This is a genomic window from Streptomyces tagetis, from assembly GCF_018069565.1.
In the GTDB taxonomy this organism is placed as follows: domain Bacteria; phylum Actinomycetota; class Actinomycetes; order Streptomycetales; family Streptomycetaceae; genus Streptomyces; species Streptomyces tagetis.
Genome location: NZ_JAGPNL010000002.1, coordinates 284,017 through 399,359, shown reverse-complemented (window position 1 = coordinate 399,359; position 115,343 = coordinate 284,017). Strand labels below are relative to the sequence as shown.

Sequence of the window (115,343 nt, the reverse complement as noted above, 5' to 3'; positions counted from 1 at the left end):
GCCGGAATCGGCGCGGGCGCCCTGGTCCTGGCCCGGCGGCGCAGGCAGGACCCGGGGGACGGCGCCTGATCCGGCGGGGACGGGCCGGGGCCGGTCAGAACACGGAGAGGCCGGTGAGCGTGGTGAAGCGGTCCAGCGCCGCCACCCCGGCGACCGAGTTGCCCCGCTCGTCCAGGCCGGGGCTCCACACGCAGAGCGTGCAGCGGCCCGGCACGACGGCGATGATGCCGCCGCCGACCCCGCTCTTGCCGGGCAGCCCCACCCGGTAGGCGAAGTCGCCGGCCGCGTCGTAGGTGCCGCAGGTCAGCATCACGGCGTTGACCTGCTTGGCCTGACGGCTGCTCAGCAGGCGGCTGCCGTCGGCGCGGACGCCGTGCCGGGCGAGGAAGCCGGCGGCGAGCGCGAGGTCGGCGCAGGAGGCGGCGACCGAACACTGGCGGAAGTACTGCTCCAGCAGGTCCGGCACCGGGTTGTCGATGTTGCCGTAGGAGGCCATGAAGTGGGCGAGGGCGGCGTTGCGGTCGCCGTGTCCGGCCTCGGAGGCGGCGACCTCCTCGTCGAAGGTCAGCTCCGGGTTGCCGCTCTCGGCGCGCAGGAACTCCAGCAGTTCCCCGGCCGCGTCGCCGGTACGGGTGTGCAGCCGGTCGGTGACGACGAGGGCGCCCGCGTTGACGAAGGGGTTGCGGGGGATGCCGTTCTCGTACTCCAGTTGCACCAGGGAGTTGAACGGGTTGCCGGAGGGTTCGCGGCCGACGTGCTCCCAGAGGGTGTCCCCCTCGCGGGCCAGGTCGAGGGCGAGGGTGAAGACCTTGGTGATGGACTGCGCGGAGAAGGGCTGCCGCCAGTCCCCGACGCCGTGCACGGTGCCGTCCGGCTCGGCGACGGCCATGCCGAAGCGGCGCGGGTCGAGGGCGGCGAGCGCCGGGATGTAGTCGGCGGGCCGTCCGCGGCCGGGGGTCCGCTCGATCTCCTCGGCGACGCGCTCCAGGACCTCCTGGTAGTCCGTGGTGGTGCTCATGGCCGCCATTCTCCACGGACCTGCCGGGCCCCGGCCCGAGGCCCCCGGCGCGTGCCCCGGGCGCCCCGGCCGCCGGGGCCCGGGGCCGCTGCGACGGCGACCCGGCCGGCCCCCGCGCTCACCCCCACGCCGCCTCGGCCAGGGCCACGCCCGCGAACGCCGCGCCGAGGCCGGCCGCCACGCTCGCGGCGACGTTGGCGGCGGCGTGCAGCCGGGCGCCCGTCTCGGCCAGCCGCAGCGTCTCGTAGGAGAAGGTCGAGTACGTCGTCAGGGCGCCGCACAGTCCGGTGCCGAGGAGCAGGTGGAGGCGGGAGCCCGCCGGTCCGGCGAGGGCCGCGCCGGTGAGCACGCCGAGGACCAGGGAGCCCGCGACGTTGACGGTGAAGGTGCCCCAGGGGAAGACCGAGTCGTGACGGCTCTGCACCGCGCGGTCGGTGAGGTAGCGCAGCGGGGCGCCGACCATGGCGCCCGCGACGACCAGCAGCCAGTTCACCACGGGCGGCCGTCTTCCGAGGTCGCGCCGCCCTCGGCGGGCCCCGCCTCCCGGCCGACGTACCGGATGACCTGGCAGTCGTCGAGGATGACCAGCCCCTCGGTGACGAGTTCGTCCAGTTGCGGCAGGAAGGCGCGGACGCGCTCGTCGGTGTCGACGATGACGACGGCCACCGGCAGGTCCTCGCTGAGGGAGAGCAGCCGGGTGGTGTGGATGAGGGAGGAGGCGCCGAAGCCCTCGATGCCCCGGAAGACGCTCGCGCCGGCCAGTCCGGCCGCGTGGGCGCGGTGCACGATCTCGGCGTAGACGGGCTTGTGGTGCCAGGTGTCGTTCTCCCCGACGAAGACCGTCACGCGCAGGGCGCTGCCGGTGAGTCTCGTCATGACTGTCTCCACTTCAGGACGCGGCGGGCGGCCCAGGCCGCGAGCCAGACCGCGGCGAGGGCCGCGAGGGGGGTCGCGGCGAGGTACGGCAGGGCGGTACGGGGGTCGCCGCCGGCGAGGAGGGTGCGGCCGTCGACGGCGTAGGCCGAGAAGGTGGTGAAGCCGCCGAGGACGCCGGTGCCGAAGAAGGGCCTCACCAGGCGGTGGGCGGCCCACACGTCGGTGATGACCACCATGAAGACGCCGATGACGGCACAGCCGGCGATGTTGACCCAGAAGATCGTCCAGGGGAAGCCGCCGGGGGGCGTCGGCCAGCACAGGGAGGCCGCGTAGCGGGCGGAGGCCCCGGTGGCCCCGCCGAGCGCCACGACGGCGACGACCGGGGCCTGGGTGCGCCAGGCGTGCCGCCGCCGGATCGCGGCGCGGGCCGCGGGCCGTCGGGTCTTCGGGGCTGTCATGGTCGTGCGTCTCCTACTCGCCGGGCAGGGATGTGCCACCGTGCGCAAGTAGGGACCGTTGGCGGCGCCGGTGCCGCGGTTCGGGTACGGCGGGCCCCACCGCCGTGCCGCGGCGGGTGGACCGCGGCTTTCGTGGCAGCCTAGCGCCCCCCGCGGACCGGGTCACCTCGTGCCCGTCGGGCCAGGGGCCGGCCGGGGTGCCGCGGGGGGCCGATTCGCCGTTCAGCACGGGCCGTTCGACCACTCGGCGTGCGGTTTCCCCGGTGCTACCGTGCGGGTATGGCAGCCAAGACGGCCGGTGGGCGGCTCGAGGAGCGGTGGCGGGACATCCTCTCGGTGCACGCGCGCACGCTGTGCGAGATCGACCGCGCGCTGCATCCGCACGGACTGATCGCGAGCGATTTCGAGGTGCTGGACCTGCTGGTCACCGAGGCGCCCGAGGAGGGCGCCCAGTGCCGGGTGCAGAATCTGGCCGGCCGGGTCCACCTGAGCCAGAGCGCGCTCTCCCGTCTGATCGCCCGGCTGGAGCGGGACGGGCTGGTGGAGCGCTCCATGTGCGTGGAGGACCGGCGCGGCGTGTGGGTGACCCTCACCCGCAAGGGGCGTGATCTGCATGCCCGGGTGCTGCCCCTGCAGCGGGCCGCGCTGGCCCGCATGCTGGGCGACGGCTGAGCCGGGTCCCGGTCAGGGGCGGGCCAGCAGGGTGCGCACCCCGTCCGAGGTGAGCGTGAGCCGGTGCTCCGATCCGGCGTCGATGGAGAGCGACAGGTCCTCCGCCGGCCACTGGGCGGCGAGCGCCCCGAGCGGCACCAGCCGGTAGCGGGAGACGTACGGCAGCAGGTCGGCCATCTCCACCTCCGAGGTGAACACGGGCACCACCTGGCGTCCGCCCTGCTGCTCCAGTACGGGCAGGGCCAGCATGCCGGGGTCGGCGGCGTCCTGGTCGTCGGTGTCGTCGGGCACCGGGACGAGCACGTCGCTGCCGGCCAGTGTGTCGAGCGCGGCGGTGTCCTCGGTGTTCCGGGCGAGCGTGTCCAGTGCCCGCTGGGCGGGCGAGACGGAGTTGTCGTTGGCAGGTGTGTCCATGGCAGATTCCCTGGTGGCCGGGGGTGTGGGGAGAGCACCCGGACAGTGGGCACGGGCGCGTCCAGGCTCGCGTACCCGGACACCGGGTGCGCAATCCTGTCCGGTCCCCGGGTCCGGGACGCCCCCGGGCGCAGGGCGCGTCCCGGTGGTCACGCCGGGTGGTCCGCCGGCTCCTCACCGTCGAGCAGGGCGGCCAGCCTGCCGAGGGCCATGCGGGTACCGGTCTCGTTGTCGGCGGCGGGCACGGCGTCGGGCAGCCCCTCGTGGTCCACGGTGACGTCGGTGCCGCCGCCGGGGGCGTCGGCGAGCGTGGTCGTGAGGGTCATGGCGCCCCGGAGGGCGGGGTCGGGGGTCTCGAACTCCAGGACTTCCACGATCCGCTCGTCGGGCACCAGGCGGGCGAAGCGGCCGTGGTAGGTGTCGGTGCGGGCGCCGGACTTGCCGGTGCCGGGGCCCTCGTAGGTGAGGGAGACGCGGAAGAGGCCGCCCTCGCGGGCGTCGAAGGCGTGCACCCGGGCGCTCATGCCGTCGGGCACCCGCCACCGCGCGACCGCCTCGGGGTCGAGCAGCATCCGGTAGACGGCGGCGCGGGGGGCCGCGAGGTGCCGGGAGACGCGTGTCCGGTGCATGGGTCCAGCCTTCACCGCCGCCGGACCGGGGACAACCGGGCCCACGCGCACCGGCCTCGGCACGGTCCGCGACCGGCACCCGTGCCTGCCCGCCGGCCCCCTTCCGTGATCATCTGATCGCAGGGGGGCCCACTTGATCGATCAGAGAGGGCTCCGGGTTAGCATATGAGCGCCGCCTAGCTCGAAAGATAAGAGACGTGACTGTCAACGACGACTCGTTCACTCATTGGAAGAACCGCGAACAGATCGCGGAATCGATGATCCCGATGATCGGGAAGCTCCACCGCGAGCGGGACGTCACGGTCCTGCTGCACAGCCGTTCCTTGGTGAACAAGTCGGTGGTCAGCATCCTGAAGACGCACCGTTTCGCCCGGCAGATCGCCGGCGCGGAGCTGTCCGTCACCGAGACCCTCCCCTTCCTCCAGGCCCTCACCGCGCTCGACCTGGGCCCCTCCCAGATCGACCTCGGCATGCTCGCCGCGACCTACCGCCAGGACGACCGCGGACTGTCGGTGGAGGAGTTCACCGCCGAGGCCGTCGCCGGGGCCATGGGCGAGAACAAGATCGAGCGCCGCGAGCCGCGCGACGTCGTCCTCTACGGCTTCGGCCGGATCGGACGCCTCCTCGCCCGCCTGCTCATCGAGAAGACCGGGTCCGGAAACGGCCTGCGGCTGCGGGCCATCGTCGTCCGCGACAGCGGCGGCGGGGACCTGGTCAAGCGCGCCTCGCTGCTGCGCCGCGACTCCATCCACGGGCAGTTCCAGGGCACCATCACCGTGGACGAGGAAGCCGGCACGATCGTCGCCAACGGCAACGAGATCAAGGTCATCTACTCCGACGACCCGACCACGGTCGACTACACGGAGTACGGCATCGCCAACGCCATCCTGATCGACAACACCGGCCGGTGGCGCGACCGCGAGGGGCTCTCCAAGCACCTGCGGCCCGGCATCGACAAGGTCGTCCTGACGGCTCCGGGCAAGGGCGACGTCCCCAACATCGTCCACGGCGTCAACCACGACACCATCAAGCCGGACGAGCAGATCCTGTCCTGCGCCTCCTGCACCACCAACGCGATCGTGCCGCCGCTGAAGGCGATGGCCGACGAGTACGGGGTGGTGCGCGGTCACGTGGAGACGGTCCACTCCTTCACCAACGACCAGAACCTGCTGGACAACTACCACAAGTCCGACCGCCGCGGCCGGTCCGCGCCGCTGAACATGGTCATCACGGAGACCGGCGCCGCCTCCGCGGTCGCCAAGGCCCTCCCGGACCTGAAGGCCCGCATCACCGGCAGCTCCATCCGCGTGCCGGTGCCGAACGTGTCGATAGCGATCCTCAACCTCCAGCTCGCCCGCGAGACCACCCGCGAGGACGTCCTCGACCACCTGCGGGACGTGTCGCTGACCTCGCCGCTCAAGCGCCAGATCGACTTCATCAGCGCTCCCGACGCGGTCTCCAGCGACTTCATCGGCTCGCGCCACGCCTCCATCGTGGACGCCGGCGCGCTCAAGGTGGAGGGCGACAACGCCATCCTGTACCTCTGGTACGACAACGAGTTCGGCTACTCCTGCCAGGTCGTGCGCGTGGTCCAGCACGTCTCGGGGGTGGAGTACCCGACGTACCCGGCCCCGGCGGTCTGATCCGCGGCACACGACGTACCGGAGAGGGGCGGTGGGAGCGGGTCTCCCACCGCCCCTCTCCGGTCCCCGGAGGCGGCCCGCGCGGCCTTCGTCCGGGGTAACGCGGCCGAGGCCGGACAATGGGGTCATGGACGGACTGACTCATCGCTCGCCATGGGTCAGGGTGCTCGTCTGGATCGTGGCGGTGCTGAGCCTGACCGTGCTGGCAGCCGCCGCGGTCGTGCGCAGCACCCTGCTCGACCCCGGCTTCTACGGACAGGTACTGGAGGACGAACGCGCCTACCAGCGGATCTACGACGAGGTCCTGGTCGACCCGCGCGGTGCGCCGGCCACCCAGGAGCTGCTGGACCGGCTGCCCGTGCCCCAGTCCACCGTCACCTCGAACCTCAAGGTGGTGATCCCTCCGGAGACGCTGCGGGCCATGGGCGACCGGCAGATCACCGAGGTGGTCAGGTACCTGGAGGGCGACGCCGACCGACTGCGCGTGACGGTCGACCTCGCGCCGGTCGTCGCCAATGTGCAGCGGCTGAGCGAGGCGTACTTCGGGGACGCGGTGGCCGCGCTGCAACAGCGCTCCGAGCCGGACTTCCAGGCGTTCGTGCAGCGGCTCTCCGAGATCGCGGCGCAGGTGGTGGCGGGCGAGGCGCCGCTGGAGGGGCTGCCGTCCCTGCCGCTCTCCCACGAGCAGGCGCTCGCCGCGACGGACGCGCTGCTGCGGCTGGTGCCGCGGGACGGGCGGGCGGAGGTGCGGCCCACCGTGCAGGCGGCGCTGGACCGGGGGAACGTGACGGCCGCGCTGGCCGCGATCGCGCCGGCCGCGGTGACCGAGCGGGTCCGGTCGGCGGTGGCGGAGCTGGTACGGGAGGCGAGCGACGGCACCTGGGTGCTCGGCGTCGACCTCGACGCGTCCCGGGAGGTGGCGGAGCAGGCGGAGCACGCCCGCGCGGTGACGCGGCTCTTCCAGGAGGTGGTGGAGCCGGCCGCCGCGGTGCTCTGCGCCGGTGCGCTGACCCTGCTGTGGTTCTCCTCTCCCCCGCCGACCGCGCGCCGGCTGATGCCGCTGGGCTGGGTGCCCGCCGCGGCGGCGGCGCTGACCGGGCTGACCGTGCTGCTGCTGCGGGTGGCCCTCGGCGAGCTGCCGTTCCGGCCGCCGCCCGCCTGGCCGCCCGCGGCGATCAGGCTCTTCGACGACGTGCAGGCCGCCGCGGTGGAGCGGGTGCTGACGACGGCCACCGTCGTCGCCGTCATCCTGCTCGCCGCGAGCGCCCTGCTGATCACCGTCTCCTGGGTCTGGCAGACCCGGCCCAGCCTGCCCCGGCTCACCGATCCCCGGCACGCCCCGCTGCTGACCGCCGCCGTCTCGGCCTGCGCGCTGCTCGGCACGATGATCGCCCCGGTGGCGCTGACCGGCGCGGGCCCGCGCATCTGCCAGGGCAGCGCCGAGCTGTGCGACGCCCGGTACGACGAGATCGTCCAGCTCGCCTCGCACAACGCGATGGCGACGACCGCGGACCGGTTCATCGGCCCCCTCCAGGACCCCGACATGGTGGGCCAGCTCGACGCCGGGGTGCGGGTCCTGCTGCTGGACACCCACCGCTGGGAGCGGCCCGAGGAGGTCGCCGGCCGGCTGAGCGCCTCCGAGTTCTCCCCGGAGCTGCGCGACCGGCTCACCCGGGTGCTGGAGCAGGTCAACCCGCCCCACCCGGGCCTGTGGCTGTGCCACTCGGTGTGCGGCGCCGGGGCGCTCGAACTGGAACCGTCGCTGCGGCAGATCGGCGACTGGCTCCGGGCGAACCCGACGGAGGTCGTGACGCTGATCGTCCAGGACGGCGTGGACGGCGAGGACACCCGCCGCGCCTTCGAGCGGGCCGGGCTGGCCGACCTGCTGTACACGCCCGACGCGGACCCGGACAAGCCGTGGCCGAAGCTCAAGGACATGATCGACAGCGGTCGGCGGCTCGTCGTCTTCGCGGAGAAGGCGGACGGTCCCGCTCCGTGGTACCGGAACTTCTACCGGTACGGCATGGAGACGCCGTTCGCCTTCCGCAGCCCCGCGCAGATGAGCTGCGTACCGAACCGGGGCGGCACGGACAAGCGGCTCTTCCTGCTGAACCACTTCGTCACGGCGGGCGGCGGACGGCGGCTGGACGCCGGCACGGTCAACTCCCGCGACCGGGTGCTGGAGCGGGTCCACGCGTGCGAGCGGGAGCGCGGCCGGCCGGTGAACTTCGTCGCCGTCGACTACGCGACGATCGGCGACGCGCTCGGCGCGGTCCAGCAGCTCAACGAGGAGCGGCTGCACGGGGATGCCGGGTGGCCGGGCGCGGCGCCCGCGGGCACGGTCCCCGGGAGCTGAACTCCGCGGCGCGGTGCCCAGGGGACCGTACGTGCCCTTCGCCGGTCAGTGCCAACTGTGCGGGGCGAGGAAGCCGGCGGCCCGTTCGGGACGGGCCCAGGCGGGGCGCGGGGCGTCGGCGGCGGGGCCGGGGGCCGCCGGGGCGGCGGTGGCGCGGGCCAGCAGGACCGCGGTGACGGCGGCGAGTTCCTCGGGGCCGGCGTGGCCCTTCTCGACGCGCAGGTGGCTGGTGCTCACGCGGGGCTCCTTGTCACTGGGGCGGATTGCCGTGCTTGCGGAAGGGCAGGTCGGCGTGTTTGGCGCGCAGCATGGCGAGCGAGCGGGCGAGCACCTCACGGGTCTCGGCGGGGTCGATGACGTCGTCGACCAGTCCGCGTTCGGCGGCGTGGTACGGGTGCATCAGCTCGGCCCGGTAGGCGTCGACCAGGCGGGCGCGTACGGCCTCGGGGTCGTCGGCACCCGCGATCTGGCGGCGGAAGATGACGTTGGCGGCGCCCTCGGCGCCCATCACGGCGATCTCGTTGGTGGGCCAGGCGTAGGTGAGGTCGGCGCCGATGGACTGGCTGTCCATGACGATGTAGGCGCCGCCGTACGCCTTGCGCACGATCAGCGAGATCCGCGGCACGGTGGCGTTGCAGTACGCGTAGAGGAGCTTGGCGCCGTGGCGGATGATGCCGCCGTGTTCCTGGTCGACGCCGGGCAGAAAGCCGGGGACGTCCAGCAGCGTGACGATCGGGATGTTGAACGCGTCGCACATCTGGACGAAGCGCGCCGCCTTCTCGCTCGCCTCGATGTCCAGCACCCCGGCGAGGACCAGGGGCTGGTTCGCCACCAGGCCGACGACGCGGCCGTCCAGGCGGGCGAGGGCGCAGACCACGTTGCGGGCCCAGTGCTCGTGGACCTCCATGACCTCGCCGTCGTCGACGAGTTCGGCGAGCACGCGGTGCATGTCGTACGGGCGGTTGGCGTCCACGGGGACCAGGTCGAGGAGGTCCGGGGAGCGGCGGCCGGGCGGGTCGTCGCAGGTCACGACCGGGGGGTGTTCGCGGTTGTTCTGCGGCAGCATCGACAGCAGGTAGCGGACCTCGGCGAGGCAGGTCTCCTCGTCGTCGTAGGCGAAGTGGCACACGCCGCTGGTCTGGGCGTGGACGTCGGCGCCGCCCAGGCCGTTCTGGGTGATCTCCTCGCCGGTGACGGCCTTGACCACGTCCGGACCGGTGATGAACATCTGCGAGGTCTCGCGGACCATGAAGACGAAGTCCGTCAGCGCCGGGCTGTAGGCCGCGCCGCCCGCGCACGGGCCGAGCATCACGCTGATCTGCGGGATGACACCGGACGCCCTGGTGTTGCGCTGGAAGATGCCGCCGTACCCGGCGAGCGCCGAGACACCCTCCTGGATACGGGCGCCCGCGCCGTCGTTCAGCGAGACCAGCGGAGCCCCCGCCGCGATGGCCATGTCCATGATCTTGTGGATCTTGGTGGCGTGGGCCTCGCCCAGCGCCCCGCCGAAGATCCGGAAATCGTGCGCGTAGACGAAGACCGTCCGGCCCTCGACCGTGCCCCAGCCGGTGACCACACCGTCCGTGTACGGCCGCTTCGCCTCCAGGCCGAAACCGCTCGCCCGGTGCCGGCGGAGCTGCTCGACCTCCTGGAAGGAACCCGGGTCCAGCAACAGCTCGATCCGCTCACGCGCCGTCAGCTTGCCCTTGGCGTGCTGCGCCGCCGTCGCCTTCTCACCCGGCCCGGCGAGCGCCCGCGCGCGCACCGCGCGCAGACCCTCCACCCGCCCCCGGGTGTCCGCCGGGACCGTGTCCTCGGTCCTGTCCTGCACCATGCTCATGTCGGTCGCTCCTCGTCCATGGGGGCGGCCCCCGGCCCGTCGATCCGGGCGACCGCGCGGGGGGTCAGAAGAAGTTCCGGCGGAACAGCCGGTGGAAGATGCCCACGACGATGCCGTACAGCAGCGCCGCGACCGCGGAGGCGCTCAGGAACTCGCCCGTGCCGCCGGCCGCGAACGCTCCGAAGACCCAGTAGGCGGGCAGCACGCCGGGCACCGTGTTGACCCCGGAGAAGTCGCCGAGGGCGCCCGTGACACCGATCGCGGCCAGGACGAAGAGCGCCTTGAAGGCGGTGAGGCACTCGATCTTGTTCTTGGCGAGGGAGACCGCGACCAGCAGCGCCGCCGCCCCGCCCGCCGCGCACAGCGCCGCGAGCACCAGGGCCCGGCCGGCCCCGTACGAGCCGAGGCCGGAGGCGGACATGAGCAGCAGCGGGTACAGCAGGCCCAGCAGGCCCGCCATCGCCAGCCGGGCGCCGAGGAACCGGGCCGGGGAGACCGGCAGCACCCGGAACGCCGAGACGAGGCCCTGGTCCCGCTCGTCCACCATCAGCAGCGCCGTCATGAACGCCGGGAACATGCCGACGATCACGCAGAAGAGGCCCAGCAGCTCGGCGTGGTGGTCGCCCGCCGCGGGCAGTCGGCGCTCCAGCAGCGGCACCCCGATCCGCAGCAGGACGAGGAAGACCAGCGGGACGACGAGCAGCCCGCCCACCGTCCGGTCGCGGACCACGGTGCGCAGGTCGTTGGCCCAGATGGCCGTCGCGGTCCTCACGCCGCCCTCACCCGGCCCCGTACCTGCGCGTCGAAGGAGCGCACCGCCCACAGGAACGCGGCGGCGCCCGCGACGACGAGCAGCCCCACGGCGTAGAAGACCTCCCACAGCGGACGGGGTCCCAGCGACCGTTCGATGAGCAGCAGCGACGCCTGGGTGGGCAGGACGTGGTAGGGGGCCCGCCCGCCGATCCCGAGGAAGCCGAGCAGCGGCAGGTAGAGCGGCACCAGGAAGACCGGCACGATCAGCAGGTACTCGTTGAGGGAGCGCACCCGCACCACGGCCGCGACGCCGACGCAGACGAAGAGGACGGAGGTCAGGACGACCGCCGTGAGCAGCGGCACCGGCCGGAAGTCCGTCCCGTGCGCCACGCCCGTCATGGTGAGCGCGCACACCACCGACACCGTGGTCAGCGACAGCGCCTTGGCACCCACGTACAGCGCCGGGGTCAGCGGGGTCACCGCGACCGCGTGCAGGGTGCCCGCGCCGCGTTCGAAGAGCATCAGGGCGCCGACGAAGAGGAAGCCGATCATCGTGGGGTCGGAGAGGACCAGCACCACCGTCACGTCGCCGCGCCACTGCTCCGGGATCAGCCGCAGCCCGACCCCGTACGCGGCGGTGACCAGGACGGCGACGGTGACGATCTGGTAGCGCAGTTGGAGCCGCAGGTCCCAGAGCACGGCGCGGGCCAGGGTGCGCAGGGTGTCGCGGGGGCCGCGCACCGCCGGGGTGTCGAGGGCGGTCATGTCAGTCTCCGTCCGGTCGCGGCGACGAACACGTCCTCCAGGGAGCGTTCCCGGGAGTGCACCGACACCAGTTCGTGCCGGCGCAGCAGGCCGAGGAACGCCTCGTCGGTGCCGAGCCCGTCCAGGGGGAACTCCTTGACGGCGAGGACGCCGTCCTGCCGGTACTCGACGACGACGTGCCGCCGCGCGTCCTCGGCGCACAGCTCCTTGGGGGCGCCGCTGCGGCGGACGGTCCCGTCGACGAAGAACGCCACCCGGTCGCAGAGTTCCTCGGCGTCGTGCATGTTGTGCGTGGTCAGGAAGACCGCCTTTCCGCGCCGGCGCTGCTCCTGGACCATGTCCTTGAGCAGCCGGGCGTTGACCGGGTCGAGTCCGCTGGTGGGCTCGTCGAGGAAGAGGACCCGGGGATCGTGCAGGAGCGCGCGGACGAAGCACAGGCGCATCTTCATGCCCTTGGAGTAGTCCTCGACCCTGCGGTCGGCGTGCTCGTCGAGGCCGACGCGGGCCAGCAGTTCGACGGGGTCCGCCGTGGAGCGGTAGAAGGAGGCGAAGAAGCGCAGGTTCTCCCGCCCGGTCAGTTTCATGAAGAGGTTGGGGAGTTCGAAGCCGACCCCGATCTCCTCGTAGTAGTCGGCGCCGCGGCCGGCCACGTCGCGGCCGAGGACGCGCGCGGTGCCCTCGTAGGGCTCCAGCCGGCCGGTGAGGATCTTCTGCACGGTGCTCTTGCCCGCTCCGCTCGGTCCGAGGAACCCGAAGACCTCGCCGGGGCCCACCGTGAAGGAGACGTCCCGCACGGTGGGCCGCGACCCGCCGCGATAGGTGTAGGACAGTCCGTCGACTTCGATCACGACCGCTGCTTCCTCCGCTGTTCTGCCGCTCCGCCGGGTCACGGGGCGGGCGCCGCCTTGGCGACGATCACGCACTGGGCCTGATCGTCCTCGTCCTGCCCCGCGACACCGTGGATGCGCGTCTCCTCGAACCCGGCGCGGCGCAGCGCCTGGCGCCAGCCCCGGGCGTCGAGCAGCGGCGAGCCCGGGACGCGCAGGTCCTCGTCCTCGAACAGCCACCAGCCGGGCGTCAGTCCGAAGGTCAGCGTGTTGTAGTCGAGCCGGTGGGTGAGTTCGTTGACGACGAGGATGCCGCCGGGCTTGAGCAGGTCCCGGCAGTGCGCCAGGGTCGTGTCGATCCCCCGGGTGGTGTGCAGCACGTTGCCGGCGATGACGACGTCCATGGTGCGCGGCTCGTACCCCTGGGCGGCCGGGGGCCGTTCGACGTCGTACGTGTCGAACTCGACGTGGGGGCGGCCCGGCCCGAACTGCTGCTCGGCGACACGCAGGAAGGCCGCGCCGACGTCCGTGTACAGGTAGCGGAGCCGGTCGCCGAGGTTCTTCAGGGCGTCGAGGACGAAGACGCTGGTGCCGCCGGTGCCGGCGCCGATCTCGAAGACCTGGGGCCGGGCGCGGGGGTAGCGGCGGGCGAAGTGGCGTGTGTGCTCCTCGACCGCGTCGGCGACGAGGCGGTTGTAGAACTCGCTCTGGATGCTCCCCTTGTAGATCTCGGCGACCAGTTCCATGGAACCGCCGGGGAAGATGACGTCCGTGGCGTCCCGGCGGCCGGCCATCACGTCGGGCAGGGCGCTCTGGCAGGTGGTGAGCAGCGGCAGGTAGTCGGCGACCGAGGGGTGCGCGGCGGCCAGCTCCGCGGCCTTCCCGGCGATCTCCTCCTCGCCGCCGGGGAAGGCGGCTTGCGCCATCTTGCGGGTCGCGGTCAGGGCGCCGCCGTCCCGCTCCAGCGCGTACCCCTCGCGGACGAGGATGTCGCAGCAGGCGTCGAAGAGCCGCCCGTAGCGGGGCCGGACGCCGAGCCGGTCGCGCAGTTCGGCGCGGGTGACGGGTTCCGCGTCGCCGGAAAGGGTGCCGGTGCCGCGGACGACGTGGGCCAGCAACCGGTTGCCGAAGGCGGTGAGCGCCTCGAAGCCCTCGCGGAAGGCGGCGTAGGCGTCGGTGTCGACCTGCGGGGGCTGCTTGAGCAGGGCCTCGATGCGCCGGGCGGCGGGGGTCAGGGTGGGCTCTTCGAGCTGGTTGAGGTGGTCGTTGTCGAGTGCGACGACCTGGAAGCCGCCCTTGACGACCTCCCGCCACGGGGTCTCGTAGTCGTAGCCGTCCAGGATGCGGGTGGGCTGCCAGTACAGGGCGCTGGCGCGGCCGGTGAAGCCGTCGGTGGCCTTGAAGAAGAGCACGTCGGAGGCGGTGTAGTCCCGCATCTCGTACACCTGGTAGATGCCCTCGGCCTGCTCTGAGCAGGTCAGTCCGCCCTTGAGGTAGCGGTAGACGTCGTCGGCGGCGAGGCGGCGTCCGCCGCGTTCCTTGGCCAGCCGGGCGAGTTCGGCCACCTGGAGCGGGGCGGGCAGATGGGCCACGTCCTCCTTGCGGACGGCCCGCTCGGGGTGTTCGTCCAGCCGGAGGAAGTAGTTGGTCAGGTAGAGCTGGAGGAAGTCCCGGTCGTACATCCCGTGGTGCCGGTCGAACACCTCCTGCGTCGCCGGGTACGTGTCGAACATGACGAGGTGGCGGATCTCCTCGCCCTCGTCGTGCAGCCGCTGCGCCATGCGCATGGCGATCAGGCCGCCGAAGGAGTAGCCGCCGATGACGTAGGGGCCCTCGGGCTGCACCTGGCGGATGCAGTCGATGTAGTGGTCGACCATCTCGTCGAGGCTCTGCGGCATGGAGTAGCCGTCGGTGCCGCGGGCCTGGAAGGCGTAGAGCGGGTAGTCGGGGCCGAGGGCCTGGGAGAGGTTCTGGAACCAGGTGGAGTAGCCGGTGGCGCCGTGCACCCAGAAGGAGGGCTGGCCCTCGCCGCCGATGTTGATCGGGAGCAGTTCGGCGGGGAGCCGGTTCTGCCTGGCGTCCGGGTCCGCCGCCGCGGCGTGGCCGGCGACGACGCCGCCGATCTCCTGGTCGGCGAAGAACTCCTCGTGGACGTAGGCGGCGAGGGAGCGCAGGGTGGGGTGGTCGACGAGGGCGGTCAGCGGCACCTGGACGTCGAACACCTCCTGCACCACCTGCATGATCATGGCGCTGAGCATGGAGTCGACGCCGAAGTCCTTGAGGTCGCGGTCCTCGTCGAGTTCGTCGTCGGCGAGTTTCAGCTTCTCCAGGAGGATGTCCCGCAGCGCGGCGCGGACGTACGCCTCCCCGGTGAGCGCCGCCCCGTCCCGCGCGGCGTCCGGCGCGGGGGCCGCGTCGGCGGTGCGGACGGCGGGCGGCGCGGCCGGGGCCGGCCCGCCGGGGGGCGCGGTGAACCAGTACCGCTTCTCGTCGAAGGGGTACGTCGGCAGCGAGGTCCGCAGTGGTGCGGTGCCCGTGGAGGGCAGGGACGTCCAATCGACGGGGGCGCCGCCCACCCAGGCGGCGGCCAGCTCGTGCGGGCCGACCGGGGCGGCGGAGGCCGGGGCGGCGGGGCGGGCCGGGGCGGCGCCGGGGTCCTCGGCGCGGCCCCGGTGGACGCCCGGGGCGCCGGTGTCACCGGCGGCCACCTCGGTCAGCCGGGCGTGCAGCGCGTCCAGGCCGGGGGCGACGACGGCGAGCCGTTCGCGCATCTCCTCCCGGCCCTCGCGGAGGGTGAAGGCGACGGCGTCCGCGCCGGGGCGGGAGGCCGGGTCGCGGTTCCAGGCGGCGAGCCGGTCGGTGAGGCGGGCGACGGCCCGGCCGAGGGCGGCCTCGTCGCGCGCGGAGAGCACGAAGACGTGGTCGCCCCGCGCGCCGCCGTCCGCGCGGGGTGCTCGGGCGGGTGGTTGCTCGACGAGGACGTGGGAGTTGACCCCGCCGAAGCCGAAGGAGCTGACCCCGGCCCGCAGCGGCAGCCGGCCGCCGTCGGGTCCGGTGAGGGGCTCCCAGGGGACGGTGCCGTCGACGATGTGGAACGGGCTGCCGGTCAGGTCGACGTACGGGTTGACCTCCTCCAGGTGGGCCATGCCGGGCAGCGCGCGGTGCCGCAGCGCCAGGATGATCTTCATCAGTCCGGCGATGCCGGAGGCCGGTTCCAGGTGCCCGATGTTCGTCTTCACGGAGCCGATGCCGCAGTACGGTCCGGCGGGCAGCGTCGCGCCGCGTTCCCGGGCGAGCCTGCGGAAGGCGAGCTTGATGCCGTTGATCTCGACGGGGTCGCCCAGTTCGGTGCCGGTGCCGTGGAGTTCGAGGTAGCCGATGGACTCCGGGCCGACGTCGGCCTCGCGGGCCGCGGTGCAGACCAGGGCCGCCTGCGCCTCGGCGTTGGGGGCGGTGAGGGAGGCGGCGCGTCCGCCGTGGTTGACGGCGGTGCCGCGGATGACGGCGTGCACCTGGTCGCCGTCGGCGAGGGCGCGGTCGAGCGGCTTGAGGACCAGCATGCCGACGCCCTCGCCCTTGACGTAGCCGTTGGCGGCGGCGTCCAGCGTCTTGCAGCGGCCGTCCGGGGAGAGCAGGCCCATCATGCCCGCCGCCACGGTGGAGTGCGGGGAGAGGTTGAGCGAGATGCCGCCCGCGACGGCCAGTTCGCATTCGCCCTGGCGCAGGGAGCGCACGGCCCGGTGGACGGCGACCAGGGAGCTGGAGCAGGCGGTGTTGACGGGCTCGCTCGGTCCGCGCAGGTCGAGCAGGTAGGAGATCCGGTTCACGGAGATCGAGTGCTCGTTGCCCAGGCCGGACTGGGCGCTCATGACGCCGGCCTCGTGCATCAGGTGCTGGTAGTCGCTGAACTGGATGCCGGAGAAGAGGCCGACCGGGCGCCCGGCCAGCGCGGAGGGCCGGTACCCGGCGTCCTCGACGGCGGCCCACACCGTCTGGAGCAGCATCCGCTGCTGGGGGTCCATCATCTCGGCCTCGGCCGGGGAGATGCCGAAGAAGAGCGGGTCGAAGGTGTCGGCCCCCTCGACGAACCCGCCCCACCGGTACGGGGTGCGCCGCTCGGGCGGCAGCTCCTCGCTGTCCAGGGCCCGCCAGTCCCAGCGGTCGGCGGGGACCTCGGTGATCAGGTCCCGCCGGTGGTAGAGGTTTTCCCAGTAGTGGTCGAGGTCGCGGGAGCCCGGGAAGCGCCCGCTCATGCCGATGACGGCGACGGGGGCGGGGGCGGGGGCGGCGTCGGCCGGGGCGGTGGCGGTCGCCTGTGCCGGGGCGGTGGTGGCCTTCGCCGGGGCGGTGGTGGTGGCCGGTGCCGAGGCTGTCGTGGTGGCCTGCGCCGGGGCCGTCGTCGGCTGCTCCGGGTGGGCCCGGAGCTGGTCGCGCGGGGCCGGTGCCGGGAGGGTCCGGTCCCGGTGGGCGGTGAGCCGGTCGCCGTACTCCTCGATCAGCCAGTCCACGGCTCCGGCGATGCCGCGCCGCTCGTAGAACAGGGTGGGCGAGAAGGCGACCCCGAGCCGGGTGGAGACGCGGTCGGCCAGCGCCTTGAGGGACACCGACTCGAAGCCGTAATCGCCGAGCGGTGTACGCCGGTTGACGCGGGCCGGGTCGAGTCCGACGGCCTCGCCGGCGAACTCGGTGAGGGTCCGCTCCAGCCAGGCCCTGAGGTCGTCGGGGGCCGGGGGCCGGTGTGCGGTGTCCGCCGTGCTGTCCATCAGGGCCTCCGGGTCGTCCGGCGCGGGGAGTTCGGGTACGGGAGCGGTCGCCGGGGGCGGCGCGGTGTCGAGCCAGTGGCGTTCCCGGGCGAAGGGGTAGCCGGCCAGCGGGACGGTGCGGCGCCGGCGGCCGGTGTGCAGGGCCCGCCAGTCGACGGGGGCGCCGCGCACCCACCGGGCGGCGAGCGCTTCGGGGGTGTCGCCGGTCCCGGGCGTGGGTTCGGGGGTGCCGGGGGCCGGTGTGTCGTGGTCGTCGCTCGTGCGTCCGCTGAAGACGCCGGGGGCGTCGGTCCGGCCGTCGGCGTAGGCCCTGAGTCCCCGGACGGCCTCCTGGAGGTCGTCCGCGACGACGGCGAGCCGCTCGTCCATCGCCTCCCGGCCGGTCTGGAGGGTGTGCGCGACATCGACGAGCCGGGGTGCGGGTCCCGGCGGAGCCTGAGGAGCGGGGGCCGCGAAGTGGGCCCGCAGCGACCCCTCCTGATGTGTCGTCAGATGGCTCATCAGGTCGCGTACGGTGCCGGCGGTGGCGGGCAGTTCGTCGGTGGGCAGCCCGCACTCCTCGGCCACGGCGGCGCCCAGCCGGGCCCGCGTCACCTCGTCGAACCCGCAGTCGGCCAGGTCGTCGTCCTCCCCCAGGTCCCCGGGGCGCAGCCCGAGCAGGTCCGCGAGCCGCGTCATGAGGTACCCGCGCAGCCGCTCGGGCAGGGCGTCCCGCGCGCCCCACCCAGCCAGTTGGCCGGCGAGCCGGGCGGCCAGGTCGGCGAGCCGGTCCGGGGCCTTCGCGGAGACCACCACGATCTGCCGGCCCTCGTCGGCGTCCCCCGGCACCGGGTCCGGCTCGGGCGCCTCCAGGATCACGTGGGCGTTGGAGCCGCCCGCGCCGAAGGAGCTGACGCCCGCGATCAGGCGGGGCCGGTCCGTGCCGCGCGGCGCCCACCCGGCGAGGTCGCGCTGCACCCGGAAGGGCGAGGAGTCCAGCCCGGCATGGGGGTTGAGCTCCTCGGCGTGCAGGGACGGCACCAGCGTCCGGTGCCGCATCTGGAGGATGACCTTGGTCACCGCGGCGACTCCGGCCGCCGACTCCAGGTGGCCGATGCCCGACTTCACCGAGCCGATCGGGATGCGGGACGCGTCGCCGGGGCCGGCCGGCGGCTCGGTCGACGCGGCGTCCGGGGCTGCGAACACCTCGGTGAGGGCGGCCACTTCGATGGGGTCGCCGAGGGCGGTGCCGGTGCCGTGCGCCTCGACGTACCCGATGTCCCCGGGGCGCGTCCGCGCCCGGCGCAGCGCCTCCCGGATCGCCGCGCTCTGGGCCCGGGTGCCGGGGACCGTGTAGCCGTTGGTGCGCCCGCCGTGGTTGACGGCGCTGCCCCGGATCACCGCGTGCACGGTGTCGCCGTCCGCCCGTGCCGCCGCCAGCGGCTTGAGCAGCAGCGCCCCGGCGCCCTCGCCGGGCACGTAGCCGTCGCCGCCGGCGCCGAAGCTGCGGCAGCGGCCGTCGGTGGACAGGAACCGGGCGAGGCTGAGCTGCCGGTACTTGTCGGGGTGCGTGCTGAGGTTGACGCCGCCGGCGACGGCCGTGTCGCACTCGCCGCGGCGCAGGCTCTCGCAGGCCAGGTGGAGCGCGGTGAGCGAGGAGGAGCACATGGTGTCCAGGGCCATGCTGGGCCCGCGGAAGTCGAAGAAGTACGACACCCGGTTGGCGATGGAGGCGTAGGACGAGACGCCCATGCGGCCGTCCGGTGCGGGTCCGTACCGCTGGTAGTCGCCGTACATCACGCCGACGAAGACGCCGGTCGTGCCCCGGCGCAGATCGGCGCGGGTGCGTCCGGAGTCCTCCAGGGCGTGCCAGACGGTCTCCAGGAAGACGCGTTCCTGGGGGTCCATCATGTCGGCGTCGCGCGGGGCGATGCCGAAGAACAGCGGGTCGAACCGGTCGATGCCGTCGAGGAATCCGCCCCATTTGGCGTAGCTGCGGCCCGGGCCGCCCTCGGGGTCGTAGAAACCCTCCAGGGGCCAGCGGTCCGCCGGGACGGTGGTGACGCAGTCGCGTCCCCGGACGAGGTTGTGCCAGAACTCCTCCAGGTCGCGGGCGCCGGGGTAACGGCCGGCGAGGCCGATGACGGCGATGTCCTGGACGCCGTCGGCGTCGCCCGGCGGCGCCGCCCCGGGGGCCGGGTCCGGGGCGGCCACGGCTGCGGAGACGGGGGCGGAGACGGGGGCGGAGACGGGGGCGGGGTCGGTCTCGGTCTCGGTTCGGGGGAGCCTGGCCTCCAGTGCCGTGCGGTGGCGGCGGGCGAGGTGGCCGGCGATCTCGGTGAGGTTGGCGTACTGGAAGAACAGGGTCTTGGGCAACGGGCCGAAGACACGCTCCAGTCGCTCCGAGACCCGCATCACCATGACCGAGTCGATGCCGTACTGCTCGAACGGCGCCCCGGGGTCGATGCGTTCGGCGGGTACGCGCAGTTCCTCGGCGAGGACGTCGGTCAGCAGGCCGACGGCGAGCCGCCGCAGGTCGCTCCGCTCGCCGTCGTCGTCCGCCGAAGTGGACGTGCCGGTCCGGGTGTTCGGGGCGGGTTGCCCGGTACCCGCCGTCAGGGCGTCGGCGGCGGCCGAGGGGAGCAGGACGAGGTGTGTCCCGGGGAAGGCGAGGGCCCGCTCGAAGACGGCCACGCCCTCCGCGACGCCGAGGGCGTCGTCGGCGGCGAGTGCGGCGGCCATGCCTCCGCCGCTCCAGGCCGGCCAGGCGATCGACAGGGTCCGGCCGGAGCGCCGGCCCGCGGCGCGTTCGGCCTCGCGGGTCTCGGCGAACGCGTCGAGGAATCCGTTGGCGTAGGCGTAGTCGCTCTGGCCGGGGTTGCCGACGGCGGCGACCACGGAGGAGAAGAGAACCAGGAACTCCAGGGGATCGTCGCGGGTGAGGTCGTCGAGCCACACCGCCCCGTCGCACTTGGCCGCGATGACGTCCCGGGCCTCCTGCGAGGTCTTGCGCACCAGCAGGGAGTCGCGGACGGCGCCCGCCGCGTGGATCACGCCGTGCAGCGGGCCGAAGCGGCGCCGGACCTCGCGCAGCGCCCGGTCCAGGGCGGCCCGGTCGCAGACGTCGGCGCGTTCGTGGACGACCTCGGCCCCGCCCTCCCGCAGCGTGCGTAGCATTTCGCGGGCCTCGGGGCCGGGCGCGGAGCGGCTGATGAGCACGGTCCGGGCGCCGAGGGCGGCGAGACGGGCCGTCAGGGCGCGGCCGAGGTGTCCGGTCCCGCCGGTGATCACGTACGTGTGCCCGGGGCGGACCGCCGCGCCGGGGGTGTCCGGCAGGGCCGGGGCCGCCTCCAGTGTCCGCCGCTCGGCGGTGCCGTCGGCGGTGATCCGGATCTCCGTCGGCTCGTCGGGCGACGCCTCGGTGAGCAGGGCCCTCCAGGCGGCGTCGGGCAGCGCGCCGTCGTCGGTGGCGGTGGGCAGGGCGACGGTCTGGAGGCACAGGTCGGGGTTCTCCAGCCGTGCCGTGCGGGCGAAGGCGCCCAGCGCGGCGAGGCCGGGCCGCGCTCCGGCCGGGCCGGCGGGGCGGGCCACGCGGACGGCGACCGGTCCGGGCAGCGGCCGGGCGCACAGGGCCTGGGAGAGCGCCAGCAGCGCGTCGAAACCGAGGGCCCGGTCGGTCTCCCGGCCGGAGCGTGCCGACCACAGGACCAGGACGCGGGGCGGCCGGGGCGTACGGGGCAGGGCGGCGAGGAGGCGGCCGTGGTCCTCGGCGGAGCCGGGGCGGACCTCGTACCGGTCGTCGCCCACCTGCCGGAAGGCGTCCCCCGGGGTGGCCAGGACGACGGTGCCGCCGGGGTTTCGCGCCCGCAGCCGGTCGGCGGCCGTTTCGTCGGTGTCGAGGACGAGCAGCGGCCCGCCGGACGCGCCGGGTGACGCGGGCAGTCCGGTCTGCCGCCATCCGGGCGTGAACGGCGTGACGCCCGCCGGGCCGGTCTCCCCGCCGGCCGTGAGGACTTCCAGGCCCTCCATGGTCACCAGGACCGTGCCCGTGTCGTCGGCGATACGGATGTCCAGCACGCCGTCGTCGCGGCGTACGAGGTGCGCGTGGCAGGTGTCCCCGAGCGGGCCGTGCACGGTCAGGGTCCGCAGGGCGCAGGGGACGCGGCGTACGCGGTCGTCGTCGCGGCCGAGGGCGACGAGGGCCTGGAGCGCGCCGTCGAGCAGCGTCGGCCGCAGCGAGTCCGGGCCGCCGGGGGCGTCGTGCCCCGGGGGCAGGTGGAGGCGGGCCAGCACCTCGTCGGCGCCGGACCGCAGCTCGCGCACGACGCGGAAGCCGGGTCCGTAGGCGAAGCCCAGCCGCGCGAACCGGGCGTAGCAGTCGTCGTGTCCGAGGACCGTGGCGCAGCGGGCGCGTACCGCGGGGAGGTCGAGGACCGGGTCGGCCGGGGCGGTCCCGGCGGGGGCGAGGTGGCCGGTGGCGCCGGGGGTGCCGGCGGTGGTGCCCACGGCGAAGCGGACGGTGCCGTCCTGGTCCGGGGCGAGCCGGATCAGCACTCCGTCGTCCGCCGGTACGAGGGGGCGGTGCCAGACGACGCGGCTGATCCGCCGCATCGGGCCGAGCCCCGCCCGCGCGGCGGCGGTGCGGACCAGGTCCAGGGTGACCATGCCCGCGACGACGGGCCGGCCGTCGATGACGTGGTCGGCGAGGAGCGGGTCGCCGGGGCGCGGGCGGAACCGGAACAGCGTCCCGTCGCCGTCCGGTGGCAGCCGCTCCCAGCCGGGGACGGCGGGCTCGGCGGCCCGGGGGCCGGTGGGCGTCGGTTCCGTGGCGAGTCCCGGTTCCGTGGCGGATGCCAGTCCCGTGGCGAGTGCCGGTCCCATGCCGAGTGCCGGTCCCGTGACGGACGCCAGTCCCGTGGCGGACGCCGGACCCGTGACGGACGCCGGACCCGTGGCGGACGCCGGACCCGTGGCGGACGCCGGACCGGTGGCGGGCGTCGGGGGGTGCCAGTACCGGTCCCGTTCGAAGGGGTACGGGGGCAGGGGGACGCGGTGTCCGCCGTCGGGGTGGAACAGCCGCGCGGGGAGGGTGCCGCCGCGTTCGTAGAGCGTGGCGGCGGCTTCCAGGGCCCGTACGCGGGCGGTGTCGTCGTGGGCCGCGTCCGCGAGGTGTCCGCGGAGGGCTTCCAGCAGCCCGGCCTCCTCGGCGGCGCTCGGGCGGCCGGGCGGCGGCCGGTCGCCGTCCGGGGCGTCGAGCCGGTCCCGGATCGCCCGGCGCAGCCCCTCCGCGGTGGCGGCCACGAGGGCGGCACGGGCGTCGAAGTGCTTGCGCCCCTCGTGCAGGGTGAACGCGATGTCGCCGAGCCGGTACGGCTCCCGGTCCCCGCCGAGCCACCTCTCCAGGTCCGCCAGGCGGCGGCGCAGCGCCCGCCCGGTCTTCGCGGAGACGAGGAAGAGGCGGGGCCGCTCCTCCCGCTCCGGCGCGGGGGCGGCGGCCGGCGGTTCCTCGACGACCAGGTGGGCGTTGGTGCCGCTGTAGCCGAAGGAACTCACCGCCGCCCGCCGGGGCACGCCCGCGCGCCGGGGCCACGGCAACGGCGAGGTGACCGGACGGAACGGCGTCGCCGCGAAGTCGATCCGCTCGTTGGAGGCGCTGTAGTGCAGCGTCGGCGGGATCTCCTCGTGGGCGAAGGCGAGCAGGCACTTGATGAGTCCGGCCACCCCCGCCGCCTGCCCGGTGTGGCCCAGGTTGGTCTTGACCGACCCGATGGCACAGAACTGCCGCTCGTCGGTGAACTCCGCGAAGGACCGGGTCAGCGCCTCGATCTCGATCGGGTCGCCGAGGGCGGTGCCGGTGCCGTGCGCCTCCACCAGGGAGAGGGTGCGCGGACTGATGCCGGCCCGCGCGTACGCCTGGAGCTGTACGTCGGTCTGGGCGCGGGAGCGGGGCGCGGTGATGCCGTTGGACTTGCCGTCCTGGTTGACGGCCGAGCCGAGGATCACGCCGTGGACGTGGTCGCCGTCGCGCAGGGCCGCGTCCAGGGCCTTGAGGACGACGACGCCGCAGCCCTCGCCGGGGACGAAGCCGTCGGCGTCCCGGTCGAAGGCGCCGCACCGGCCCCGGGGCGAGAGCATCCCGGCCTTTCCGGCGGAGACGTAGAAGCCGGGGCCGACGAACAGGCACACGCCGCCGGCCAGCGCCGTGTCGCACCGGCCGGTGCGGATGGCCTCGCAGGCCAGGTCGATGGCGACGAGGGAGGAGGAACAGGCGGTGTTGAGGGCCATGCTGGGGCCGCGCAGGTCGAGCAGGTAGGAGATGCGGGCGGCCAGGAGGGAGGTGTCGTTGCCGAGCAGGACCTGCGCGTCCGCGTCCGGCCCGGAGCGCTGCGCCTCCAGGGCGTAGTCGCTGGCCGGGGTGCCGGCGAAGACCCCGCAGCGGGTGCCGGCGAGGGAGTCGCCCGCGTATCCGGCGTCCTCCAGCGCGCTCCAGCAGCCCTCCAGGAAGAGCCGCTGCTGGGGGTCCATGCGTTCGGCCTCGCGGCCGGAGAGGTGGAAGAAGAGCGGGTCGAAGGCGGCGGCGTCCTCGATGAACCCGCCCCACCGCGAGGGCGTCTTGCCGGGCGCGCGCGGGTCGGGGTCGTAGTACTGCTCGGGGAGCCAGCGGTCCGACGGCACCTCCCTGACGGCGCACTCGCCGGCCGCGAGCAGGCGCCACAGCGCCTCGGACGAGGGGGCGTCGGCGTAGCGGGCGGAGAGGCCGATGACGGCGATCTTCCGGTCGGACGCCGGGGTGTCCGCCTCCGGCGGGTGCGCGCCCCGGCCGTCCGGCCGGGCGGCGGGGCGATACCCGGCGGCAGACCGGCCCCCGGTGGCGGGCCGGTCTCCGGCGGCGCCCAGGTCGGCCAGGCGGCGCCGGCCCTCCTCCGGGGAGATCTGCCGGGTCTCGACGAGTTCGAGCACCCTCTTCACGGCGCTGTTCATGCGGGTCCCCCGAGGTTCGTGTATGCCTCTGCGACGGTCAGTTCGCCCGCGGCGAGCCGCCGCAGCATGTCCTCGACGTCCGTCTCCCGTGCCGGCCCGGTCCCGTCCGCGCCGGGCGCGGCGGGAGCGTGCTCGGCGTGTACGTACGCGGCGAGCGCGGTCAGCGTGGGGTGGTCGAAGAGGGCGGTGGTGCCGAGATCGGTGCCGAGTGCGGTGTTGAGGGTGTTCACCAGCTCGACGAGGATGATCGAGTCCACGCCGTACTCGGTGAACGGGCGCTCCGGGTCGAGGTCGGCCTCGGACCGGCCCAGGGTGGCCGCGATGTGCCCGGCCAGCCGACGCCGGGTCTCGGCGAGGTCCGGCGGTGGCGGCATCGGGTTCGACCGGGGCTCACCCGGTCCTGGCCGTGACTCCCCCGGACCCGGCCGTGGCTCACCGAGGACCGGCCAGGGCTCCCCCGCGACCGGCCGCACCTCCGCCGGGCCCGGCCGGGGCTGCGCCGGACGCGGGGCCGGGGTCTCGGCGCGGGGCCGGGGCAGCGGCACCGTGGGCGGGGCCGCCGCCGGAGCCGGTGTGGCGCGTACGTCGGCGACGAGCACGCTCAGTCCCAGCGGGCGCGGCGCCCCGGGCACGGCGTCGAGCACGGCGGTGCGGGCGAACCCGTTCTCCGCCAGCAGCGCCTGCCAGGACGCCGGGTCGGCGAGCGGGGAGGCGGGGATGCGCCGGTCCGGGTCCTCGAACCGCCACCAGCCCTCCAGGAGTCCGAAAGTGAGGGTGGTGAAGGCGGTGAAGGCGGTCGCCTCGCAGAGGACCAGCCGCCCGTCGTCGGCGAGGAGCCGCCGCGCGTGGGCCAGGGTGCGGCCGAGGTCGCGCGTGGCGTGCAGGACGTTGGCCGCCACGACGACGTCGTACCCGCCCTCGTCGAGGCCCTGTTCGGCGGGCGGGCGCTCGATGTCCAGGCGGCGGAAGGTGACGAAGGGGTGCCGCGCGGCGAACTCCTTGCGGCCGTGGCGGAGGAAGCCGCCGGAGATGTCGGTGTAGACGTACTCGACGCGGTCGGCGTACGGACTCAGCGCCCGGAGCACGGACCGGGAGGTGCCGCCCGTCCCGGCGCCCACCTCCAGTACGCGGAAGGGGCGTCGACCGCCCGCGACGTGCGCGGCCACCTCGCGCGCCGCGGTCTCGTTGGCGCCGCCGGCGAGGGGGTCGCCCCGGTACACGTTCTCCACGAGCCGGGGGGAGGAGGCCGGGAACATCACCTCGGTGGGGTCGAGCTTCCCGGTCAGCAGCCGCGGGTACTCCTCTGCGCAGGCCACCAGGAGGTCCACATGGGCGGCGACCTCCGGGTACTTGTCGGTCAACTCCCGTGCCTCGGCGGACAGATCACGGCCCGCGAGGCCGGTCACGGAGTCCGTCGCGCGGGTCCGGCCGCCGGCGCGTTCCGCGTGTCCGGCGGCGACCAGGACGTCCAGGACGGCACCGGCCAGCCGGTGGTGCGCGGGCACGATCCCCAACTCCCCGGCGGACGGCCAGGGTTCGCCGGGGTGGCGGAAGGCGCCCAGCTCCTGGAGGGCCCGGAGCACCATGCGGGCACCGAGGGCGTCCAGCGCGTCGTGGGCCTGCCGGAGGCGGACACCGTCGGACCCGGGAGCGGCCCGGGGCGCTTCGTGCTGCCCGCCCGGTACGACGCCGAGCCGGTCCAGCACGCGCTGTTCCGCCTTGATGGGCAGGACCTGGACGAGGCGGTGGGCGAGGACCGTCTCCAGGGCGCGCATGCCCTCGTCGGGGGTGACGGAGTGGACGCCGAGGGCCCGCATGCGGCGCCGGTAGCCCGCCTTGGCGACCACCCCGACCTCGCCCCAGTACCCCCAGTCGACGACGTGCACGGGACGGCCGTCGGCCGCGAGCGCCGCGCCGAAGGCGTCCTGGAAGGCCGAGGCGGCGGCGTAGTTGGACTGCCCGGCGTTGCCGCTGAAGGACTGCGCCGAGGAGTACAGCACGAGGAAGTCCAGCGGCTCCTCGCGCAGCGCCTCGGCGAGCAGCAGCGAGCCCCGCGTCTTCGGCGCGAGCACCGCCTCGAAGGCACCCTCCTCCATGTCGGCGAGGCGCGCGTCCGCGAGGACGAGCGCGGAGTGGAAGGCGCCGTGGACGGGCCCGAACCGGCGCTTGACCGCGGCGACGGCGGCCGACAACGAGTCGGCGTCGGTCGCGTCGGCCTGGACGTACAGGGCGTGTCCGCCCGCCGCCTCGATGGCCCGCAGCTCCTCGTCGACCTCGGGTGTGGCGGGGCGCCGGCCGAGCAGGGCGACGTTGGCCCCGGCCCGGCGGGCGAGGTGGCGGGCGGTGACCGCGCCGATGCCCCCGGCGCCGCCGAGGATCAGGTAGGTGCCGCCGGGGCGGAACGGCGGTGCCCCGGGCGGGGCGGCGTCGGTGACCCGCAGGGCCCGGCGCAGACGCCGTCCGTCGCGCAGGACGGTCTCGTTGCCGTCCGGATGGCCTGGGTCCTCGGCGACGGCACGGGCGACCGCGTCGGCTCGCGGTCCGGTCAGTTCGCGGCGGGTGGTGTCGACGCAGCCGACCCGCCAGCCGGGGTACTCCTTGGCCAGCGAGCGGCAGAGCCCGGACAGGGCCGCCGCCGCGGGCCGGGGCCTGGCCCCACCGTCGGGGGCGTGGCCGTCGGCGGTCACCGCGACCAGGTCGAGGGGCCGGTCGCCGGGGTTGCCGCGCAGGAGCACCCCGACCAGGCGGACCAGGGAGCGGATGCCCAGGTCCAGGGCGTCCTCCAGGCCCTCGGGGGAGGTGGTGTCGTCGGCGTCCGTGCCGAGGGCGCCGAGGAAGTAGACCCGTTCGGGGTCGGGGAGGCCGTCGGTCGCCGTGGCCCAGCGGCCGTCCCGGTCGAGGCGCAGGACGCGTACGTCGGCGTCGCGGTGGTGGGCGGCGAGGCGGTCGGCGAGGCCGTGGTCCCGGGGCGGCGCGACCACCCACACCCGCCGGGCGGGCGTGGCCTGCGGTGTCTCCTCCGGGGCCGCTTCCCGCCAGACCGGTTCCAGGAGGCGCAGCGGGACGGGTTCGCGCAGCTCCCGGTAGGAGAGGCCCTCGACGATCACGCAGGGCCGGCCGTCGGCGTCGGTGACGGTGACGTCGCACTCCTGCTCGCCGGTCTGCCGGACGTGGGCCCAGCCGGCGGCCGGTACGGGCCGCAGCAGCCGCACGGCCGCCATCGAGAACGGCACCAGCGGACGCCGCCCGTCCCCCTCCGGCTGGATCGCGGCGACCGCCTGGACGGCCCCGTCCATCACCCCGGCGGGCAACCGCGGTCCGGTCTCCTCGTGGGCGAGGGCGACCAGGCCCTCCCCGGCCCCGGCGTGGATGCCGGTGACGGTGCGGAAACGCGGCCCGTACCGGACGCCCATGCGGTCGAACCGGGCGTAGTGCTCCGTCACGGAACCAGGGGTGGCGCAGCGGGCCCGCACGGCGTCCAGGTCGGTGCGGTCGTCGGGTCCGGCGCCGGTCCGCAGGCCGCCGCGGCTGAAGGTGCGGACCGTGCCGTCGTCGTCCGGGCCACGCACCTCGAAGGCGTACCCGCCGTCGTCGGCGGCGGTGAGGCACACCTCGGCGGTCAGCTCCCGGGTGACGTGGAAGGGGCGCAGCCAGACCGCGCGGGTCACGGTGACCGGCACGTCGCCCAGCAGCTCCAGGACCGCCCGGTGCAGCAGGGAGAGGTGTCCCGCGGCGGGCAGCAGCGGCTTCCCGGCCACCACGTGGTCGCGGACGAGAGGCTGTTCCGGGGTCAGGGTGTGGGGGAAGACCTTCTCCCCCGCCGTGGGCTCCGCGAGCGCCGGTGCGGGGGCGGACCCGGCGGCCCCCGGTGCGGTGGAGGAGCCGGGAGCGGTCGGCACCCAGTAGCTCTCCCGGGCGAAGGGGTACGTGGGCAGCGGGATACGGCGTCCGTGGTCGTCTCCGCCGGCCAGCTCCCGGTCGACGCTGCCGCCGTTCACGAACTCCTCGGCCAGCCGCTCCAGTTCGCCGGTACGGCCCTCACCGGGAGTGGTGCGGGCAGGGCCGCCCGCACGCCGCCACGCGGCGATCCGCTCGCGGAGTTCGTCCGCGCTCCGGGCGACGAAGGCCGCCCGCACCGGGAAGGCGGACCGCCCCACGCCGAGGGTGTGCGCGATGTCCCGCCATTCGTGGTCCCGGCCGTGCCGCTCCAGCCACGCCGACAGCTCCGACAGCCGCTCCTCCAGCGCCGGCCCGCTCTTGGCGGACACCGGGACCAGCCGGGGCCGGCCCGGCTCCTGCGGCGGACGCGGCAGCCCCGGCGGGGCCTCCCGCACCACGGCGTGCACATTGGTGCCGCTGAAACCGAAGGAACTCACCGCCGCGTACCGGGGCGAGCCCGGCTCGGCAGGCCAGTCGCGCAGCGTCTCGCTGACGTAGAAGGGGCTCTCCGCGAAGGGGATGTGCCGGTTCGGCGTCCGGAAGTGCGCGGTGGGCGCGAGCTTGCCGTGCTTCAGGGACAACAGGGCCTTGAGCAGGCCCGCGACACCGGAGGCGGTCAGGGTGTGGCCGAGGTTGGACTTGACGGAGCCGACCGCGCAGAAGCCCCGGCGCGCGGTGAAGGCGCGGAAGGCTTCCGTGAGCGCCTCGATCTCGATGGGGTCGCCCAGCCGCGTGCCGGTGCCGTGGCACTCCACGTAGCCGATCCGGGCGGGGTCGATGCCGAACCGCTCGTAGACGGAGGTGAGCAGCGCGCTCTGCGCGGGGGCGCTGGGCGCGGTGATGCCGCTGGTCCGGCCGTCCTGGTTGGCCCCGGTGGCGGCGATGACGCCGTGGACGTGGTCGCCGTCGCGCAGGGCGCTGTCCAGCCGCTTGAGCAGCACCACGCCGACGCCCTCGCCGGGTACGAACCCGTCGGCGCCGTCGTCGAAAGGGCGGCAGCGCCCGCGCGGTGAGAGCATCCCGGCCTTGCTGGCCAGGATGTGCAGTTCGGGGGTGGAGAGGGCGGCCACGCCGCCGGCCAGGGCGAGTTCGCCGCGGCCCTCGCGGATCGCCTCGCAGGCCAGGTGGACGGCCATGAGGGAGGAGGAGCACGAGGTGTCCACCGCGAGGCTCGCGCCCTTGAGGTTGAGGTGGTAGGAGAGCCGCGAGGAGAGCACCGCGGGGTGGGTGCCCATGAAGGTGTACCCCTCGACGGGCACGCCCCGTTGGCGCAGCAGGTGGTGGTAGTCGCCCATCGAGGTGCCGACGACCACCGGGCACTCCAGCCCGTCGAGCGTCCGGTCGCCGTACCCGGCGTCCTCGATCGCCCGCCACGCCTCCATCAGGAACAGCCGCTGCTGCGGGTCCATCAGCCGGGCCTCGCGGGGCGAGATGCCGAAGAAGTCGGGGTCGAAGCGGTCGATGCCGTCGAGCACGGACCCCCACTTGCCGTACGTCTTGCCGGGTGCGGCCGGGTCGGGGTCCCAGTGCGCGCCGACGTCCCAGCGGTGCGGCGGGATCTCCCGGACGGAGTCGCGCCCGGCGGCGAGGTTGGCCCACAGCTCGTCCAGGTCGGCGGCGTCCGCGAAACGGCCGGACATGCCGATGACGGCGACGTCGTGCGGACCGGCGAGGGCAGCGGCCGGAGCGGGGGCGGGCCGGTCGTCGGGGTCCCGGGGGGCGGTCAGGAGGGCGGCACGCGTCGGTCCGGGTGCGGCAACGGGGGGCGGAGCCGGAGGTTCCGGTGCGACGGGGGCGCCGCCGCGGGGCTCGCCCGGCCCCCCGGGGTCACCGTCGCGGCCGGTCCCCGCCTTCTCCCCCACGTGCTCCGCGAGCTTGCGCAGGGTCGGGTAGTTGAAGAAGTCGGTCGGGCGGAGGTCGGTGTCCAGTTCCCGGTTGATCCGCTCGACGATCTCCACCGCGAGCACGGAGTCGACGCCGAAGTCGGAGTGCGGCACGTCGGGCTGGAACTCCTCGGCGGGCACCTCCAGTACGGTCGCCATCGCCCCGGCCACCACCGCGCGTACGGCCGCGAGGTCCGGCCCCTTCACCGGCACCACGGCCTCCGCCTCGGGCACGGGTACGGGCACGGGAACGGGCGCCGTCACCGGCACGGGCCCCTGAGGCGTGGGCGTCCCGGGCACGCTCCGCGAACCGGGATGGCCCTCGGGGACGCCGGGAGTGCCGGGAGTGCCGGAAGTGTCGGGCACCCAGTACCGCTCCCGGGCGAAGGGGTAGCCGGGCAGCGGCACGCGCCGGGCGTCGTGCCGCGCCTCGGGTACGCCCGCCGCGTCGAGGCCCGCCGCCCACAGCCGGGCCAGCCGGTCCAGGTCGCCGGTCCGCCGGAGGGACGAGAGGAAGGACGCCCCCTCCTGCCCGTCGAGGAGTTCGGCGAGGAGCCCGCCCTGTCCGTCGGCGGTGCCGCGATACGCCGCCGCGGGCTCCTTGCCGTCCGCGAACTCTCCCAGCAGGGAGGCGAGTTCCCGTACACCGGTGACGACGAGGGCGAGCCGTTCGCTCTGCGGCTCGCGGCCCGCCGCGAGGGTGAAGGCGATGTCGCGCAGCCGGTGCGGCGCGCGTGGCTCCCCGTCCGGGCCCTCAGGGCCACCCGCCGTGGGGGCGGCGAGGTCGCGGAGCCGGTGGTGCCCGGCCGGCACGGGCGCCGTGGCGGTGTCGCCGGAGGCGGCGCGGAGGCGGTCGCCCAGTTCGGCCAGGGTGACCGGGTCGAAGCCCAGGGTCTCCAGGTCCTCGTCCGGGTCGACGCTGTCCACGGGGACGCCGAGGATCTCGGCCACCGTGGCGAGCAGGGGGGCCGTGTGCGGGGACCCGGTGAACGGGGCCGCCGGGGCGCGGCGCGGGCGGACCGCCTCGGCCAGACTGCCCGCGAGGGCGCGGAGCTGGGGTTCCGTCCGGGCGGAGAGCACGACCAGTTCGGCGTCCTGCCCGGTCTTTGGTGCGGTGCTCCGGGTCGTGGTGGGCGGGGCGGCGTACTCCTGGAGGATGACGTGGGCGTTGGAGCCGCCCGCGCCGAAGGAGCTGACGGCGGCGAGGCGCGGCAGGCCGGCGGCGCGGGCCGGCCAGGGCGCGTGGGCGCGCTGTACGTGGAAGGGCCCGTCGCCGAAGTCGACGTGCGGGTTGGGCGGGTCGGCGTGGAGGGACGGCACCAGGGCGCGGTGCCGGAACTGGAGCAGCACCTTGGTGAGCGCGGCGATCCCGGCGGCCGACTCCAGGTGGCCGATGTTCGACTTCACCGAGCCGATGGGGACCGGTGCCGTGCCGGTGCCCGCGGGTGTGGCGCTCCGGAAGGCGCGGCCGAGCCCGGCGATCTCGATCGGGTCGCCGAGGGCGGTGCCGGTGCCGTGCGCCTCGACGTACCCGATGTCGCCCGGTGCGACGCCGGAGCGGCGCAGCGCCTCGCCGATCACCTCGGCCTGGGCGGCGGGGGTGGGCACGGTGAAGCCGTTGCTGCGTCCGCCGTGGTTGACGGCCGTGCCGCGGATGACGGCGTGGATGTGGTCGCCGTCGGCCTCCGCCCGGCTCAGCGGCTTCACCAGCAGGGCGCCCACGCCCTCGCCGGGTACGTAGCCGTCGCCGCCCTCGCCGAAGCTGCGGCAGCGGCCGTCGCTCGACGCGAAGCGGGACTGGGCGAGCTGGAGGTAGCGGTTGGGGTGGAGGATGGCGTTGACGCCGCCGACCAGGGCCGCGTCGCAGTCGCCGAGGCGGATGCCCGCGCAGGCCAGGTGCAGGGCGGTCAGGGAGGCCGAGCACATGGTGTCCAGGGCGACGCTGGGCCCGGTGAGGCCGAGCGCGTAGGAGACCCGGTTGGCGACGGACGCCGACAGGGAGCCCGGTACGAAGCCGCGGCTCTGGAGGGCGGGATCGGCGCCGTAGAGCTGGTACTGGGCGTACATGACGCCGACGTAGACGCCGATCTTCCGGCCGCCCGGTACGGAGCGGGCGTGTCCGGCGTCCTCCAGGGCGTGCCAGGCGGCCTGGAGGAAGAGCCTCTCCTGGGGGTCCATCATCCGGGCCTCGCGGGGCGGGATGGCGAAGAAGAGCGGGTCGAAGCGGTCGACGTCGTCGAGGAAGCCGCCCCACTTGGCGTACGTGGTGCCGGGGCGGTCCGCGTCGGGGGCGAAGTAGCGGTCGTGGTCCCAGCGGGAGCGGGGCACCTCGGTGACGCAGTCCCGGCCCTCGCGCAGGTTGCGCCAGAACTCCTCCAGGGTGTCGGCCATCGGGTACCGCCCGCTGACACCGACGATGGCCAGCGGCTCGTCCCGCACGGCAGAGGCCGGGGCGGGGGGCGGGGCGAGGGCTCGGGCGGGGGTCTCGGCGGCGGCGGTGGAAGCCGTGGCGGTCGGCGTACGAGGCGTGGTGGCGGGCACCGCCCGCGGTGCCGGCGTGATCGCGGGCACCGCCCCCGGTGGCGCCCCGGGCGGCCCGAAGTGGGCGGCGACCTCGGCCGGGTGGGTCTCGGCGAGGTGCCGGCAGAGGTCGGCCAGGCACCGGTGCTCGAAGAAGAGGGTCTTGGGCAGGGGGCCGAAGGTGTCCTCCAGGGCGCGGGTGACGTTCATGACCATCACGGATTCGAGCCCGTACCGTTCGAACGGGGTCCGGGGGTCCATCCGGGACACCGGCGTCTTCAGCTCGTCCGCGACCAGTCGGGTGAGCCGGTCGAGCAGCCCGCGTTCGGCCGCCGCTCCCGGGGCGGCGGGGCGGGGGCCGTCCGCCCCGGCGGAGTCCGGCTCCGGTTCCGGCGCGGGCTCACCGGCCGCCGCCGGGCCGAGGGCGCGCAGGATGGCCGGGCGGCGGCCGTGGAAGACGGCGGCCCGGGTGTGGTCGCCGCCGAGCAGCGTGGCGAGGAGCCGCAGGCCCGTGTCGAGGGGCAGCGGCACCCAGCCGAGGTGCTCCTCGATCCAGCGCCTGGCCCGCTCGTCGACGTCCATGCCGCCCGCCTCCCAGAGCGGCCAGGCGACGGAGAGGGTGGTCCCCGAGCGGTCGCCGGCGCGGCGGTGCTCCTCGCGCCAGTCGGCGAATCCGTCGAGGAAGGCGTTGGCGAAGGCGTAGTCGGTCTGTCCGGCGACGCCCGTCACGCCGCTCGCGGAGGAGAAGAGGGCGAAGAAGTCGAGCGGGTCGTGGCGGGTGGCCCGGTCGAGGTGGTGGGCGCCCCGGACCTTGGGCCCGAGGACCGCGTCCGCCTCGTCGCGCGTCTTGCGGGCGACGAGCCCGTCGCGCAGGACCCCGGCGAGGTGCAGGACGCCGTCGAGCCGGCCGTACCGGGTCCGTGCCTCCTCGGCCAGGCGGCGGGCGCCGTCCTCGGTGGCGCAGTCGGCGGCCACGTACACGGCCCGGCCGCCGGCCTCCTCCAGCTCCCGCAGGAACGCCTCGGCGTCCGCGTCGAGCGGGGAGCGTCCGGCCAGGACGAGGCGGGCCTGCCAGTGGCGGGCGAGATGGCGGGCGAGGGGGCGGCCGAGTCCGCCGAGCGCGCCGGTCACCAGGTACACGCCGTGGGTGCGCAGCCGGGGTGTGGCGGCCGGGGCCGGGCCGGTGGCCTCGGTGAGCCGGCGGGCCTGCCGGGTGCCGGCGGCGTCGTAGCGGATCTCCTCGCCGCCGGGGACGGGGGCGGTGAGTTCCGCGGCGATGCGCCGGACGTCCCGCGGGCGGGGGCCGGTTCCGGCCGGGGGCGCGGGCAGGGTGAGGGTGGTGAAGGCGTAGGCGGGGTGCTCGGCGGCGACCGACCGGCAGAAGCCGCCCAGGGCGGTGCGGGCGGGTGCCCCGGCCGGGGCGAGGGAGACCAGGCGTACGGACGCGCCGGGGGCCCGGCGGGCCAAGGCGGAGGCGAGTGCGCGCAGGGCGTGGAAGCCCCGCTCCAGTTCCCCGTCGGTCACCGCGGCGCCGGTGGCGGGCGGAGCGGAGGTCCAGGCGTGGAGGACGGCGTCGTAGGGCGGCCCGGCCGAGCCGGGCTCGGCCAGGGCGTCCAGGAGCCGCGCGTGGTGGTCGGTGTCGGCGGGGTCGAGGACGTAGCGGTCCGCGCCGTCCTGCCGGAAGCCCTCCCCCGGCAGCAGCCGTACGAGCCGTGTCCCCGGGGCCAGTTCGGCACCGAGCGCGTCGGGGAGGGAGTCGTCGCCGGCGAGGACGAGGACGGTGCGCGGCGGCCGTCCGGCGGGGGCGGGCAGCGGGGCCGGCACCCATCGCGGGTGGAGCGTGACGACCTCGTGGCCGGAGCCGGCCACGGGGCGGACGACGAGTCCGTCGACCCGGGCCGTGATCCGGCCGTCGTCGGCGGCGAGGACGAGGTCGACGACCTGGGGGCGGCCCTGTTCGTCGGTGGCCCCGGGACGGGCGCGGACGTGCGCCCAGCACCCACCGCCCGGTGCGGAGCCCGGTACCGGCACGGCGCCTGATCCGGAGCCCGATCCGGAGCCCGGCACGGAGCCCGATCCGGAGCCCGGCACGGAGCCCGATCCGGAGCCCGGCACGGAGCCCGATCCGGAGCCCGGCACGGAGCCCGATCCGGAGCCCGGCACGGAGCCCACGGTCCGCACCCGGGAGGCGGCGAACGGCACCCGGGCCCCGCCGGGGGCGTCCGGGTCGTCGAGGGCCACCAGCGCCTGGAACGCCCCGTCGAGGAGCGCCGGGTGGAGCCGGTGGCCGTCGGCGGCGTGTTCCGGGTTCCGGGCCGGGTCGAGCCGGAGCCGGGCCAGCGCCTCCCCGGCGCCCGCGCGCACGGACTCCAGCACCCGCAGGACGGGCCCGTAGCGCAGTCCGCGCCGGTCGAACCGCTCGTAGCAGGCGTCGCCGTCGAGGAGGACCCCGCAGGCCGCGGCGGTCGCCGCCACGTCGAGGGTGCCGAGCCCGGCCTCCGCGCTCCCCTCCAGGACCCGGCCCCGGACGTGGACCGGGCCGCCGTCCTCCCCCGGGAGCCCGCCGGGCCCTCCGCCGGGCCCTCCGCCGTCCTCTCCGCCGGCCGTGGTGACGGTGAAGTCGGCCGTCCCGGCGTCGCGGGACACCAGGGTCACGTGGAGCACGGTCGACCCCCCGGACTCCACCTCGACCGGCGCGTCCCACACCACGTCGGCGAGGGCCGGGGTGTCGAGGCCGGACCGGATGGCCGCCGCGAGCACCATCTCCACGACGACGGCGCCCGGGAGCAGGGCACGTCCGGCCACGACGTGGTCCCGTACCCACGGGGAGGTGGAGTCGAAGCGGGTGGTGAACCTCTGGCGGCCGAAGACGGAGGTGTTGCGGCCGAGCAGCGGGTGCCCGGTGGTGGTCCGGTCCGCCCGCGGGGTCGCGTCGGAGTCCGCGGTGGGGGCCGTGACCGCCGGGACCGGGGAGGCGTCGACCAGGTCCGGCCAGTGGCGTTCGGGCAGGAACGGGTAGCCGGGCAGGCCCACCCGGGGCGGGGCCGGGGTGTCCAGGGCGCTCCAGTCGACGGGTTCGCCGCGCACCCAGCGGCGGGCGGCCTCGTCGAGTCCGTCGGGGCGGGCCGGTACCGGGTCCGTCCCGGCCGGAGCCGGGGCGGCGGTGCCCAGGACGATGCCGTCGCCGCTGCCCTGGTCGGCGAAGTCCTGTAGCCGGGCGGCGAGTTCGCCGGTGTCGCGGACCACGAGGGCGAGCCGGTGCTCGAACGCCTGGCGGCCCTGGCGGAGGGTGTGGGCGGCCCCGGCCAGCCAGGCGGCGTCCTCGTCCGTGCCCGTGGCGTGGTGGCGTGCCGTATGGGCGGCGAGCGCGGCGGCCTGGGCGCGCAGGCGTTCCGCGCCGGGCGCCGACACCACGACGAGGTGCGGCCCTCCGGTCGCGGCGGGCGGTACGGGGCGCGGGGCCGGGGGCTCCTCGACGACGAGGTGCGCGTTGGCGCCGCCCGCGCCGAAGGAGCTGATGCCGGCCAGGCGGGGCAGGGCGGCCCCCTGGTCGTCGGTGAGGGCGGGCCACTCCTCCAGGGTGCGCTGGAGACGCAGCCCGGCCGCGTCGAAGTCGATGTGCGCATTGACCGGCTCCGCGTGCAGCGAGGGCACCAGGCGACGGTGCCGGAGCTGGAGGATCACCTTGGCGAGGCCCGCGATGCCCGCGGCGCCCTCCAGATGGCCGATGTTCGACTTCACCGAGCCGATCGCGCACGGGGGCCGTCCCTCCGGCCGCCGGCCGAGCGCGCGGGCGAGCGCCCTGATCTCGATGGGGTCGCCGAGGGACGTGCCGGTGCCGTGCGCCTCGACGAAACCGAGGTCCCTGGGCGCGATCCCGGCCCGCAGGCACGCCTCCGCGATGAGGCGGGCCTGCTCGCCCGGGTTGGGCACGGTGTAGCCGTTGGTCTTCCCGCCGTGGGCGAGGGCGCTGCCCCGGATCACCGCGTGGACGCGGTCCCCGTCCGCGAGGGCGTCGTCGAGCCGCTTGAGGACGACGGCGCCGACGCCCTCGCCGGGCACGTAGCCGTCCCCGCCCTCACCGAAGCTGCGGCAGCGCCCGTCACTGGAGGCGTACCGGCCCTGGCTGAGGTCGACGTGCTTGGCGGGGTGCAGGGTGAGGTTCACGCCGCCCGCGACGGCCGCGTGCAGGTCGCCGCGTACCAGGGCCTCGCAGGCCAGGTGGATCGCGGTGAGCGAGGAGGAGCACATGGTGTCCACGGCCATGCTGGGGCCGCGGAAGTCGAAGAAGTGCGAGAGGCGGTTGGCGAGGGAGGCGTACGAGGAGCCCAGGTGCAGCGGGTTGCCGCGCGACGCCTGTTCGGCCTGGAGCAGTTGGTACTGGGAGTACATGACGCCGACGTAGACGCCGACGGCCGTCCCGGCGAGGCGGGCCCGGGTCAGGCCGCCGTCCTCCAGGGCGTGCCAGACCTCCTGGAGGAGGAGCCGTTCCTGCGGGTCCATCCGCTCGGCCTCACGCGGCGAGATGTGGAAGAACCCGGCGTCGAAGGTGTCGACGCCGTCCAGGAAGCCGCCCCACTTGGTGTAGCTCTTGCCGGGGACGCCGGGGCGGGGGTCGAAGTACCGTGCGTGGTCCCAGCGGTCCGCCGGGATCTCGGTGACGCAGTCCCGGCCGTCGCGCAGGTTCTCCCAGAAGGCGTCCAGGTTCTCCGCCCCGGGGAACCGGCCGCTGATGCCGACGACGGCGATCCGGGTCTCCCCGGTGCGGCGGGAGCGGCCGGGGTCCGGTGCGGGAGCCGCCTCGGATACGGGGCCCGTACCCGTACGGACGCCGGTACGGGTGCCGGTACGCGCGTCGGCGGGGGCGTCGGTACGGACGTCCGGCCCGGCCGGCGGGAGGAGACCGGCGACGGCCTCCGGGTGGGTGGCCGTCAGGTGGCCGGCGAGGGCGCTGACGGTCTGGTGCTCGAAGAGCAGGGTCGCCGGGAGCGTGCCGAAGCGGGGCTCCAGCGCGCGGACCACGTTGAGCGCCATCACGGAGTCGAAGCCGTAGCGGTCCAGCGAGGCGTCGGCCTCGACGGTGTCCACGGGGATGCGCGCCTCGTCGGCGACGAGCCGGCGCAGCCACTCCACCAGGTGCGCGGCAGGCGCGGTGCCGGGCTCCGGCGGGGCGGGGGCGTCGCCGGGCGGGTCGGTGCGGGCCGAGGTCAGCAGGCGTGCGGCCTCCTCGACGCCGATGGCGCCGGACCGGATGCCGCTCAGCAGGGCCTTGCGGCCCGTCGCGTCATTCTGCAAGGAAAGCCTCCAGGGCCGATTCGGCCTCGCTCTCGCCGATCTCCCCGTCCCGGAACCGGCGGAGCAGCTCCGTCAGATCGCTGGCGGGAGGCGCGGCGGCGCCGGCGTCGGGCATCTTGATCGTCAGTCGTTCGAGCGAGAGCAGGGCACGGCCCTCGTCGTCCAGGAGCCGGATGTCGAAGGTGGAAAGGGCAGAGAGGGCGGAGGGGGCGGTGAGGGTGCCGGGGCCGGCCGACGCCGGGTGGACCACCGCGTGGACCAGCACGGACGGGGGCAGGGCGGTGGCCGGCGGGATCAGCGCGCCGAGCGCGACGGGCAGCAGCGGCCTCGGCGGTGCCAGGTCGCGGAGGAAGGGCATGGCGGCCAGGACCTGGAGCGCCCCGTCGGCGAGGGAGGGGTGCAGCCGGTAGTCGCCGCGGGTGCCCTCCAGAGGGGCGGGGAGGGTGAGCCGGGCCAGGACCTGGTCCTCGCCGACCCGCAGATCGCGGACGCAGGCGAGGGCGGGGCCGTGGTGCAGCCCCATGCCGGTCAGGAAGCGGTAGTGGTCGGCGACCGGTACGGACCGGGGGCAGGAGCGCCGCAGCGCCGCGACGTCCGCGCGCGGGGCGTCCTCGCCGGGTCCGCGGGGCTCCAGCGTCCCCCGGGCGTGCGGGGTGTCGCCGGAGCGGATCTCGAAGCGCGTGGAGTCGCCGTCGGGTTCCAGTCGCACGGTCACGCGCAGGGGCGTGCCGTCGGCCACGAGGGGGCGCAGCCACCGCAGGTGGGTCACCGCGTCGGCGCGCACTCCGGAGCGCCGGGCGGCCTGGAGGGCGAGTTCGGGGCCGAGCACGCCGGGCAGGGTGGGCCGGTCCTCGACCCGGTGGTCGGTCAGGTAGAACTCGGCGCCGGTCAGTTCGGCCTCCCACACCAGGGGGGTGGCGCCGGCCGGGCCGACCGGCGCGAGCCGGGGGGCGGCGTCGGTGCCGGCCGCGTAGACGGTGTCCCGTTCCGTGAACCAGTACCGGTGCCGGTCGAACGGGTAGGTGGGCAGCGGGGTCCGGCGGACGGTCTCCTCCGGCCACAGGGCCCGCCACTCCACGTCCTGCCCGGCCAGGTACCGGGCGGCTGCCTCGGCCAGGACCGGGTCGTCGGCCTCCGGCGGCGCCTCGGCGCCGTCGGCACCCCCGCCGCTCTGGCCACTCTCGGCACCCCCGGCACTCTCGGCGCCCCCGGTGGCAAAGGCGCGCAGGCGGGCGGTCAGCTCCGCCCGGTCACCCACCACGAACACGGCCCGTTCCGGGAAGTGGTCCCGGTGCAGTTGGAGGGTGGCGGCGACCTCGGTGAGGGACACGGCGGCGCCCTCGCCCTCCAGCCAGTCGGCGAGCCGCGCGCGGCGGGCGGCGAGCGCGCCGCGCGTCCGCGCGGAGAGCGGGACGGCGACCCGCGCGCGCTCCGCCGGGGCCGCCGGGCGGTCCACCGGCGGCTCCTCCAGCACCAGATGGGCGTTGGTCCCGCTGAAGCCGAAGCTGCTGACCGCGGCCCGGCGGGGTGCGCCGTCCCGGTCGGGCCACGGGGACAGCGCGGTGTTGACGTAGAAGGGGGTGTCGGGGAAGTCGATGAGGCGGTTGGGGGTCCGGTAGTTCGCCGACGGGGGCAGCCGGTCGTGGCGGAAGGCGAGGAGCACCTTGATGATCCCGGCGATGCCCGCGGCGGCGGCCGTGTGCCCGATGTTGGTCTTGACCGATCCGATCGGGCAGAACGCCTTGCGGTCGGTGTGGCGGGCGAAGGCGTTGGCAAGCGCCTCGACCTCGATGGGGTCGCCGAGCCGGGTGCCGGTGCCGTGGGCCTCCACGTAGCCGAGGGTCTCGGGGCCGATGCCGGCCCGTTCCCAGGCGGCCAGTTCGACGGCGGTCTGGGCGGCGCCGCTGGGCGCGGTGATGCCGTTGGTGCGGCCGTCCTGGTTGATCGCCGAGCCCTTGATGACGCCGTGGACGTGGTCGCCGTCGCGCAGCGCGGCCCGCAGCGGCTTGAGGACCAGCGCGCCGACGCCCTCGCCCGGACCGAAGCCGTCGGCGCTGTCGTCGAAGGTCTTGCAGACGCCGTCCGGCGCCAGCATCGTGCCGTTGCTGGCGACGACGAAGTAGTCCGGGGCGAGCGTGAGGAAGACGCCGCCTGCGAGGGCCGTCTCGCACTCGCCGGAGAGCAGGCTGCGGCAGGCGAGGTGCACGGCGACCAGCGAGGACGAGCAGGCGGTGTTCACCGCGAGGCTCGGCCCCTTGAGGTTGAGGAAGTAGGAGATCCGCGCCGCCAGCACGGACGCCTCGTTGCCCCAGAAGGACTGGGCCTCCTTGAGGACGTCCGCCCGGTTCATCCGGGTGAGGTACTCGCTCGGGCCGACGCCGACGAAGACGCCGCAGGGCCGCCCCTCCAGCGCGCCGGACGGATACCCGGCGTCCTCCAGTGCCCGCCACGCCTCCTCCAGGAAGAGCCGCTGCTGCGGGTCGGTCTGCGCGGCCTCCTTGCCGGACATGGCGAAGAACGGCGCGTCGAAGGCGTCCACGTCGTCGAGGAAGGCGCCCCGCGAGCAGTAGGTGGTGTCGAGGCGGGCGGGGTCGGGGTCGTGGTAGCGCTCGGCGGACCAGCGCGAGGAGGGCACCTCACCGGCCGCGCACTCGCCGCGGGCGAGGTTGTCCCACAGCTCGGCGAGGGTGTCGGCGCCGGGGTACCGGCCGGACATGCCGATGACGGCGATGTCGTCGCCCCGGACGGGGACGGGGACGGGGACGGGGGCGGGAGCGGGGGCGGGGGCCGTGGTGTCCTGGGTCTTCCGCCGGGCCCGGCTCCCGTCCTCGGAGTGCCGCTCCGGGCGGGAGGTCCCGCTCACCGCCGTGGCGTCGGGGTCGGGGACGGTGACGACGACACGGCCGATGGTGCCCCGCTCCGCCTTCAGCGCGTACGCCTCGGTGACCCGGTCGAACGGCACCACGTGCGCCACGTACGGCCGGACCGTCCCGGCCTCCAGGTGCTCCGCCATCGCCTCCAGGCAGGGGACCCGCCGCTCGGGATGGGCGAGGAAGTACTTCTTCGTGTTGAAGCTGTGGAAGCTCTGGTTGTCGACCATCCGCGACAGGTCGAGCCCCCCGGCCGCCTGGAGGCCGAAGACCGCGATCTCGACGTACCGACCGTCCGGGGCCAGCAGGTTGAGCCCCTCCTGTGTCGCGCCGTCCCCGAGGGTGTTGACGACGACGTCCGCCCCGGCGCCCCCGGTCCGGCGGCGCACCTCCTCGACGACGTCGTACCGCTCGTGGTCGATGGGGTCGGCGACCCCCATCCCGACGAGGTGGGCGACCTTGCGCGGGCCTCCGGCGGTGGCGATGACCTCGGCGCCGGCCGCCCGCGCGAGCTGGACGGCGACCAGCCCGTTGGTGCCGGTGGCGGCCCGGATCAGCACCCGGTCCCCGGCCCGCACCCCGGCCCGTTCGAACGCCAGCCACATGGCGAGGAAGGCCACCGGCATGCCGCACGCCTCCTCGTGGGTGAGGCGGGCGGGCTTGCGCACCACGAAGGTGTCGTCGGTGAGGACGACGGACGCCTGGCCGCCCATCTCCGGCCGGGTGAGCGCGACGACCTCGTCGCCGGGCCGCACCCGCCGCACGCCGGGCCCCACCCGGCGGACGACGCCGGAGACCTCCACGCCGGGCGTGAAGGGGAAGTCCGGCATCATCGGGTAGAGGCCCTTGGCCGCGAGGAAGTCGGAGAAGTTGACGGGGAACGCCCGCACCGCGACCTCGACCTCGCCCGGCCCCGGGGCGACGGGCTCGACCGGCACGACGGCCAGGTCCGCCGGGTTCCCGGGCCGCTCGAAACGGACCGCGCGGAACCCGCCCCCGGCCACCGCGACCGGCGCCGTCCTCCCCCTCGGCTCCGGGGCGCTCTGCACCGGGGGTGTCGCCGGGGCCGTCGCCGGGGCCGGGGCCGGTGCCGCCTCGGCCGGTGCCGGGCGCAGCCGCTCCCCGACGGCGCTCGCGTACCGTTCGGCGACGAAGGCGGCCAGCTCCCTCACCGTCGGGTGGTCGAAGATGGCGATCGTCTTGAGGACGATGCCCAGTTCGCGGTTGATCCGGTTGATCAGCTCGACGCCCACGATGGAGTCCACACCGTACGAGGACAGGGGCCGGTCGGGCTCCAGCTCCGCGGCGGACATGCCCAGCGCCTCGGCGGCCAGCGCCGTGATCAGCCCGGCCACCCGTCCCGCCGGGTCGAAGTCCCCGGGCTCCCCCGGCCCGTCCGCGAGCGCGGACGTCGGTACGGTCACGGGCCCTTGGCTCTTCTCGACGGCACCCGGCACCGGGCCGCGCCCCACGTCCACGGCACCCGGCACGGTCACCGGCCCGGCGTGCCCGTCGGCGTGGGCGTCGGCGTCCGCGTCAGCGTCAGCGTCCGGCACGGCCGTGATCACCCGTTGCGACAGCCGGCCGACCGTGTCCGCCTCGCCCCGCACCTCCACCCCGGTGAAACCGGCCCAGGCGAGCCGCCGTCGCCACATCTCCTCGTCGAGCAGCGGGGAGAAGGGCAGGCGCCGCTCGGGGTCGGTTTGTGCCCACCAGCCGTCCAGGAGACCGAAGGTGACGGTGTGGAAGCCGAGCATCCGGGTGACCTCGGTGAGCAGGAGCCGTCCGGACGGCCGGAGCAGGGCCCGCGCGCGGCCGAGGGCGCCGTCCAGGTCGGCCACCGCGTGCAGCACGTTGGCCGCGATCACCACGTCGTGGCCGCCCGCCTCGAAGCCCTGTGCCCCGGCGGACCGGGCGATGTCGAGGCTCCGGAACGTCATGCGGACGCCGGACCGGCCGGCCCAGCGCCGTCCGGCCTCGCGCAGGAAGCTCACCGACACGTCGGTGTAGTCGTAGTCGGCCTCGATGCCCGCCGCGCGCAGGGCGTCCAGCACCTCGGCGGTGGTGGCTCCGGTGCCCGCGCCGATCTCCAGGACGCGGGGGCGCCGGCCCGGCGAGACGGTCGCGCGGAGATGGTCCACGACGTGCGCGGCGAGCAGCCGGTTGCAGTGGTCGACCAGGGGGCTGCCCCGGTAGACGGGCGCCACCCGCTCCCCGGAACCGCCCGGGAAGAGCACCTCCGCCGGGGAGAGCGCGCCGGTGAGCACCCGCGGCAGGTCGTCCAGGCAGGCGCGGACGAGGTCGAGGCGGGCGCCCAGGTCCGGGTGGGCGGACCGGAGCCCGGCGGCGGCCTCCCCGCTCCGGGCGCCTTCCGCGTCGAGGACGCGGGCCGTGGCCCGGACCCGGTCGCCGTCCCGTACCGCGTAACCGCCGCGGACCAGCACCTCCACGAGCCCGTCGACCAGCCGCCGGTGCCGGGGCGACGCGCCGAGGGCGCGGGCCGGTTCGGCCGCGTGGTGCTCCTGTCCGGGCCGCCGGAACAACCCGGCCTCCCCCAGCAGTCCGCACACCTCGCGGGCGATGAACTCCTCCAACGCCCGCTCTCCGGCGAGGTGCCGGGCGGAGTCCGCCATCAGGCCGGCGGGCCGGGGCGCCGTACCGGCCGGGGCGGGGCCGTCGTCGCGGACGCCGATGGCGTGCAGGACGTGGTCGTCCGCGTCGAGGGCGACGACCTGCCGCCGGCCGGAGGCGAGGACGCGTTCCAGCGCGGCCATGCCGTCGGCCGGTTCGATGGGCCGGAACCCGCGCGCCCGCAGTTCCTCGCGGTAGCGGGGGGCGGCCACGGCGCCGACCCCGCCCCAGACGCCCCAGTTGACGACCTGGACGGGGTGGGCGGCCCGGCCGGCCAGCTCCCGGGCGTGCGCGTCCTGGGCGGTGGAGCCGGCCGCGTAGTTGCCCTGGCCCGCCGAGCCGGTGAAGGACTGCACGGAGGAGAGGAAGAGCAGGAAGTCGAGCGGCTCGTCGGCGAAGAGTGCGCCGAGGACGGCGCTTCCCCGGGCCTTGGGTCCGTAGACGGCGTGGAACGCCTCGGTGTCCATCCGCTCGACGATGGAGTCCCGCAGCACCATCGCCGCGTGGAAGACCCCGTGGTAGGCGCCGAACCGCGCCCGGCCCGCCTCCACCGCGTTCCGCAGGGCGGCGGGGTCGGTGACGTCGGCGGGGACGTAGAGGGCCTGTCCGCCGAGTTCCGCGACGCGGGCCACGAGGCGGTCGGTGTCCGGGCCGGGGGCGCTGCGGCCGGTCAGCACCAGCCGGGCGGCGGCGGACTTCGCCAGGTGCTCCGCGAGGGTGCGGCCGATCCCGCCCGTGCCGCCGACGACGAGGTAGGTGCCGCCCTGCCGGTACACGGGCCGCGAGGGAGCGGGGAGCGGCACCGGTCGCAGCCGCTTCACGTAGCGGCGTCCGGCGCGCAGCGCGACCTCCTCCCCGGCGCGCTGGGCGGGCTCCGCGAGGAGGGCGTCCACGGTCCCCTCGGGCGGCTCCGTCCCGCCGCCGGTGGGCAACGCGAGGTCGAGGCAGCCGACGTCCAGGTGCGGGTACTCCTTGGCGAGGGTCTTGCACAGGCCGCCGAGGCCGGCGGCGCGGGGGTTGCCGGTCCGGGTGCCGTCCACGTCGTGCACGCCGGCGGTGACGACCCGCAGCGACCGCAGCGACGGCGTACGGTCCGTGTCCGACAGGGCCTTGACGAGGCGGAAGAACACGTCGACCGGGTCGGCGAAGCCGCCCTCGGTGTCGGGGACGGGCGGTCCGGTGAGGTACCAGAGGTGCCGGATCTCCCCGGCGCCGAGAAGGAGTTCGCGCAGGGCGGTGTCGTCGCGGGCGTCGGCCTCCCAGGCGCCGTCCGCGAGGGGCCGGGTGGGGGTGCCCGGGGCGCCGAGCCGGATGCGGCGGGCGCGGGTGCGGGAGGCCAGGGCGCGGTCCAGGCCGAGGCAGTCGGCCGGGTGGACGAGGAGCGTCCCCTCCTCCGGAGCCCGGGGCGTCTCCGGGCCGCCGGGCAGGGGCTGTTCGGCCCAGTGGGGCTCGTGGAAGAACCGCTCCAGGCGCCGCTCGTCGTGGGACGGGCGCTCGGCGGCCCCGGCATCCCCGGCGGCCCCCGTGTCCCCGGAGTCCCCGGCGCGTCGCTCGCGGACGGTGACGCCCCACAGCGCGGCACACCCGCGCCCGGTGTCGTCCAGCACGGTCACGTCGATCCGCCCGTCGGGGGCCCGGTGCACGTGGATGTGGCCGGTGCCCGGCAGCGGCTCCCCCAGGTCGGCGGAGTCCAGGGCGAAGGGCAGCCGCGTCGGACCCCGGCCCTCCGGGGTGGTGAAGTCGAAGGCGCTGACGGCCTGGAGGGCGGCGTCCAGCACCGTGGGGTGGAAGGCCGGGTCCCCGGGTACGGTGCCCGCCTCCGTCGTGCCGTACGCGGCGAGGACGTCGCTCTCGCCCACCCGGACCTCGCGCAGGCCCCGGAAGAGCGGCCCGTACTCCAGGCCGAGGGCGCCGAACCGCTCGTACACCTCGTGCCGGTCCAGCCGGGTGGGGCAGCGGCGCCGGAGCGCCGCCAGGTCGACCGGGTCAGGGCCGGGGAACGCCGAGTCGGCGGGCCGTTCCTCCCAGGTGCCCCGGGAGCAGGTGACGGGGGGCGTCCGCGTGCCGGAGGACGCGACCACCTCGTACTCGACGAGGCCGTCCTTCTCGCGGAGCCGCACCTCCACCTCGCGCGGGTGCCCCGGCTCGATGTCCAGGGGCCGCAGCCAGACGGCCCCGGTGAGCCGGAAGTCGCCCGTGCGGCGGGTGCGGAGCGCGGTGTGGGCGAGGGCGAGGTGCGCCACGCCGGGCAGGACCGGCCGGCCGTGGACCAGGTGCTCAAGGACCCGGCGGTCCGACGCGTCCAGCCGGACGCGCTGGGTCCAGGTGCGCTCGCGGTCGGGGGCGCCGGGGACCCAGTACCGGGTACGGGCGAACGGGTGCGGCGGCAGGGAGAGGCGGCGGGGCCGCTCCCCCGGGTACAGCCGCTCCCAAGCGATGTCCGCGCCCTCGGTCCAGCGCCGTGCCACGGTCCGGGGGTCCTCCCGGTCCGGGCGCGGGAGCCCGGCGGCCCGCTCGGTGGCGGGCGTGGTGGCCGGGCCGGTGACGCCGTGCCAGGTCCGCCCGTCGGGCGCCTCGCCCCGGGTGAAGGCCGCGAGGGAGGCGGCGAGGTCGCGGGCGTCGGCGCAGACCACCGCGAGACGGTGTTCCCGGTGCTCGCGCCCGAGGTGGAGGGTGTACGCGAGATCGCGCAGGTCACGGCGGGCGGTAAGGCTCGCGGGGGCGAGGCGGGTGACGACGTCCTTCACGGAGCACGCGGCCAGGGGCTCCCCGCCGCCGTCGGCCGGGCCGCACCGGTCCGCGATCCACTCGCGCAGCGCGCCGAAGGCGAGCGGGCCGAGGCCGAGGTCGCCCAGCGGCTCGTCGGTGGGCACCTCGTCCGGGAGCACGCCGAGCGCGTCGGCGACGAGGGCGATCAGCTCCGGCTCGATCCCGTCGGCGCCGGAACCGGTCCGCGTGCCGGCGTCGGCGGCGCCGGGACCGGCGGGCCCGTCGGCGACCGCCGCGGCCATCCGCCCGGCGTACTCCCGCAACTGCTCGCCGGTGCGCGCCGACAGCACGAACACCCGCTCCGGGCTCGCCCCGGAGAGCGAGGTGCCGGGGAGCGAGGTCCCGGGGAGCGGGGACCCGGGGGTGTGCGGGAGGTGTTCCTCCAGCAGGACGTGGCCGTTGGTGCCGCCGAAGCCGAAGGAGCTGACCGCGGCGCGGCGGGGCAGCTCGCGCCCGTCGGGTCCGGTGCGCCTCGGCCAGGGCTCCGTCGTCCGGGGGATGCGCAGCGGGCCGCCCTGGAGCTGGATGTGCGGGTTCAGCTCCCTGATGTGGGGGCTGCCGGGCAGCCTGCCGTGCCGCATCGCCAGGACGGCCTTCACCACTCCGGCCATGCCCGCGGCGGCCTCCAGGTGGCCGATGACCGGCTTGACGGAGCCGATCGCCGTGCACGGTTCGGTGAGCCGGGGCCGTCCGGCGCGGTCGCGCAGCTCGCGGAACGCCTTCTTGAGGCCGTTGATCTCGATCGGGTCGCCGAGCGCGGTGCCGGTACCGTGCATCTCGACGTACCCGACGGTCTCCGGATCGACGCCGGCCTCCTCGAAGGCGGCGACGATCAGGGAGGACTGGGCGTTCGGGTTGGGGGTGGTGAGGGTGTTGACCCGGCCGCCGTGGTTGACCGCGCTGCCGCGGATGACGGCGTGCACGTGGTCCCCGTCGCGTACGGCGGCGGACAGCGGCTTGAGGAGCAGGGCGGCGGCCCCTTCGCCGCGCACGTACCCGTCGGCGGCGGCGTCGAAGGTCTTGCAGCGCCCGTCGGGGCTGAGCATCCCGGCCCGGGAGAAGGAGACGTAGATCGTCGGGGAGAGCAGCAGGTTGACCCCGCCGACCAGGGCGGTGTCGCAGCTCCCTGCCCGCAGCGACTCGACCGCCGTCCGCAGCGCGACCAGGGAGCTGGAACAGGCCGTGTCGATGGGGAAGCTGGGGCCGCTGAGGTTCATCAGGTACGAGACCCGGTTGGCCAGGATGGCGTGGAAGAGCCCCGTGGTGGTGTACGCCTCGGTGGGCACGCCCGCCTCGCGCAGCAGGTCGTAGTACTCGTGCGTGGCCACGCCGACGAAGAGGCCGGTGCGTCCGGCCGAGAGGTCCGAGGGGCGGTAGCCGGCCTCCTCGACGGCCCGGTGGGCGGTCTGGAGGAAGAGCCGCTGCTGCGGGTCCATCAACTGGGCCTCGCGGGGCGAGACGCCGAAGAACCGGGCGTCGAAGGTGTCGACCTCGGGGAGGAATCCGCCCCATTTGCTGACCGTGGTGCCCTCCCGCCGTCCGGTCGGGTCGTAGTGGTCGCGCCAGTCCCAGCGGTCGGCGGGGATCTCGGAGATCAGCTCGTCACCGGCCTCGATGTGCCGCCAGTAGGCGTCGAGGTCGGGGCAGCCGGGCATCTCGGCGTGCATGCCGACGATGGCGATCGGCTCGGGCCCGGCGGGCGCGGCAAGCCCGGCGGGCGCGGCGTCCGAAGGGAGCGCCGGGGCGGCGGGGGCGGCTTCCCGGACGGTGGCCGTCGCGGACGCGGCGGGGTGATCCGGCTCGGAGGGCGGCGCCGGGCGGTCGTCGGCTGCCGGGGCCCCGACGTGGCGGCCGATCTCGTCGGGGAAGGTCTCCAGGAAGTGGTCCGTGAGGTCGTCGACCGTCGTGTACTCGAAGAAGGTGGCCGGGGTGATGTCCAGGCCGAGCCGTTCGTTGAGCCGGTTGGCGAAGCGGCTGAAGGAGAGCGAGTCGAAGCCGTAGTCGCCGATCGAGGCGGCCGGGTCGATGCGCGCCGGATCGAGTTTGACGATGCCCGCCGCCTCGTCGGTCAGGACGGCGCGCAGGGCCGTCTGCAGTGCCGGTGCCGGTGCCGGATGGTCCACCGTGTCCTCCCCCTCGTCCACGGGGGACCCGGCCGCGGCCGGCCTGCCGTCCCCCTCCCCTCCGAGCCCCTGCGCCGGGTCCCCGGAGGGCTCCGCGCCGAGCAGTTCCGCCACCTTCGCGCCGTCCCCGCCGACGAACAGGACGGGACCGGGCGGCCCGTCGAGCACGGCGTCGAGCGCGGCCAGGGCCGGCCCCGTCTCCAGCGGCAGCAGTCCGAGGCCGGCCCGCAGCCAGGCCCGTACCTCGTCGTCGACGGTCATCCCGCCGTCCTGCCAGAGCGGCCAGTTCACCGCCGTGGTGTGTCCCCGGCGCGCTCCCCGCCGGCACTGCTCGTCACGCCACCGGGCGAACGAGTCCAGGAAGCCGTTGGCGTAGGCGTATCCGGCCTGTCCGGCGCTGCCGAGCGGGGCGGCGACCGAGGAGAACAGGCAGAAGACGTCGAGGGGCTGCCCCCGGGTGGCGGCGTCCAGGTGGAAGGCGCCCCAGAGCTTGGGCGCGAGTACCTCGCGGAGCCGCCGCGGGTCCTGGTGGACCAGGTAGCCGTCGCGCAGCACACCGGCGCAGTGGAAGACGCCGTGCACCTCGCCGAAGGCCGTCTGTGCCGCGCGTACGGCGTCGGCGGCGCCCTCGGGCCGGGAGGTGTCCGCCCGTACGTAGTGGGCCTCGCCGCCGTCCTCGGCGATCCGGGCGAGGAGCGCGTCGACGCGCTCGTCGTGGGGCGAGCGTCCGGCGAGGACCAGGCGGGCCCCGTACCGGTCGGCGAGCCTGCGGGCCACCAGGGTCCCGATGCCGCCCGTGCCGCCGGTGACGAGATGGACGCCCCGGGGGCGGAGCACGGCCCCGCCCCCGGTCAGAGGCGTGCTGTGCGCGGTCCAGGTCCGCACGGCCCGCCGGCCGTCCCGGTGCCGGATCTCGGCGAACGCCCCCGACCCGCCGTGCAGTTCGGCCGCGAGCGTCCGCGCGGCGGCGTCGCCCCCGGCCAGGCCGGCCAGTTCCGCGGCCGGCAGTTCGACGAGGGCGGTGGAGAAGCGGACGCTCTCCCGGGCGAGGGTGCGCAGGAAGCCGCCGAGCGCCGCGTAGCCGGGCTGCTCGCCGCCGGTCCCCGGGTACGCGCACACCAGCCGGACCGGGCCGCGGTCGCCGGAGCGCAGCAACGCGCGCACCAGGTGGAACAACGGCATCAGCCCGTCGTCGAGCTGCGCCCGCACCGCGTCGGCGCCGCCGGTGAACACGGACGCGGGCAGGGCGTGGACGATGCCGAGCCCGCCCTCCCGGCCACGCGCCCCGCCCAGCACTCCGAGGTCGGTCAACTCCCCTGCCAGACGCTCGGCATCACCGGCGTGGGACGGGCGCAGGGTGACGGTGTGCCGCCCGCCGCCGTCGGCCGACCGGTGGAAGGCGGCACCCGGGGTGACCACGACGCCCGGGATCGTGCCGCCGGAGGCGACGGCCGAGGCGAGCGCGTGTCCCGCCGCCGGGGAGGGGGCGAGGACGAGGATGCCGGTGAGTGCCCGGCGCGTGTCCGCCGGGGGTCCGCCCGGGGTCCAGGCCGGGCGGAAGAAGGTCCCCGCCGGCCGGACGGCGGACCGCTCGGGCTCCGGCTCGGGCGTGGGCTCGGGGGCGAGGGTGGGGGCGGCGGGGGCGGCGGGGGCGGGGGCGGCGGTGCGCCAGGGGCGGAGCCAGAAGTCGCGGACCGTCAGGAGGACCCGGCCGCGCTCGTCGCAGAGCCGTACCTCGATCTTCTTCCCCGCCTCCGTCCAGGCACGGACGACGACATGGGCGTACCCGCGGCGCGGGGTGCCGTGGGCCACGTCGAGGGACCCGATGGTGAACGGCAGGTGCAGCCGTCCGCGCCCCTCGCGCCGCTCGATCAGCCACAGCGACGCCTGGAGCGCCGAGTCGAGCATCGAGGGGTGGAGGAAGAATCGGTCCGCGCCGGCCTCGGCGGCCTCGGGAAGCCGGATCTCCGTCAGCGCCTCGCCCTCGCTCCACCACACCCGGCGCACACCCTGGTAGGCGGCCCCGAGGCCGAGGCCGAGCCCGTGCACGAGGGCGTAGAACTCCCCGGCGTCGGCGCGGTGTTCGCACCGGCCCCGGATGCCGTCGAGGTCGGCGAAGCGGTCCTCCCCGGCGGGCTCGGCGGCGGTGGTGTCGGCCTTGCCCCGCCCGTGCACCCGGCGTCCGCCGTCGCCGTCGACGCTGTACAGCTCGTACGACCAGGTGTCGGCGCCCCGCTCCAGGCCCAGGTGGAAACGGGCGGGGGCCGGGACGGTCATCGCCTCCGACCAGACGTTGTTCCGCAGGCGCACCGCGGGCCGCCCCAGGAGGCGGGTCGCCTCCCTGACCATCTCCAGGTACCCCACGGCGGGGAAGATCGGGACCCCGTCGACCCGGTGGTCGTCGAGGAAGGACTCCTCGCCGGTGAAGTCGGCGAAGGTGCCTCCGGCGGCCTCCGAGACCCCGGTCACGAAGGGGTGACCGGCCGGGTCCCGGAGGGCCGCCACCGGACCGGCCAGGCCCCGGGAAGCCACCGGTCCGGCCGGGCCCTGGACAGCCGACGATTCGTCCAAGCCCGGTTCATCCAGGCCCAGTTCGTCCAGGCCCGGTTCATCCAGGCCCGGTTCATCCAGGCCCGGTTCATCCAGGCCCGGTTCGTCCTCCGCACGGCCCGGGTTCTCACCGGCCTCCGCCGCGGCCCCCCGCACGATCTCGGGCAGCCAGTGCCGCTCCCGGGCGAACGGGTAGACGGGCAGCTCCACATGGCGCAGGGGCTCCGGGTGGAGCCGCGCCCAGGGCACCTCGGCGCCGGCCACCCAGCACTCCGCCAGCGTGGCCAGGTCGCGGGAGGCCAGCGCGTCCGGCACCGCTTCCCGCGCCGCCCGGCGCGCTGCGGGCGTACGGTCCCCCGGCGTCCAGCAGCGGTCGGCCGGCGGACGGCCCCCGGCCACCTCGGCCAGGCGCCCGGCGAGTTCGCGCGGGTCGGAGGCGAGCAGCGCGACCCGCTCGGGCAACGGCTGTCGGCGGACCTGGAGTTGGTGGGCGACCTCGGAGAGGCGCAGGTCGGCGTGTGGCCCGGCGAGGTGCCGTGCCAGGTTGGCGCAGTGCTCGCGGAGCCGCTCGGCGTCCTTGGCGGAGACGACGATCAGGTGCTCCCCGTCCGGGGCGCCGCGCGGCGCCCGGGGCCCCCGGTACTCCTCGACGACCACATGGGCGTTGGCCCCGCCCGCGCCGAAGGAGCTGATCCCGGCCCGCCGGGGCAGCTCACGCCCGTCGGCACCGGTCTTGCGGGGCCAGGGCGACGCGTCCCGCTGGAGGCGGAAGGGCGTGCCGGCCAGGTCCAGCCGCGGATTCTCCCGTTCGGCGTGGAGGGAGGGGACGAGGGTGCCGTGGCGCAGTTGCAGCAGCACCTTGGTCAGGCCGGCGATGCCCGCGGCGGACTCCAGGTGACCGATGTTGGTCTTGACCGAGCCGAGGGCGCAGCCGTCGCCCTCCCCTCGGCCGGGGACCGGCACGTCCCGGAATGCCTGGGTGAGTCCGGCGATCTCGATCGGGTCGCCGAGCGCGGTGCCGGTGCCGTGCGCCTCGACGTACCCGACCGACTCGGGCGCCACCCCGGCGTCACGCAGCGCGGCCCGGACCAGTTCGGCCTGGGCGCGCGGGTTGGGCACGGTGAAACCGCTGGTGCGGCCCCCGTGGTTGACGGAGGTGCCCCGGACCAGGCCGAGGACGCGGTCGCCGTCCGCGAGGGCGCGGCGCAGCGGCTTGAGGAGCAGCGCGCCGGCGCCCTCGCCGGGCACGAACCCGTCGGCGGCCTCCCCGAAGGCGTGGCAGCGTCCGGTGCGCGACAGCATCCCCATCTGGGAGAGCCAGCGGTACTTGGCGGGGTGCAGGTAGAGGTTGACGCCGCCGACGAGGGCCATGTCGCACTCGCCCCGGGCCAGGCTCTCGCGGGCCAGGTGGACGGCGTGCAGGGAGGAGGCGCAGGCGGTGTCGACGGGCATGCTCGGACCGTGCAGGTCGAGCCAGTAGGAGATCCGGTTGGCGACGGACCACGGGGTGGAGGTGGGGATGACCGGGTCGTCGGCGCTCCACCGCTCGGGGCCCCACAGCAGGTACGTCTGCGTGGTGACGCCCGCGAACACCCCGACCCGGCGCTGCGCGGGGTCGTCGGGGTCGCCGAGGCGCATGGGCGGGTACCCGGCGTCCTCGAAGGCCGACCAGGCGACCTCCAGGAAGATCCGCTCCTGCGGGTCCATCGCCTCCGCCTCGCGCGGCGAGATGTGGAAGAACAGCGGGTCGAAGCGGTCGACGCCGTCGAGGAAGCCGCCCGAGGAGCAGTCGATGCCGCTCTCCCTCGGCAGCTCCCCGGTGGCCGTAAGACCCCAACTCGTACGCCGGGCGGGCGGAATGCCGGTGACGCAGTCCCGTCCGTCGGCGAGGTTCCGCCAGAAGGCGTCCAGGTCGGGGGCCATGGGGTAGCGGCCGGACATGCCGATGACGGCGATGGCCTCGCGGTCCGCTCCCCCCTCCGCCCGCGCGCCCGATTCCGCCCGCGCCGTGACGACGTGGCGTACGGCCGGGGCGGCACCGTCCGGCCTCACCCCCGTGTCCGTTCCCCCGTCGCCGGACCGGGAAGCGTCTTCCCGCCCGGTCCCCTCCTGATCGGCGCACCACGCGGCCAGTTCCGCCGGCCGGTGCGCGGCGATCCGCTCCGCGGCCTGCGCCAGGGTGCGGCACTCGAAGAGCAGGGTCTGCGGAACGGGCCCCAGGTCCCGCTCCACGCACGCGTTGAACTGGCTGACCCGGATCGAGTCGATGCCGTACTCGTCGAAACCGAGGTCCGCGTCCACCTGGTCCGGCGCGACACCCAGCAGGCCGGCGAGGACACCGGTCGCATACCGCACGGCCCGCTCCAGCGGCTCTCCCGCACCGGCGTCGGCCGCGCGCTCCCGCGCTACCGGCCCGGGGTCCTCCCGCCCGCCGGACGACAGCCAGGCAGCGCCCTCGCCGGTGGCGTGGACGAAGGCACGGTGCCCGGCGGGACCCGCCAGGACCCGGTCGAGGAGGGCCAGCCCCTCGGGCGCCGGCAGCGGGAACACCCCGCGCTCCGGCCGGAAGACGCCGCCGCTCCCCTCGGCGACGGTCATGCCGCCGCCCTCCCACAGGGGCCAGCCGACGGCCACCGTCCGGCCGGAGCACAGCCCTTGGCCGCGCAGGCGCTCCCGCTGGTCCGCGTAGGCGTCCAGGTAGGCGTTGGCGGCGGCGTAGTCGGTCTGCCCGGTGTTGCCGGAGACGGCGACCACGGAGGAGAACAGGACGAAGAAGTCCAGCGGGTCGTCACGGGTGGCCCGGTCCAGACGGTCCGCGCCGAGGACCTTGGAGGCGAAGACCGAACGGACGTCGTCCAGGCCCTTGGTGGCGAGCAGGCCGTCACGGAGCACGCCCGCCGCGTGGAGGACCCCGTCGATCCGCCCCCACCGTGCGCGCACCCGGGCCACCACCGCTTCCGCCTGCTCGGCGTCGGCCACGTCGGCGCGGAGGTAGACGGCCCGGGGATGGTCCCCGCCGAGGAGCCCGGCCGGCGCCGCCGACCGCTCCGCCGACAGCTCGGACCGCCCGACCAGCGCCACCCGGACGCCCTCGGTCCGCAGCAGGTGCCCGGCCACGATCCGGCCGAGCCCGCCCGCGCCCCCGCTGACCAGGTACACCCCGCCCGGCCGGACGCCGGTGTACGCGGCCGGGGCGCCCTCGGCCTCCTCGTACCGCGCCACCCGGCGCGTACCACCCGCGACATGGACCGTGTCGTCGTCACCGCCCCACTCGGCCGCCGCGCACCGCCAGACGTCCGGATCGGCCGGTCCGCCGTCCACGGTCACCGTGCGGAGCCGCACCCGGGCGGTCTCCCGGCGGAGAGCGCGGGCGAGCCCGCCGAGCGCCGCCGTCTCCGGCTCCCCCGCCCCGGGTGCGCCCGCGCCCGCGGGGCGGAGGCAGATGACCTCGGTCCGGCCGTCCTCGCGGGCGGCCCCGGCGGCCTTCGCCAGCAGGAAGGCCCCGTACACCGTCTCGGTGAGCCGTTCGCCGACGCTCGTGCCGGGCCGGGGCGCCACCAGGTGGATGATCCGGGACGGCGCCTCGCCTTCCGCTTCCAGGGCGGTGAAGAGCCGCCGCCAGTCCCCTTCCTCGGCGGCCCGCACCGTCCAGGCGCCGGTGTCCTCGTCGTGTCCGTACGCCCCACCGAGCAGGACCCAGCGCGGCCGGTCCCCGGGCAGCGCCTCCCGCACGGCCTCCCGTACCTCCTCGTGGCACCGCTCCGGTACGACGATCAGCAGGGGCCCGCCGACGCGGGGCCGCCCCTCCGGCAGCGGCGCGTCCCGCAGACGCCGGGACAGCTCCCGGAGCGCGACGCCGTCCCCCCGTGCCGGAAGGTCACCGTCCGACCCGGGCACCCGCGCCCGCACCCCCGGCACCCGGGCCTCCGCCCCCGGTACCCGGCCCCCCGTCCCCGGCGCGGCCTCCGCCGCGCCCGTCTCCCGCCGCAAGCGGTGCTCGCCGCGTACGAACTCCGTCGTGGGCAGGGAGAGCACGCGGCCCGGCGCCCCGGTGCCGGTGCGCCGCCAGTCCAGGCCGACGCCGCGCAGCCACAGCTCCAGCAGCGGCCCGGCGAGCGAGTCGGCCAGGGTCTCGGGCCCGTCGACGACGACCTCCGCGGCGACGGACTCCACGGCCCCGACCGCGAGGACGGCCTCCCCCGCGTCCGCCGGAGACTCCGCCGCCGGGGTGGCGGCCCAGGACCTCAGCTCGTCGACCCCGGCGGACGGCGCGGAACGCGCCCGCAGCAGCGGACAGCCGCCCCCCTCCCCCGGAATCCGCCCGAGCCGCTCATGGGCCCGCTCGGCCACCTCGGCCGGCACGGTGCCGTCCCCGAGGACCAGGGCGATGGCGTCCTCGCGGGTCAGGACGTCGAGGGCGAGCAGGTCCAGAACCTCCCGCGCCTCGGCGTTGCCGATCTCCCGTTCCCGGTCGATGCCCCACTTCCGGTGCACCAGGTCGAGCGCGTTCTGCACCGCCAGCGCCCGGAGGGTGGCCGCCGGTCCGGCGGTGTCACCGGCCGACCGGCGCCACTCGTCACCGTCCCCCGGCAGTCGCGGGCCGCCCTCGCCGCGCTCCGCCAACAGCCGGTCCCACTCCCGGAGATGGCCACGGAAGGTGTGCTGGACGTCGGCGAGCCGCGCCGCCCGCCCGTGCAGCGCCGCCACCTCGTCCGCACCGGCGCGCAGCCCCTCCCGGAGCGCGGTGAGGTAGTCGGCGTCCAGCCGGTACGGGGACAGGAGACGGCCGGTGACCGGCTCCGCGAACGCGATCCGCGGCGCCCGCGGTGCCACCGAGCCCCCGGGCTCGTCCCCCCGGGCGAGCGCGGCGGCGTCCTGGACGTCCAGCACGCCGGCCGCCGCGAGCGCGGGCCACACCCCGGCACCCTGCCCGGTCACCGTGCCGGGCGCGAAACCGGCGTCCAGCAGCGCACGTACCGTCAGATAGGTGAAGAGGAAGGCGTGGTGCGGGCTCTCGCCGCCCCGGCGCAGCTCGCGCAGGCCCGCCGCGCTCGCCGGGGAGTGGGCGCGCAGCCCGGCCACGGCGTCGGCGTAGAGCGGGGAGGCGAGGAGTCCGGCCAGTCGGCGCCGGGGCGGCACGGCGAGCGGCCCGACGACGAGGCGCCAGGGGCCGGCGACGGCGGCGGGTGACGGGGGCGCCGAACGCAGCAGGGCGGCGATGTCCCCGGTGTCGGAGACCAGCCCGCCGAAGCGGTACGGGAAGTGCTCCCGGCCGGCCGCGAGGGTACGGCAGATGTCGGCGGCCGGCTCCCCGGCCCAGCCGCCTGCCGCCGCCTCCTCGCGCCAGCGGGCGAGCAGCAGCCCCAGGGAGCGGGGGCTGCGGGCGGAGAGGAGGAAGGGGTGGCGTCCGCGCGCCGGACGGCGACCACGGCCCGACGGCACGGGGGAAACCGCGGTCGGCTCCCGGTATTCCCCGTATTCCCCGTGTTCCCCGTGTTCCTCACATTCCTCGTATTCCTCCACCACCACGTGCGCGTTGACCCCGCCCATGCCGAAGGAGCTGACCCCCGCGCGGAGCGGCTGCCCCTCCCGGTGCGGCTGCCACGGCACGCTGTGCCGGGTCACCTCGAACGGGCTGTCCGCCCAGCGGATCAGCGGGTTCAGGTCGCGGATGTGGAGGCTCGGCGGCACCGTCCGGGCGCGCATCATCATCAGGACCTTGATCAGCCCGGCGACGCCCGCGGCGGCCTCCAGGTGCCCGATGTTGGGCTTGACCGAACCGATGCGGCACCAGGCGGTCTGCGCCGACGCGGGCGAGAAGACGCGGTGCAGCGCCTCGACCTCGATCGGGTCGCCGAGCGAGGTGCCGGTGCCGTGCGCCTCCACGTAGGTGACCGTGCGCGGCTCCCATCCGGCGCGGGCGAGCGCGGCCGAGACGACCTCCCGCTGGGCGTCGGCGCTGGGGGCGGTGATCGTGCCGCCGCGGCCGACGTGGTTGACGGCGCTGCCCGCGAGGACGCCGTAGACGTGGTTGCCGTCCCGGACGGCGTCCTCCAGCGGGCGCAGCAGCACCATGGCGACGCCGTCCCCGGGCACGTAGCCGTCGGCGTCGTCGGAGAAGGTCTTGCACAGGCCCTCGGGGCTGAGCATCCGCGCCTTGGAGAACGAGAGGTACTTCCACGGGTGCAGGTTGAGGCTGACACCGCCGGCGAGGACGTAGTCGGCCTCGCCGTCGAGCAGGGCGCGCATCCCCGAGTGGACGGCGACGAGCGAGGAGGCGCAGGCGGCGTCGACGGAGACGCTGGCGCCGCGCAGGCCGAGGGTGTGGGAGACGCGGTTGGCGAGCAGGCAGTCGTAACCGCCGAGCCCCGAGTGGCTCTCCACCGGGGCACCGTCCCGGGCCGTCTCCTGGAGGTGGTCGCGGGCCATCACGCCGACGTACACGGCGGTACGGGCGCGGCTCAGGTCGCGGAGCGGGATGCCGGCGTCCTCGACGCAGTGCCAGGTCTCCTCCAGGACCAGGCGCTGCTGGGGGTCCATCAGCGCGGCGTCGCGCGGGGAGAGCCGGAAGAAGGCGTGGTCGAAGGCGTACGGACGGTCCAGGAGGCCGCACCACTTGCTGACGGCGGTGTCCGGGCGGGAGGGGTCGGGCGAGTAGTGGCGGCCGGTGTCCCAGCGGTCGGGGGTGATCTCGCGGACGGAGCAGACGCCGGTGTCGAGGTTGGTCCAGTAGGCGCGGTGGTCGCGCGCGCCGGGCAGCCGGCAGCCGATGCCGACCACGGCGATCCGGCCGGCGGTGCCCCGCGCGGTGTCCCGGCGGTGCCGGGCCGTCGCGGTCACCGGCGGGCCTCCGCCCCGTGGGCGTCGTGCAGGTGGCGGGCGGTGGCCTCCATGAGGCGGACGCCGATCTCGTCGACGTGGCGTGCGCGCCAGTCCTCCAGCCTGGTGCCCTTGACCCATTGGTTGAAGGCGCCGAGCGCGGGCCCGCAGTGGACCTGGAAGTCGACGCGGCTGTCGGCCGAGCCCGCCATGGCGGCCCGCTGGCTGTGCCCGAAGTACCAGCGGAACACCAGGGCCATCCGGTGCTTGGGGTTCCGCTCGGCCTTCTCGACCTCCTCGGGGTCCCGCTCCGCGAAGAACTCCCGGGTCTCCCGCCACACGTCGGCCAGCGGCCTGCGGAAGTAGCGCTGCTCTATCAGCGCGCGGGTCTCGGGGTCGATCTCCTCCAGCGACGCGTGGCGCCGGTACAGCTCGTGGAGTTTCCTGGCGCGCGCCGGGAAGAACACGCCGCGTTTGAGCACCTGGACCTGGGCGCCGAGTTCGAACATGTCGCCGGCCGGGGCGTAGTCGGTGTCCTGGACGTCGATCTGCTGGAGCATGTCCTTGGCCAGGTCGCTCATGTCGGCCTCGACGGTGCACTGGTTGATCGACCCGGTGAGGACGAAGTCGGCGCCGAGCAGGAAGGCCGCCGCCGCTGCCTCGGGGGTGCCGATGCCGCCGGCGGCGCCGACCCTGACCCGGTCCGGGTAACTGAATCCGCCCGTGATCCGGTCGCGCAGGCGCTGCATGGCGGGGAGCAGTACGAGGAGGTTGCCCCGGTCGGTGTGGCCGCCCGAGTCCGCTTCGACGCAGAGGTCGTCGGCCATGGGGACCTGGGTGGCGAGCGCCGCCTGTTCGGCGGTGACCAGGCCCTCCTGTTCGAGGAGGCCGACCAGTCGCTGCGGTGGCGGGCTGAGGAAGCTCTCGGCGACCTCCGGGCGGGAGACCTTGGCGATGAGGCGGTGGGTGATGCGGACCTCTCCGTCGGGTCCCTTGGTCAGTCCGCTCAGCCGGTAGTGGACGAGCGCGCGGGTGACCTTCATGAAGGCCGACGCCTCCACGGTGCGGATGCCCCGGGAGAGGAGCAGGTCGACGGTGTCGTCCTCGACGGCGGGCAGGGTCGGGTTGTGGACCAGGTTCACGCCGAAGGGGGCGCCGGGGCCGAGTTCGGCGGTGATGCGGTCGACGGCCGAGGCGATGCGGGCCCGTTCCAGGCCGCCGCTGCCGAAGAAGGCGAGGAGCCCGGCGCGGGCGGCGCGGATGACCAGGTCCTCGGAGGCGATGCCCCGGTACATGGAGCCGCACGCGTACGCGTACCGGGTGCCGTAGGCCGTACGGAACGCCTCGCTGCCGAGGCCGCGCGCCTGCGGGGTGCCGCCGTCCGGGCGCTGGCCGGAATCCGCCCGGCCGGTGCCGGTGTGGGCGGGTCCCGTGCGGGTCGGTCCGGTGGCTCGCGCGGTGGTGGTCGCGGCGGGCGGGGGCTGCGGGGCGGGGGTCTGGCGGATGCGGTCGACGAGCCGGGTGAGGACGGTGCCGGGCCCGGTCTCCTGGAAGTCGGTGACGCCCCGCTCCAGGAGGTGGCGGATGCCCTGTTCCCAGCGGACCGGCCGGACCAGTTGCTCGGCGAGCGCGTGGCGCAGCCCGTCCGGGACGTGCTCGCGCCCGGTGACGTTGGCGATGACGGGGACGGTCAGCGGGCCGAAGGCGGTCCCGGCGAGGAACTCCTCGAATTCCCCACGGGCCGGTTCCATGAAGCGGGAGTGGAAGGCACCGCTCACCCTCAGCGGGAGGAAGTTCCTGGCGCCGGCCCGCAGAAAGGCGTCCCGAGCCCCGTGGACGCGCTCTTTCGCCCCGGAGAGGATCAGTTGGTCGGGTGAGTTGTAGTTGGCGACGTCGACGTCGGTGAGGCCGGATTCCGTGAGCACGGTACGGATCTCTTCCTCGTCGAGTCCGATGACGGCCGCCATGCCTCCGTCGCGGACCCTGCCCATCAGCCGGCCGCGTTCCATGACGAGACGCAGTCCGGTAAGGAAGTCGAAGGCGCCCGCGGCGAAGAGGGCGGTGTATTCGCCGAGACTGTGACCGGCGAAGAAATGCGCGCCGTGCCATCCCCCGCGGACCCGGTCCAGGTAGGAGAGGGCGGAGACGGTGTACAGGGCGGGCTGGGTGAATTCGGTGGAGTCGAGCCGGCGGTCCGGGTCCTCACGGCAGAGTTCGGCCACCGAGTAGCCCAGTATCTCGTCGGCACCGGCGACCAGTTCCGGAAAGCGTGGGAACAGGTCGGCGCCCATTCCGCGGGACTGCGAACCCTGGCCGGGAAAGATGATTGCCTTCATGCGCTCTCCACGGTGTGCCGGTTTTCCTGGTGCTGGGTGTCGGGGGCGCCGGGCGACCTCCCGCAGGCGCTCCAGGCTCTGTCCTTCGCGGGCGAACGGGTCGACCAGTGCGAGAGCCTTCGACCGGGATTCCGGCGCGAAGTTCCGGGTGGCGAAATTCGCCATCGTGGCGGAGGGCCCGAGGTCCAGATAGAGCAGTTCGCGGCCCTGGCCCTCCAGGTGCAGGACGGCCTTCCGGAAATCGATCGGTTCCCTGACCATGCGCCAGAAGTGGTCGACGCCGAGGTCGTCCAGGGTGGTCCCGGCGGCGCAGGAGACGAAGGGCACGGCGGGCGGGCGGACCCGGAGTCCGGACAGGGCCCGGCGGTAGGGCTCGGCCGCCACGTCCATGAGCCGCGAGTGGAAGGCGTAGGTCACCGGCAGCCGCTGGCAGAGCCGGCCGTCCGCCCGCAGCCGGGCCTCCTGCCGGGCGACCCGGTCCGGCTCCCCGGTGAGGACGAAGTGCTGGTCGAAGTTGACCGCGGCGAGTTCGAGACCGCCACTGAGCCGCTGGTCCAGGGACTCGTTCCGGCCATGCGTCCGGTAGGCGCGGATGTCGTCGAGGACGGCGATCATGCCGCCCGGCGGGCAGTGACGGTCCACCAGGCGGACCTGCTCGGCGATGGAACGCGCCAGGTCCTCGACGTCCAGGACGCCGGCCGCCGCCGCCGCGGCGAACTCCCCCAGGCTCGCGCCCAGGACGTGGCCGGGCCGGACCCCTTCCGCGCGAAGCGTCTCGACCAGGGCCAGCTCCACCATGAGAATGGCCGGATGCGTGTACGCCAACGTGTCGAAGGGGTCGGCCGCGGTGCGGTCCTCCCGGTAGATCTCGCGCAGTACCCCCGGTAATCCGGCATCGCCGAAGACGGTGTCCAATGACCGCATCGTGCGCGCGAAAACCGGGTGTGCGCGATATAATTCCCGAGCCATCCCGTAATACTGAGATCCCTGCCCGGAGAACATGAAGACAAGACTTTCAGGCAACACAAGACCCCCGTCGGCCTTCGATCGGCCGTGAAAGAGCTGCCCTGGAAAAGCCCACCGGAAAAGGGCTGGACTTCGCAGTCCTCGATATGGCGCCATATGAGTCGCACGCCGGACACACCCGAGAGACGGGGTCCATGATCGTGCGCGGATCGGCCCGTGAGCCGTGCCGTCAACCCGCTCGCCGTTCGAGCTGGACAACTCCGATACTGCTGGCTACATCGGCCAGTTACGTCGCAAACACCTGAAGGCCCCTTCCCCCGTGATCGCCTTCCAGGCTCGGCCCGATGTGCGACCTCACCTGAACGCAGCCTACAGAACGGACATGCCCCTTCTCAAGGTTTTTCGGTGATCGCGCACCAGACCTTTACCTCACCAACAGAGGATGACCGGGGCCAAAACGTTTCCCCCGCTCAGGGCTCCGAGCCGGCCTGTTCCGGACATCATTGTCGCGCCGGTTCCCGAGCCGGCGCACAGTGGCTGGATTCAGCCTTTCCGCGCGCCCTCGTCGAAGGCCGCGAAAGCCTTGTCGATACGGTCGGGCAGTTCACCCTCCTCGGGCGCGGCGGCCCATTCCAGCATCGCCACGGTGGCGATGGCGAAACTCGCCGCGACCTGCACTTTGAGGCGCAGTTCGCCGTCCTTGTCCACCGTCTCCCCGGAGAGCGCGCGGACGATGTGCTGTTGGGTGACGGCCTGGTTCTGCCACATCCTGCCCTGGAGCGCGGGTGTCGTCAGGATGAGCCGGGTCCGGTCGAGCAGCGCCTGCCGGTCGGTGGCGTAGATCTGGGCCAGTCCGCCGCGCAGGGCCTGGTGGATGCGGCCGACCAGGGGCTCGCCGTCGGCGGAGTCCTCCACGAGCCGGGCGATCAGGAAGTCGTAGTCGTCTTCGGCGGCGACGTGTTCCTTCGTGGGGAAGTACCGGAAGAAGGTCATTATCGAGACACCGGCCGCGGCGGCGATCTCCTCCACCCGCGTCGCGTCGTACCCCTTCTCCAGGAAGAGGCGCATCGCGTGGCCCTGGATGGAGCGACGGGTGGCCGCCTTCTTGCGTTCGCGCCAGTCGGACTTGTTCCCCGATTCCGTCATGGCCGGGATCATTCCACGTCGACCAGGGTCTCCGCGGCAGGCCGCACCCCGCCCCCACTGCGGGAGCCGGCTCGCGCGGGAAGGTAGAAACCGCAGAGCAGCGCGCCGATGACGACGACCACGGCGCAACTGACCATGACCGCGGACATGGCCTGGGCGAAGGCGTCCCCGGCGGCCGTGCGCAGCGCCTGACCGGCGGGTCCGAGCCGGTCGGCCACGGCGCCGGCGCCCATCACGGAGTCGCTCGCGGTCTCCACCGCCTGCGGCGGGAGGCCCGGCGCGTTGTCGGCGAGGCGGTTGCCGTAGACGGTGGAGAGCATGCTGCCGAGGACGGCCACGGCGAGGGCTCCGCCGACCTGCCGGAGGGTGTTCGCCACGGCGGCCCCGGCGCCGGATTCGTCGCCGACCTCCGCGGTGACCGCGTCCATCGCCGGGGCCATGGCGGCGCCGACACCGAGCCCGCACAGGGCGAGGGCGGTGGCGAGCACGCCGTAACCGCTGTCGGCCTCGACGCGGGAGAGGAGGACCAGCCCCCCGGTGAGCAGGGCGAGACCGGCGACCACGGTGGCCTTGGTCCCGATCCAGCGGTCGACGAAGCCGGCCAGGGCGCCGGTCACCATCAGGCCGCCCATCAGCGGCACCAGGCGCAGTCCGGTGTCGAAGGCGTTGTAGCGGGAGACGCCCTGGAGGAACTGGGGGACCACGAACAGCACGGCGAACAGGGCCACGGAGACGACGACGGCGGCCACCGTCCCCCAGGTGAAGCGGGGCCTGCGGAACAGCCCGGGGTCCACGATCCGGTCCCCGGTGCGGACCTCCCAGAGGAAGAATCCGGCCAGCAGGGCGACGGAGCCGGCGAGCAGGCCGACGGTGACCGGCGAGCCCCAGCCGTGCTCGGGAGCGGTGATGAACCCCCACACCAGCGCCACGACACTGCCGATGGCGAGGACCAGTCCGACCACGTCCACGGGAGGGGGAGCCGCGCTGCGGGACTCCCTGAGCAGCAGCAGACCGGCGACGACGGCGACGCCCACCACCGGGACGTTGATCCAGAAGACCGATCCCCAGTCGAAGTGCTCGATGAGGAGTCCGCCGAGGATGGGCCCGAGGGGCAGTCCGCCGGCGAAGGCGGTGGTGATGATGGCGATGGCCTTCGGCCGTTCCCGGTCGTCGAAGGTGTCGGCGACGAAGGCGAGCGTCAGCGGCAGGACGACCGCCGCGCCGGCGCCGAGCAGGGTCCGGGCCGCGATCAGCTCACCGGCCGAACGGGACAGGGCGGACCACATGGAGGCCACGGTGAACGCGGCCAGTCCGAGCAGCAGGACCTTCTTGCGCCCGTAGCGGTCGCCGAGGACACCGGCCGGGAGCATCACCCCCGCGAAGGCGAGGGTGTAGGAGTCCACGATCCACTGGAGCTGCCCGGTGTCCGCGTCGAGGGCACCGGAGATGGTCGGCAGCGCGACGTTGAGGATCGTGATGTCGAGGCCGACCACGAGGACGGCGAGACAGAGCACGATCAGCATCCACCACCGCGCCGGATCGGGTCGGTTCTCCATCACCCCTCCAAGTGTGAGTCACTAACATGTGAGAAACTAACACTACGGTCCGTGAGGGTTCAAGCCCCTTCCCCGAAAGGCGGAAAGGGGGCCGTCGGACGGCCCCCTTCTCTCTTCACTCCGGTGCCGTGGCGCGGCAGTGCCGTGGCGCGGCGTGCGTCAGGGCGTGCCGGCCGGTTCGAACCAGGTGGGTCCCTCGGAGAGCGCGTGCTTGATCCGGGACCGTCCGAACTCCTTCAGGTCGGGCAGCGCGTCGACCGTGAACCAGCCCACCTCCAGCGACTCGTCGTCGTTGACGCGGGCCTCGCCGCCGACGGCCCGGCAGCGGAAGGTGAGGTCCATGAACTGGCAGACGTCGCCGTTCTCGTAGGTGACGGGGTCGAGTGCCTGGGTCAGGACCAGCCGCTCGACGACGCACCGCACGGCGGTCTCCTCCTCCACCTCGCGCACGGCGCAGACGGCGGGCTGCTCGCCCGGCTCGGGGATGCCGCCGATCAGCGCCCAGCGGCCGGTGTCGGACCGCCGGCCGAGCAGGACTCTGCCCGCGTCGTCGAAGACGACGGCGGTGACCCCGGGGAGCCACAGCAACTGGTGTCCGGCGAAGGCGCGCAGGTCGCGGATGAAGTCGGGAGTAGCCATGCGGCCGACCCTAGCGGGAGCGCCGGCCGCTTCTCAGCGGTTCACGGGGCGTGCGACGGGCGTACGGCTACACGTCGCGGGCGCGTCGCCCGCGCACACCCGCGGCGGTGGCCCAGCCGAGTCCGCCGGCCGCGACCAGCACGAGGGCGGCCTCGGGGACGATGCCCAGGCGGGTGGCGGGGGTGAGGCCGGAGCGCAGGGGCACCTCCTGGACGAGGGTGTCGGCGACGAACATGCCGGTCTTCCGGGTGACGGTGCCGTCCGGCAGGATGATCGCGCTGACCCCGCTGGTCACCGGCACGGCGACGGTGCGGCTGTGTTCGACGGCGCGGACGCGGGACATGGCGAGCTGCTGGTAGGTCATCTCGCTGCGGTCGAAGGTCGCGTTGTTGCTCGGCACGGAGATGATCTGGGCGCCGTCGGTCACCTCGGAGCGCACCGCCCAGTCGAAGGCGGCCTCGTAGCAGGTGGCGAGGCCGACCCGGGTGCCCGCCATGGTGAAGACGCCCGGCTCGGTACCCCGGCTGAAGTCCTGGCGGATCATGGACGTCCACTCCTCGTTGACGGCCCCGATGAGCGAGCGCAGCGGCAGGTACTCGCCGAACGGCTGGATCTGCCGCTTGTCGTAGGTGTCGACGGGGCCCTTGTCCGGGTCCCAGAGGATCTGTTCGTTGAGCAGCCGTCCGTCGCGTTCCACGACGCCGCCGACCGAGACGGGGACGCCGACGGCCCGCACGGCCCGCTCGATGACCTGGCGCGCGTCGGGGTTGGCGAAGGGGTCGATGTCGGAGGAGTTCTCGGGCCACAGGACGAAGTCGGGGCGCTTCACCTCGCCGGCGGCGACGGCGGCGGCGAGCCGTTCGGTCTCGCGCACGTGGTGGTCGAGGACGGCACGCCGCTGTTCGTTGAAGCCGAGTCCCGCGCGCGGGACGTTGCCCTGGACGACGGCGACGGTGGCGGTGCCGTCCTCGGCGCCCGCGTCGACGAGCGGCCGGGCGGCGACGGCCGCCACGACGGGGACGGCGACGGTGAGCAGGGCGGCGACCGCGGCGCCACGCCGTACGTCGCGGGTGCGGCGGGCCCGGACGGCGACGCGGACGGCCTCGTACAGCCCGAAGCCGGTGAGGGCGACGGCGAAGCCGAGGACGGGGGTGCCGCCGAGGGCGGCGAGGGGGAGGAACGCGCCGTCCGCCTGGCCGAACGCGATCTTTCCCCAGGGGAAGCCGTGGAAGGGCACCCGCGCGCGTGCCGCCTCTCCGGCGGTCCACAGGGCGGCGGCCCACACGGGCCAGGCGGGGAGCCGGGACACGGCGGCGACACCGGCGCCGACGAGGGCGACGAAGACCGCCTCGACGGCGGCCAGGGCGAGCCAGGGGCCGGGGCCGACCTCCACACCGGTCCACACCAGGAGCGGCATGAGGAAGCCGAGGCCGAAGAGGTAGCCGAGGCCGAGGCCGGCCTTCGTGCCGCGTCCGCGCAGCACCGCGCCGAGGACGGCGAAGGCGGGCAGGGCGAGCCACCACAGGGTGCGGGGCGGGAAGCTGACGTAGAGCAGCACTCCGGAGAGGGCGGCGCAGGCGGCCGGGAGCAGGCGCGCGAGCCGCGCGGCGATCCGCGGGGCGGTCGTGGCCTGCGGCTTCAGCCGGTCCGGCTCGCCGACGGAGGTTGCGGTGACGGTCACCCCGGGAGTCTACGGCGGGTGACGCCGCCGCCCGCAACGCGGCCGGGCGGGTACCGCCGGTGACACTCCGTGGCGGGCCGCCGGGGTCGCCGGGTGCGGCCCGCCATGGGGTCGGTCGCCGCGGTCGTCAGGTGCGGCCCGCCATGAGGACGGTCGCCGGGGCGCCGGGTGCGACACGCCCGGGGGCCGGCCGCCGGGCATCCGGGAGGCGTCCCGGCGTGTCCCGCCCGGGTCAGGGGGTCTGGCCGGCGGGCTTGGGGCTCAGGCGGTCCTTGATGACCTGGACGGCCGCCTCGGCGTCGTCGACGGTGACGGTGAAGGTGTGGCCGTCCCAGAGCCGCAGGATCAGGCCCTCGCCGCGCCGGACGACGACGGCGGTGCCCTTCTCCGGTCGCCAGCGGTACCCCCAGCCGCCCCAGTGGCGGGGGGTGACGTGCGGGGCGAACTCGGCGACGGCGACGTGGGCCAGGGGGATGCGGCGGCGGGGCAGGCCGATGTGTCCGCAGCGCACTTCGAGGCACTCCTCGTCGACGCGCAGCGCCACGTGGACGAAGGCGAGGGTGCCGAAGAGGACGAGGAGCCCGGCGGCGATGCAGCCGACGACGGCCATCGTGAGGGGGGCGATGCCGGAGTCCCAGGCGGAGTCGACGGCGAGGGTGATGCCGAGCGCCAGGCAGGCGGCGCCGATCAGGGCCAGGAGCCACTGGACGCGGTTGGTGGCACGGCCGGTCCAGACGTCGGAGTGGGGGGCGTTCCCGTCGGGGCGATGCCTCATGGGACCAAGGTACTCAGCTTTCGCCGGGTGGGGACCTCGTCGCGCGGGGTGGCTGGGCCGACCGGGCGGCGGTCAGCCGGCGGGGGTGACGGCGCCGAGGAGCCGGCCCTCCTCGTAGGCCAGGGCGGCCTCGGGGAGGGTGCCCTGGCGTCCGCTGCGCAGCACCGTGAGGGTGCCGTGGGCGGGGGCGTCGGGGCGGGGGGCGGCGCCGATGCGGCGCAGTGCCTGGGCGGCGACGGCGCCGGCCGAGCCGTGCAGGACGAGGCGGGCTCCGCCGGGGCGGCGCAGGGCGGCGCGGATGCGGTCGGCGACCAGTTCGTAGTGGGTGCAGCCGAGGACGAGGGTGGTGACGTCGGCCGGGGTCAGGGCCGCCGCGGCGGCGACGGCGGCGTCGATCGCGGGTTCGTCGGCCTGCTCGACGGCCTCGGCGAGGCCGGGGCAGGGGACCTCGGTGACGCGGGTGTCGCCGGCGAAGTCGGTGATGAGCCCGCGCTGGTAGGGGCTGCCGGTGGTGGCCGGGGTGGCCCAGATGGCGACGGGTCCGCCGCCGGCCGCCGCGGGTTTGATCGCCGGGACGGTGCCGACGACGGGCAGGCCCGGTTCGAGGCGGGTGCGCAGGGTGGGCAGGGCGTGCACGGTGGCGGTGTTGCAGCCGACGATGAGGGCGTCCGGCCGGTGCGCGGCGGCGGCCTCGGCGACGGCGAGCGCGCGGGCGGTCAGGTCTTCGGGGGTGCGCGGGCCCCAGGGCATGCCGTCGGGGTCCATGGAGAGGATGAGATCGGCGTCCGGTCGCAGGCGCCGTACCGCGGTGGTGGCCGCCAGCAGACCGATTCCGGAGTCCATGAGCGCGATCTTCACCCGGCCACCTTAGACGATGGGCGGGCCGGGGCCGGTGCGGTGGGGGACACTGCGCACGTGAACGCCTCCGTGTGGATTTCGGCCGTGTCCGCCGCGTCGCTCGCCGCCTGGCTGTGGCTCCTGCTCGCCCAGGGGTTCTTCTGGCGCACGGACGTGCGGCTGCCCCCGGGCGGCGGGGAGCCGGAGGTCTGGCCGCCGGTGTGCGTGGTGGTGCCGGCGCGTGACGAGGCGGAGGTGCTGCCGCGGAGCCTGCCGTCGCTGCTGGCGCAGGAGTACCCGGGGCGGGCGGAGGTCTTCCTCGTCGACGACGGCAGTACGGACGGCACCGGGGACCTGGCACGCGCGCTGGCGCGGGAGTGCGGCGGGCTGCCCCTCACCGTCGGCTCGCCCGGGGAGCCGCCCGCGGGGTGGACGGGGAAGCTGTGGGCGGTGCGGCACGGGATCGCGCTGGCCCGCGCGCGTGATCCGGAGTACCTGCTGCTGACGGACGCCGACATCGCGCACGCGCCGGACGGTCTGCGCCGGCTGGTGGCGGGGGCGGAGGCCGGGGGGTTCGACGTGGTCTCGCAGATGGCCCGGCTGCGGGTGGTGAGCGGCTGGGAGCGGCTGGTGGTGCCGGCGTTCGTCTACTTCTTCGCGCAGCTCTACCCGTTCCGCCGGATCGGGCGGCCCGCCTCACGGACGGCCGCGGCGGCGGGCGGCTGTGTGCTGCTGCGGTCCGAGGCCGCCGCGCGGGCGCGGATTCCGGACGCGATCCGGCACGCGGTCATCGACGACGTGGCCCTGGCGCGCGCCGTCAAGGGGGCCGGTGGCCGGGTGTGGCTGGGGCTGGCCGACCGGGTGGACAGCGTGCGTCCCTATCCGCGCCTCGCCGACCTGTGGAGCATGGTCGCGCGCAGCGCGTACGCGCAGTTGCGGCACAGTCCGCCGGTGCTGGCGGCGACGGTGGCCGGTCTGGCGCTGGTGTACCTGGTGCCGCCGGCGGCACTGGTGGTGGGGCTCGCCACGGGGAGCGCGGTGACCGCGGGGTGCGGTGGGGCGGCGTGGCTGGTGATGGCGGGGACGTACGTGCCGATGCTGCGGTACTACCGGCAGCCGCTGTGGCTCGCCCCGCTGCTGCCGTTCACCGCGTTCCTGTACCTGCTCATGACGGTGGATTCGGCGGTACGGCACTACCGGGGGCGTGGGGCGGCGTGGAAGGGGCGGACCTACGCGCGGCCGGACGCGGTGCCCGAGGAGGGCTGAGCGTCCGGCCGGTGCGGGGTCACTTGCGGCCGGGGGTCCAGTTCATGCCCCAGCCGTAGGCGTGGTCGATGGTGCGCTGGGGGCTGACGCCCCGTTCGGGCACCAGGTAGCGGGCCTCGCGCTGGACGACGAGGTCGTTGCCGGTGTTGGTGATCAGGGCGAGGGCGCACACCGTGGAGGGGACGGTGCACTCGTCGAGCGAGAAGTCGACCGGAGCGCCGTGCTGGGGCCGGAGGGTGACGGTGGCGTGCAGGTCGGCGAAGGAGCGGGCGCCTTCGTAGATGGTGACGAAGACGAGGATGCGCCGGAAGTCCCGCAGGTGGTCGAGGTTGACGGTGAGGTTCTCGCCGCTCTCGACGGCCCCGGTGCGGTCGTCGCCGTCGAGGTGGATGTAGGGCGGCCGGTGCAGCGAGCCGAAGGCGTTGCCGAGGGCCTGGACGACGCCCTTGCTGCCGTCGGCGAGTTCGTAGAGGCAGCACAGGTCGAGGTCGAGGTCGTTGTGCTGGGCGACGGCCCGGCCGAGTTTGCGGCCCCAGCCGGAGAACTGCTTGCGCGTCTCCCAGTTGAGGTTGACGCGCAGGGCTCCCGAGGTGCCGCCCTGTTTGGTCAGGGAGACGGACGGCGCGGCCTTGGTGAGCGTCACCTTGGTCAGCCGGACCGGGGCGGGCGCGGGCGGGGCGGCCGGGGGCGGGGGTACGGCGGCCGGGGGCGCCGCGGGCGGCGGCGGTGCGGCCTGCGCCGGAGCGGGGGCGGCGACGGGGGCGGGCTGTGGTTCGTCCACGGTGATGCCGTAGTCGGTGGCGAGGCCCGCCAGTCCGGTGTCGTAGCCCTGGCCGACGGCGCGGAATTTCCACGCGCCCTGACGGCGGTAGAACTCGCCGAGGACGAAGGCCGTCTCGACGGTGGCGCCCGGATTGTCGAAACGGGCCCGGACCGTGTCGCCGTCCGCGTCCCGGACCTCGATGTAGAGGCCGGGAATCCGTCCGAAGGAACCGCCGTCGCAGGAGGCGGCGAGGATCACCGTCTCGATCGTGGGCTCGACGCGCGCGAGGTCGACGACGAGCGTGTCGGTCACCTGCCCGCCGGCGTCCCGCTTGCCCTCGTGCCGCACCGCGCCGGAGGAGTGGGCCGGCTGGTTGTAGAAGACGAAGTCCGCGTCGGAGCGGACCTGGCCGCCGACCAGGAGCAGCGCCGAGGCGTCCGCGTCCGGCACTCCGGTGCCCGGTCTCCAGCCCAGTTCGACCCGCAGCGCCGTCGTCGGCACCGGCGTGTTGGAACCTTTCGCCATCGACATGTCCGCCCCCATCACGTGTCACCGCGCCGGTTGGCGTCCCGGCGGTTCGTCCAGTGTTGCGCGTCCAACCTATTCCCCCGCCGCGCGCCGCTCACCGGCGGCCCGGGAAGGGGACTCGACAACTCCCGGTAACGCGCCCGAAACTTGGCCTTTACACCAAGATCGGCTTTACTGTTGCCCCTTTTTCGGGATTTCGCTCGAATTAGGGATACCAGGGTGTCGCGCACCGGCAAAACAACCCTCTTGTCGGACTCCCCAACCAGCACATCGTGGGCTTAACTTATGGCCATGACCTCCCCCCGCTCCACTTATGGCGGCGGCTACTACTCCGCCTCCTTCCCGGACACCCCGATCTACGACTCGCTCGTGGCCGAGCGGGGCACCCCGCAGATCGCCCCGATCCGGGTCCCCGCCGCGTACGAGCCGCCGAGCAGCTACCTGCCCGCGCTCCCCTCGGCCCTGCCCGCGCTCCCGTCGGGCCCGTCCCAGCCGCCGTCCTACGGCTACCCACAGCAGATGCAGCAGCCGGCTCCGCTCCAGCAGGCGCCCGCCGCCTACATCCCGCAGCAGGCCGCCGCCCCGCGCGGCTACCCGGCCCCGCAGCAGATGCCGCAGCCACCGCGCCCGATGACGCCCGGCCCGGCGGGGTACGAGGCGATGCGTCCCGCCACGCCCCGGCCGGCCCCCGCGCCGTACCAGGACCCGTACAACAACCAGCAGTACCGCGGCTACTGAGCCGGTCCCCCGCGGAAGTCCCGCCGGCGCCCACGGCGCCGTGGGCGCCCCGGGGAACGCGCGGTCACGGCCGGTCGGGACCGGCCGTACCGCGGCCTTCCGGTGCCCGGCGCCCCGGGAGGCCGTCGCCGGGCGCCGGGAGCCGGGCGGGGAGCGCCACCGGACGCTGACCGACGACGGGGGAAGGGTCGTCATCAGCGCGCGTTCCCGCCCGGCCGCCGCCGTGCCCTCGCCCGGCGGCGGTCGCGGGCTGCCCATGCGCGGACGCCGGTCACCGTGGCACACCGCTCGCCCCGGGCCGGGAACCCGCCCGAACTCCCCCATGCGCGCCGCCTGTCGGGCCCGGGGGGGCCCGACGCCGACGGACCGTCGGCTTCGCGGCGCGGCGGCGTCCCGCCGAGCCATCCGCCGCGCGCCGCCGAGTGACGTGTGTCTCCCCCACGGGGCCGGTTTCCGGGAACGCCGGGCGGGGGCGGGGCGTTGGGCTGTATGAGAGACGTATGAGAGCCCGGTCGGGAGACGTCGCCGCGAGGTCTCGCCGCGCCCCTGCGCCGACGCGCGGGTGACGGGCCGGGGCGGGAGCCGCGGCAGCGGGAAGGAGAGGCGACCGTGGGGGCGATCAGGGGCCTGTGGCGCTGGCGGCACAATCCGCTGTGCCGCCCGACCGACCTGGCCGAAGCCTGGGTCGCCTTGACGGGACTGCTGCTGGTCCTCTTCCTCGTCCCCCTGACCGGCCTGCTCGTCGGCGGCGCCGCACAGGACGCCATGGCCCGCTCGGTCCGCGCGCAGAACGCCTCCCGGCACCAGGTGACGGCCACCGTCGTCCGGGAGCTGGAGCGTTCACCGCTCAACGTCGACCCCGAGCGGGCCACCGCCACCGACCCGCGCAGCCACGTCGTCGCCCGCTGGACGGCGCCGGACGGGACCGGGCACGAGGGCCCCGTCCTGTCCACCCTCGACCGTCCGCGCGGCGGCGACCGCTTCCCGATCTGGACGGACGCCCAGGGCCGGGCGGTGGCCCGCCCGATGGACACCGCCACCGCCGCCACCCACGCCGTGCTCGCCGGGATCGGCGCCGCCCTCGGGGCCGCCGCCCTCGTCGAAGGGGCCCGGCGGCTCGTCCTGTGGCGCATGGTCCGCCGCCGGTACGCGCGTTGGGACCAGGAGTGGCACCGTGTGGGCCCCGACTGGGGGCGGACCGGAAGCAACAGCTAACGCGCTTCGCCCTCCGGTCAACCCGTGGCCCGCGCGCACGCTACGGTGGACCGGCCGAACCGACCGGTGGCGGCCCGCGCGGACAACAGCCGTCGGGCATCCCCGTGCCGAGCGGCGCGGACATGCGCCGGCCGCGGGCCGGCACGGCCGCTCCCCCGGGCACCGGACAGCAAGGTCCCGCAGGCGGACAAACCATCAGTACGACGAGGTGGGGGCAGAGCAACACCATGGCACAGGGCACGGTCCAGGTGACGCACACCGGCACCTCGCGGTGGCGGCGCCGCACGGGTGAGTACGCATCGCTCGCCGCTGCCCTGGAGGCCGCGGCCGACGGCGACGTGCTCACCGTCAGCCCCGGCACCTACCGGGAGAACCTCGTCGTCCAGCGGGCGGTGACGCTGCGCGGCCCCGAGGGGGCGCACGGCTCGGTACGGATCGCGCCCCCCGACGGCGTGCCCCTGACCGTGCGGGCCTCCGCGGTCATCCAGGACCTGCACGTGGAGGGCCAGGACGCGACGGCCCCCGCGCTGCTCGTCGAGGAGGGCACACCGGAACTGCTGGACGTGCGGGTGGTCACCCGGTCCGCGGCCGGCATCGAGGTGCGCGGCAGCGCGCGGCCCACCGTGCGGCGCTGCACCGTGGACAACCCTGCCGGTGTCGGCATCGCCGTCGTGGACGGCGGGGGCGGGGTGTTCGAGGAGTGCGAGGTGATCTCCGCCGGGCAGGCGGGCGTCGCCGTGCGCTCCGGCGCACACCCCCGGCTCGAACGCTGCCGCGTGCATCACGCCGCCGGTTCCGGGATGACGGCGACCGGCGAGCACTCCGCGCTGGAGGCGGTGGGCTGCGAGATCTACGAGGTACGGGGCAGCGGCGTGCAGGTCAGCGCCAGGGCCACGGCCCACCTGACGGACTGCGCCGTGCACCGCACCACCGCGGACGGCGTCACCCTCGACACCGACGCCGTGCTGACGCTCGCCGACTGCCGCATCCACGACATCCCGGAGAACGCGGTCGACCTGCGCTCCCGCTCCGTGCTCACCCTGACCCGCACCACCGTGCGGCAGTTCGGCCGCAACGGCCTGTCGGTGTGGGACCCGGGCACGCGCGTGGACGCCCATGAGTGCGAGATCTCCGACTCCACCGGCGACTACCCCGCGGTCTGGATCAGTGACGGGGCCACCGCGGTCCTCGACTCCTGCCGGGTGCACGACGTGCCGGACGCCCTGTTCGTCCTCGACCGCGGCTCCCGGGTGGACGTCGTCGACAGCGACCTCTCCCAGGTGCGCAACACCGCCGTGTCGGTGAGCGACGGCGCCACCGCCCAGCTCGACGACTGCCGCATCCGGGACGCGGCGACGGGCGCCTGGTTCCGCGACCACGGCAGCGGCGGCACCCTCAACAACTGCACCCTGGAGGGCAACCGCACGGGCGTCATCGTCACCAAGGGCGCCGATCCCACCATCGAGCGCTGCACCGTCGACTCCCCCTCGGAGGCGGGCGTCTACGTGTCGGCGGGCGGGCGCGGCACCTTCGTCGACTGCCGCGTCACCGGCAGCGCCGGCTACGGCTTCCACGTGATCGACGGCTGCCGCAGCACGCTCCGCAAGTGCCGTACGGAGCGGTGCGCGCGCGGCGGGTTCGAGTTCGCGGAGGGCGGTCCGGGCTCCGGCGCGGATGCGGGACCGCTCGTCGAGGAGTGCACCAGCGACGAGAGCGGCTCGCTGCCCGCGCCGGCGGCGGCGCGGGAGCCGGTCCTTCAGACGGTGAGCCCGTCCGGAGGCGGGCTGCTGGGCGCGGTCCCCGGCCAGCGCGCCACCGAACCGGAGTCCCTGGCACCGGAGGCCGACCCCGCGCGGCCCGCCCGCACCTCCACGGACGTGCTCGGCGAACTGGACGCGCTGGTGGGCCTGGACAGCGTCAAGCGGGAGGTGCGGGCGCTGACCGACATGATCGAGGTGGGCCGGCGCCGGCAGCGGGCCGGGCTGAAGGCCGCCTCGGTCAAGCGGCACCTGGTCTTCACCGGCTCCCCCGGCACCGGCAAGACGACGGTCGCCCGGCTCTACGGCGAGATACTGGCCTCGCTCGGCGTGCTGGAGAAGGGCCACCTCGTGGAGGTGTCCCGGGTCGACCTGGTCGGCGAGCACATCGGCTCCACCGCGATCCGCACCCAGGAGGCGTTCCAGCGGGCGCACGGCGGCGTGCTCTTCATCGACGAGGCGTACGCGCTCTCGCCCGAGGACGCCGGCCGGGACTTCGGCAAGGAGGCCATCGACACGCTGGTGAAGCTGATGGAGGACCACCGGGACTCGGTCGTGGTCATCGTCGCCGGGTACACGGCGGAGATGGAGCGGTTCCTGACCGTCAACCCGGGCGTGGCGTCGCGTTTCTCCCGGACCATCACCTTCGACGACTACGGTGCCGAGGAGTTGCTGCGGATCGTGGAGCAGCAGGCCGAGGAGCACGAGTACCGGCTGGCCGAGGACACGGCGAAGGCGCTGACCGAGTATTTCGTGGAGATCCCCAAGGGTCCGGCCTTCGGCAACGGCCGCACCGCGCGCCAGACCTTCGAGGCGATGGTGGAGCGGCACGCCAGCCGGGTCGCGCAGTTGCCGGACCCGAGCACGGACGATCTGACCCTGCTCTTCACGGAGGACCTTCCGCAACGGCCCTGAGCCGGGCGTCCTCCGCCGTGACCCGCCCGGGGGCCGTCGTCAGGCGCCCTCGGGCTTCCGGAGGGGCACGCCGGGCGCGTCCCGCGGCGTGTCGGGCGCGTTCCGCCGCGTGCCGGGCGGGTCGTACGGCGTGGCCGGCGTGTCGGTCGTTTCGTACGGCGTGTCGGGCCGGCCGTCGGGGGCGGGCCGGGGACGGCCGGTGTGTCGCGGGGACGGGACGCCGGGGCTCAGCCGGGCGAACAGCCACCGCCGTTCCTCGGCGAAGGCCGGGTCGGCCTGGTAGTCGGAGTGGCCCAGGATCGGCGCGGGCAGCGGGTGCAGTTCGGTGCGCCCGTAGGTGAGCGGGTCCTTGAGCGGCGCCCGGTCCACCCCGGGGCCGTGGTCGCCGGGGAGCCGGACGGGGCCGCCGATGGGGTCGGTGCGCCGGTACAGGTTGCGCCAGCGGTCGATCTCCCGGTGCAGGGAGCCGAGGGCGTGCGGCCCGAAGTGGGCCGGGAACCAGCGTCCGTAGAGCCGCTCCAGCGGGGAGCCGTAGGTGAGCAGGGCGACCCGGCGGCGGGCGGCGGGCGTGAGCTGCCAGGCCGCCGCGGCGGCGAGGACGCTGCCCTGGGAGTGGCCGGAGAGGACCAGTCGCCCTCCGGTGGCGCGGGTCCAGGTCGCCATCCGCCACGTCAGGTCGGGCACCGCGCGCTCCGCGTAGCAGGGGGGCGCGAACGGGTGGGCGGCGCGCGGCCAGAAGGTGCCGACGTCCCACAGGATGCCGATGGTGCGCCGGGCGGAGGCGTCCTTGTAGGCCCGGCGGCCCCAGGTGACGAAGAGCAGGAAGCCGAGGCCGATGAGCCAGGAGCCCAGCGCCTGGGCGGTCTGCGCGGCGCCGTGCACGAGGGCCGGGGTACCGCTCGCGGCGTCGGCCGGGACCCGGTCGGTGGTGAAGGCGCCCACCAGGGCTCCGGCGCCCAGCAGCAGGGTCGCCACGGAGGTGACGGCCACGACGAGGGGCGCACAGTCGGTGAGGGTGGCCATGGCGCGGGCGGTGGCGATGCGCCGGGTGCGGGCCGCGTCGCCGCGCTCCCCGGCGTGGTCGCGTTCCACGGTCGTGCGTTCGGCGCGGGCGAGGCGCCAGGTGTGCCGGGCGAGCAGGGCGCAGAGCAGCGCCACGACGACGAGCAGGGGCGGGATGACCGACGCCTGCCAGGTCAGCACGGTGGGCGGGCCGTGGAGGAAGGTGCCGGTGCCGTCCAGCCAGTCGGCGACCCGCTGGGCGACGCCGCCGGTCATCACGCCCCCCAGGGCGCAGGCGAGCATGGCGACGGCCGGTCCGCCCAGGCCCCGGATGGCGGCGCGCGGGTCGGGCAGGGAGCGGTACAGCAGGTGGGCGACGACGCCGAGGGCGATCACGATCAGGCCCTGGACGAGGGCGAGGGCGCCGAAGACCGCGTCGCCGGGGAGCCGGCCGGACGAGGTCCATCCCGGGCGGGACCAGCCCGCGTACACCAGGGCGAGGCCGAGGACGGCGAGGGCGGCGAGCGGCAGCCGGCGCACCAGGTGTTCGTCGAGTTCGCGGTCGAGGCGGTTCTCGCTGCGGCCCCGGCGGCAGACCACGCCGACCGCGGCGAGGGCCCCGGCGACGAGGGCCGCCTCCAGGAGCCGGCCCAGCGGCTCCAGGGCCGGGGGCCCGCCGGGCAGCCGGTCGAAGCGGGCCGCGGGAAGGCCGGCCGCGGCGGCGACGGTGAGCAGTCCGGCGGTGGTGTGCGCGGCGCGCAGCCGGGCCACCAGGCGGCGCCCGTACCAGAAGCCGGGCCGGCCGAGCGCGGTGTGGCCGTCGTCGTCCTCGTCGGGGGTGGAGGCGGATTCGCGGTCCATCGGCCGCTGGGACTCGTACGCCCGCCAGGTGCGCAGGGACAGGTACCACAGGAGGCCGGTCAGGGCGGCGGGGACCAGTGCGGCGAGGGCGAGCCGGCGGCCGGGCGGGCTCCACCAGCCGCCGTCCGAGACGGTGGGCGAGAGGAAGCCGAGCCAGGTGTGCCGCTCGGCGCAGGCGGGGGTGCCCGCGCACTGCCAGGCGGCGAGGTCGACCGCGACCTCGCAGGCCGCGGCGACGAGCAGCACCGTCAGGGTCAGTCCCGCGAGCCGTACGAGCAGTCCGTACAGCCGGACCGCGCGGGGCCGGCGGCGGGCGCCGGGCCGCATCCAGTGGGCGAGGTTGACCACCATGAAGGGCAGGAGCAGCAGCCACAGGGCGCGGGTGCCGTCGCCGGAGGTGAGGTTGCACCAGACGTACGCCTCGGGGACGGGCCGGCCCCGGTACTCCTCGGGCCGCTCCTCCGCGTCGGCGTCCTCGGCCCGCCGGAAGACGGCCGCGACGTCGTCGCCGGTGACGCGTACCGTCCGCGAGCCGTCGAGCATCTCGTCGGGTGTCGTGCCGCCGACGCCGTGCACCAGGAGTTCCAGGGCGGTGTCCGCCGGCGGTCCGGTGGCGGCCGGGTCCTCCGGTGCGCCGGTCCCGGCCGGCCGCCGCGCTTCTTCCACTGTCCGCACTCCCCCGCTGACGCTCCGTCGGCTCTGCCCGTGCGGCCACCAGGATCTCCCCTGAACGGGTGGTGCACACCCGTCCCCACCGAATCTCCCCGATCCGGGTGACGGAACGGCGGCGTGGCGCCCGGTACGGCCCGTGCCCGCCCGGTGACCGGTGGCGCGTCCTGTGGCGGCCCGTGCGAGGATGGGGTATCCGCGCACCTGAGGGGAGAAGTCCTCGTCGGAGCGGGTACGCCGGGCGTGTCGGGCGTGTCGGGCGGTTTGCGACGAAAGGACCGGAGCGTACGTGAGTGAGAATCCGAACCTTCTCGCGGAACAGCGGCGTGCCCTGATCCTCGACGAGGTACGGCGCCGGGGCGGGGTCCGGGTCAACGAGCTGACCCGCAAACTCGGCGTGTCGGACATGACGGTCCGCCGCGACCTGGACGCGCTGGCCCGGCAGGGCGTGCTGGAGAAGGTGCACGGCGGCGCGGTCCCGGTGCTGGAGGCGAGCACGCACGAGCCGGGGTTCGAGGCCAAGTCGGGTCTGGAGCCGACCGCCAAGGAGGACATCGCGCGGGCGGCGGCGGAGATGGTGGCGCCGGGCGCCGCGATCGCCCTGTCCGGCGGGACGACGACGTACGCGCTGGCGCACCGGCTGCTGGACGTGCCGGACCTGACCGTGGTGACCAACTCGGTGCGGGTGGCGGACGTGTTCCACGTGGCGCAGCGCGGCTCCGGTGCCCGGCAGGGCGCGGCGACGGTGGTGCTGACCGGCGGGGTGCGGACGCCGTCCGACTCGCTGGTGGGGCCGATCGCCGACCAGGCGATCGCGACGCTCCACTTCGACCTGCTGTTCCTCGGTGTGCACGGCATATCGGTGGAGGCGGGACTGTCCACGCCGAACCTCGCGGAGGCCGAGACGAACCGGCGGCTGGTCCAGTCGGCGCGGCGGGTCGTGGTGGTCGCGGACCACACCAAGTGGGGTGTGGTGGGGCTGAGTTCGTTCGCCGCGCTGGAGCAGGTCGACACGCTGGTGACCGACCGCGAGCTGCCGGGGGACGCGCGGGCGGAGATCTCGGAGCACCTGCGGCTGATCGTGGCGGGCGAGCCGGAGCCCGGGGACTGACGGCACGGGGCGCGGCCGGCCCCCCGGGGGGCGGCGGGCGCGGCGTGTCGCCCGGTCGGGCGGCGGGCGCGCGCGGCGTGTCGCCCCGACCGGGTGCACGACTGTCGTACGTCCGCGCGTGTCGGGACCGCGCGCCCCCGGGCCGCTCCTCGCGCCCGGGTCACTCCGGCCAGTGGCCGGTGCGCAGGAGGGACTCGATCGTCCGCGTGTGGGGGCGGATGTCCAGTCCCTGTTCGGTGAGCCAGGCGTCCGAGTAGTACTTGTCGAGGTACCGGTCCCCCGGGTCGCACAGCAGCGAGACGACACTTCCCCGGCGGCCCTCGGCCACCATCTCCGCGACGATCTTGAGGGTGCTCCACAGTCCCGTGCCCGTCGAGCCGCCCGCCTTGCGGCCGATGGCACCCTCCAGGGCGCGGACGGCGGCGACGGCGGCGGCGTCGGGCACCTTCATCATGCGGTCGATGGCGTGGGGCACGAAGCTCGGTTCCATCCGGGGCCGGCCGATGCCCTCGATCCGGGAGGCGGCGTCGCAGGTGACGTCGGGGTCGCCGGTCGTCCAGCCCTCGAAGAAGCAGGAGTTGTCCGGGTCGGCCACACAGATGCGCGTGTCGTACTGCAGGTAGCGCACGTACCGGGCGAGGGTCGCCGAGGTGCCTCCGGTACCGGCGGTGGCGACGATCCACGCCGGTTCGGGGAACCGCTCCAGGCGCATCTGCCGGAAGATGGACTCGGCGATGTTGTTGTTGCCGCGCCAGTCGGTGGCCCGCTCCGCGTAGGTGAACTGGTCCATGTAGTGGCCACCGGTCTCCGCCGCGAGGCGGGCCGACTCCTCGTACATCCGGCGCGAGTCGTCCACGAAGTGGCACCGGCCGCCGTGGAATTCGATCAGGCGGATCTTCTCGGCGCTGGTCGTGCGGGGCATGACCGCGATGAAGGGCACGCCGATCAACTGCGCGAAGTACGCCTCGGAGACGGCCGTCGAGCCGCTGGACGCCTCGATCACGGGACGGTCGGGACGAATCCAGCCATTGCACAGCCCGTAGAGGAAGAGGGAGCGGGCGAGCCGGTGTTTGAGGCTTCCGGTGGGGTGGGTGGACTCGTCCTTCAGGTACAGGTCGACGCCCCAGGACTCGGGCAGCGGGAAGCGGAGCAGGTGCGTGTCGGCCGAGCGGTTGGCGTCGGCCTGCACTTTGCGCACGGCCTCTTTCAGCCAGGCCCGGCAGGCGGCGTCGCTGCGGTCGACGTCCAGGGTGACACCCGGGCTGGTCTGCTGGAAGCTGGTCACGGCAGGGCTCCTTACGCTGCGCGCCGACGGCGCGTCGCACGGCCGGCACACCGAGCATAGGCGCCTTCGACACGCTTCTCACCTGCATAAACACACCTTTGAGCGGCTCAAAGGCGCCCCTGGGGCGCGGTGCGTGGTTCGTGGGGGGCGCATTCGCGGGAATGCTCCGGGCGGCCCCAGGAAAGGGACCGGTCGCACTGGTGCCGGGGGGCCGGGTGCGGGCAGACTTCATCCGGCGGGACCGGGGGTTCCGCCGGGGCTCGTCCGGAGCACGGCACGGGCCGGTGCCGGGCCGCGCCGCCACGGGGCGGGGGGTCCGGCGGGCGGACACGCGCGAGGGGGCGGCGGCATGGCGGAGCCGGAGTTCACGGCCACGGGGGTACGGATCGGCAAGCGCCTGCGGTCGCTGACGCGGGCCGGGCAGGTCCGGATCAGCGGCGGCAGGGTCGAGTTGCTCACCAGCGCCGGCAGCGAGATCGCCAGCGCCCCGGTGCAGCGGGTGCGCGCCTCGCGGCCCTGGTTCGCGCCGGAGGACCGCGCGTTGGCCGACCTGGACGGCACGCGGTACCTGCTGACCCTCGGTGAGCGGGACCCTGCGCCGGGCGAGCCGGGACCGCCCGCGGCACACCGTTTCATCGAGGCGGTACGCCGGGCGGCCGGGCGCCGGCGCTGAGCCGGCCGTGACTTGCGGTGTCCCACCCCGTGCGTCACGCTGTTCACACGTCACTCTGGGTTTACCGGCGATAACGCTGCGAACCAGCCCGCCGGCCACGACAGCAGGCGGCGGCGTGTCGCGTACACCCTGCTGCCACCCCACCCCCGTGTTCTTCCGGACCTCTATGTCGGGGAGTCGCAGCCGTGATCAGTCACTCGAACAGACAGTGCACGGTGGAGCTGCAAGCCCTGCCGTCGCGGATCGGCCAGGTCCGCAGAATCGTCTCGGCGCACTTGCGCTACTGGCATATGGATTCCCTGATCGACCGGGCGGCGCTCGGCGTGACGGAATTGCTCACCAACGTCCATCTCCATGCCCGGCAGGACAAGACCTGCACCGTGGAGATGGAACTGCTCCTGGACCGGCTCACGGTCTCGGTGCGTGACCGGGACCCGCGGCTGCCCGTCGTGGACGACGCCGGGCCGCTGGCGACCTGCGGGCGCGGGCTGGCCATGGTGGCGGCGCTGAGCGAGAGCTGGGGAGCGCGGCCCGAGGGCGAGTCCGGGAAGGTCGTCTGGTTCTCCCTGCCGACGGCCGCCCCCGTGTCGCCGGTCTCGGTGCGGCCGGCGCGGCGGCTGGTCGAGGAGGTGTCCGTCGCCGCCTTCACGGAGGCGGAGCCCTCCGTCGGCCTGGGCGCGTCACCGCCCGCTCCGGTCCGGTCGGCCGTCGCCGGCTGACCGGACGGTGGCCTCCTCCCCCGCCGGGCCGGCCACGGCCCCGCGCGGACCGCCCCACGCGGACTGCCCCACGCGGACTGCCCCACGCGGACTGCCCCACGCGGACCGCCCCGGGTGATCCGGTCGGATGCCTCGGGACGGCGCTGCGGGTCGCCCCGGGCGAGCACGCCGGGTGTGTCACGCCGGGGCCCGGCCGCTGTGGGTGCGGGCCGCCCCGAGCGGGCGCGCGCCGGGCGGTGGTCCGGGTGCGGTGATCCGGCACGGTGGTGCGGGTGCGGGCCGCGGTCAGGCCGCGCCGCCCCTGCCGCCGCGGCCGAAGTGCTCCTCCAGTACGGACAGCCGGCGCCAGTACTCCTCCTCGTCGATCTCTCCGGCGGCGAAGCGCCGGCCGAGGACGGCGAGGGGCGAGCGGTCCTCGACGGGACCTCCGGGTCCGGGGCGCCCCCGCCGAGGGGTACGCCGCAGCACCGTGAGGACGCCCCCGATGACCAGCGCCCACACCAGCGGGACGAGCAGTATCCACGGGCCGGGCCCGCCATGGCCGAAGTTCGCCAGGGTCTGCATGCCGTTCAGCTCCTCGGAAGCGTTCTCCGTGTGTCCTTCTCGCTTCCGAGCCTCCCGCGTTCGGCGCCCCGGGGCGTCGTCCGTCCGGCGGCAGTCCGCCTACCGCGCGGGGAGTACGGGGAGCCCGAGGCGGGTCAGGCGAGCGCGCCCAGGGGGTCGTCGAGGACCGGCTGCCAGGCCAGTTCGGCGGCGCCGACGAGGCTGTTGTGGTCCAGGACGCAGGGCAGGATCGGCACGCCGCCGCTCCGTCCCCACAGGCTGCGGCCCGCGACGACCGCGCGCAGCCGCTCGGGGTCGGCGTCCAGGAGGGTGCGGTGCAGGCCGCCGAGGATGATCCGGTCCGGGTTGAGGATGTTGACCAGTCCGGCGAGGCCGAGGCCCAGGCGGTCGATGAGGGTCTCGGCGGCGGCGCGGACCGCCGGGTCGTCGTAGTGGCCGCGGATCAGGTCGTCGGCCTGGCGGAGCAGGGACATCTCCGGGCCGGGCGCGCGGCCGGCCTCGGTGAGGAAGGCCAGCGGGTCGGTCTCCACGTCCAGGCAGCCCCGGCCGCCGCAGTGGCAGGGGCGGCCCTCGGGGTTGGCCGCGAGGTGGCCGACCTCCAGGGCGAGACCGGAACTGCCCGTGTGCAGGCGGCCGTCGAGGACGAGGGCGCCGCCGACGCCCCGGTGCCCGGTGGCGACGCAGAGCAGGTCGCGGGCGCCACGCCCGGCGCCGTGCCGGTGTTCGGCGAGGGCGGCCAGGTTGATGTCGTTCGCCGCGAACGCCGGTCCGTCGAGGCCGGCGGCCCGCACCTGCTCGGCGAAGATGCGCCGCACCGGGGCACCGGCCGGCCACGCCAGGTGCAGGGGGTTCAGGGCCAGGCCCTCCGGTTCCGCGACGGCGGACGGCACGGCGAGGCCCGCTCCGACGCAGCGCCGGCCGGTCTCCCGCAGCAGGCCGACGCCCGCCTCGACGACGGAGCCGAGCACTTTGGCCGGATCGGGGTCGACGACCTCGCAGCCCGGGGCGGTGGCGACGATCCGGCCGCCGAGTCCGACCAGCGCGGCGCGGAACCCGTCGGCGTGGACCTGGGCGGCGAGGGCGACGGGCCCGTCCTCGGCGACGGCGAGCCGGTGCGAGGGGCGGCCCTGTGAACCGGCGGCGGCCCCGGGCCGGGCGTCGACCCGGATCAGGCCGAGCGCCTCCAGTTCGGCGGCGACCGCGCCGGCCGTGGCGCGGGTGACGCCGAGTTCGGCGGTGAGGACGGCGCGGGTGGGGGCGCGGTCGGTGTGCACGAGCTCCAACGCGGGTCCGAGGGCCGCGCGCCCCCGGTCCAACCGCGTTCTCGAGGTGGTCCCTTCCCCCGCCGTCCGGGGGTCCGCCTTGCCGCTCATGAGGGGGAGTCTCCCATGATCCGTGCCCCGGTCCCGTCCACCGGCCGCCTACAGTCCACTGACGCGCAGGGTGATGTTCAGCCGGCCGGTGAGTCCCGAACCGGCGGGCGCCGTGCCCTCGTACACGCGCGGCACCCCGTGGTACGCGTACCGGGACGGTCCGCCGAAGACGAAGAGGTCCCCGGAGCGCAGTGTCACGTCGGTGTACGGGCGGGTGCGCGTGCCGGGGTTGCCGAAGCGGAAGACGCAGGTGTCCCCGAGGCTGACGGAGACCACGGGGGCGTCGGCGTGTTCGTCGGCGTCGCGGTGCATGCCCATCCGGGCACCGGGCCCGTAGAAGTTGACCAGGGCGATGTCGTAGGGCGCCTCGGGGACCTCGTGGGCGCCGAGGGTGTCCGCGACCGCGCGGCGGGCCAGGTCGCCGAGGCGGTCGGGGAAGGGCTTGACCGGGGCGCCGTCGCCGTCGACGGCGGTCGGGGCGTAGCCGTACGGGTACCAGTGGCGGCCGAGGCAGACCTGCCGGGCGGACATGGTGCCGCCGCCGGGGATACGGACGGTGCGCAGGCCCGCGGGCGGGCGGGCCCATTCCCGGCAGGCGTCGAGCAGCGCGCGCTGTGCCTCGGCGTCCAGCCAGTCGGGGTGGTGCACGGCGCCGGGCGCGATGCGGGCGGGGGCCCTCGGGAACAGTTCGCCGTCCATCCCTCCATCCTGCCTCCGTGCCCGGCGGGGGCGTCCCGCCGCTCGGATAGCCTGGTCGCACGATGAACGACCGTACCGACGTCCTGATCTCCCCCTGGGGCGAGCACCGGCTGACCCGTTTCCCCGAGGACCCGCGCGAGCGGCTGCGCGCCTTCGACGCCTCCGACGAGTACCTGCTGCGGCACCTCGCCGGCCTGGACGTCCCGCTGTCCGGCACGGTCGTGGTGCTCGGGGACCGCTGGGGCGCGCTGACGACGGCGCTGTCGGCGTACGAGCCGGTGCAGATCACCGATTCCTTCCTGGCCCGGGAGGCGACCCGGGCCAACCTCGTGCGCGACGGCGCCCTGCCCGTGCCGTCCCGGCTGCTGACCACGCAGGACCCGCCGCCGGAGCGGATCGACGTGCTCCTGGTGCGGACCCCCAAGAGCCTGGCGCTGCTGGAGGACCAGTTGCTGCGGCTGGCGCCGTCGCTGCACGCGGAGTCGGTCGTGGTGGGCACCGGCATGGTCAAGGAGATCCACACCTCGACGCTGCGGCTCTTCGAGCGGATCGTCGGGCCGACCCGGACCTCGCTCGCCGAGAAGAAGGCGCGGCTCGTCCTGTGCACGCCCGACCCCTCGCTGGAGCGGCCCGCCGGCCCGTGGCCGCTGACCTACCGGCTGCCCGAGGGGCTCGGCGCGCTGTCCGGCCGGGAGGTCGTCAACCACGCGGGCGTCTTCTGCGCCGACCGGCTCGACATCGGCACCCGGTTCTTCCTGGGGCACCTGCCGCGTGCGGGGGGCCGGCGGGTGGTGGACCTGGGCTGCGGCAACGGGGTGGTCGGCACCGCCGTGGCGCTGGCCGGCCCGGACACCGAGGTGCTGTTCACCGACGAGTCGTTCCAGGCGGTGGCCTCGGCTGAGGCGACGTACACGGCGAACGGGGCTCCGGGACGGGCGGAGTTCCGGGTGGGCGACGGGCTGTCCGGGGCGCCGGACGGCAGTGCGGACCTGGTGCTGAACAATCCGCCCTTCCACTCCCACCAGGCGACGACCGACGCCACGGCGTGGCGGATGTTCACCGGGGCGTGGCGGGTGCTGCGGCCCGGCGGCGAGCTGTGGGTGGTCGGCAACCGGCACCTCGGCTACCACGTGAAGCTGCGGCGGGTGTTCGGCAACAGCCGGGTGGTGGCGAGCGATCCGAAGTTCGTGGTGCTGAGGGCGGTCAAGGGGCCGGGCGGGCGATGACGCCGATGAGGTCCGTGACCGTGCGGGTCATGGCCTCGCGGCCCACCGTGAGGTAGTGGCGGGAGTCGACGGCCTCGGGGTGCGCGGCGAGGAACTCGCGTATGGCGCCGGTCATGGCGACGTTGAGCGCGGTGCCCACGTTGACCTTGGCGATGCCTCCCGCGACCGCCGCGGAGAGCTGGTCGTCGGGCAGCCCGGAGGAGCCGTGCAGGACCAGCGGCACGGCGACGGTGCCGAAGACTTCCCTGAGCAGGGCGTGGTCGAGGGCGGCGGTGCGGGTGGTCATGGCGTGGACGCTGCCGACGGCGACGGCGAGGGCGTCCACCCCGGACGCGGCGACGAAGGCGCGGGCCTCGGCGGGGTCGGTGCGGGCGCCGGGCGCGTGGGCGCCGAGCGGCGGTTCGCCGTCCTTGCCGCCGACCTCGCCGAGTTCGGCCTCGATCCACAGGCCGTGGGCGTGGGCCCAGTCGGCGGCGGCGCGGGTGGCCGCCACGTTCTGCGCATAGGGCAGGCGGGAGGCGTCGTACATCACGGAGCCGAATCCGGCCTCGGGGGCCTGGTGCAGCAGGGTGTCGCTGCGGACGTGGTCGAGGTGGAGGGCGACGGGGACGGCGGCGGCCTCGGCGGCGGCGACGGCCGCGCGGGCCAGCGGCAGCAGGCGGCCGTGGCGGTAGCGGACGGCGTTCTCGCTGATCTGGAGGACGACGGGTGAGCGGGCGGCCTCGGCGCCGGTGACGACCGCCTCGACGTGTTCCAGGGTGACGACGTTGAAGGCGGCGACGGCGGAGCGGGCCGCGGCGGCCCGCGCGGTCAGCTCACCGGTGGTGACGAGGGGCACGGCCTCTCTCCTTCGCGGGCGTCAGGGGGCGAGGATCACCGAGCGGGTGAGGTGGCGGGGCCGGTCGGGGTCGAGGCCGCGGGCGGCGGCCACGGCGACGGCGAGCCGCTGGGCGCGGACCAGTTCGGCGAGGGGGTCGAGGGTGCCGGGCACCCAGGCGGCGCCGGTGGCGCGGACCTGGTCGGCGAGTCCGTCGGGGGCCTCGCCGAACATCCAGGTCGCCGTGGTGTCGGTGGAGACGCTGATGGGACCGTGCCGGTACTCCATCGCCGGATACGCCTCGGTCCAGGACAGTGCCGCCTCGCGCATCTTGAGTGCGGCCTCGTGGGCGAGGCCGACCGTCCAGCCGCGGCCGAGGAAGGTGAACTGGGTGCGGGCGGCGAGTCCTTCGGGCAGGTCGGTGGCGAGCGCGGTGCGGGCGTCAGCGACGACGGCGTCGGTGTGCAGGCCGAGGTGGGCGCGGAGCAGGGTCAGGGCGGTGGTGGCGAACCGGGTCTGGACGACGGAGCGTTCGTCCGCGTAGCCGAGCGGGACGACGTGGTCGGCCACGGCCGTGACGGGGGTGCCGGGGGCGGCGGTGAGGGCGACGGTGCGGGTGCGGCCCCTCAACTCGCCGAGCAGGTCGAGGACTTCGGTGGTGGTACCGGAACGGGTGAGGGCGACGACCCGGTCGTAGGCGCGGGCGCGGGGGAACTCGGAGGCGGGGAAGGCGTCGGTCTCGCCCCGTCCGGCGTCCTCGCGCAGGGCCGCCGCCGCGAGCGCCATGTGGTACGAGGTGCCGCAGCCGACGATGGCCACCCGCTCGCCCGTGGCCGGCAGGGCCGCCGCGTACCGGTCCGCTTCCCGGGCCGCGCGGGTCCAGCACTCGGGCTGGTCGCGCAACTCGCTCTCGACATGGGTCATGCCGGCACCCCTCCCCTGATGTGATTGCTCTTGCACGATACTCCCCCGTTTCGAGCACCTTCAATCATCCGGGCGGAAATCGGCGGGTGGGTTAGGGTCGGCGGAGATCGAGGAACGGAGGCGCCATGTCGCGCGACGCCCGCTGGAAGTCGCTGCTGGAGCTGCTCGTGGAGCGCGGCCGGCTGGACGTCGAGGAGGCGGCGACGGAGCTGGAGGTGTCGGCGGCGACGATCCGCCGCGACTTCGACCGGCTCTCCGAGCAGCAGATGCTCGTGCGCACGCGCGGCGGGGCGGTCGTCCACGGCGTGTCGTACGAACTGCCGCTGCGGTACAAGGTGGCGCGGCACGCCTCGGAGAAGCAGCGGGTCGCGCGGGCGGTCGCGGGCCTGGTGGCGCCCGGCGAGGCGGTGGGGCTGACGGGCGGCACGACCACGACCGAGGTGGCGCGGGCGCTGGCCGAGCGCGCCGACCTGGCCTCGGGCACGCCGGCGCTCACGGTCGTCACCAACGCGCTGAACATCGCCAACGAGCTGGCCGTGCGCCCCCAGTTCAAGATCGTGGTGACCGGCGGGGTGGCGCGGGCACAGTCGTACGAGCTGATCGGTCCGCTCGCCGACGGGGTGCTGGGCCAGATCACGGTGGACGTGGCGGTGCTCGGGGTGGTGGCCTTCGACGTGACCCACGGCGCCGCCGCCCACGACGAGGCGGAGGCCGCGATCAACCGTCTGCTGTGCGAACGCGCGGAGCGCGTGGTGGTGGCCGCGGACTCCAGCAAGCTCGGCCGGCGGGCGTTCGCCCGGATCTGCGCGGCGGAGGTAGTGGACACGCTGGTCACGGACCAGGCGGCGGACCCGGAGACGGTCCGGCGCTTCGAGGAGGCGGGGGTCGGGGTCCTCATCGCCTGACCCCGGCGGCTGCGCGCCGCTCTCAGCACCGCCCGGCCCCGGCGGGCCGCACGGGCTTCCCTTCCGGCCGCCCCCGGCGGCGGACGTACGACGACTCCCGCCGATCCGACCCCCGCACCGCCCTCCCTTTTACCCCGCCCGGGTATCACCGGACTGTTTGCATCAGATACCCCATAGGGGTATACAGGACAGGTACATACCCCCACCCGGTATCTATCGCGGGAGTGCCCATGACCACCAGGACGACCGACGCACCGGCCGGGACGGAACTCGCCATCGGCGGTATGACCTGCGCCTCCTGCGCCGCGCGCGTCGAGAAGAAGCTCAACCGCATGGACGGCGTCACCGCCACCGTCAACTACGCCACCGAGAAGGCGTGGATCAGCCACCCCGGCGACGTCTCCGTACCGGACCTGATCGCCACCGTCGAGGCGACCGGCTACACCGCGCGCGAGCCCGAGCCGGTCCGCACCGGGCCCGCGGACGACACGGCGCGGGACACCGCTCACCCCGACGAACTGCGTCCGCTCCGGCAACGCCTGGTCACGGCGACGCTGCTGGCCACCCCGGTCGTCCTCATGGCGATGGTGCCGGCGCTCCAGTTCACCCACTGGCAGTGGCTGTCCCTGACGCTGGCCGCGCCCGTGGTGACGTACGCCGCCTGGCCCTTCCACAAGGCCGCCTACACCAACGCCCGGCACGGCGCGGCCACCATGGACACGCTGGTCTCGCTCGGCACCTCGGCGGCGTTCCTGTGGTCGCTGTGGGCGCTGTTCTTCGGCACGGCGGGCATGCCCGGCATGACCCACCCCTTCGACCTGACGATCGCGCGCGGCGACGGCTCCGGGAACATCTACCTGGAGGCCGCGGCGGGCATCACCGCGTTCGTCCTCGCCGGCCGCTACATCGAGGCCCGGTCCAAGCGGACCGCGGGTGCCGCGCTGAAGGCCCTGATGGAGCTGGGCGCCAGGGACGTGACACTGCTGCTCCCCGACGGCGAGCGGCGGACCGTCCCCACCGCCGACCTCGCCCCCGGCGACCGCTTCCTCGTCCGCCCCGGCGAGAAGATCGCCACCGACGGCACGGTCGTCGAGGGGGCCTCCGCGGTGGACGTCTCCATGCTCACCGGCGAGTCCGTGCCGGTGGAGGTCGGCGTCGGCGACAGCGTGACGGGCGCGACCCTCAACGCCGGCGGCCGGCTGGTCGTCGAGGCGACCCGGGTCGGCGCGGACACGCAGCTCGCCCGGATGGCGAAGCTGGTCGAGGACGCGCAGAACGGCAAGGCCGCCGCGCAGCGGCTCGCCGACCGGGTCTCCGGGGTCTTCGTCCCGGCCGTCATCGTCCTCTCCCTGGCGACCCTCGGCTACTGGCTCGTCACGGGGGCCGGGGTGGCCGCCGCGTTCACGGCCGCCGTGGCCGTCCTGATCATCGCCTGCCCCTGCGCCCTCGGGCTCGCCACGCCGACCGCGCTGATGGCCGGCACCGGGCGCGGCGCCCAGCTCGGCATCCTCATCAAGGGCCCGGAGGTCCTGGAGTCCACCCGCCGGGCCGACACCGTCGTCCTCGACAAGACCGGCACCGTCACCACCGGCCGTATGACCCTGCTCGCCGTGCACACCGCCGACGGGGTCGCCGAGGACGAGGTGCTGCGGCTGGCGGGAGCGCTGGAGCACTCCTCCGAGCACCCGATCGCCCGCGCGGTCGCCGACCGGGCGCTGGAGAAGCTGGGCGAGCTGCCGGCACCCGCCGACTTCGCCAACGTCCCCGGGCTCGGGGTGCGCGGCGTCGTCGACGGGCACACCGTCCTCGTCGGCCGGGAGCGGCTGCTCTCCGCCCAAACGGCCGACGGCCGGGACGGGGGCATCGTCCTCCCGGCGGAGCTGGGCCGGGCCCTGGCCGGGGCGGAGGAGGCCGGGCGCACCGCGATCGCCGTCGCCTGGGACGGTGCGGCTCGGGCGGTGCTGGAGGTGGCCGACGCGGTGAAGGACGGCAGCGCGGAGGCGATCGCCCGGCTGCGCGCCCTCGGTCTCACCCCGATCCTGCTGACCGGCGACAACCGGGCCGTGGCCGACGCCGTCGCCCGCGAGGTCGGCATCGACGCCGGGCACGTGATCGCCGAGGTGCTGCCGGAGGAGAAGGTCGACGTCGTACGGCGCCTCCAGGGCGAGGGCCGGTCGGTGGCGATGGTCGGGGACGGGGTCAACGACGCCGCCGCGCTGGCCCAGGCCGACCTGGGGCTGGCCATGGGCACCGGCACCGACGCCGCGATGGAGGCGGGCGACCTCACCCTGGTCCGCGGGGACCTGCGGGCCGTCCCGGACGCGATCCGGCTGGCCCGCCGGACCCTCGGCATCATCCGGTCCAACCTGTTCTGGGCCTTCGCCTACAACGTGGCCGCGCTGCCGCTCGCCGCGGCGGGCCTGCTCAACCCGATGATCGCGGGCGCGGCGATGGCCTTCTCCTCGGTGTTCGTCGTCGCCAACTCGCTGCGGCTGCGCACCTTCCGGCCGGCGGGCTGACCCACCGCCCGACGGGCCGCCGCTCCCCCGCGGAGCCGGCGGCCCGTCGGCCGTCCGGGGGCGCGGCTCACGGGGGCGCGGCTCACGGGGCGCGGCTCACGGGGCGCGGCCGTAACGGAGTCACAGCCGTAGCGGAGTCACGTCCGTAGCGGGGCGCGGGCGTAACCGGGGGACGCCGGCCCCGGAACGTCAGCGGTGGTCCTCGGGAGATCCGGCGTGCCGGCTCCTCAACTCCCGGTCCAGAGCGGCGAACTCCGCGGAGGCCGTGAGCCCCGGTGTGCGCATCACCTCCGCGACCAGGGCGGCGTTGCGCGCGATGCAGCCCGCGATGTCCTCGGGCTCGATGTGCCAGCCCTTGCCCTCGGGGCGGAAGCCGGAGCTGCCACCGGCGTCGATCACCGCCACGGGGCCGATCCTCAGCTCCTTGCCGCCGTCGTGCTCCAGGGCGATGTCGAACACCCCGTACCAGGGGCTGCCTCCTTCCGGGACGCTCTCCGGGCCGACGGTGAGCCGGACCTTCTCGTACGTGTTCGGCGAGATCCGCCGGGTCAGCCCGGCGGAGAGACTGAACGGGGTCTCGTGGGTCCGGCCGTCCCCGGCCGTCGGCCGGTCGTCCGGGACGGTGAACCCGTACGCGGCCCGGTGGACGAGCCGGCCCTCCCGCCGGTGGCAGGGCTCCAGGTGACCGGACCGGCGGAAGGCCAGGGTCGCCCGGGACAGCACGGCCGGGGTGTCCCCGAGGTTCCGCACCGTCACCTCGACGTGGACGCCCCGGAGGTCGTCCTCCGGCACGGGGGAGGCGCGTCCGTCCGTCGAGGTCCCGGGGAGGCCGCCCCGGAGGGCCGCGGTCACCCCGGCCGGCTCCACTCCCGCCCGGGGCCGCCCGTCCTCCTCGCCGATCCTTTCGGTCTCCCTGGCCCGCCGGTCCGCCTCCTCCGACACGGAGAAGTCGCGCATGTTCATGAGGACCGCGAGGACGCCCAGGATCAGCGTCGAGTACATCCCGATCAGGATGGCCCAGTCGGTGAGGCCGCGTCCGCGGTGCGCGGCGAGCAGGCGTCGCGCGAGCCACTTCCGCGGCGGTGCCGGTGGCCGGTCTCCGCCGGACGGTGTGCTCCTCTCTCCTCCGCTCCCGTGTGACATCGCACCGCTTCCTCAGCCTCGCAGTGGCACCCCCTCACCTCCCGGGGGTATCCCGACGTGGCGATTCTCCGGCCGGCTGTCCGCCCGGCGCAGCGGTTCCGGCGAACGTCACCCGGTCATGTCACCGGACCGCCCCGGCCACCGGGGCGTGCCTCACCCGCTCCTCAACCGACCAGGCGGCGCCGCCAGTCCAGGCCGGTGAGCGGGATGCCGTGGCCCGGGTCCCCGTCCCAGTCGGGGTGGAGACCGGCTGCTCGGAGGGCGGCGACGACCTCGTGGCCGATGGCGGTGGTGGTGTCGGGGGACCCGTCGAACCCGCCGTAGTAGAGGGTCAGTCCGTGGCCGGCCGCCGCGGCGTCCGTGCACTGCGCGTGGAAGTAGACGAAGCCACGGGCGTCCGGCTCGCCCGCGTCGCCGATCTCGGCCTGGCCGCAACCACGGCAGCAGGTGAAGTCCTCGCGGGCGGTGATGCCGGCCCGCTCCAGCTCCGTGAAGGCACGGGTGAGCCGTTCCGGGTCGGTCTCTCCGCGCCACGCGGCCTGTTCGGCGACCCGCTCCAGCCACAGCCGGTCGGCCAGGGCACGCGCCTGCTCGGGCGAGACGGGCCGGCGGTCCTCGGTGACGAGGTACTCCTCGGCGAGTTCGGCCAGCTCGTCCCGGTCCGCGTACCCGCCGGCCAGCACCTCGCGTATGTGTCCCTCCAACTCCGCTCGTTCCTCCGCGTCGAGGACGAGCGGCGGCACCTGCGGAACGGGACCCAGGTCCAGCGGCGACCACGGGAGACCGGCGTCCCAGTCCTCCTCGCCCCGCGACCAGCCGACGAGCGCCGCGGCCACGGCGCCGGGCTCCTCGACGGAGGTCTGGAAGTGCCGGTCGACGGCCCCGTCCCGGTGCTCCAGCGTGTAGTCGCCGCCCGAGGCGTGCCAGACCTGGGCGAAGACGTCCGGCAGATCGGGCAGCCGCTGGAGCACCAGGAACCGGTCGTCGGCGCCGCCGATGCGCGCGACCAGACCCGTCAGCTCCTCGGCGGACATGCCGACGCGCCGCTCGTCGTTCTCCGTTCTCACCACGATCTCCAGCATGCGAAGACTGTGGCACACCCCACTGACAACGCCGTGCGGGCGCGGGGCCGGGCCGGTGCCCGCCCAGGCGTCCTTCCCCTCCGGGGACCGGGCCCGCCTATCCGGCGGAACCGCCGGGGTCGTCGGCGCCCGTGTAGAAGGCGGTGGTCCGGTCGGCCGCCGCGCGGGCCGCCTCCGGGTCGGCGCCGCTCGCCACGTTGGCCCGGTACCAGGCGTCGCTGCCGGCGGTGACGAAGCGCCGGCCCTCTTCGGAGGCGGACCAGAGCATGGCCTCCCGGGGGTCGACGGCGGCGCCGGTGGACAGGTGGACCGTCAGGCCGACGAGCATCAGGTCCCAGCCGACGCCGACCGCGCCGGGGCCGTACTCCGTCCACCGTTCGTCCTCGATGTGGGCGGTGTGCTCCAGCACGAAGCGGGCGCCGCCGTCCTCGCGGGTCAGCCGCACCTCGATCCAGCTCAGCTCCTCGCCGTACTCCCAGGTCGCGGAGAAGCCGGCGGGCGGTTCGCAGCGCAGGACGGTGCCGCCGGCGTTGCCCTCCAACTGGTAGCGCCCGCCGGTACGGAGTTCGCCGGTGACCGGGAGGAACCAGAGCGGGATGCGTTCGGGGTTGCTGCACGCGTCCCAGAGGTCCTCCAGGGGGACGTCGTAGACACGGCTGACGCCGACCACGTGGGCGCGGCCGTCCTCCAGGACGCGCGTGCCGACCTGGCGGTTCACGGAATCGATCTGCTGCGTCACGTCGATCACGGGGTGCTCCTCGGTGGTTCGGGGGCGCCGCGCGGCGGGGGTGCGCGGGCCGGTACGGGGGAGGCGAGGGCGGCGGGTCGGGGCGTACGGCCTCGGGCCGGGGCGTACGGGGGCGGCGGTGGTGCCGGGGGGCGTCGGCCTCCCCCGGCGGGCCGGCGTCGACGGCGGGCGCACGCCGGTCGCCCCGCGGAGCCGGTGTCGTGCCGCGCGCTCAGGTCCGCTCCACCCCGGTCCCGGATATCCCGGACACGCCGCGGACGAGGGCACCGGGAGCTTCCGGGGCGGGCTCGCCGTCGGCGAGCGGTCCGGGCAGGCGGCGGCGCGGAGGGTCCGCGAGCACATCGAGGGCGTGCATGCGCGCAAAAGTATCAGCGGGTACTCATACGAGTACCCGCTGACACTCGGTCACGGTGGGCGTGTCAGCCGAAGGCCCGCACCGCCTGGTAGTAGGTCCACGCGGTGCCGTCGCAGGTGGTCTTGGTGCCGCCGGTGTAGCGGGCGCAGACGCGCTTGAGGTCCTCGTAGAAGGCGCTGTCGAGGCGGTTCTTGTTGGCGCTGAAGGAGCCCGCGGCCTTGTAGTTGCGGTAGCCGAAGTCGTGCCGCGCACAGGAGGTGCTGAACGGGAAGCCGAACGGGTTGTCCGGAGAGGACGAGCAGTAGTCGGTCGACCAGTCGAATTCGTACGCGCCCCAGGCGGCCTGGTTGGCCCGCGCCGCGACCCAGGTGTCGTGGCTCGACGCGCTGGTCTGGGTCCAGTTCGAGAGGACCTGCGCCTTGTCGGCGGGAGCCGCGGTGGCGACGGCGGCCGAGGCGACGACGGTGGTCAGGGCCAGGGCCGAGGCGGCGAGCGCGGTGGCGACTCTTCGGTGCATCCCATACCTCCATGAGACCGCGGCCCGCCCCTCGGGCCGCAGGTGCATGACAAGATGATGCGCGTTCCGGCCACCGCTTCACACCTCTCTCACCCCAACGGGTCGTCAACTCCGCGCTCACGGTGGTGTCCAGGACGTGAACGGCTATCCTGGCCCGCTCTCGGCGCGGCCCGCGCCGCCCCCGCGGCCCCCGCGGCCCCCACCCTCACAGGTCGCCCGACTCCGAGGCCCCGGCCCGTACGAGACGCGGACCGGCGCGTGGACCGGCGCGCGCCCGGCCCCGCACGCCCGGCGCGTCGGAGGCCCACCGCCCGGCGTAGCACGGGCCCGCCGCCCGGGTGCCAGCGTTTGCGCGCCCGGCACACCGCTGGTCGACTGTCGCAGGGGGGACGGAGCCGGTCGTATCGCGCCGGCGCACTCCCTTGTCCTCTCCGGAAGGAGTTCAGGCGTGAACAGCCCCAGGCCGTCGGCCCCGCACCCCCACTCGGACGGCAGCCAGCCCTGGCTGCACCAGCAGGGCCGGACCATCCAGGAGTTCGGCACCGTCAAGCAGTTCCCGGTGGCGCTGTCGATGGAGACCCGTCTCTACTCCTGCCAGCGGCTCAACAAGGTCCTCGCGGACACCCGCATCCTGCACGACCTGTACAAGAAGTATCACTGGCTCATGCGCGGGGCGACCTTCTACCAGCTCCACCTGCTGCTCGACAAACACGCCGGGGAGCAGCTCGAACTGATCGATACCATCGCGGAGCGGGTCCAGACGCTCGGCGGCGTCGCGGTCGGCGACCCCCGGCACGTCGCCGAGATCACCACCGTGCCGCGCCCGCCGGACGGCGTGGAGGAGGTGCCCGCGATGCTGTCGCGGCTGCTGGAGGCGCACGAGATGATCCTCGCCGACTGCCACGACGCCGCGACCCGCACCCAGGACCTCGGCGACGACGGCACCAACGACCTCCTCGTCTCGGACGTCGTGCGCACCAACGAACTCCAGGCGTGGTTCGTGGCCGAGCACCTGGTGGACACCCCCCTCGTCCACGTCTGAGGGTCGCCCCGCGCTCCGGCGCGGAGCGGGGTGTCCGGCGCGCGCCCCGGTCCACCCTGACGTCCCGTCTGCGAAAGCGTCCGGATATGGCCCACACCTCCCCCGGCGGTCCCGGCCCCCCGCCGCGGCACGGGCAGCGGTGGTCGGCGTTCCGCGCGTCGCCGTGGTGGCCGGCCACCGTGCTGGTGCTGATCCTCGCGGCGGCGGCCGGGCTGTTCGCCGGGTCGTACACCTACTCCATGGCGGACCCGACGCCGCGCTCGATCCCCACGGCCGTCGTCGGCGCGTACCGGCACGAGCGCGGCCGGGCCTTCCTGGACGGGGTGGAGCGGGCGCTCGACGCCTCGGTGAAGGTCCACCCCTACCCGACGGTGGAGCGGGCACGCGCCGCCGTCGAGGAGCAGGAGGTCTTCGCGATCTTCGAGGTCCGCGACGCCGGGCGGACCGTCGTCCTGAACCTGTCCAGCGCGTCCGGCGCCTCGGTCGCCGAGGTGCTGGGCGGCACCGCCCCCGCCGTGGGCCGCGAGACCGGCGTCGCGGTCACCGTCCGGGACATCAACCCCCTGCAACCGGGGGACCCGCGGGGCCTGGCGATCTTCTACATCTCCCTGGCCGCCGTGATCATCGGCTTCGTCGGGGCGATCCAGCTCAGCGTGCACGCCCGGACGCTGACGCCGTTGGAGCGCATCCTGTTCACCCTGGCGTACGCGCTGCTCGGCGGCTTCGCCATCGCCGCGACGGTGGACTGGCTGCTGGGCGCGCTCGATCTGCCGTTCGCGGAGTCGTGGCTGATCCTCGCGTTGACCCTGTTCACCAGCGGCATGGTGTTCACCATGTTCAACACACTCGTCGGCCGCTGGGCGATGCTGCCGACCTGGGGGCTGATGGTGCTGCTGGGCAATCCGTCATCGGGCGGCGCGGTGTCCTGGCCGCTGCTGCCGTCGCCGCTGGGGCTGATCGGCCGCTGGCTGCCGCCGGGCGGGTCGGTCAACGCCCAGCACACGGCGGTGTACTTCCAGGGGCACCAGCACGCCTTCCCCTTCCTGGTGCTGGGCGGGTGGGCGCTGCTGTCCACGGCGGTCTTCTGGATCTGGCGGCACCGCCACCCCGGCGGCCGGGAGAAGGAGACGGGGACGGCACCGGCCGGCGCCTGATCCGTCCCCTCCCGTCCCTGTTCACCCCGCCGTCCTGCTGCGATCATGAGGCCCGGAATCCCCGCTTTCGGTTGGAGCGCACATGGCCCTCGACATCGCCGCGATCCGCGCGCGCACCCCCGCCCTGAAGTCCGGCACCGCCCGCTTCGACGCGCCCGGCGGCACCCAGACCCCGCAGCCCGTCATCGACGCGATCACCGAGGCGCTGACCGGCCCGCTGGCCAACCGCGGCACCGTCACCGAGGGCGAACGCCACGCGGAGCGCATCGTCACCGAGGCCCGCGCCGCCCTCGGCGACCTGATCGGCGTCGAACCCCGCGGGATCGTCTTCGGCCGCAGTTCGACCCAGCTCGCCTACGACCTGTCGCGGACGCTGGCCAAGGACTGGGGCCCCGGCGACGAGGTGGTCGTCACCCGCCTCGACCACGACTCCAACATCCGGCCCTGGGTGCAGGCGGCCGAGGCGGCCGGGGCCACCGTGCGCCGGGCGGACTTCGACCCCGCCACCGGGGAGCTGGAGCCGGGGCACATCGAGGCGGTGCTCTCCCTGCACACCCGGCTGGTCGCGGTGACCGCCGCCTCCAACCTCATCGGCACCCGCCCCGACCTGCCCGCCATCGCCCGCCTGACGCACGGGGTGGGGGCGCTGCTGCACGTCGACGCGGTGCACTACGCCTCGCACGCGGCCGTCGACCTGGCGGGGCTCGGCGCGGACACGCTGGTGTGCTCGCCGTACAAGTTCCTCGGACCGCACCTCGGGGTGCTGGCGGGGCGGCCGGAGTTCCTGGAGACGCTCCGCCCGGACAAGCTGCTGCCGTCCAGCGACGCCGTCCCCGAGCGCTTCGAACTGGGCACGCTGCCGTACGAGTTGCTGGCGGGCGCCCGTGCCGCGGTCGACTTCCTCGCGGACCTGGCGCCGGGGGCCGGGGGCGGGCGGCGGCAGCGGCTGATCGCCGCCTTCACGGCGCTGGAGGAGTACGAGGACGCCCTTCGCGGGCGGATCGAGCGGGGGCTCGCGGAGCTGGGCGGGATCACCGTGTACTCGCGGGCCGCCCGGCGCACGCCGACGCTGCTCTTCACCGTCGAGGGCCTGGCCCCGGCCGAGGTGTACCGGCGGCTGGCGGAGCACGGCGTGGACGCGCCGGCCGGCTCCTTCTACGCGCTGGAGGCGTCGCGGCGGCTCGGCCTCGGCGACGGGGGCGGCGTACGGGTCGGGCTCGCGCCGTACACCAGCGAGGAGGACGTGGACCGGCTGCTGGCGGCCCTCGGCGCGATCGTCGGCTGAGCGGAGCGGCGGGCCGTCCGGCGCGTGAGCGGCCCGCCGCTCCGCCCGGCGCGCGGGACGGCCCCCGGGACGGCGTGAGGACGACGCGCGGGCCGTCATGAGAACGGCCGAGGACGACGACCCGAACGGCGTGTCCGTACCCTTCCCGCCGCCCCGCCGCCCCCTCGCCTTGCCGCCCTGCCGCCGTGCCGCCGTGACCGTTGGTGAAGCGCTTCGACGCGGTGGGCGAATCGCGTACGGCCCCGGCCGGCGGGCGGATCGACGCCCGTCCGGATCGAGCCCCGTCGGCGCCTCGCTCTGGCGCGCGGGCCGGTGCGTGACGTATGACTCGTCACACCGGACCCGACGGTCCGGCCCCGGGGAGCCGCGCCGTCCGACGCGGCCGGACTCCCCCTGTCGAAGCGCTTCACCACCTGCTCACCACCTGGCCTCCGCACTCACAGATGGGCTCGACACCATGAGTGAACTCCCCGGCTTCCCGCCCGGGTTCGTCTTCGGCGCCGCGACCGCCGCCTACCAGATCGAGGGCGCCGCCCGGGAGGACGGTCGCGGCCCGTCGATCTGGGACACCTACAGCCACGAGCCCGGCCGCGTGACGGGCGGCGACACCGGGGACGTGGCCTGCGACCACTACCACCGCTACCCCGAGGACGTGGCGCTCCTGCGCCGCCTGGGCGTGGACTCGTACCGCTTCTCGCTGGCCTGGCCGCGGATCGTGCCGGACGGTTCGGGCCCGGTGAACACCAAGGGGCTGGACTTCTACTCGCGCCTGGTGGACGAGTTGCTGGCGGCGGGCATCGAACCGGCCGCCACCCTCTACCACTGGGACCTGCCGCAGGCCCTGGAGGACCAGGGCGGCTGGCGGGTGCGCCGGACGGCGGAGCGGTTCGCCGAGTACGCGGCCGTCGTCGCCGGGCACCTGGGCGACCGGGTGCCGCGGTGGATCACCCTCAACGAGCCCTGGTGCAGCGCCTTCCTCGGCTACTCGGTGGGCCGCCACGCGCCCGGCGCGCGCGAGGGGCGTGGCGCGCTGGCCGCCGCCCACCACCTGCTCGTCGGCCACGGCCGGGCGGTCGAGGCGCTGCGGGCGGCCGGGGTGCGCGAGGTGGGCATCACGCTCAACCTGGACCGCAACCTGCCCGCCACCGACTCCCCCGCCGACCTCGCCGCCGTGGCCCGCGCGGACACCCAGCACAACCTGGTGTGGACCGAGCCGATCCTCGCGGGCCGCTACCCGCGGACGGAGGCGGAGACCTGGGGCGAGGCGGTCACCGGCGCGGACTTCCGGCACGACGGCGACCTGGAGCTGATCTCCCGTCCGCTGGACTTCCTCGGCGTCAACTACTACCGCCCGATCGTCGTCGCCGACGCCCCCCACCGCGAGGCCGACCCGGCGCGGCGGGTGGCGACGGACAACCGCTACGCGGAGGTGCGGCTGCCCGGCGTCCGGCACACCGCCATGGACTGGCCCGTCGTCCCCCAGGGCCTCACCGACCTCCTGGTGGACCTCAAGGAGCGTTACGGGGACGCGCTGCCGCCGGTCCACATCACGGAGAACGGTTCCGCGGAGGACGACGTGCCGGCCGCCGACGGCGCGGTCCACGACACCGACCGCGTCGCCTACCTGCGCGACCACCTCACCGCGCTGCGGGCCGCGATGGACGCGGGCGTGGACGTACGGGGCTACTACGTGTGGTCGTTGCTGGACAACTTCGAGTGGGCGCACGGCTACGGCAAGCGCTTCGGCATCGTCCGCGTCGACTACGACACCCTGGAGCGCACGCCGAAGGACAGTTACCACTGGTACCGGGAGCTGATCGCCGCACACCGCGACTGACCCGCCGGGGGCACGTCAGCCCCGCCGCACGGTCCGGACGGAGAGCACCGGATCGGGCGCCGGCACCACGTGGGCGGCCACGCGGGCGACGAGGTGCGCGGCGGGCGTGCCCCCGGTGTGCAGGGCGTGGACGTACGCGACGGTCTCGGCCGGGGAGAGGCCGGGCACCCGGTGCCGCAGCAGCCTCCCCGCGTGCGCGCGCCCGCGCGTGGCCGCCGACGCGCGCAGCTCGTCGTGCAGGTCGTCCACGGCGGTGCGCACGGGCAGCCCGCGTACGCGAGCCCGGTGGTCGTCCTCCCACCGGCCGCTCGCGGCGGCGACGGCGCCGATGGTGTGCAGGCCGCCGTCGGTCCGGTCGACCAGGTACGGCCCGTGGCCGACCGGCATCCGGCGGGGGTCGCCGGTGCGGGCGTGCGCCTCGGAGGTCCCGTGGACGATCCACACCAGCGGGTGCGCCACGGCGTGGGTGACGACCCCGCGCTCCGGGTCCGCGCCCGCCGCACGCGCCTGCCGGTACGCGCGGTCCAGTTCCTCCGTGACGGCGCGCACCGCGGTCTCCCGTTCCACCATCCCCTCAGCATCGCCGACCGGGTGCGGGTCGCCGAGCGGTTTTTCCGCCGGCCGCCTCGCCCGCACCGCGCGCGCCCGTGCTCCCCCCGGGTCCCCGCGTGTCCCTCCCGTGCTCTCGTCCGAGGTCAGGAGGGGGACGGCGAGGCAGCGCGTCCCTTGCCCGGCCCGCGGCTCCCCCTTAGCCTGACTTTGTGCCGCTGATAAACAAAACCCGTTCGCACACCGTCGTGCCGGGTTCCCGCGACCATCTCGTCCGCCTCCGCATCGCCCTGACCGCCTTCTTCGCCCTGGACGGCTTCGTCTTCGCCGGCTGGGTGGTCCGCATCCCCGCCATCAAGGAACAGACCGGCGCCTCCGCCGGCACGCTGGGCCTCGCGCTGCTCGGCGTGTCGGCCGGGGCCGTCGTCACCATGACGCTGACCGGCCGGCTCTGCCGCCGCTACGGCACCCATCCCGTCACCGTCGTGTGCGCGGTGCTGCTCTGCCTGAGCGTCGCCCTGCCGCCGCTCACCCACTCCCCCCTCGCCCTCGGCGCCGTCCTGCTGGTCTTCGGCAGCGCCTACGGCGGGATCAACGTGGCCTTCAACAGCGCCGCCGTCGACCTGGTGACCGTGGTGCGACGCCCCCTCATGCCCGGCTTCCACGCCGCCTTCAGCCTGGGCGGGCTGGTCGGCGCCGCCCTCGGCGGTCTCGTCGCCGGGTCGCTGTCGCCCACGCGGCACCTGGCCGGGCTGACCGTGATCGGCCTGCTGGTCACCCTGGTCGCGGGGCGGACCCTGCTGCGCTGCGAGCCCGCCGTGCCGCCGGAGCCGCCGGCCGCCTCCGGCACCGCCCCGCGCCGGCTCGACCGCCGCACGCGCCGCCTGGTCGTCACCTTCGGCCTGATCGCCCTGTGCACGGCGTACGGGGAGGGGGCGATGGCGGACTGGGGTGCCCTGCACCTGGCGCAGGACCTCGACGCCTCGCCCGGTATGGCGGCGGCGGGCTACTCGTGTTTCGCCCTCGCCATGGCCGCCGGCCGGCTCACCGGCACGACGATGCTGGAGCGCCTGGGGCGGACGCCCACGGTGGTGGCCGGGGGTTCGGTGGCCGTGGCCGGCATGCTGCTCGGCTCGCTCAGCCCGTCCGTCGGGCCCGCTCTGTTCGGCTTCGCCCTCACCGGCCTCGGGCTCGCCAACCTCTTCCCGGTCGCGGTGGAGCGGGCGGGGGCGCTCGGCGGGCCCAGCGGCGTCGCCGTGGCGTCCACGCTCGGGTACGGCGGCATGCTGGTCGGGCCGCCGGCGATCGGTTTCCTGGCCGACTGGTTCTCGCTGCCGGCCGCGCTCACCAGCGTGGCGGCGCTGGCCGGGGTGGCGGTGGTGATCGCCCTCGCCACGCGCCGGGCGGCGGCCGGCTGAGCGGCCGGGATCAGCCGAGCCAGCCCGGCCGTACCAGGCCGGATTCGTAGGCGAGGACGACGAGTTGGGCGCGGTCGCGGACACCGAGCTTCACCATGGTGCGGCTGACGTGGGTCTTGGCGGTGAGCGGGCTGACGACCAGGCGGCGGGCGATCTCCTCGTTGGACAGGCCGATGCCGACGAGGGCCATCACCTCCCGCTCCCGTTCGGTGAGACGGGCCAGGGCGTCGGCCGCGGCGGGCTCCTTGGAACGGGCCGCGAACTCGGCGATCAGGCGGCGGGTCACCCCGGGCGACAGCAGCGCGTCACCGGCGACCACCGCCCGGACGGCGCGCAGCAGTTCCTCCGGCTCGGTGTCCTTGACCAGGAAGCCGGAGGCGCCGGAGCGGATGGCCTCGAAGACGTACTCGTCGAGTTCGAAGGTGGTGAGCATGACCACCTTCGCCGCGCCGAGCGCCGGGTCCCCGGTGATCCTGCGGGTGGCGGCGAGACCGTCGAGGCGGGGCATGCGGATGTCCATCAGGACGACGTCCACGGGCGTCTCGCCGAGCACCCGCAGCGCCTCCTCGCCGTCCGCGGCCTCGCCCGCGACCTCGATGTCCGGCTGGGCGTCGAGCAGGGCCCGGAACCCGGCCCGGACCAGCGACTGGTCGTCGGCGAGCAGTACGCGGATCACCGGTCGTCCTCCTTCGCGGTGAGCGGCAGCAGCGCACGTACCCGGAAGCCGCCGTCGGGGCGGGGGCCCGCCTCGACGGTGCCGCCGAGGGCCGCCGCCCGCTCCCGCATGCCGGCCAGACCGTTGCCGCCGCCTCCGGCGTCGGTGCCGGTCGCGGGCCCGTCGTCGTCGACGCGCAGGCTCAGGGCGCCGCCCTCGCGGGCGAAGCGGACACGCGCGTGCCGGGAGCCCGAGTGCCGTACGACGTTGGTCAGGGCCTCCTGGAGGATGCGGAAGGCGGCGACGCCGGTGTGGGGCGGCAGCCGGGGCGGTTCGCCCTCGACCTCGACGGTCAGGCCGGCGCTCGCGGCCTGTTCCACCAGCTCGGGCAGCCGGTCCAGCCCCGGGGCCGGGGCGCGCGGGGCGTCGCCGGGGGCCCGGAGGGTGTCGAGCACCTGGCGCACCTCGCCCAGCGCCTCCTTGCTCTGTCCCTTGATGGTGGTCAGCGCGGTCCGGGCCTGCTCGCGGTCGCTGTCGAGGAGGGCGAGGCCGACGCCCGCCTGTACGTGGATGACGGAGAGGCTGTGGGCGAGGACGTCGTGGAGTTCGCGGGCGATCCGCAGCCGTTCCTCGTCGGCGCGGCGCCGGGCGGCCTGGGCGCGCTCGGCCCGTTCGCGCGCCCACTGCTCGCGCCGGGCGCGGGCCAGCTCCGACAGGGCGACGACCGCCACCGCCCAGGTGGCGGTGGCCAGTTCCGTACCCCAGGAGGCGGCGGAGTCGCCCGCGGGCGGCAGCCATCGGTAGAGCCAGTGGGCGAGCAGCAGGTGTCCGGCCCACAGGGCCGCCACGGCGGACCAGGCCGCCGTGCGGTGGCCGGCGACGACGGCGGCGAGACAGGCCACGGCGAAGGCGAGGAACACCGGGCCGTAGGGGTAACCGGCGGCGAGGTAGCCGAGGGTGGTGGCCGCCGTGGCCCAGACGACGGCCGCCGGGTGCCGCAGCCGCCACAGCAGGAGGAGCCCGGTGATCAGCAGCAGTACGCGGGCGGCGGGGTCGAGTGCGACCCGTTCACCCTCCTGGGCGCGGGCGGCGAACTGCGATCCGGCGAGCACGAACGCGGTGACCAGCAGCGTGCTCGGCCAGGGCCACCGGCGCGCGGGGGTGCCGTCGTCCCGGTGGCCGCCCCACGGCGGCGCGGGCCGCCACCGCGGCGCTCCGCCTGCGGGCTCGCGCTGCTCGTCCATGTCCCCACGCTAGACACCGTGCCGCCCGGCGGCGTCCCCCGCGCGCGGTGATCACGCGTACTCCCTGGGGAGTACGCGGGGCGCGGCGGCCGGTCAGCGGCGCAGGCCGACCCCGTGGGCGAGGCGTTCGGCGGCGTGGCGGAAGAACGGCTCGCGCTCCTCCACCACCCGGTGGAACTGTCCGAACACCTCGAAGCAGACCAGCCCGAACAGCTCGGCCCAGGCGGCGACGAGCGCGGTCACCGTCTCCGGAGGCAGGTCGGGGGCGAGGTCCGCGGCCATCCGCGCGGCCTCGGGCGCCAGCTCGGCGGGGAGGTCCGACCGGGCGAGGGCGCCGTCCCGGTGGGCCTCGGCGGTGAGGGCGAAGAAGACCCGGCCCACCCGGGCGGCGGCGGGGACGGTGTCCTGCGGGGCGGAGTAGCCGGGCACCGGCGATCCGTAGATGAGGGCGCACTCGTGGGGGTGCGCCAGCGCCCAGCGGCGGACGGCCTCGCACACCGCGACCCAGCGCGCGACGGGCGGGGCGCCGGCCTCCGCGTCGCGGGCCGCCTCGGCGGCGGCGCCGAGGGAGTCGTAGGCGTCGATGATGAGGGCGGTCAGCAGCTCGTCGCGGCTCGGGAAGTAGCGGTACAGGGCGGAGGAGGCCAGGCCGAGTTCGCGGGCCACCGCCCGCAGCGAGAGCCGGGCGGCACCCTCCTCCGCGAGCTGTCTGCGGGCCGCGTCCTTGATGGCGGCGGTGACCTCGATCCGGGCGCGGGCTCGGGCGCCGTGTGCGGTACTGCTCATGGGGACAGTGTTCCACGGAAACAGAGCGGTGCACACAAACGAGAGCACCGCTCTTGCGCGGGGACACGGTCACCGTGCACACTGGAACCCGGACGAGAGCAGTGCTCACAGAAGAGATCAGCGCTCTCCCACGGGGGCCTCTCCCCTGCCTCCGCCCCTCACCCGTGTCTCTGTCAGGAGTGCTCCATGACGTCATCGCCGTACTACCTCAAGGGCGGCCGGATCAGCACGTGGTTCAACGGCCTGGTCGGCCGGCTGGCCCGGCTCGGAGTGAGCGTGGCAGGCTCCGCCGAGCTGTCCGTACGGGGCCGCACCAGCGGTCGCGTCCAGCGCGTCCCGGTCAACCCGCACACCTACGAGGGCCGGCAGTACCTGGTCTCCGCGCGAGGCCACTCCCAGTGGGTGCGGAACATGCGCGCGGCCGGCGGCGGGGAACTGCGCGTCGGACGCCGGGTGCGGAAGTTCACCGCCGAGGAGCTGCCCGACGCGGAGAAGCTCCCCGTCCTGCGGACCTACCTGGAGCGCTGGGGCTGGGAGGTCGACTCGTACTTCCGCGGCGTCACCGCCCGCTCCTCGGACGAGGAGATCATCGCCTGCGCGCCCGACCACCCCGTCTTCCGCATCCGGGTCAGGGGGAAGTGACCTCGCCCTCCGCCGCCTCCGCGGGCCGCCGGTCCATGGCGGCCAGCGCCCGCTGCGCCATGGGGTGACTGCGCATCAGCTCGCCCAGCGTGGTCCCGCCCTGCGTGATGTCCTTGAACGCCCGCCAGGCGGGCCGGAAACCGGTCAGCGCCGCGTGGAACAACCCGGGGCGACGGGCGAAGATGGCCAGCATCCGCTTGCCGACGCTCATCTCCACACCGAGCCCGGCCTTGACGGCGAAGGCGTAGTTGAGGGCCTGCTTGCGGGCGTCCACCGCGTCGTGCGCCTCGGCGATCCGCACCGCCCACTCCCCCGCGAGCCGCCCGGAGCGCAGCGCGAAGGAGATGCCCTCGCGCGTCCACGGCTCCAGCAGTCCGGCCGCGTCCCCGCACACCAGCACCCGGCCGCGCGACAGCGGCGAGTCGTCGGCCCGGCAGCGGGTCAAGTGGCCCGAGGAGACGCTCGGTTCGAAGCCGGCCAGACCCAGCCGGCCGACGAAGTCCTCCAGGTACCGCTTGGTGGACGCGCCCTCGCCGCGCGCCGAGATCACGCCGACCGTCAGCGTGTCGCCCTTGGGGAAGACCCAGCCGTAACTGCCCGGCATCGGCCCCCAGTCGATGAGGACGCGGCCCTGCCAGTCCTCGGCGACCGTCTCCGGCACCGGGATCTCCCACTCCAGACCCAGATCGACCTGGTCCAGCTTGACCCCGACGTGGGCTCCTATCCGGCTCGCGCTGCCGTCCGCGCCGACGACCGCGCGGGCGAGCACCGTCTCCCCGCCCTGGAGGACCACGGCGACCGTGCGCCGGTCCGGCACCGCCGACCCGTGCTGCTCGACCCGCGTCACCGTGACCCCGGTACGCAGCTCGGCGCCGGCCTTCTGCGCGTGCTCCACCAGCAGTTGGTCGAACTCCGGACGGTTGACCAGTCCGAACAGCATCTGCCGGGAGCGGCGGGTGCGGGTGAAGCGGCCGTTGTGCGAGAAGGTCACCGCGTGCACGCGGTCGCGGAAGGGCAGCTCGAAGCCGGGGGGCAGGGTGTCGCGCGAGGGGCCGATGATGCCGCCGCCGCACGTCTTGTAGCGGGGCAGCTCGGCCTTCTCCAGCACCAGCACGCGCCGTCCCGCGACCGCCGCCGCGTAGGCGGCCGAGGCCCCTGCCGGTCCCGCGCCCACCACGACGACGTCCCAGACCCGACGCTCGTCGTCCGCCGAAGAGTTCTCGCTGCTCACGATGGTCTACTGCTCCGATCCACAACGTCTGCCGCACTTGACCCCCGCATCCTACGGCGGGCATCGTCGCAGGCCGCTGTGGGAGGATCGGCGCGGACGCGACCGCACCCGGTCGCACCACCCCATCGGTACAACGTCGCACCTACAGGGAGCGTGCCCATGTCGTCGAACCCGGTCGCCGAGACCGTCGCCTCGCTGATGCCCAGGGCGAAGGAGGAGCTCACCGCCCTGGTGGCCTTCAAGTCGGTGGCGGACTTCGACCAGTTCCCGCGCGAGGAGAGCGAGGCCGCCGCCGGCTGGGTCGCCGACGCGCTGCGCGCGGAGGGCTTCCAGGACGTGGCCCTGCTCGACACACCGGACGGCACCCAGTCGGTCTACGGCCACCTGCCCGGCCCCGAGGGCGCGCGCACCGTCCTCCTGTACGCCCACTACGACGTGCAGCCCCCGCTGGACGAGGCCGCCTGGACCTCGCCGCCCTTCGAGCTGACCGAGCGCGACGGCCGCTGGTACGGGCGCGGGGCCGCCGACTGTAAGGGCGGGGTGCTCATGCACCTGCTCGCGCTGCGCGCCCTCAAGGCGAACGGCGGCGTGCCGGTGCACGTCAAGGTGATCGCCGAGGGCTCCGAGGAGCAGGGCACGGGCGGTCTGGAGCGGTACGCCGAGCAGCACCCGGAGCTGCTGGAGGCCGACACCATCGTCATCGGCGACGCGGGCAACTTCCGGGTCGGGCTGCCCACGGTCACCACCACGCTGCGCGGCATGACCCTGGTCCGGGTGCGCGTCGACACCCTCGAAGGCAACCTGCACTCCGGCCAGTTCGGCGGCGCCGCCCCGGACGCGCTGGCCGCGCTGATCCGCCTACTGGACTCGCTGCGCGCCGAGGACGGCTCCACGACCGTCGACGGACTCGCCGGGGACAGCCACTGGGACGGACTCCAGTACGACGAGGAGCAGTTCCGCAAGGACGCCCGGGTGCTCGACGGCGTGGGCCTGATCGGCTCGGGCACGGTCGCCGACCGGATCTGGGCGCGGCCGGCCGTCACGGTGCTCGGCATCGACTGCCCGCCGGTGGTGGGCGCGACCCCCTCGGTGCAGGCGGGCGCCCGCGCGCTGGTGAGCCTGCGGGTGCCGCCGGGCGTGGACGCCGTGGAGGCCACCGGACTGCTCCGGGCGCACCTGGAGGCGCACACGCCGTGGGGCGCGCGGGTGGAGGTCGAACAGGTCGGCCAGGGCCAGGCGTTTCGCGCCGACACCAGCAGCCCGGCGTACAAGGCCATGGCGGAGGCGATGGCCGTGGCATACCCGGGCGAGGAGATGCAGTACGCCGGCCAGGGCGGCTCGATCCCGCTCTGCAACACCCTCGCCTCGCTGTACCCGCGGGCCGAGATCCTGCTGATCGGCCTGAGCGAGCCGGAGGCGCAGATCCACGCCGTCGACGAGAGCGTCAGCCCCGACGAGCTGGAGCGGCTGTCGGTGGCGGAGGCGCTCTTCCTGCGCAACTACGCGGCCGGCTGAGCCCGTCGCGGCCCGCGTACGGTGGCCCCGCCCCGCCCCTCGGCGGCGCGGGGCCACCGCCGTCGCGGCCGGCGGGCCGCGCGGGGGCGGGGTCAGCCGACGGGGACCCCGGACTCCAGGTACAGCGCGGCGCCGCGCTCGCGGGCGCGCAGGGCCCAGCGCAGGCGCTCGTAGCGCACCGGGGGCAGCAGGCCGGCGGCCTCGTCCTCGGTGACGAAGCGCCAGTCGCGCAGTTCGGGCCCCGGCAGCAGTACGCCGTCGGCCTGGGCGGCACCGAGCCGGCCGCCGTCGAAGAGCAGGCGCAGACCGCCGTAGCCGGGCGGCCGGGGCGGCTCCCAGTCGACGACCAGCAGGGCGGGCACGTCGTCGAGGCGGATGCCGGTCTCCTCGGCGACCTCGCGCATCCCGGCGCGGGCGGGCGCCTCGCCCGGTTCCACGACACCGCCGGGGAACTCCCAGCCGGGCTTGTACGTCGGGTCGACCAGGAGGACCCGGTCGTGCTCGTCGAAGAGGAGGACACCGGCGGCGACGGTCTCGGCGGTCGGCTCGGGCGTCTGCACGATGTCGCAGGCGGGCACCGTCCCGGCGCCGACCGCGTCCGCGATGCGCACGGCCGCCTCGTACGGGGTGAGGCCGCCGGTGTCGACGGGATGGGCGTCGGCGGTGAGCCAGGAGGCGAGGGCCGCCCGGTAGGGCTCGATGTGGTCGTAGGACCACTGACGGACGCTCAGCTCCGCCTCGGGCGGGTCCGGGGGGACCTCCCGGCGGGCGATCCGCTCCCGCAGGATCGTTTCCGCCGGGGCCAGGAGCACATGCCGGACCGCTATGCGGCGGGCGGCGAGGCCGCCGAAGATCTCGTCGCGGTACTCCTGCCGCAGCAGGGTCATGGGGACCACGAGGGTCCCGCCGAACTCCGCGAGCATCGCGGCCGCCGTGTCGATCACGAGACGGCGCCAGACCGGGAGGTCCTGGAAGTCGCCCACCTCGGCGAGGCGCTTGGGCGGCAGCAGGTGCGTGAGCGCCCCGCCGATCACCTCGGGGTCGAAGAGCGTGCTGTGCGGGATCAGGTCGATCAGTTCCCGTGCGGTCGTCGTCTTTCCCGCACCGAACGCACCGTTGATCCAGACGATCACGGTTCCCCCTCTGCTGTTGGCCCCCTGTGGCTTGCCCGTTTCACCCTGCCACGGAAACCAGGTGCAGTTGAGTACCTGTGACAACGGCGCCGGCGCCCCCGGACGAGGGGCACCGGCGCCGCGGCCACGGGTGGTGCGGGTCAGCCGCCGAGCTGCCCGAGGGTGTTCTCGTCCAGGGTAAGGCTGTCGGTCGCCACGGTCTGCTCGACGGTGCTGAGGGTGTCCTCGACGTCGAGGGAGAGCGGGAGTTGGCCGGGGGCCGCGTGCGACGGGGTGATGGCCGCGACGACGAAGCCGGTGGCGAGGGAGGCGATGGCGAGCATGCTGCGCTTCTTCATGCCGGGATCAACTGCGGGGCGCCCCCGGGGTCACGGGTGCCCCCGCGAGCGACCGCCCGGACGGCCGAAAATCCCCAACACCCACCCTCTTCCAACACAGTCCTACACGTCCTAACGTAAACACCCACACGGACTGACGTGACCATGTCGGCCCGTGCGGGCTCCTGCCGTTCCACCCGCCGCGGAATCGGAGGAACGTGATGACATACCGCCCTTCCCCCCACCGGCCCCGCGCCCGCCTGGCCGGGGCGCTCCTCGCGGGCGTGCTGTGCGCCGCCGGGCTCGCCGCGCCCGCCCTGGCCGCGCCCGCCGCCCCCGGGAAACCCGCCGCGCCACCCGGCGACGGACTCGCCCTCACCCCGCCGATGGGCTTCAACAACTGGAACTCCACCCACTGCCGCGCCGAGTTCGACGCGGCGATGGTGAAGGGCGTCGCGGACCTCATCGTCGACAAGGGCCTCAAGGACGCCGGGTACGAGTACGTCAACCTCGACGACTGCTGGGCGCTGCCCCGGCGGGACGCCGACGGCAGGCTGGTGCCGGACCCCGCGCGCTTCCCCGACGGCATCGGGGCACTCGCCGACTACGTGCACGCCAAGGGCCTCAAACTCGGCATCTACACCAGCGCGGGCACCAAGACCTGCAACGACGCCGGCTTCCCCGGCGCCCTGGGCCACGAGTACGGCGACGCCCGGCAGTTCGCCGACTGGGGCGTGGACTACCTCAAGTACGACAACTGCCACAACGAGGGCGTGGACGCCGTCCGGCGATACACCACCATGCGCGACGCCCTGGCCGCCACCGGACGGCCCATCGTCTACAGCATCTGCGAATGGGGCGAGAACGAGCCCTGGAAGTGGGCGGAGGACGTCGGGCACCTGTGGCGCACCACCGGCGACATCAGCGACGACTGGGGCTCCATGCTGTCGATCCTGAAACAGAACCTCCCCCTGGACCGCCACGCCGGGCCCGGCCACTGGAACGACCCGGACATGCTGGAGGTCGGCAACGGCGGCATGACCGGCACCGAGTACCGCACCCACTTCTCCATGTGGGCGGTCATGGCCGCTCCCCTGCTGATCGGCACCGACCTGCGCACCGCGACCCCGGAGACCTTCGAGATCCTCGGCAACCGGGAGGTCGTCGCCGTCGACCAGGACCCCCTGGGCCGGCAGGGCCGGGTGGTCTCCTCCGAGGGCGGCCGGTGGGTCGTCGCCAAGGAGATGCGGGACGGCAGCCGGGCGGTGGCGCTCTTCAACGAGTCCGACGCACCGCAGCGGATCACCACCGACGCGGGCGCCGTCGGCCTGCCCAAGGCGGGCGGCTACACCGTGCGGGACCTGTGGCAGCACCGCACCACCCACACCGCGGGCGGCCTCTCGGCCACCGTCCCGGCCCACGGCACCGTCCTGCTGAGGGTCGCCGCCGGCTCCGGCTGGGCGCAGTACCCGCCCGCCGTCGCCCTCGGACTGGAGGGGAGCGCACTCGTCGAGGCGGGCGCCCCCGCCACGTTGACCACCACCGTCACCGACCTGGGCAACACCGCGGCCCGGCAGGTCTCGGTGACCCTGGACGGGCCCGCCGGCTGGCGGATACGGGCCACCGGAGCGTCGGTCACGCCGGCCCTGCCCGCCGGCCGGACCCTGCGCACTGCCTGGACGCTCACCCCGCCCCGGTCCACGCCCACCGGCCCCTACGACCTCACCGTCAGGGTGCGGTACGGCCCGCCCGGGGCCCGCGCCGAGACCGTGCTGGCGCTGACCGCGTCCGTGGTGACGGCACCGCCCCCGGGCACCTCCGAACTCGGCTCCCTGCCCTGGCTGTCGGCCGCCAACGGCTGGGGCCCCGTCGAACGCGACACCAGCAACGGCGAGAGCGCCGCCGGCGACGGCAACCCGCTCACCATCGGCGGCGTGGTGTACCGCACCGGGCTCGGCGTCCACGCGGAGAGCCGTGTCGCCTACTACACGGGCGGCGCCTGCGAGAAGGTCACCGCCCTGGTCGGCCTGGACGACGAGAAGGGCGACGCCGGGACCGTCGCCTTCCACCTCTGGGCGGACGACAGGGAGGTGGCCTCCACCGGCGTCCTGACCAACGCGATGCCGGCCCAGCGGCTCACCGCCGACGTCACCGGCGCCGAGGTGGTGCGGCTCGTCGTCACCGACGGCGGCGACGGCATCGACTCCGACCACGCCGACTGGGCCGAGGCCCGGCTGACGTGCTGACCCGCCCACGCCGGGGCCCGGCCGACACGCCGGCTGCCCGCCCGGGGGCTCCGCCGACACGCCGGACCTCACACCCCGATGCCGCGACGACACGCCGAAGCACCCACCCGGGGCCACGCCGACACGCCCAACCACCCACGCCGGGGCCCCGCCGTGGGGTCCCGGCCGCCTCAGACGCCCGCGTCGGTCACGCCGGCCGTCCGGCTGAGCGCGGCCGACGCGGCGCCGACCAGCCCCGCGTCGGTGCCCATCAGGGCGGGCACGACGGCCAGGCGCTGCACGAAGGAGAGGGTGGCGTACCGGGTCAGGGCCTCGCGCAGCGGGGCGAACAGCACCTCGCCGGCCCGGCTCACGCCCCCGCCGACCACGGCGATGTCGACCTCGACCAGGGTCGCGGTGGCGGCGATGCCGGCGGCCAGCGCCTGCGCGGCCCGCGCGAAGGAGGCGAGGGCGGCGGGGTCGCCCCGGCGGGCGGCGTCGGCCACGGCGGCGGCGGAGACGTCCCCGTCCGGACCCGGGAGCCAGCCGTCGTCGAGGGCCCGCCGGGCGATGTTGGGCCCGCTCGCCATGCGCTCGACGCACCCGCGCGCCCCGCAGGGGCAGGGGTCGCCGTCCAGGTCCACGCTGATGTGCCCGATGTGGCCGGCGTTGCCCGTGGGGCCGGGGTGGAGCCGGCCGTTGAGGACCAGTCCGCCACCGACGCCCGTGGAGACCACCATGCACAGGGCGTTGTCGTGCCCCCGGGCGGCGCCCTGCCAGTGTTCGGCGGCCGTGATGGCCACACCGTCGCCGATCAGCTCCACGGGCAGTCCCCCGGTGGCGGCCCGGACCCGCCGGACCAGGGGGTAGTCGCGCCAGCCGGGCACGTTGACCGGGCTGACCGTGCCCGCGGAGGCGTCCACGGGGCCCGCGCTGCCGATGCCCACGGCCGAGGCGGTGTCCCACAGCGGGGACGCGCTCAGCTCCGCGAGCACCGACTCGACCGCCCGCATCACGGTCTCGCCGTCCTCCTGGGCGGGCGTGGCGCGCTGGGCGCGCGTCCGTATCCGGCCGTGGCCGTCCACCAGCGCCCCGGCGATCTTGGTCCCGCCGATGTCCAGCGCTGCCACGAGATCGGTGTGCATCAGAGTCGGATCTCCCCGTCGACCGAATAGGAATATGAGGAACACGAGCGCGAACAGCGACCGGTCCGGTGGTGGGGGACGGACCGAAGGTGCGGGGGACAGTGTCTCCCGCATCTGACAACGTTGTCCAGGCTCTATGCTCGACGCCACATCCTCATACAAACGCATGACCGCCGCATCCTGGTGGACGACAGGAGCCGATGCAGACCCGTGGACGACAGGACAGCACACCGCACCTCACCCGCCACGCACCGTGGCGCGGACCGCCTTCCCGGCACCCGATACGGCAGCCGCCCGACCATGAAGGACGTCGCCGCCCGTGCCGGGGTGGGCCTCAAGACCGTCTCCCGGGTGGTCAACGAGGAACCCGGCGTCACCCCGGAGACCGAACGGCGGGTCCAGGAGGCCATCGAAGCGCTCGGCTTCCGCCGCAACGACAGCGCGCGCGTCCTGCGCAAGGGCCGCACCGCCAGCATCGGACTGGTCCTGGAGGACCTGGCCGACCCCTTCTACGGACCGCTCAGCCGCGCCGTGGAGGAGGTGGCCCGCGCCCACGGCGCCCTGCTGATCAACGGGTCCAGCGCGGAGGACCCCGAGCGGGAACAGGAGTTGGTGCTCGCGCTCTGCGCCCGGCGGGTGGACGGGCTGGTGGTGATCCCGGCCGGGGACGACCACCGGTACCTGGAGCCCGAGGTGAAGGCCGGGGTGGCCACGGTGTTCGTGGACCGCCCGGCGGGGCACATCGACGCGGACGTGGTGGTGTCCGACAACTTCGGCGGCGCCCGCGACGGCGTGGCCCACCTCATCGCGCACGGCCACCGCAGGATCGGCTTCATCGGCGACATGCCCCGCATCCACACCGCCGCCGAGCGGCTGCGCGGCTACCGGGCGGCGATGGAGGACGCGGAGATAACCGTCGAGGACTCCTGGATGTCGCTGGGCGTCACCGACCCCGAACGGGTGCGCCGGGCCGCCGAGGAGATGCTCACCGGGCCGGAGCCCGTGACGGCGGTCTTCGCGGGCAACAACCGGGTGACGGTCACCGTGATCCGGGTCCTGGCCGGGCACACCCGCCCGGTCGCGCTGGTCGGTTTCGACGACATCGAACTGGCCGACCTGCTCCAGCCGGGCGTCACCGTGGTCGCGCAGGACGCGGCGGCCCTCGGCCGTACCGCGGCCGAGCGGCTGTTCCGCCAGCTCGACGGCACGCTGCTCACGCCCGAGCGGATCGTGCTGCCGACCCGGCTGATCACCCGCGGCTCCGGCGAACTGCCGCCGGCCGGCTGACCGGTGCCGGTGGGGCCCCCGCGGCCCCCGCTGCCGCCGGCCTCCCTCCGGGTCGACGCCCCGCCCGCGGCGACGCCGAGGCCCCCGTGACCAGGGAAGCGGTCGCGGGGGCCTCGGGGCGGAGCCGGAGAGGCGCTCAGCCCTTGCGGGTCCTGATCTCCTCGGTGAGCTGCGGGACGACGTCGAAGAGGTCGCCGACGACGCCGTAGTCGACGAGTTCGAAGATCGGGGCCTCGGCGTCCTTGTTGACGGCCACGATCGTCTTGGAGGTCTGCATCCCCGCGCGGTGCTGGATGGCGCCGGAGATGCCGGCGGCGATGTAGAGCTGGGGCGAGACGGACTTGCCGGTCTGGCCGACCTGCTGGGTGTGCGGGTACCAGCCCGCGTCCACCGCCGCCCGCGAGGCACCCACCGCCGCGCCGAGGGAGTCGGCCAGCGCCTCGATCACCGCGAAGTTCTCCGCGCCGTTGACACCACGGCCGCCGGAGACCACGATCGCGGCCTCGGTCAGCTCCGGACGCCCCGTCGACTCACGCGGCGTCCGCGACGTCACCTTCGTCCCCGTGGCCTGCGCGGAGAAGGACACCTCCAGCGCCTCCACCGCACCCGCACCCTCGGCCTGCTCCACGGCGACACTGTTCGGCTTGACGGTGATGACCGGGGTACCCCTGGAGACACGGGACTTGGTCGTGAACGCGGCCGCGAACACCGACTGCGTCGCCACCGGACCCTCCTCACCCGCCTCCAGGTCGATGGCGTCGGTGATGATCCCGGAACCGATGCGCAGCGCGAGGCGGGCGGCGATCTCCTTGCCCTCCGCGGACGACGGCACCAGCACGGCGGCCGGGGACACCCGGGCGTGGGCGGCCTGGAGGGCGTCGACCTTCGGGACCACGAGGTAGTCGGCGTACTCGGGGGCGTCGTGGGTCAGGACCTTCACCGCGCCGTGCCCGGCCAGGGCGGCGGCGGTGTCGGCGGCACCGCTGCCCAGCGCGACCGCGACCGGGTCACCGATCCGGCGGGCCAGCGTCAGCAGCTCCAGGGTGGGCTTGCGGACGGCACCGTCCACGTGGTCGACGTAGACGAGGACTTCAGCCATGGGACTTCTTCTCTCCTGCTAGCGGAATGTGAGGAACGGTCGACGGACCGGACAAGGGGGGTGACTCAGACGAACTTCTGGCCCGCGAGGAACTCGGCGAGCTGCCTGCCGCCCTCGCCCTCGTCCTTGACGACCGTGCCCGCCGTCCGCGCCGGACGCTCCTGCGCCGACTCGACAGCCGTGTAGGCGCCCGCCAGGCCGACCTCGTCCCCGTCCAGGTCCAGATCGGACAGGTCCCAGGACTGAACCGGCTTCTTCTTCGCCGCCATGATCCCCTTGAACGACGGGTACCGGGCCTCACCCGACTGGTCGGTCACCGACACCACCGCCGGCAGGGAAGCCTCCAGCCGCTCCGAGGCCGCGTCCCCGTCCCGGCGGCCCCTGACCGTGCCGTCCTCGACCGACACCTCGGACAGCAGCGTCACCTGCGGCACGCCCAGACGCTCGGCCACCAGCGCAGGTACGACGCCCATCACACCGTCGGTGGAGGCCATACCGGAGATCACCAGGTCGTAACCCGCCTTCTCCACCGCCTTCGCCAGCACCAGCGACGTCCCCATCGCGTCCGTACCGTGCAGATCGTCGTCCTCGACGTGGATCGCCTTGTCCGCACCCATCGACAACGCCTTGCGCAACGCGTCCTTCGCGTCCTCCGGACCCACCGTCAACACGGTGATCTCCACGTCGTCGTCGGAGTTCTCCGAGATCTGGAGAGCCTGCTCGACCGCGTACTCGTCCAGCTCGGAGAGCAGACCGTCCACATCGTCACGGTCGACGGTCAGGTCATCGGCGAAGCCCCGGTCGCCAGTGGCGTCGGGCACGTACTTCACGGTGACAACGATCCTCAAGCTCACGCCGGCTCTCCTACTGCATCGTCATTTCAGTGCTGCCTGCTTGCAGGCAGCATAGGCGCCCCAAGCGGCCGTTCCCGGTCGGGGCGGCCCGCGCCCCCACCGAAATATTACTCGTCAGTACACTCAGTTCATTCCCGCTGAGCAAGCGCTTTGAACTGTGACCTTCGCAACGCAGCGTAACCGGAACCCGACGGCTCCGCAGAAGGCGGGAGCCGGGGTCCGGCGACGCGGCCGGCCGGGGT

At 75.0% G+C, this 115,343-nt stretch carries 67 protein-coding genes (1 of these 67 running past the window's edge); 23 read left to right on the top strand and 44 right to left on the bottom strand.

Going from position 1 to position 115,343, the window contains the following annotated elements:
- Nucleotides 1-69: the 3' end of a D-alanyl-D-alanine carboxypeptidase family protein gene (locus J5Y05_RS09905; RefSeq protein WP_210870445.1), read on the top strand. The gene continues 1,143 nt to the left of window position 1, outside the view; 69 of the gene's 1,212 nt are visible here — the last part of the coding sequence; the start codon falls outside the window, past its left edge; it ends in the stop codon at nt 67-69.
- A 25-nt stretch (nt 70-94) separates the two neighbouring features.
- On the opposite strand, the gene J5Y05_RS09900 is transcribed toward J5Y05_RS09905, so the two are convergent.
- The 4 genes from J5Y05_RS09900 to J5Y05_RS09885 all read right to left on the bottom strand — a co-directional run bounded on the left by J5Y05_RS09900 (nt 95) and on the right by J5Y05_RS09885 (nt 2,352).
- Nucleotides 95-1,027, bottom strand: a complete 933-nt coding sequence (locus J5Y05_RS09900) for a glutaminase (protein WP_210870443.1) — start codon at nt 1,025-1,027, stop codon at nt 95-97.
- Nucleotides 1,028-1,136: 109 nt separating this feature from the next.
- Nucleotides 1,137-1,511, bottom strand: coding sequence for a fluoride efflux transporter CrcB (gene crcB / locus J5Y05_RS09895; protein ID WP_210871419.1), 375 nt, complete (start codon nt 1,509-1,511; stop codon nt 1,137-1,139).
- Nucleotides 1,508-1,894, bottom strand: a complete 387-nt coding sequence (locus tag J5Y05_RS09890) for a DUF190 domain-containing protein (RefSeq protein WP_210870441.1) — start codon at nt 1,892-1,894, stop codon at nt 1,508-1,510. The genes crcB and J5Y05_RS09890 overlap by 4 nt, the downstream gene beginning before the upstream one ends.
- Nucleotides 1,891-2,352: a fluoride efflux transporter FluC gene (locus J5Y05_RS09885; RefSeq protein WP_210870439.1), complete on the bottom strand. Its 462-nt coding sequence runs from the start codon at nt 2,350-2,352 to the stop codon at nt 1,891-1,893. Before J5Y05_RS09885 ends, J5Y05_RS09890 begins: the two co-directional genes overlap by 4 nt.
- 279 nt (nt 2,353-2,631) lie before the next feature.
- Between J5Y05_RS09885 and J5Y05_RS09880 the strand changes: the two genes are divergently transcribed.
- Nucleotides 2,632-3,024 carry a MarR family transcriptional regulator gene (locus J5Y05_RS09880; protein WP_210870437.1) on the top strand — a complete coding sequence of 131 codons (393 nt, stop codon included), beginning with the start codon at nt 2,632-2,634 and terminating at the stop codon, nt 3,022-3,024.
- 12 nt (nt 3,025-3,036) lie between these two features.
- On the opposite strand, the gene J5Y05_RS09875 is transcribed toward J5Y05_RS09880, so the two are convergent.
- Nucleotides 3,037-3,438 carry an SseB family protein gene (locus J5Y05_RS09875; protein ID WP_210870434.1) on the bottom strand — a complete coding sequence of 134 codons (402 nt, stop codon included), beginning with the start codon at nt 3,436-3,438 and terminating at the stop codon, nt 3,037-3,039.
- Nucleotides 3,439-3,587: 149 nt separating this feature from the next.
- Nucleotides 3,588-4,067: an SRPBCC family protein gene (locus tag J5Y05_RS09870; RefSeq protein WP_210870432.1), complete on the bottom strand. Its 480-nt coding sequence runs from the start codon at nt 4,065-4,067 to the stop codon at nt 3,588-3,590.
- 197 nt (nt 4,068-4,264) lie between these two features.
- Between J5Y05_RS09870 and J5Y05_RS09865 the strand changes: the two genes are divergently transcribed.
- Both J5Y05_RS09865 and J5Y05_RS09860 read left to right on the top strand, forming a co-directional pair.
- A complete protein-coding gene (locus tag J5Y05_RS09865; RefSeq protein WP_210870429.1) occupies nt 4,265-5,710 on the top strand; it encodes a glyceraldehyde-3-phosphate dehydrogenase in 1,446 nt (481 codons plus the stop codon).
- Nucleotides 5,711-5,837: 127 nt separating this feature from the next.
- Entirely contained in the window at nt 5,838-8,066 is a 2,229-nt protein-coding gene (locus J5Y05_RS09860; RefSeq protein WP_210870427.1) for a PI-PLC domain-containing protein, read from the top strand.
- Between the two features lie 45 nt (nt 8,067-8,111).
- Here J5Y05_RS09860 and J5Y05_RS09855 read toward each other — a convergent pair whose 3' ends face one another.
- The 15 genes from J5Y05_RS09855 to J5Y05_RS09785 all read right to left on the bottom strand — a co-directional run bounded on the left by J5Y05_RS09855 (nt 8,112) and on the right by J5Y05_RS09785 (nt 67,330).
- Entirely contained in the window at nt 8,112-8,303 is a 192-nt protein-coding gene (locus J5Y05_RS09855) for an acyl-CoA carboxylase subunit epsilon (RefSeq protein ID WP_210870425.1), read from the bottom strand.
- Between the two features lie 13 nt (nt 8,304-8,316).
- Nucleotides 8,317-9,906: an acyl-CoA carboxylase subunit beta gene (locus J5Y05_RS09850; RefSeq protein WP_210870423.1), complete on the bottom strand. Its 1,590-nt coding sequence runs from the start codon at nt 9,904-9,906 to the stop codon at nt 8,317-8,319.
- A 64-nt stretch (nt 9,907-9,970) separates the two neighbouring features.
- Entirely contained in the window at nt 9,971-10,678 is a 708-nt protein-coding gene (locus J5Y05_RS09845; RefSeq protein WP_210870421.1) for an Rv2686c family ABC transporter permease subunit, read from the bottom strand.
- Nucleotides 10,675-11,424: a fluoroquinolone export ABC transporter permease subunit gene (locus tag J5Y05_RS09840; protein ID WP_210870419.1), complete on the bottom strand. Its 750-nt coding sequence runs from the start codon at nt 11,422-11,424 to the stop codon at nt 10,675-10,677. Before J5Y05_RS09840 ends, J5Y05_RS09845 begins: the two co-directional genes overlap by 4 nt.
- Entirely contained in the window at nt 11,421-12,272 is an 852-nt protein-coding gene (locus J5Y05_RS09835; RefSeq protein WP_210870417.1) for an ABC transporter ATP-binding protein, read from the bottom strand. The genes J5Y05_RS09840 and J5Y05_RS09835 overlap by 4 nt, the downstream gene beginning before the upstream one ends.
- Nucleotides 12,273-12,310: 38 nt before the next feature.
- Nucleotides 12,311-23,974, bottom strand: coding sequence for an SDR family NAD(P)-dependent oxidoreductase (locus J5Y05_RS32210; protein WP_210870415.1), 11,664 nt, complete (start codon nt 23,972-23,974; stop codon nt 12,311-12,313).
- Nucleotides 23,971-37,611 carry an SDR family NAD(P)-dependent oxidoreductase gene (locus J5Y05_RS09825; RefSeq protein ID WP_210870413.1) on the bottom strand — a complete coding sequence of 4,547 codons (13,641 nt, stop codon included), beginning with the start codon at nt 37,609-37,611 and terminating at the stop codon, nt 23,971-23,973. Before J5Y05_RS09825 ends, J5Y05_RS32210 begins: the two co-directional genes overlap by 4 nt.
- Nucleotides 37,601-57,394, bottom strand: coding sequence for an SDR family NAD(P)-dependent oxidoreductase (locus tag J5Y05_RS32205; protein ID WP_210870411.1), 19,794 nt, complete (start codon nt 57,392-57,394; stop codon nt 37,601-37,603). Before J5Y05_RS32205 ends, J5Y05_RS09825 begins: the two co-directional genes overlap by 11 nt.
- A complete protein-coding gene (gene fabD / locus J5Y05_RS09815) occupies nt 57,391-60,711 on the bottom strand; it encodes an ACP S-malonyltransferase (RefSeq protein WP_281730704.1) in 3,321 nt (1,106 codons plus the stop codon). The genes J5Y05_RS32205 and fabD overlap by 4 nt, the downstream gene beginning before the upstream one ends.
- Nucleotides 60,712-61,218: 507 nt before the next feature.
- Nucleotides 61,219-61,821 carry a TetR family transcriptional regulator gene (locus tag J5Y05_RS09810; RefSeq protein WP_210870407.1) on the bottom strand — a complete coding sequence of 201 codons (603 nt, stop codon included), beginning with the start codon at nt 61,819-61,821 and terminating at the stop codon, nt 61,219-61,221.
- Between the two features lie 8 nt (nt 61,822-61,829).
- Entirely contained in the window at nt 61,830-63,377 is a 1,548-nt protein-coding gene (locus J5Y05_RS09805; RefSeq protein ID WP_210870405.1) for an MFS transporter, read from the bottom strand.
- Nucleotides 63,378-63,536: 159 nt separating this feature from the next.
- Nucleotides 63,537-64,016: an NUDIX hydrolase gene (locus J5Y05_RS09800; RefSeq protein WP_210870403.1), complete on the bottom strand. Its 480-nt coding sequence runs from the start codon at nt 64,014-64,016 to the stop codon at nt 63,537-63,539.
- A 67-nt stretch (nt 64,017-64,083) separates the two neighbouring features.
- The gene (gene lnt, locus J5Y05_RS09795) at nt 64,084-65,697 is read right to left on the bottom strand and encodes an apolipoprotein N-acyltransferase (protein WP_210870401.1); all 1,614 of its coding nucleotides are present in this window, start codon (nt 65,695-65,697) and stop codon (nt 64,084-64,086) included.
- A 232-nt stretch (nt 65,698-65,929) separates the two neighbouring features.
- Complete coding sequence (locus J5Y05_RS09790) at nt 65,930-66,472, bottom strand: hypothetical protein (protein ID WP_210870399.1); 543 nt, start codon at nt 66,470-66,472, stop codon at nt 65,930-65,932.
- 72 nt (nt 66,473-66,544) lie between these two features.
- Entirely contained in the window at nt 66,545-67,330 is a 786-nt protein-coding gene (locus tag J5Y05_RS09785; RefSeq protein ID WP_210870397.1) for a glutamate racemase, read from the bottom strand.
- 39 nt (nt 67,331-67,369) lie between these two features.
- Here J5Y05_RS09785 and J5Y05_RS09780 point away from each other — a divergent pair, with 39 nt between their 5' ends.
- Nucleotides 67,370-68,575: a glycosyltransferase gene (locus J5Y05_RS09780; protein WP_210870395.1), complete on the top strand. Its 1,206-nt coding sequence runs from the start codon at nt 67,370-67,372 to the stop codon at nt 68,573-68,575.
- Between the two features lie 19 nt (nt 68,576-68,594).
- On the opposite strand, the gene J5Y05_RS09775 is transcribed toward J5Y05_RS09780, so the two are convergent.
- Nucleotides 68,595-69,863 (bottom strand): TerD family protein, encoded by a 1,269-nt coding sequence (locus J5Y05_RS09775; protein ID WP_210871417.1) that lies wholly within the window; start codon nt 69,861-69,863, stop codon nt 68,595-68,597.
- A gap of 294 nt (nt 69,864-70,157) precedes the next feature.
- Here J5Y05_RS09775 and J5Y05_RS09770 point away from each other — a divergent pair, with 294 nt between their 5' ends.
- The 3 genes from J5Y05_RS09770 (at nt 70,158) to J5Y05_RS09760 (ending at nt 74,491) form a co-directional block, all read left to right on the top strand.
- On the top strand, nt 70,158-70,604 hold the full coding sequence (locus J5Y05_RS09770) for a DUF6643 family protein (RefSeq protein ID WP_210870393.1): 447 nt from the start codon (nt 70,158-70,160) through the stop codon (nt 70,602-70,604).
- Between the two features lie 609 nt (nt 70,605-71,213).
- The gene (locus tag J5Y05_RS09765) at nt 71,214-71,819 is read left to right on the top strand and encodes an Rv1733c family protein (RefSeq protein WP_210870391.1); all 606 of its coding nucleotides are present in this window, start codon (nt 71,214-71,216) and stop codon (nt 71,817-71,819) included.
- Nucleotides 71,820-72,046: 227 nt separating this feature from the next.
- Nucleotides 72,047-74,491, top strand: a complete 2,445-nt coding sequence (locus J5Y05_RS09760) for a right-handed parallel beta-helix repeat-containing protein (RefSeq protein WP_210870389.1) — start codon at nt 72,047-72,049, stop codon at nt 74,489-74,491.
- Between the two features lie 39 nt (nt 74,492-74,530).
- Here J5Y05_RS09760 and J5Y05_RS09755 read toward each other — a convergent pair whose 3' ends face one another.
- Nucleotides 74,531-77,020: a hypothetical protein gene (locus tag J5Y05_RS09755; protein ID WP_307853809.1), complete on the bottom strand. Its 2,490-nt coding sequence runs from the start codon at nt 77,018-77,020 to the stop codon at nt 74,531-74,533.
- 292 nt (nt 77,021-77,312) lie between these two features.
- On the opposite strand from J5Y05_RS09755, the gene J5Y05_RS09750 reads away from it, so the two are divergent.
- Entirely contained in the window at nt 77,313-78,134 is an 822-nt protein-coding gene (locus tag J5Y05_RS09750) for a DeoR/GlpR family DNA-binding transcription regulator (protein WP_210870387.1), read from the top strand.
- Nucleotides 78,135-78,294: 160 nt separating this feature from the next.
- Here the strand turns inward: J5Y05_RS09750 and cds1 are convergent, their stop codons facing one another.
- Nucleotides 78,295-79,419, bottom strand: a complete 1,125-nt coding sequence (gene cds1, locus J5Y05_RS09745; RefSeq protein ID WP_210870385.1) for an L-cysteine desulfhydrase Cds1 — start codon at nt 79,417-79,419, stop codon at nt 78,295-78,297.
- 349 nt (nt 79,420-79,768) lie between these two features.
- Between cds1 and J5Y05_RS09740 the strand changes: the two genes are divergently transcribed.
- Nucleotides 79,769-80,092: a hypothetical protein gene (locus J5Y05_RS09740; RefSeq protein WP_210870383.1), complete on the top strand. Its 324-nt coding sequence runs from the start codon at nt 79,769-79,771 to the stop codon at nt 80,090-80,092.
- Nucleotides 80,093-80,277: 185 nt separating this feature from the next.
- A complete protein-coding gene (locus J5Y05_RS09735; RefSeq protein WP_210870380.1) occupies nt 80,278-80,811 on the top strand; it encodes an ATP-binding protein in 534 nt (177 codons plus the stop codon).
- Between the two features lie 285 nt (nt 80,812-81,096).
- Here J5Y05_RS09735 and J5Y05_RS09730 read toward each other — a convergent pair whose 3' ends face one another.
- The 3 genes from J5Y05_RS09730 to J5Y05_RS09720 all read right to left on the bottom strand — a co-directional run bounded on the left by J5Y05_RS09730 (nt 81,097) and on the right by J5Y05_RS09720 (nt 83,447).
- Nucleotides 81,097-81,375: an SHOCT domain-containing protein gene (locus tag J5Y05_RS09730; RefSeq protein ID WP_210870377.1), complete on the bottom strand. Its 279-nt coding sequence runs from the start codon at nt 81,373-81,375 to the stop codon at nt 81,097-81,099.
- Between the two features lie 134 nt (nt 81,376-81,509).
- A complete protein-coding gene (locus J5Y05_RS09725) occupies nt 81,510-82,748 on the bottom strand; it encodes an ROK family protein (protein ID WP_210870375.1) in 1,239 nt (412 codons plus the stop codon).
- Between the two features lie 48 nt (nt 82,749-82,796).
- Nucleotides 82,797-83,447 carry an alpha-ketoglutarate-dependent dioxygenase AlkB family protein gene (locus J5Y05_RS09720; RefSeq protein WP_210870373.1) on the bottom strand — a complete coding sequence of 217 codons (651 nt, stop codon included), beginning with the start codon at nt 83,445-83,447 and terminating at the stop codon, nt 82,797-82,799.
- A 62-nt stretch (nt 83,448-83,509) separates the two neighbouring features.
- Here J5Y05_RS09720 and J5Y05_RS09715 point away from each other — a divergent pair, with 62 nt between their 5' ends.
- Nucleotides 83,510-84,673 carry a methyltransferase gene (locus J5Y05_RS09715; RefSeq protein WP_210870372.1) on the top strand — a complete coding sequence of 388 codons (1,164 nt, stop codon included), beginning with the start codon at nt 83,510-83,512 and terminating at the stop codon, nt 84,671-84,673.
- Here the strand turns inward: J5Y05_RS09715 and J5Y05_RS09710 are convergent.
- Both J5Y05_RS09710 and J5Y05_RS09705 read right to left on the bottom strand, forming a co-directional pair.
- Nucleotides 84,651-85,511 carry a class II fructose-bisphosphate aldolase gene (locus tag J5Y05_RS09710; RefSeq protein ID WP_210870370.1) on the bottom strand — a complete coding sequence of 287 codons (861 nt, stop codon included), beginning with the start codon at nt 85,509-85,511 and terminating at the stop codon, nt 84,651-84,653. The genes J5Y05_RS09715 and J5Y05_RS09710 overlap by 23 nt on opposite strands.
- A gap of 21 nt (nt 85,512-85,532) precedes the next feature.
- Nucleotides 85,533-86,414 (bottom strand): SIS domain-containing protein, encoded by an 882-nt coding sequence (locus J5Y05_RS09705; RefSeq protein WP_210870368.1) that lies wholly within the window; start codon nt 86,412-86,414, stop codon nt 85,533-85,535.
- Nucleotides 86,415-86,539: 125 nt separating this feature from the next.
- Here J5Y05_RS09705 and J5Y05_RS09700 point away from each other — a divergent pair, with 125 nt between their 5' ends.
- Both J5Y05_RS09700 and J5Y05_RS09695 read left to right on the top strand, forming a co-directional pair.
- Nucleotides 86,540-87,319, top strand: coding sequence for a DeoR/GlpR family DNA-binding transcription regulator (locus tag J5Y05_RS09700; protein ID WP_210870366.1), 780 nt, complete (start codon nt 86,540-86,542; stop codon nt 87,317-87,319).
- Between the two features lie 230 nt (nt 87,320-87,549).
- A complete protein-coding gene (locus J5Y05_RS09695) occupies nt 87,550-89,838 on the top strand; it encodes a heavy metal translocating P-type ATPase (protein WP_210870364.1) in 2,289 nt (762 codons plus the stop codon).
- A 189-nt stretch (nt 89,839-90,027) separates the two neighbouring features.
- On the opposite strand, the gene J5Y05_RS09690 is transcribed toward J5Y05_RS09695, so the two are convergent.
- The 5 genes from J5Y05_RS09690 to J5Y05_RS09670 form a co-directional block, all read right to left on the bottom strand.
- Nucleotides 90,028-90,840: a hypothetical protein gene (locus J5Y05_RS09690; RefSeq protein WP_210870362.1), complete on the bottom strand. Its 813-nt coding sequence runs from the start codon at nt 90,838-90,840 to the stop codon at nt 90,028-90,030.
- A 305-nt stretch (nt 90,841-91,145) separates the two neighbouring features.
- A complete protein-coding gene (locus tag J5Y05_RS09685; RefSeq protein ID WP_210870360.1) occupies nt 91,146-92,063 on the bottom strand; it encodes a DUF6891 domain-containing protein in 918 nt (305 codons plus the stop codon).
- A gap of 97 nt (nt 92,064-92,160) precedes the next feature.
- Nucleotides 92,161-92,811, bottom strand: coding sequence for an SRPBCC family protein (locus J5Y05_RS09680; RefSeq protein ID WP_210870358.1), 651 nt, complete (start codon nt 92,809-92,811; stop codon nt 92,161-92,163).
- Between the two features lie 211 nt (nt 92,812-93,022).
- The gene (locus J5Y05_RS09675; RefSeq protein ID WP_210870356.1) at nt 93,023-93,166 is read right to left on the bottom strand and encodes a hypothetical protein; all 144 of its coding nucleotides are present in this window, start codon (nt 93,164-93,166) and stop codon (nt 93,023-93,025) included.
- Between the two features lie 64 nt (nt 93,167-93,230).
- Nucleotides 93,231-93,683 (bottom strand): phospholipase, encoded by a 453-nt coding sequence (locus tag J5Y05_RS09670; protein ID WP_210870354.1) that lies wholly within the window; start codon nt 93,681-93,683, stop codon nt 93,231-93,233.
- A 448-nt stretch (nt 93,684-94,131) separates the two neighbouring features.
- Here J5Y05_RS09670 and J5Y05_RS09665 point away from each other — a divergent pair, with 448 nt between their 5' ends.
- The 4 genes from J5Y05_RS09665 to J5Y05_RS09650 all read left to right on the top strand — a co-directional run bounded on the left by J5Y05_RS09665 (nt 94,132) and on the right by J5Y05_RS09650 (nt 99,001).
- Nucleotides 94,132-94,725, top strand: coding sequence for a Dps family protein (locus J5Y05_RS09665; RefSeq protein WP_210870352.1), 594 nt, complete (start codon nt 94,132-94,134; stop codon nt 94,723-94,725).
- 86 nt (nt 94,726-94,811) lie between these two features.
- Nucleotides 94,812-95,879 carry an ABC-2 transporter permease gene (locus J5Y05_RS09660; protein WP_210870350.1) on the top strand — a complete coding sequence of 356 codons (1,068 nt, stop codon included), beginning with the start codon at nt 94,812-94,814 and terminating at the stop codon, nt 95,877-95,879.
- A gap of 82 nt (nt 95,880-95,961) precedes the next feature.
- Nucleotides 95,962-97,164 carry a cysteine desulfurase-like protein gene (locus tag J5Y05_RS09655; protein WP_210870348.1) on the top strand — a complete coding sequence of 401 codons (1,203 nt, stop codon included), beginning with the start codon at nt 95,962-95,964 and terminating at the stop codon, nt 97,162-97,164.
- Nucleotides 97,165-97,621: 457 nt separating this feature from the next.
- Nucleotides 97,622-99,001 (top strand): GH1 family beta-glucosidase, encoded by a 1,380-nt coding sequence (locus J5Y05_RS09650; protein WP_210870346.1) that lies wholly within the window; start codon nt 97,622-97,624, stop codon nt 98,999-99,001.
- A 15-nt stretch (nt 99,002-99,016) separates the two neighbouring features.
- Here the strand turns inward: J5Y05_RS09650 and J5Y05_RS09645 are convergent, their stop codons facing one another.
- On the bottom strand, nt 99,017-99,571 hold the full coding sequence (locus J5Y05_RS09645) for a YrhB domain-containing protein (protein ID WP_210870344.1): 555 nt from the start codon (nt 99,569-99,571) through the stop codon (nt 99,017-99,019).
- 227 nt (nt 99,572-99,798) lie between these two features.
- Between J5Y05_RS09645 and J5Y05_RS09640 the strand changes: the two genes are divergently transcribed.
- On the top strand, nt 99,799-100,968 hold the full coding sequence (locus J5Y05_RS09640; RefSeq protein ID WP_210871415.1) for an MFS transporter: 1,170 nt from the start codon (nt 99,799-99,801) through the stop codon (nt 100,966-100,968).
- A 10-nt stretch (nt 100,969-100,978) separates the two neighbouring features.
- On the opposite strand, the gene J5Y05_RS09635 is transcribed toward J5Y05_RS09640, so the two are convergent.
- The 3 genes from J5Y05_RS09635 to J5Y05_RS09625 all read right to left on the bottom strand — a co-directional run bounded on the left by J5Y05_RS09635 (nt 100,979) and on the right by J5Y05_RS09625 (nt 103,653).
- Entirely contained in the window at nt 100,979-101,644 is a 666-nt protein-coding gene (locus J5Y05_RS09635) for a response regulator transcription factor (protein ID WP_210870342.1), read from the bottom strand.
- Nucleotides 101,641-102,867 carry a sensor histidine kinase gene (locus tag J5Y05_RS09630; RefSeq protein WP_210870340.1) on the bottom strand — a complete coding sequence of 409 codons (1,227 nt, stop codon included), beginning with the start codon at nt 102,865-102,867 and terminating at the stop codon, nt 101,641-101,643. The genes J5Y05_RS09635 and J5Y05_RS09630 overlap by 4 nt, the downstream gene beginning before the upstream one ends.
- A gap of 93 nt (nt 102,868-102,960) precedes the next feature.
- Nucleotides 102,961-103,653: a TetR/AcrR family transcriptional regulator gene (locus J5Y05_RS09625; protein WP_210870339.1), complete on the bottom strand. Its 693-nt coding sequence runs from the start codon at nt 103,651-103,653 to the stop codon at nt 102,961-102,963.
- Nucleotides 103,654-103,839: 186 nt separating this feature from the next.
- Between J5Y05_RS09625 and J5Y05_RS09620 the strand changes: the two genes are divergently transcribed.
- Nucleotides 103,840-104,295, top strand: a complete 456-nt coding sequence (locus tag J5Y05_RS09620; RefSeq protein WP_210870337.1) for a nitroreductase/quinone reductase family protein — start codon at nt 103,840-103,842, stop codon at nt 104,293-104,295.
- On the opposite strand, the gene J5Y05_RS09615 is transcribed toward J5Y05_RS09620, so the two are convergent.
- The gene (locus J5Y05_RS09615) at nt 104,282-105,526 is read right to left on the bottom strand and encodes a geranylgeranyl reductase family protein (RefSeq protein WP_210870335.1); all 1,245 of its coding nucleotides are present in this window, start codon (nt 105,524-105,526) and stop codon (nt 104,282-104,284) included. The two genes, J5Y05_RS09620 and J5Y05_RS09615, sit on opposite strands and share 14 nt — an antisense overlap.
- A 159-nt stretch (nt 105,527-105,685) precedes the next feature.
- On the opposite strand from J5Y05_RS09615, the gene J5Y05_RS09610 reads away from it, so the two are divergent.
- Nucleotides 105,686-107,041 (top strand): dipeptidase, encoded by a 1,356-nt coding sequence (locus J5Y05_RS09610; protein ID WP_210870333.1) that lies wholly within the window; start codon nt 105,686-105,688, stop codon nt 107,039-107,041.
- A gap of 92 nt (nt 107,042-107,133) precedes the next feature.
- On the opposite strand, the gene J5Y05_RS09605 is transcribed toward J5Y05_RS09610, so the two are convergent.
- Complete coding sequence (locus J5Y05_RS09605) at nt 107,134-108,174, bottom strand: NUDIX hydrolase (protein WP_210870330.1); 1,041 nt, start codon at nt 108,172-108,174, stop codon at nt 107,134-107,136.
- 140 nt (nt 108,175-108,314) lie between these two features.
- Nucleotides 108,315-108,512: a hypothetical protein gene (locus J5Y05_RS09600; RefSeq protein ID WP_210870328.1), complete on the bottom strand. Its 198-nt coding sequence runs from the start codon at nt 108,510-108,512 to the stop codon at nt 108,315-108,317.
- Nucleotides 108,513-108,712: 200 nt separating this feature from the next.
- Between J5Y05_RS09600 and J5Y05_RS09595 the strand changes: the two genes are divergently transcribed.
- Nucleotides 108,713-110,737 carry an NPCBM/NEW2 domain-containing protein gene (locus J5Y05_RS09595; RefSeq protein ID WP_210870326.1) on the top strand — a complete coding sequence of 675 codons (2,025 nt, stop codon included), beginning with the start codon at nt 108,713-108,715 and terminating at the stop codon, nt 110,735-110,737.
- A 170-nt stretch (nt 110,738-110,907) separates the two neighbouring features.
- Here J5Y05_RS09595 and J5Y05_RS09590 read toward each other — a convergent pair whose 3' ends face one another.
- Nucleotides 110,908-111,861: an ROK family protein gene (locus J5Y05_RS09590; protein WP_210870324.1), complete on the bottom strand. Its 954-nt coding sequence runs from the start codon at nt 111,859-111,861 to the stop codon at nt 110,908-110,910.
- A 210-nt stretch (nt 111,862-112,071) separates the two neighbouring features.
- Between J5Y05_RS09590 and J5Y05_RS09585 the strand changes: the two genes are divergently transcribed.
- A complete protein-coding gene (locus tag J5Y05_RS09585) occupies nt 112,072-113,148 on the top strand; it encodes a LacI family DNA-binding transcriptional regulator (protein WP_210870322.1) in 1,077 nt (358 codons plus the stop codon).
- A 136-nt stretch (nt 113,149-113,284) separates the two neighbouring features.
- Here J5Y05_RS09585 and J5Y05_RS09580 read toward each other — a convergent pair whose 3' ends face one another.
- Complete coding sequence (locus tag J5Y05_RS09580) at nt 113,285-114,247, bottom strand: electron transfer flavoprotein subunit alpha/FixB family protein (RefSeq protein ID WP_210870320.1); 963 nt, start codon at nt 114,245-114,247, stop codon at nt 113,285-113,287.
- A gap of 65 nt (nt 114,248-114,312) precedes the next feature.
- The gene (locus J5Y05_RS09575) at nt 114,313-115,101 is read right to left on the bottom strand and encodes an electron transfer flavoprotein subunit beta/FixA family protein (RefSeq protein WP_210870318.1); all 789 of its coding nucleotides are present in this window, start codon (nt 115,099-115,101) and stop codon (nt 114,313-114,315) included.
- Nucleotides 115,102-115,343: the final 242 nt, after the last annotated feature.

Bases quoted from the DNA above. Each gene is read 5' to 3' on its own strand.
- J5Y05_RS09660 (WP_210870350.1), top strand. From the start codon at position 94,812: ATGGCCCACACCTCCCCCGGCGGTCCCGGCCCCCCGCCGCGGCACGGG.
- J5Y05_RS32210 (WP_210870415.1), bottom strand. From the start codon at position 23,974: ATGAACAGCGCCGTGAAGAGGGTGCTCGAACTCGTCGAGACCCGGCAG.
- J5Y05_RS09850 (WP_210870423.1), bottom strand. From the start codon at position 9,906: ATGAGCATGGTGCAGGACAGGACCGAGGACACGGTCCCGGCGGACACC.
- J5Y05_RS09705 (WP_210870368.1), bottom strand. From the start codon at position 86,414: ATGACCCATGTCGAGAGCGAGTTGCGCGACCAGCCCGAGTGCTGGACC.
- J5Y05_RS09595 (WP_210870326.1), top strand. From the start codon at position 108,713: ATGACATACCGCCCTTCCCCCCACCGGCCCCGCGCCCGCCTGGCCGGG.
- J5Y05_RS09600 (WP_210870328.1), bottom strand. From the start codon at position 108,512: ATGAAGAAGCGCAGCATGCTCGCCATCGCCTCCCTCGCCACCGGCTTC.
- J5Y05_RS09715 (WP_210870372.1), top strand. From the start codon at position 83,510: ATGAACGACCGTACCGACGTCCTGATCTCCCCCTGGGGCGAGCACCGG.
- J5Y05_RS09675 (WP_210870356.1), bottom strand. From the start codon at position 93,166: ATGCACGCCCTCGATGTGCTCGCGGACCCTCCGCGCCGCCGCCTGCCC.
- J5Y05_RS09810 (WP_210870407.1), bottom strand. From the start codon at position 61,821: ATGACGGAATCGGGGAACAAGTCCGACTGGCGCGAACGCAAGAAGGCG.
- J5Y05_RS09700 (WP_210870366.1), top strand. From the start codon at position 86,540: ATGTCGCGCGACGCCCGCTGGAAGTCGCTGCTGGAGCTGCTCGTGGAG.
- J5Y05_RS09880 (WP_210870437.1), top strand. From the start codon at position 2,632: ATGGCAGCCAAGACGGCCGGTGGGCGGCTCGAGGAGCGGTGGCGGGAC.
- J5Y05_RS09620 (WP_210870337.1), top strand. From the start codon at position 103,840: ATGACGTCATCGCCGTACTACCTCAAGGGCGGCCGGATCAGCACGTGG.
- J5Y05_RS09590 (WP_210870324.1), bottom strand. From the start codon at position 111,861: ATGCACACCGATCTCGTGGCAGCGCTGGACATCGGCGGGACCAAGATC.
- J5Y05_RS09740 (WP_210870383.1), top strand. From the start codon at position 79,769: ATGGCGGAGCCGGAGTTCACGGCCACGGGGGTACGGATCGGCAAGCGC.
- J5Y05_RS09775 (WP_210871417.1), bottom strand. From the start codon at position 69,863: ATGGCGAAAGGTTCCAACACGCCGGTGCCGACGACGGCGCTGCGGGTC.
- J5Y05_RS09610 (WP_210870333.1), top strand. From the start codon at position 105,686: ATGTCGTCGAACCCGGTCGCCGAGACCGTCGCCTCGCTGATGCCCAGG.
- J5Y05_RS09685 (WP_210870360.1), bottom strand. From the start codon at position 92,063: ATGCTGGAGATCGTGGTGAGAACGGAGAACGACGAGCGGCGCGTCGGC.
- J5Y05_RS09890 (WP_210870441.1), bottom strand. From the start codon at position 1,894: ATGACGAGACTCACCGGCAGCGCCCTGCGCGTGACGGTCTTCGTCGGG.
- J5Y05_RS09645 (WP_210870344.1), bottom strand. From the start codon at position 99,571: ATGGTGGAACGGGAGACCGCGGTGCGCGCCGTCACGGAGGAACTGGAC.
- J5Y05_RS09900 (WP_210870443.1), bottom strand. From the start codon at position 1,027: ATGGCGGCCATGAGCACCACCACGGACTACCAGGAGGTCCTGGAGCGC.
- J5Y05_RS09630 (WP_210870340.1), bottom strand. From the start codon at position 102,867: ATGGACGAGCAGCGCGAGCCCGCAGGCGGAGCGCCGCGGTGGCGGCCC.
- J5Y05_RS09730 (WP_210870377.1), bottom strand. From the start codon at position 81,375: ATGCAGACCCTGGCGAACTTCGGCCATGGCGGGCCCGGCCCGTGGATA.
- J5Y05_RS09580 (WP_210870320.1), bottom strand. From the start codon at position 114,247: ATGGCTGAAGTCCTCGTCTACGTCGACCACGTGGACGGTGCCGTCCGC.
- J5Y05_RS09625 (WP_210870339.1), bottom strand. From the start codon at position 103,653: ATGAGCAGTACCGCACACGGCGCCCGAGCCCGCGCCCGGATCGAGGTC.
- J5Y05_RS09690 (WP_210870362.1), bottom strand. From the start codon at position 90,840: ATGTACTCGACGCTGATCCTGGGCGTCCTCGCGGTCCTCATGAACATG.
- J5Y05_RS09720 (WP_210870373.1), bottom strand. From the start codon at position 83,447: ATGGACGGCGAACTGTTCCCGAGGGCCCCCGCCCGCATCGCGCCCGGC.
- J5Y05_RS09875 (WP_210870434.1), bottom strand. From the start codon at position 3,438: ATGGACACACCTGCCAACGACAACTCCGTCTCGCCCGCCCAGCGGGCA.
- fabD (WP_281730704.1), bottom strand. From the start codon at position 60,711: ATGTTCTCCGGGCAGGGATCTCAGTATTACGGGATGGCTCGGGAATTA.
- J5Y05_RS09760 (WP_210870389.1), top strand. From the start codon at position 72,047: ATGGCACAGGGCACGGTCCAGGTGACGCACACCGGCACCTCGCGGTGG.
- J5Y05_RS09655 (WP_210870348.1), top strand. From the start codon at position 95,962: ATGGCCCTCGACATCGCCGCGATCCGCGCGCGCACCCCCGCCCTGAAG.
- J5Y05_RS09725 (WP_210870375.1), bottom strand. From the start codon at position 82,748: ATGAGCGGCAAGGCGGACCCCCGGACGGCGGGGGAAGGGACCACCTCG.
- J5Y05_RS09885 (WP_210870439.1), bottom strand. From the start codon at position 2,352: ATGACAGCCCCGAAGACCCGACGGCCCGCGGCCCGCGCCGCGATCCGG.
- J5Y05_RS09800 (WP_210870403.1), bottom strand. From the start codon at position 64,016: ATGGCTACTCCCGACTTCATCCGCGACCTGCGCGCCTTCGCCGGACAC.
- J5Y05_RS09695 (WP_210870364.1), top strand. From the start codon at position 87,550: ATGACCACCAGGACGACCGACGCACCGGCCGGGACGGAACTCGCCATC.
- J5Y05_RS09790 (WP_210870399.1), bottom strand. From the start codon at position 66,472: ATGAGGCATCGCCCCGACGGGAACGCCCCCCACTCCGACGTCTGGACC.
- J5Y05_RS09840 (WP_210870419.1), bottom strand. From the start codon at position 11,424: ATGACCGCCCTCGACACCCCGGCGGTGCGCGGCCCCCGCGACACCCTG.
- J5Y05_RS09670 (WP_210870354.1), bottom strand. From the start codon at position 93,683: ATGCACCGAAGAGTCGCCACCGCGCTCGCCGCCTCGGCCCTGGCCCTG.
- J5Y05_RS09805 (WP_210870405.1), bottom strand. From the start codon at position 63,377: ATGGAGAACCGACCCGATCCGGCGCGGTGGTGGATGCTGATCGTGCTC.
- J5Y05_RS09770 (WP_210870393.1), top strand. From the start codon at position 70,158: ATGACCTCCCCCCGCTCCACTTATGGCGGCGGCTACTACTCCGCCTCC.
- J5Y05_RS09650 (WP_210870346.1), top strand. From the start codon at position 97,622: ATGAGTGAACTCCCCGGCTTCCCGCCCGGGTTCGTCTTCGGCGCCGCG.
- J5Y05_RS09870 (WP_210870432.1), bottom strand. From the start codon at position 4,067: ATGCACCGGACACGCGTCTCCCGGCACCTCGCGGCCCCCCGCGCCGCC.
- J5Y05_RS09860 (WP_210870427.1), top strand. From the start codon at position 5,838: ATGGACGGACTGACTCATCGCTCGCCATGGGTCAGGGTGCTCGTCTGG.